Origin of the sequence: Flavobacterium procerum (genome assembly GCF_042431625.1) — a bacterium.
GTDB lineage: Bacteria > Bacteroidota > Bacteroidia > Flavobacteriales > Flavobacteriaceae > Flavobacterium > Flavobacterium procerum.
The window spans coordinates 230,686-340,878 of record NZ_JBHLYW010000007.1; the positions used below are offsets into that span (position 1 = coordinate 230,686).

Sequence of the window (110,193 nt, forward strand, 5' to 3'; positions counted from 1 at the left end):
CTGTTTATTTGGAAATAGAATGAGAAAAATATTTCTGACTCTCACCTTGGTATTGCAATTTTGTTGTTTTGCCCAGAATAAGGAAGTGCTGTATAATTTTACTTCTATTCCGCAGTCTTCCTTGGTTAATCCGGGAGCTGATGTTTCGTATAAGTTTTATTTCGGATTTCCGGTTTTATCTGGAATTTCAGCCAATCTAGGATCAAGTGGTTTTACTGTCTACGATTTGTTTGCCGATAACGGAATCGATTTTAATGATAAAGTTAGAAATGTAATCAATAAATCTTCTAGAAATGATAAAGTAGTAACCAATCAGCAATTGGAGCTATTTTCGGGCGGATTTAGGATTGGCGGCAAAGAGAGCCGTTCTTATGTTTCGTTTGGATTGTATCAGGAATTTGATTTTTTTATGTACGTTCCTAAAGATCCTGCCTTGCTTGCCTTAAATGGAAATAGAGATTATATCGGAAAATATTTTAATCTGGGGGATTTAATACTCAAAGCAGAGGTTCTTTCTGTATTTCATATTGGATATCATAAAAAAGTAAACGATAAATTTGTTTACGGCGGACGTGCAAAAATCTATTCAAGCGGCGCAAATGCGACTTCAACAAAAAATTCAGGATATATTTATACAGGTCAAGATGCGTCATCTCCAAATATTTATAATCAGATAATATCTTCAAATTTAGAATTGAAAACTTCAGGAATTGCTTCTTTTACCAAAGATGAATATGAAGGAAATATTGCCAAGGATATTGCAAATAACACTTTTTTTAACGGAAGTCTCGGTCTTGGTTTAGATTTAGGACTTACTTATTATTTTAAAGAAAATCTTCAGTTTACGGCGAGTATTATTGATCTTGGTTTTATCAGGCAGACTAAAGATATTGAAACCTTGACTTATAAAGGAACTTACCAATATCAGGGTGCTAATCCAGATTTTACAAATCAGAATGATCCTGAGAATGTTTTTGACGAATTCGATGCCGCCATACCGCGTGATACGTTGTACAATAAATATACAACTTGGCGCCCGACCAAGTTGTATTCTTCTATTCAATATTCGTTTGGAGAATCGCGTTCAAACGAAGATTGTGACTGCCTTAAGCGTACTAAAACACGTTATAAAAATGCAGTCGGGTTACAGCTTTTTGCCATGAATGCCCCAAAAGTGCCATTAACAGCTGTAACGGTTTTTTATCAACGAAGCATTTTCGAAAAATTGGATATAAAAGCCACTTATACATTGGATACTTTTTCTAATAAAAATATTGGCTTAGGATTATCGGGTACACTAGGAAAAGTGAATGTTTATGCTCTGATAAATAATGTTTTAGAATATAAAGACGCCTCCAAAGCCAATAGTATCGCCTTTCAGTTCGGAATCAATTTTGTTTTTCAGGATAATGATGATTGAAAACTAGTTTACATTTTACATTTTACATTTTACAGGTTACATTTTACAGGTTACATTTTACAGGTTACATTTTACAGGTTACAGTTTACAGGTTACAGTTTACAGGTTACAGTTTACAGTTTGGAATTTCTCACTTGTTTTTTTATTTTAAAAATATGTAAGTACTTTCTTGTAAATGTAATTTTATGAAAGGGTAGATAAACAAGTTGCGAATTTATTCACTATATTTGCACGCAATTCAACTAGAAATTGCACCATGATAGCACACAACTCCAAGATTATCGGCGAAGGTTTAACTTACGACGATGTATTATTAGTACCTAACTACTCGAATGTGCTTCCCCGCGAAGTGAGTATCAAATCAAAATTCTCAAGAAACATTACATTAAACGTTCCAATTGTATCTGCTGCTATGGATACAGTTACTGAAAGTGCAATGGCAATTGCTATGGCACAAGAAGGAGGAATCGGTGTTTTACATAAAAATATGACTATCGAACAACAAGCAGGAAAAGTTCGAAAAGTAAAACGTGCAGAAGCTGGTATGATTATCGATCCGGTAACTTTACCAATGAATTCTACAATTGCTGATGCTAAAAATGCCATGAAAGAATTCGGAATCGGTGGTATTCCAATCGTTGACGAAAACAGAATCTTAAAAGGAATTGTAACCAACCGCGACTTACGTTTCGAAAAAAATGGAGCAAGGCCAATCGCTGAGGTTATGACAAGCCAAAACTTAGTAACGGTTTCTGAAGGAACTTCTTTAGAACAAGCTGAAGTGGTTTTACAAGGTCATAAAATCGAAAAATTACCAGTTGTAAACGATAAAAACGAATTAGTTGGTCTAATTACTTTCAGAGATATTACAAAGCTGACTCAAAAGCCAATCGCAAACAAAGATTCTTTTGGTCGTTTAAGAGTTGCAGCTGCAATTGGAGTTACAGGAGATGCAGTTCAAAGAGCTGAAGCTTTAGTTAATGCTGGTGTAGATGCAATCATTATCGACACAGCGCATGGACATACAGAAGGTGTTGTAAATACCTTAAAAGAAGTTAAATCAAAATTCCCTCAAATTGACGTAATCGTTGGGAACATCGCAACTCCGGAAGCTGCTAAATATTTAGTAGAAAATGGTGCAGACGGTGTAAAAGTAGGAATCGGACCTGGTTCTATCTGTACGACACGTATCGTTGCAGGTGTTGGTTTTCCGCAATTCTCAGCAGTTTTAGAAGTTGCTGCAGCGATTAAACGAACTGGAGTTCCAGTAATTGCAGATGGTGGAATTCGTTATACAGGAGATATTCCTAAGGCAATCGCTGCAGGTGCAGACTGTGTAATGTTAGGTTCATTATTAGCAGGAACAAAAGAATCTCCGGGTGAAACTATCATTTTTGAAGGAAGAAAATTCAAATCGTATCGCGGAATGGGATCTGTTGAAGCGATGCAGACAGGTTCTAAAGACCGTTATTTCCAAGATGTTGAAGACGATGTTAAGAAATTAGTTCCAGAAGGAATCGTTGGACGCGTTCCTTACAAAGGAGAATTAAACGAGAGCATGCTTCAATTTATCGGTGGTCTTCGTGCCGGAATGGGATACTGCGGTTCAAAAGATATTCCTACTTTACAAGAATCAGGACGTTTCGTGAGAATCACTTCTAGCGGAATTACTGAAAGTCACCCGCATAACGTAACCATTACAAAAGAAGCTCCAAATTATTCAAGATAATTTTTAGTTTTTCAAATATCAAAAAAGGCGTAAGATTTATTTCTTACGCCTTTTGTTTTAATTGTTTGTTGAAATCTGAGCCTTTTGTTTATAACGGTTTTTTGATGTTAGATTGATACCAAAATCTGTGTGTTTAAGGTTGAGATCTAATTCCATATCCATAATGTTTTCATATATAAAATGATGCGGAATATCATAAATTAATTTTCCGGTTCCTGTACCAGTTCCTTCCGTTTCAAATCTGTTGTCTAAAAGTTTCATTGTATACGTTTGCGTAATATCAAAAAAAGCATTTTTAGAGTTCATACTTTTCAGAATGTAGGTTGTGTTTATGACCATTTCAATATTAACTCCTGCAATAGGAATTGTTAAAGGGCTTTCTTGAACAAAAGATTCTCCAATCTTTAGTTTTTTCTGAGGCATGACAAGTTGAGAAAATGTACTTTTGACAGTCTCAAAAATGGCATTTTTAAAACTCTCTTCAGCATTATCTGCCACTATAGAATCCATTTGTGGCATACTTGAAAGCGTAGCGTTGCCATACAACATTGTGCCACTAGGAATTATACTGTTTCCTTTTTTATCAATAGATTTTACATATTCAATCGTAATGGGAAAATTTCCGTTTTGATCTATTTTTCCAGTTTTAGATACGGTTTCTACAGTAAATCTGTTTTTAATTTTACTCGGATTTTGTGTACCGTTTTTCTTAAATAGATCTAGAGTTTTTTCCGATCCTGTGTAAGTGACTTTATAATCGGAAGAGCTAATAGTGGTTTGATTGTAAATGGTTTCTGGAGAATAGCCAGTTTTGAAATCTAAAACTTGAGCAGATAGACCGTAATTAAAAAGCGGAAGAATTAGAAGCAGTAAAAGCGTTTTTTTCATGTTTGTTGGTAGTAATCAAATCGGTTTTAAGATGTGAGCGAAAATATATAATTATAATGAAATTCTTTTTGTAATTGAAAAGAAAAAAGCAGCTTATGAAAGTAATAAGCTGCTTTTTTGAAGAAAGAAAGAATAATGTTATAACGTAGCGGTCTGTTTTTCCGTTTCTCTTAATGTTTGATTTTCTAAAATTTCCTGTAAAAAAGGTTTTACTTGACGGTCAATTTCAGATTCAGAAATATTTAAAGTTTTAGGGTCAGATGATAGTTTTAACCACGGTTTTGGTCCATCAAAATCATAACTTCCAAAGACGATTACGGGCGTACCTTTTACTTTTACGTTTTCCTTGTCTTTCAAAATCCATTCGTCGGCAAATTTGTAAAGGTATTTTGCATCCTTTTCTAATAATCTTAAGCAAGAATGCGAGGCAGGATAACCAGGTAATTCATATTCATGAAAACCGACTCCTAACTTATTTTCGATGTTAAAATTCCATTTTAATTCCCATTCGTCATTAAATGTGCTGGTTGTTTTTTCTGCTTTCCAATTGGTGAAAAATAACCCGGTTGGAGTAGGGTCTTTTTTTCTTCCCATGTTGGTTGGACCGGTACGAACGAGTTCTCCATTTTCATAAGCGGCAAAAGTTTGCGTTGTATATGAAAAAATAATAATTTTTGATACGTCTTCTAGGGCTGAAACATGCAAAGGAAAAGGAAGGTAATAAACCAAATCGCCACTAAAATCAGCAGGAATAATTACTGAATCCAGTTTTTTTAGATTGGCTTTATCCGTTCTATTTATCGCATAAACAATATTCATTTTAGTACTGTCCGCTTCATTAGTTTTCAGCCAGTCTTTCGTCTTCTGAAACTGATAAGAAACAGCCGATTCAGGCTTTTTATATTCAATTGTTTTCTTAGGCTTTTTATTCTCTGTATTATTTGTTAAGTCTATAGTGTCGCTTTTTTTGCATGAAACCAATAAAGCCAACAATAACAATAATAAGGCGTTTGCGGTATAATATAACTTTTTCATAGGTCGTGAATTTTATTATGATAAAGTTATAATTCTGATAGCTGAAAAGGGTTACATAATTTTTTGAATTGGTTTCGGGATTTTCATTTAGATATTTTATTTAATATTCTGAACAAATTCAGTGGTAATTTTATAGTCTTTATTTTTTACAATAATTTTATACAATCCTTTTTTTACTATCAAATTTGTTTCTTTAGTATTGTTGTGTAATTCTATTAGATCAGCTGGTATTCCATCTTTTTCATATTCATTGATGCGATATGCCATTACAAGCGCGGGATATTCTTTAATTTTAGAAGGATTGATTTTCAATATTTTTCTCTCGTTTGATAGAGTAAGCCAATCTGGTCTGTTGTTTTTATATTTTGTTACCGGATGAATAATGGCGCAATCTATTTTTTTTAGGTCGTTGTTTGGTACACTAAAAGTTTCGTTATTATCATTTACCATTATTGTAGGATAGTCCTGATTTGCCATTCCAATATATGGCGAGTTTAATGTTTGGGTTCCTTTTTCAGAGTAATAAGTCTGATCAATGGTAAAAGGATTAATTCCCGTTATTTCTGCAAGTCTTCCTGCCATTGCTTTTTCCCAAGTTTTTATTCCCGGAGTACCTTCAACAATGTGTTCGTAGCCACAATGAATAAGAAATTTAGAGTTTGGGTTTTCTTTAATCAATTTGGCAATATTTTTGGCTTGTTCTGTTTCTCTTGTCTTCCCGCCATCATTAATTTGTAACGTGGTTTCATATTCAAAAACAATAAAACCAATATCAATAGCTTCCTTTATTAGATTTCCAAATTGAGATTCTGTTGTATAAAATCCGCTTTCTATTACGGGGAATTCTTTACCATTTAAATTGTTCCATAGTGCTTCGAGTCCTAAAAATCGATATCCATTATTGTACAAATCCTTTAACAAAGATGTTGTAAAAACTCTATGTCTTGAATTATTGTGTGCTTCATTTATAAGAATGAGTTGTTCTTTTTTTGAACGGTTAATAATGTATTCTTTTGCATTGACAGGTTTAAAGGATTTAAAATAAATGCTGTCTTCTGTTGTAACAGTTCTTTTTTTAGAGATGTCATTATCATATTGTTTGTCCCATGTTTCTAATGCGAGTTTATAATATCCACTAATCGAGAAGTTTGTTGCGGCTATTTGGTATCTTGGTAATGTTTTGTCATTCTCTAAATTAGTTGCAATGTTTTCCGAAAAAAGATAGGTCTCTTTTTTTTCCTGTGAAACTGCTTTAATAAAGAAAAGAAGTGAAAAAAATAAACTTAATTTTGACATTTTTGAAAGACTAAATGTTGGGATTAATTTGTTGTAATTCATTTCGGAGCATTTTTATAAAATTGAGGATAGATTCTAAAGTTTCGGTATTTTCATTTTCAAATAGATGACAAGAAAGAGTTGACATCGCGACTCCATTGAACTTTATTTTTCAATAGATAATTTTCATGTCCGGTATTTTTGTAAGTGCTAAGTTTTTTTAAACCTTTTAGATTTTTATAAATTTCGTCTATTTCTAGTCTGCTGACACTTTTGTCTTTTTCTCCATAAAGTAATAATGTTGGGCCGCTTATTTTTTGTGCATATTCCGACGGATTATGACCGAATCCCCAAAAGCCATTTTGTATGCTTCCCCAAAAAAGCAAAATTCCAGCCATCGGAAACGTCGGGGCATTCATTTTCTTAAATCTGGCGCAAACCGTTTGGTACATCGAGCCAAACGGACATTCTATAATTATTCCTTTTGGATTTATTTTAGTATCGCTGATGCATTTCATTATGGCAACGGCTCCCATAGAAGTTCCAAATAAATAAATATTTTTTTCTCCTGTTGAAGATACATAGTCAAAACAGGTCTTTACTTCTTCAGCTTCTTTAAAACCAATTGTTGTTTGATTTCCTTCAGAATTACCGCTTCCCATAAAATCAACCAGCATAGTACTAAAGCCTAATTTTAAAAATTCATTTGATTTATCTATCATCGATGATTTCTCGGCTCCATAACCATGAAACAGAATAACGGTTCCTCGAGATTTTTGATTTTTAATTAGCCAGCATTCTATTTCTTTATTGCTTTTTAATTTTAGGGTTTGATATTTCTGTGTTGGAACTTTTTTATTCTGAGGTTTAGGATTGTTTACTCCAAAAAATAATGTTTTTACCTTTTCAAACGAAGAGAGCTTTTCTGGACTCTCGGTTTTTTTAGAATTTGATGCTGCGAAATGTGTGAATTTATAGGCATGAAAAAAAGCTATAACATTCATAGCTATAAAAAGGAATGCTACTATTTTAAAGTATTTGTTGCTAAATAACTTCATTTAATATGCTCTAATTATATATTTTGATTTTGTTAATTGTGATTGGAAATTACATTTCTAATTTTAAAGTTTGTCCTTCGACAAGTATTCCTTGTGAAGAAGTTATTTTGATTTTTTGATCCATAGTATAACCAAGAGTTTCTCCGTTTTTAAAAGTTATATCGCTATCAATTACATAAGCAATTATGTTTGAGATAAAACCATAAAGTTCTTCAATTGGTAATTGAGAATTTATAACTTCCATTTCTTGTTTTCCAAATTCCTTTAGTCCATAAGTATAGATGCTATTTCCTTGCTCAGAAGTTCTGATTCCAATATAAATCCATAAATGAATTGGAGATTTTTGTTGCTGTAAATCGGGAATGTATTCTAAATACTGCAATTTAGGTATTAGTAAGGTTTGACTTCCTTGATAAATTCCTAATGAGTTTGATGTCGAAAGAATAGAGCATAATAATTTGCTTAAAATGGTGAATCTTTCCAATTGACTTTTTGGCCCAGACATAACAGAAACGATGGCATGTCCGTCAAAATTTTTCAAATCTTCTTCTGCTGTTTGCCAGCTGTAAGTATATTTTGCAGTTCCCGAGATATCTTCCCAAGGAATTTGTGCTCCTACAAATGCAACAGCTATCAATTCACCGTTTATTTTAAAAATGGCCGAATTATCATCACCTGTAAAATCGGTAACTGATAAGCCCCAAAAATCTTTTAGGTTATTTATTACATTCTCTATACTGTAACGCTCGTTATTTTCGAACATTGGCATGGCAAGTAATAAATTGCTTTCTGTTTTTTCTGTTTTTTGCGGAGTTTCTTTTTTCTTAAAAAAGTCAAATAATCCCATAATTTAGGTTTTAGGTTAAGTTATTTCTGTTCAATTAATTTCAACGTATATTCCAATTGTGTGTCTCTATTTTGTAAAAAATCTTCAAAAGTCTGTTTTACTTCGTAATCTGGAATAACTCCTCTTCCAAAAATCTGATTCGATTTTTTAGGCACATCTTGTTCCAGATTTACAATAGAAAATTGTGTTTTGATTTTAGTGTTTGGCAGTTCATATTCGATAGGAGTGTGGCCATTGTGTCCGAAGTAACCGCCCATAGTTTCTTCGCCAATAACAATTGCTTTTGTGTTTCCTGCAACCAACGAAGCAAAAAGAGAGCCTGCCGAAGCAATTCTCGGACTTATCAATAAATAAATCTGTCCTTTAAAATTGTTTGGAGTAGGCTGTAATAGCTGATTGAATTTTTCATCTTGAAAATAACTGCCATTTTCCAGTTTCGGAAATTCTTCTTTTAGTTCGTCTTCAAAATCTTTTTTCTCTTCCTGTTTTTTCTGAGGCTCAGTTTCTTCATAAACGAAATGTTCTGAAAAAGGAATTTCCTGAAAAGTGACATAGGCAGAAGTATTTTCTCTAAATGGTTTTTGTGTGAGATAAGAATAAGTAACAATATCGTTTGGATCTGTACCGCCGCCATTGTTTCGGACGTCAACAATCAGATTTTTTATTTGATTGTTTTGAGAGAGATACTGAAAACAGCTGTCGAGGAATTTTTTATAAGCCAAATGTTCTTTGTGTTTGGCATTTCGGCCAATTACAAAAGTATGAACAGAAAGAAGTGCCGTGTTTCCTGAAATTATTTTAAACGAATATTTGTCTTTTGCGCGATTGTACTGCAAGCTGTCAATAGGAAGCGAATGTCTATTTTTGAAATTTTCTTTTCTCTTTTCGTTTGAAACTGCAGAAATAGTTTTTTTGATTTTTTTTGTTTGATTTGGAAGCGAATATTCTACGATGAAATTCTTTTGAGGACCATATTCCATTTGGAAATATTTAGCAAACGAACTTCCGATTCCAATTGATTTTCCGGTAATATTATAGCCATCGGTTGTATAATATTTATAGAGAGAATTTAGAATTTTTAGACTCTTGATTGCGTTAATGCTATGAATTTCTGATCCTAAAGGGATTTCAGAATTTTCAAAATTAACGACTAATTTGTTTTCAATCAGTTTTACTGGAAAAGGGAAAAAAACATTTCCTGATGAATATTTCTTTTCAAAATCATCAGGAAGTGTGGTGTCATTGTGCAGACTTCCTTCGAAATCGGTAATCTGCAGTACTATTTTGTAAAACTCAATAAGTTCTTTTGGTTGATTGATTTGCGAAAATGCCCAAGAATAAATACTGTCAATCTGTTGTTTGGTTCGGTATTTATAAAGTCCCGAATTTGCTTTTTCTCTTACTTCTTTAAAGATTACTAAATCTTGTTTAAGTTTTTCTGCTGGCCATTTTTTGTTTTGAGAAAGCACAAATAAAGGCAAAAAGAAAATGAGAACTATTTTAGATTTGAACATTTTTTGTAAAGGTTTGATTGATCTAAAATACTCAAAAAACTTTAAATCAAACCTTTTATTTTAGCATGTTGTAATAACATAATAGTTTTAGCATCAGTTATTTCTCCTGACTCTATCATATTGTAAGCCTGGTCAAAAGTAAATTCCAAAACTTCAATGTTCTCCTGTTCAGCATCAAGTCCACCGCCTTCGCTTACTTTCATGCTTTCGTCATATTCGCCGACAAACAAGTACAGAATTTCTGTTACAGAACCTGGTGACATATAAGTTTCAATAACTTTCTGGACTTTTGTTAAGCGATATCCGGTTTCTTCTTCTGTTTCGCGGACAATAGCCTGTTCAGCATTTTCTTTATCCAAAAGTCCAGCGCAGGCTTCAATCATCATTCCGGTTTTATTTCCGTTTAGGTAAGTAGGCAAACGGAATTGTCTTGTTAGCGTAACGGTTTTTTTAGAGGAGTTATACAGTAAAATTGCGGCTCCGTTTCCGCGGTCGTAAACCTCACGAATGTGCGATTCAACAGGCTGGTTCTCTTTTTTATAATTAAAAGTAACCTTGTTTAACAAATACCAATTATCGGATAACAGCTTGGTTTCTGTGATTTCTATTTCTGGATTTTTTCTCATAAAATTTGCATCAAAAAAAACGCTCTGATTATCAGAGCGTTTAAATGTATTATTTTGTTATTGTTTGCTTTCTATCTGGTCCAACCGATACAATTTTGATTGGCACTTCGATTTCTTTCTCAATAAATTCAATATATTCTTTTAGCTCAATTGGCAACTGATCGTATGTTGTCAATCCGGTTAAATCTTGTTTCCAACCTTTAAATTCTTTGTAAATCGGAGTAACATTTTCTGGTTCGATGTTGTAAGGGAAGTGAGAAATGTTTTGTCCTTTATAGTTGTATTCTGTACAAACTTTTAAAGTTTCAAATCCAGAAAGAACATCGCCTTTCATCATCATCAACTGAGTAACACCATTAACTTGAACTGCATATTTCAAAGCTACTAAGTCTAACCATCCGCAACGTCTTTGTCTTCCTGTTACAGAACCAAATTCGTTTCCAACTCTTGCCATTGTAGCGCCCACTTCGTCAAAAAGTTCAGTTGGGAAAGGTCCGCTTCCTACGCGAGTAACATAAGCTTTAAAAATTCCGTAAACTTCTTTGATTTTGTTAGGAGCAATTCCTAAACCTGTACAAGCTCCTGCAGCAGTAGTGTTAGATGAAGTTACGAAAGGATAAGTTCCGAAATCAACATCTAATAAAGATCCTTGAGCTCCTTCGCAAAGAATAGATTTACCTGCTTTTTGAGCTTGGTGCATGTATTCTTCACTGTCAATAAAATCTAATTTTTTCAATTCTTCGATAGCTTCAAAGAATTCTTTTTCTAATTCAGCTAAATTATATTGAATCGCAACATCGTGAAAAGCAATCATTGCTTCGTGTTTATCAGCCAAAGCTCTATAACGATCTTTAAAGTCTTCTAATTCAATATCTCCAACACGTAAACCGTTTCTACCTGTTTTGTCCATGTAAGTCGGTCCGATTCCTTTAAGAGTAGAACCAATTTTAGCTTTTCCTTTAGATGCTTCAGAGGCAGCGTCAAGCAAACGGTGCGTTGGTAAAATTAAGTGCGCTTTTCTAGAAATGATTAATTTACTTTTAATATCAAGGTTGAATTTCTCTAAACCTTCAATTTCTTTCTGAAAAACTACTGGGTCAATTACAACGCCGTTTCCGATGATATTTACTGAATTTTTATGAAAAATTCCAGAAGGAATCGTTCTTAGTACGTGCTTAATTCCGTCAAATTCTAATGTATGTCCTGCATTTGGTCCTCCTTGAAAACGTGCAATAATATCATAATTTGAGGTAAGAACGTCAACAATTTTTCCTTTACCTTCATCTCCCCATTGTAATCCTAGTAATAAATCTACGGTCATTCTGTTTTTAATTTGCGTTGGGACAATCTAAGCTGTCCTACTGATTATGTAGTTAATTTTCTTTTTTTTTAATTTTTTCTTGAAAAGTCTATAAAAGACTATGAATTTGAGTTTTGCTTTTTGTTTCCGTAGAAATAAAGCGAGTGATTCGTAATTTCGATATCAAAAATTTCTTCGATAGTTTTTTTGATGGTTTGAATTCTTGGATCACAAAATTCAATTACTTCGCCAGAATCTGTCATGATAATATGATCGTGCTGTTTATCAAAATATGATTTTTCGTAGTAAGCCTGATTCTGCCCAAATTGATGTTTTCTAACCAAAGCGCAGTCCAACAATAACTCAATCGTGTTGTAAAGCGTAGCTCTGCTCACACGATAGTTTTTGTTTTTCATTTTGATATAAAGGTTTTCTATGTCAAAATGTTCCTCGCTGTCGTAAATTTCCTGAAGTATAGCATAACGCTCAGGAGTTTTGCGATGCCCTTTTTGTTCAAGATACATTGTAAAAACATTTTTTACAATTTCTTGATTCTTAGTGTTGTCAGTTGAAATGAGTGTCATATCCTGCAAAGATAATTTTTTATTTTTAATCAATAAAAGTTTCGGGTTTAAAGTTTAGTTATAAAAACCCTTATAGAAAGCTTAAAAAGTTAGGTTCTGTATTCTCTTGTTACTTTATCGACTCCATCAATTTTCTTGATGGCATTGATCATTTTTTTCAGAATAGTATTATTTTTTACAATAACTGCAATCTGTCCATGAAAAATTCCTGCGTCGGTGCTCAATGAAATACTCTGAATATTAACGCTCATATTGTTCGAAATCACTCTCGTTAACTGATTCGTAAGTCCTAAAACATCCATTCCGGTAATGTTGATAATGGCTTTAAATTCTTCTTGAGAAGAGTCAATCCATTTGGCGCTCATAATTCGGTACGCATAATTTGACTGCATTCCGATGGCGTTTGGACAATCTTTTTTGTGTACTTTAATTCCTTCATTAATGGTTACAAAACCAAAAACATCATCACCCGGAATTGGGTTACAGCACTGCGAAAGTTTATAATCGAGTTTGTCGTGTTCGGTTCCAAAAACCAACATGTCGTAATTGCTACTGATGATTGGTTTATGAATATCATCTGACGCAGTTGTGTCCTTATTTCGCTTAATTTTATTTTTAAAGAAATTAATAAACGAATTGCTTTTCTGCGCCGCATAATCTTTCAGCTGCTGATTTTCAATTGCTCCAATTCCGACTCTGTAAAATAAATCTAAACTGGTTTTTAATTTGAAAAAATTGACTAATTCATTGGTTACTTGTTCGTTAAAATTAACTTTTAAGTGTTTTAGTTTTCTAACAAGCAATTCTTTTCCTTCTTCGGCAATCTTTTTAGTATTCTCGTTAAGAACATTTTTGATTTTGTTTTTTGCACGAGAAGTAGTTACATATTCCAGCCAGTTTACAGTTGGTTTTTGGTTTGGAGAAGTAATAATTTCAACCTGATCACCGCTTTTTAATTCATGATTTAAAGGAACTAATCTTCCATTTACACGAGTTCCACGGGTTTTGATTCCGATTTCGGAGTGAATGCTGAAAGCAAAATCTAGAGAAGTCGCACCTTTTGGTAAAGATTTGATTTCACCTTTTGGCGTAAAGACGAAGATTTCTTTAGAATATAAATTCATTTTAAAATCTTCGACAAAATCAACCGCATTGGTTTCAGGATTTTCTAAAGCCTCGCGAAGTAAATTGAGCCAAGTATCCAAGCCGCTTTCTTCTGTAGCGCCATTTTTGTATTTATAGTGAGCAGCATAACCTTTTTCTGCAATTTCGTCCATACGTTCGCTTCGAACCTGAACTTCAACCCAGCGTCCTTTAGGTCCCATTACGGTAATGTGCAATGCTTCATATCCGGTCGATTTTGGTGATGAAATCCAGTCGCGCAAACGGCTAGGACTTGGTCTGTAATGATCGGTTACGATAGAATATATTTTCCAGGCCACAAATTTTTCGTCGTGTGGATCCGCTTTATAAACTATTCGAAGAGCAAATTTGTCATAAACTTCGTCGAAGCTTACGTTTTGTGCACGCATTTTTCTTCGGATAGAATAAATAGATTTCGGACGTCCTTTGATGATGTAATCGATATTTTCATTATCAAGAGATTTTTTCAAAACCTCCGAAATATCTTTTATATAGGCATCTTGCTGTTCTTTCGTTTCGCGAATTTTGCTTACAATGTCTTCGTAAACAGCAGGTTCTGTATATTTTAAACCTAGGTCTTCTAGCTTTGTTTTAATGTTGTAAAGTCCAAGACGATGCGCAAGAGGAGCGTAGATATAAAGAGTTTCAGATGCAATTTTGGTTTGTTTGTACTCCGCCATCGAATCCATGGTCTGCATATTGTGAAGACGATCTGCTAATTTGATCAAAATCACACGTACATCATCATTCAGCGTCAGAATCATTTTTCTGAAGTTTTCTGCCTGCATTGAAGCATTTAAGTCTTTTTGAACTAATGAAATTTTAGTTAGACCTTCAACCAATTGCGCTACTTTCGGGTTAAATAAGCGTTCGATATCTTCAACAGTAATTGGCGTATCTTCTACAACGTCGTGTAGTAAAGCCGCGGCGATAGAGGTCGCACCCAGACCAATTTCTGAGGCAACAATTTTTGCAACTGCAATAGGATGAAATATATAAGCTTCGCCCGATTTGCGTCTTTGTTCTTTGTGAGCATCAACGGCAACATCAAATGCTTTCCGAATTAATTTTTTATCAGTGGCGTCTAAAGTTTGGTAACTTATTCGAAGTAATTCCTTGTATTCCTGTGCAATAGCTTTATTTTCTTTCTCGATATCTATTTCTGTCATAACGGCATAGTTCAAGTACTAAAAATAAGAATTAGTTTGAATATACACAAGGCTTTATGATTGCTGATTTTAGATTTTAGATTTTAGATTTTTTAGGGTGTAATTTTTAGATTTTTGTCTGTAAAAAGGGCTTCGACTTCGTTCAGCCTAGAAATAAATTCTAAATTTTTAAATCCTTAATTTCAATTTCAATGTCAAAAAACAATATCAATTTAAAATAGTTTAAAAAGACCTCAATAAGTGAAAGAAGCAAATTTCAAAAAAGGAGCAAAGCGACTTTTAGAAAATCTAAAATCTAAAATCTAAAATCTAAAATCTAAAATCTAAAATCTAAAATCTAAAATCTAAAATCTAAAATCTAAAATCTAAAATCTAAAATCTAAAATCTAAAATCTAAAATCTAAAATCTAAAATCAGAACCCTCTCTGTCTTTTCGCTTCAAAAATCAAAATAGCGGCAGCAACAGAAACATTCATACTGTCAATTTCTCCCTGCATCGGAATAATAATATTCTGCGTTGCTTCGTCACGCCATTGTTGTGTCAATCCAGTAGCTTCTGTACCTACAACCAAAGCGGTTGGAGAAGTAAAATTTTGAGTATGATAAGAAGTTGAATTTTGCAAAGTAGCACTGTAGAAATTGATCTTTTTTTCTTTTAGAAAAGCGATAATTTCTTCAGATGTTCCAGTTGCGATTTGATTGGTAAAAAGACATCCAACACTCGAACGAACAATGTTTGGATTGTATAAATCACTTTTCGGATTTGCAATTAAAACCGCATCCAAATTGGCAGCATCTGCTGTACGCAAAACAGCGCCAATGTTTCCTGGTTTTTCTAAGGATTCAACAACCAGAATTAATGGATTTTCAGATAACTTTAAATCCGATAATTGTAATGATTTGGTTTTGGCTACAGCCAGAATTCCTTCGGTTGTATCGCGATACGCAAGTTTCTGATATACCTCTTTGTTGATTTCTATAATTTGAAACGAACTTGGAATCAGTTTATTGATTTCAGTTTCAGAAACTAATTCAGGTAAAAATAAAATGGTTTCGATTTCATAACCGCCTTTTATGGCTAAAGAAATTTCGCGTAATCCTTCAATCAAAAATGTTCCGGTTTGTTTTCTGGCTTTGGCTTTTTCTTGAAGTAATACCAAAGATTTGATAAACGGATTTTGGACAGAAGTGATTTGTTTCATTTTTTTAGGGCTCAAAGTTGCAGAGCGACAAAGGTACAGAGTTTTTTTCTTCTCGCAATAATTTAAAATAGCCATGAATTCACGAATTAATTCTTTATAATCAAAAAATTAAAATTCGTGAATTCGTAGCTAAAAACTATTTCTCAAAAACTTCTTTTACTTCTCCAGCAACAGAATGATCAGCTGTAAAAGTATAGCCTAAAATCTTAGCAATAGTCTGTGCAAATTGCTTTTGATAAATTTGAGATTCGGTTTTGATTTCGCCTTTAGCAGCAATTTCTGGTCCCATTACAGCAAACCAGATTTCTGAAGCGCCTGGAACATCGGCGCCGTGGTCTGTCCATTGTGTTTTGGTTTTATCTCCGCGGCCGTGATCTGTTGTGATAAAAATGGTGGTTTTGTTTTTGTATTGAGAATCATTTTGTACAAAATTCCATATTTCCTCAATCCATTTATCAACCTGATTGGCAGCGTCAAGATATGATTTGTAGTATCCGTGATGCGCCCACTCGTCTGTTTCGCCATATGAAATATAAAGTACTTTCGGTTTTTTTGTTTTCAGTTCGTCCATTGCTTGATAATGTGTAAAAACATCCAAACATTCATCTTCATGAAATGGCTTAAACGAATTATTGCGCATTTCGTTCAGTAGTTTCTGAGTTGTGGTTGGTTTATTTCCTCCAACATTATCAAAAGCAGAAATTACAGGAAAACCGCTTTTTTCTTCATTCAAAATTCGGTCAAAAGCATTCCATGCACCAAAAGCGACTACTCTTCCTTTCAGTTTTGGCTGTTCATTCAAAAATGCTAAAACATTGCGATTTGGATTCGGTTTGTAACCATTTGAATTTATTTGAAGGTCGACATTTCCGGTCATTATTTCGCTGTAACCGGGATAACTAAACCAGTAAGGATTTGAAACGTCTGCTTTGTTTCCAAAATCGCGGCTTCCATAAATTTGCCCTTTCGAAACAATTTCAGACCAGAAAAAAGGCATTATTTTTTGACGTGATGCTTTAAAATCTGCTCCAGAATATTTTTTGTAAATATAAGCGCTGTCTTCTTGATTGAATTTCTTATCATTCGCAATTTCAGAATCTATTCCTTTAAAAACTTCTTGCCATCTAAAACCATCTGTAGTAATGATAATGATGTTTTCTGTTTTTTGTGCCTGAGATTTTAAGCTTATTAAAATAAAGAGGATTAAGACGGCTTTTTTCATTTTTTACCTATTTGAATTATTAATCAGATTTGATAATTATTTCAAAATTAAATTAATAATAGCTGCAGCTTCTTAAGGCGCAAAGAATATAACCATAAGTTAACAAGAGACATGGTTTACAAAATTCCTCTCGACTTGATCTCCAAATATTTGTTAATGGCGTCAAGCGTCAGATTTTCTGGTTGTGTTAAGACCGAGTGAATTCCGTATTTCTTTAATTCATTTGCAATTAAGCGCTTTTCGAACATGAATTTTTCGGCAATAACTTTATCATAAACTTCCTGAATCGTATTGGTCTTTTTGTTGATGATTTGGTTTAATTCTGTATTCTGAAAAAATACAACAACCAACAAATGACTTTTTGCAATTCCTTTTAAATAAGGTAGTTGACGGTTTAATCCGTCCATGGTTTCGAAATTTGTGTACAGAATGATTAAGCTTCTTTGGTTGATGTTTTTTTTTATGTCAACATACAAACGGCTGTAATCGCTTTCGAAAAAATCTGTTTTAATGTTGTACAAAGTTTCAAGGATTTTCTGCATCTGAGAGCCGCGTCTTTCTGCAAAAACGCGATTTTCTACTTTTCTAGAGAATGCAAAAAGTCCTGCTTTGTCTTGTTTTTTCAAAATAACATTGGCCAGAACAAGCGAAGAATTTATAGCGTAATCCAATAAGCTTAAACCGTCAAAAGGCATTTGCATAACGCGTCCTTTGTCAATGGCCATATAAACCGATTGTGATTTTTCGTCTTGAAACTGGTTGACCATCAGCGAACTTTTCTTAGCTGTCGCTTTCCAGTTGATTGTTCTTAAATCATCTCCTTGAACATATTCTTTAATCTGTTCAAATTCCATCGTATGCCCGATACGGCGTATTTTTTTGATTCCGTACTGAAATAAATTATTCGAAAACGCCAGCAAATCGTATTTTCTAAGCTGTAAATAAGAAGGATATGTAGGCACCATTTGGTTTTCATCAAAGATAAATCTTCTCGAAATTAGCCTTAACGGAGAAGAAACATAAATATTTAAACTGCCGAAATGATATTCGCCGCGCTCAGTCGGACGCAGATCGTAACCAAACTCTTTTTGCGCTGAAGCTTTTATCGTTTTTAGAATCTTAAAATCTCGCACTTGGAACTGAAACGGAATTTCATCAATAACTTTTATAAAAATCATAAAAGTATAGTGATTTTTAATTTTTATAGTAATCGGATTCAAATCGCCATTTGAAAGTTTTTCAGGCGCTTCTCTATGCGCTTCGATTCCTGTTTGAGCCAGATACAGCAACAATAAGTCAAGTCCTGTAAAGGTTGCGAGAATCAGTACCAAAAGCCAAACTGCATTGTATAAATTTGGAAAAACAAAAGCAAAGAAAAACATCCCTATAATGCCAATAAGCACATAGAAAAAGAAATTATTGAGGTAAAGGCTTTTTAGTTTCAAGTTTTTTTTGTTTCAGGTTTCAAGTTTATTGTTTTGTTCGACTTGGAGTTGTTCTATCTAGGAATCTCAACGGTTTCAATAATCTGTTTAATGATTTCAGAGCTTGTAATACCTTCCATTTCGCGTTCAGGAGTTACAATTACACGATGCTGTAGAACAGGAATTGCAGCTTCTTTAATATCTTCAGGAGTCACAAAATCGCGTCCTCTGATTGCGGCAAAACCTTTGGCAGCGTTTAAGATTGCAATCGAGGCACGAGGAGAAGCGCCTAGATATAAAAAGGCATTTTCGCGGGTGTTAACTACGATTCTTGCAATATATTCCAAAAGATTTTGCTCAACTCTTATTTGTTTTACCAAAGCCTGATATTCCTTGATTTCACTTCCAGAAAGAACTGTTTTTACAGCTTCCAGTTTTCCGTGATTCTGCAGCGAATGCTCTCTTTGGATGATCAAGATTTCTTCGTTTAATTTTGGATAATCAATCGTGATTTTAAAAAGAAAACGATCCAGCTGTGCTTCCGGTAAACGGTATGTACCTTCCTGCTCAATCGGGTTTTGGGTTGCAATGACCAAAAATGGCGCATCCAACTGATAAGCAGAGCCGTCAATGGTTATCTGGCGCTCTTCCATAACTTCAAAAAGAGCTGCCTGTGTTTTTGCAGGGGCACGATTGATTTCGTCAATTAAAATTAGATTGGAGAAAATCGGTCCTTTCTTAAACTCAAATTCTGAATTTTTTAAGTTAAAGATTGAAGTCCCTAAAATATCAGAAGGCATTAAATCTGGAGTAAACTGAATTCGGCTGAAATCAATATTTAATGTTTTAGCCAACAGTTTTGCCGTAATTGTTTTTGCAACTCCCGGCACGCCTTCTAGCAATACATGGCCGTTCGATAAAATGGAAACTAATAATTGGTCTATCATTTTATGTTGTCCAACAATTACCGTTTCAATTTCTTTTTTAATCGTATTTACATGCTCTAAAAGAGGTGCAAGATTCAGTCGGGTTTCAAAATTCACATTTTCATTTGTGATTTCCTCTGTGGTTTTATAGCTTTCGTCCATGATAGGTTTATTTTATGAATTTTGTTAGTTTAAAATCTTTTCAATTGCATTATTTATTCGGATCAAATCTTCTTCAAGGCTTCCGTGATAGCTTTTTCGGTGTTCATTTATAAGATAAACAAGATCTTCTATATCACTTAGGTTTTTTCCGGTTTTATGATGCAGTTTTTTAATGAATTCTTCGTTAAGTTTTGTCGTGTCAATTAAATATTCAGTACGGATTTTCTCCAGAAAATAAATGATTTTTTTATCAATGATATTGGTATGATCTCCTTCTTGATAATATAAATTTCCGATTGTTTTAGTAAAATCGACAGTTGAATTAGAAAGCGGTTTTATAATCGGAACAACCCTCTGTTTTCTTTTGGCATTAAAAATCATAAAAATAAGCATTCCGATCAGAAATAAATACCATCCCCATTTAAGTGCAGGTTGACTTAAGAAATAACGCATAGACGAATCAGAAACTTTCTCGCCATTAAGCGGTTTTGTGTACCAGAAAACGTCATATTTTGAGATATAAGACAATACATTTTCTGCGTATTGAGCATTATTTTTCCTTAATAAATTGTAATTTGTAAAAGCTGCCGGTTGCGTATGCAGATAGAAAAATCCGTTATAAAATGGCACTTTTATAAAATTAACGCTTCTCTCATTATGTGCGCGGTTCTGATACCCAAGAATGGTGGTGTTTAAAGTATCAATTTTAGAAAAATAATCACTCAGACCGGTATTGAATACATATTTTTTGTTGCTGATTTTTTTGTTGGCCATCCAGACAGAAATACTGTCTGCCGGAAGAAAATCTGTTTTTAACTGAATCTTTAAAGAATCAAGCAGAATTTTCGGAAAAGCCTTCATGCTCAAAAACGCAGTATTTCCGTTGGAAACAAAATCAAAAACTTCTTTCATAGACTGCTCGTCAATATTATCGGATTCAGAAATATTGAGAAAAGTTCCTCGAATAGTATAAGTATTTATGTTAAAGTCGTTTTCATCTGGATTTGCTTCTGGATCTTCATATGGATTAAAGTCAGCATCATCATTTAATTTTGAGACCAAAAATTCGTAAGCAGTCTGATTAGAAATTCGCTCAATGTTTTGATTTTTGAAAAAACCTTTGATTTCATGATCAAGTACATAAAGACCAAACGGAATTTTGTCTCCAGTATCATAAGTAGGTCTCCAATCAATTTCTTTTGGTTTTTCTTTGTCGGCTAGAACAATCAAAGTAAAAACGAAAACAAGTATGCCAATGTATATTTTAATATTATTATTCATTGCCAAACGTTTTTAATGCATTTTTAAATCGATTTTCGGTTTTGTTAAAGGTTGCTTCGTCAATTTCAAACTCGCCGTACCAGATGTAATTGTACAAATAAGACAGATACATAAAATCTTCTTTGTGAGCAGGAAGCTTTAATTCGTATAAATAATCAGAATTTGTTTTTTCGATATCCCATTCAATAAAACGGTTCTGCGCCATAACTTTAAGCAACCAAAGATAGTAATAGCGAACTGCGGCTCTTTTTTCGCCAGCTTCGAGGCTTTCTTTTATCAGTTTTTGAAAATTCAGAAGATGAATGTTTTTTTCTTCATCAGAATAATAAATTGTTTTTTTATTTGAATTTTTTCCAAAGATCCATTGTCCATCTTTGTTGATTATGGCTTTGACAATAAAATAAATCAGTACAATAATTACAATTACAGCCAAAACCCTGAATAGCATAACCACAAAATAAACTGCGGTTTCAGGACTGCTGAAACTGAATAAATTTCGCAGAATGCTTGCCAGCCAGGCTTTAAAGTGATCCCACCAGTTTTTTTCAGGTTCCTGATATTCGTAAACAAATTCAGAATCTGTATATTTTTTTTTGAAATCTTTCGGAAACTTTTTTCCTTCGACTGAAGCCGTATCTATTTGAATATCTTTCTCAGTATATTTTACAGTTTCAATTTTCGGAGGTTCTTCTGTTATAATAGAATCCTGTGCAGGGCAGATGCTGCATTGAAAAAGGAAAAATAAAAAGAAGAAGAATTTATTCATGTAAAGATTGTAATTAATTGAATTGGGCTTTTAGCATTTTTCTGTGCACAATAAAAGGATAAACCAGATAATAAAACGAAATTAATCCTAATGTAGACAATATAATCAAACTGCTCAACCAAATGGGCATATCTATTGAATATCGGGTGATAAAACCTTCTAAAAATCCTGCAAAAAAAGTAAATGGCAACGTGCTTAAGTAAATTTTGAAACTGTTCTTAAAACCTATTTTAAAAGAATTCATTCTAGAAAATGTTTTAGGAAACAAAATCGCTGCACCGAGAATAAACCCTGCCGCAGCTTCAATTATAATGGCAAAAATTTCCATCGAACCATGAATCCAAATACCGCGAACGCTCTCCCAAAAAACACCGTGTTCATAAAAAAAGTATTGAAAGGTGCCTATCATAATGCAGTTTTTGAAATAAAAATAAAATGTTCCGATTCCTAAAAAGATTCCGAAGAAATAACAATTAGCTCCAACGATAAGATTGTTTCTAGTAATTTCAACAAAACTTCCCCAATTTGATCCGGAACTATAAACGGCCATCGGATTTCCTTTTTTGATGTTTTCTAAAGACATATTTACGTAATAATCTCCTAAGATGACACGGTTAAAATCTGGGTCGAATCGGGCAGAGACAACGCCGATTGCGACCAATCCAAAAAAGAAAATAAAAGAGTATAAAAGATACCTTTTGTACTCGTAGACCAAAAGCGGCACCTCGACTTTAAAAAATTCAATGACTCTGTTTTTTTCGGTGCGCTTGGTTTTATAAATTTTCTGATAAATCTGAGAAGCCAGATGGTTTAGATATACAACAGTTTTACTTTTAGGGTAATACGTTTGAGCATACGACAAATCATTCATCATTTGAATGTACAAATTAGCTAATTCGTCAGGATTTTTCTTAGCTTTACCGAAAATTGCCAGCTCAAATTCGAGCCATTTTTCTTTATTTTGCTTTATAAAGGCGATTTCTCTCATGGTTGGCTAAAATATAAAATATGTCAGAATTATCTATAAACACAACTCAAAATGTCAAAATAAATTTTACTGCCGCTTCGGTAGGCGAACGACTGGGAGCGTATTCTATTGATTTGGGCATAAAAACCTCTTATGTAATCACAGTTTTTCTAATTTGTGTTTATTGGCTTAACCTCGATAATGTGTTGAATAAATTAGACAATTGGTCTTTGGCAGCGGTATTGTTTTTTCTTTCGATTCCGATATTAATCTATTCTATCACGTTAGAAAGTATTTTTGAAGGACAGTCAATCGGGAAAAGAATTGTTAAGATAAAAGTCGTAAAAATAGATGGCTATCAGGCTGATTTCGGCGATTATCTCATTCGTTGGTTTTTTAGAATTATCGATTTTTCGACGATGTACGGCCTCATCGGATTTATAGCCGTCGTTTCGAGTAAAAAATCGCAGCGTCTGGGCGATATGGCGGCAGGAACTGCGGTAATAACTTTGAAAAATAAAATCAATATAAGCCATACGATTTTAGAAGAAATCGGTGATTCTTATGTTCCGACTTATCCGCTTGTAATCAAGCTTTCAGACAATGATATGCGTATCATAAAAGAAACTTTTCTGCGTGCAGAAGCCAAAAATGATCATGAAATCGTTTATAAGCTGGCAGCAAAAATTGAAAGTGTAGCCGGAATTAAAAATCAGTCTGGAAACAACAGCGATTTTATACGTACAGTTTTAAAAGATTATAATTTTTATACCCAGAACATGTAATTTTTTTATTAATAAATAGGAAAAATCTTCTGAATTCGGATTTATTTTTTTATTTTTAACTAGTTATTAGTGAGTGTTTTAAAATAAAATCAACATCATGAAAATTAGAAAGTCTTTCCTTATTGTATTAATGTCGTTTTCCTTCATTTTTGCTTTCGCTCAAAGCGGAAAAAAATTAGATAAAATCATCAAAAGAGATTATCAGATTATTGAATGCACTATTTCTAAAATATCTGATAAAACGGTAGAATATTCGTTTCCTGGAGAAACATTGCAGATTTCGCTTGATGTCTCACAGATTGCCAAAATTGATTTTGCCAGCGGAAGATCTCAGACTTTTGATGTAAGCTCGGGAAATAATTCACCATCTTCGGGTTCGTCTTCAAATGCTGTTTCAGAATTTAAAACCAATACAATAGCAGTTCTGCCGATTCCATATCTAAATTCAGATACGCAGGAAAGTTCGGAAGATATGGCAAAATTTGCTCAAAATGATCTGTATAATAAGTTGCTAGATAAGTCTTCTAATATTTTTCCGCTAACAGTTCAGGATTTAAGAACAACAAACAGTTTATTGCATAAAGCAGGAATAGATCATAACAATATAGACGCAACTTCAATTGAAGAACTCGAAAAAATACTTGGAGTTGATAATATTGTTGCTGCAAAAGTTTCTTATACAATTGGAACAGGAACAACATCAACTACTTATAACAGCGGAAATGCAAAAGTAAATGACAATAACAAAAAAGTAAAAACAAACGATGTTTCGACTACTACGTCAAATAATCAGACGTATTATTATTATACAGTTTATTTTGACATGTATAAAAATAAAGACAAAATCTACTCTCAGACTCGTAAACCTTTTTTAGCGGTAAAAGACAGCTGGATGGATTCTGTCAACTATTTATTAAAAAGAAGCCCGATTTATGTTAAAAAATAAGCATCTCATTTAAGAAATTTATTTGTTCAGATAATTCCTTACAACTTTGTAACTTTGACCCTTTGCATCTTTGTAACTAAAAAGGAATGTTTCATTTATTAGATATTATTGGCACTATGGCTTTTGCCATGTCTGGAGCTTTAACAGCAATGCATAAAAAACTGGATCCGTTTGGTGTTTTTATAATTGCTTTTGTAACAGCTGTTGGTGGCGGAACACTGCGTGATGTCTTAATTGGGCGTACTCCCGTGGGCTGGATGCAGGATTTGCAATATGTATATGTGATTATTTTAGGCTATGGTTTGGCTATTCTTTTTAGAAAGAAATTTGACAAGCTGCGTACTTCCTTATTTTTGTTTGACACCATCGGTCTTGGTGTCTTTACTTTAATTGGTCTCGAAAGAGGAATTATGACAGGGCTTCATCCGGTAATTTGTATAGCGCTTGGTACTATGACAGCTTGTTTTGGAGGAGTTACACGCGACATTTTATGCAATGAAATCCCGACTATTTTCAGACGTGAAATTTATGCTACTATCTGCATTTTTGGTGGTATAATATTTTTTGTTCTAAGAAAATTAAATCTAGACCAAGATGTCTTATATCTTGTAACTTCGCTCATTATCATTGCAATCAGATTATTGGCCGTTAAATATAAATGGTATTTAAAAGCATTTGATCATAAATAGTTTTAGAATAAATCATTGAAATCCTTATAATTTGTGGCAGAAAAATCAGAGAAATATACCGTAAGAAAGTACAATCAGAAAGATTATGCAATCTGGAATGATTTTATTGCAAAGGCGAAAAACGCCTCTTTTTTGTTTTACCGCAATTTTATGGAATATCATCAAGACAGATTCGAAGATTTCTCTTTAATGATATTTGAAGAAGAAAAACTAAAAGCAGTTCTGCCGGCCAATAAAACGTTTGATTCTGTGCATTCGCATCAAGGTTTGACCTATGGTGGGCTTGTTTTTTCTGAAAAATTAAAAGTTTTTAAAATCGAAATTATTCTCGACGAAATTCTGATTTTTTTAAGAGAAAATCAAGTTAAAAACTTTCATTATAAACCAATTCCAATTTTTTATCTGACGAAAGGAAATAATGCAGCTGACTTTTTTCTGTTTAAAAGAAACGCGATTTTAGAACGAAAAGAAATGAATCTTGCGTTTGATCTTCAGATACCGCTTCAAATTTCGAAAAGCAAAATGAAACATTTCAGGCGAATCGAAAATCTTGATTTGGATATAGTCGAAGAAATTGATTTTTTTCCGTTTTGGGAAGAAATTCTCGAGCCAAGATTGTTGCAGAAATTTAATGTAAAACCGGTTCATACAAAAGAAGAAATTACATTGTTGAAATCGAAGTTTCCTCAAAATATAAGGCAGTTTTCTGTTTACAAAGACGATAAAATTATTGCTGGAATTACTATTTTTGAAACAGAAAATGTTGTAAAATCCCAATACGGAGCCACTTCAAAAAAAGGAGAAGAAGTTCGTGCACTCGATTTTTTGTTTATTCATTTGATATTAAAATTCAAAAGAGAAGGAAAACATTTTTTTGATATGGGAATTGTAAATGAAGAAAATGAAATAGGCTATAATCCGGGACTTTTGCAGCAAAAAGAAGAACTAGGCTGTACGGTTTATAATCAGGATTTTTATAAAATAGTATTGTAAATTCTTCGAACAAAAAATGCTTTTTTTGTTTTGAAAATTAGGATGCTATTTGAATACGGCATTCAATGAATTAAATAGACAATTATGATCTCTTTTCTTGATTTAAAAAAAATAAACGAACCTTACGAAAGTGCTTTTCAGGAGAAACTGAAAAAAGTTCTGGAAAACGGTTGGTATATTTTGGGTACAGAATTGCAGACATTCGAAGAATCATTTGCTTTATTTTGCAACAAAAAACACTGTATTGGAACAGGAAACGGTTTTGATGCTTTAGTTTTGATTTTTAAATCTTATATCGAACTCGGAAAATTAAAGAAAGGTGATGAGGTTATTGTACCAGCAAATACGTTTATTGCCAGTATTCTGGCTGTTATGCAGGCCGGTTTGATTCCGGTTTTGGTAGAGCCGAAAATAGAAACTTACAATATAAATCCCGATTTAATTCAGGAAAAAATAACTCCAAAAACAAGAGCGATTCTTTTAGTTCATTTATACGGACAATTGGCAGAAATGAATTCAATTCATGAAATTGCTCTAAAGAATAATCTCCTAGTGATTGAAGATGCCGCACAAAGTCATGGTGCGCACGAAAGCTATAAAAACAGTTTTAATTCGGCGGTTGCATACAGTTTTTATCCCGGAAAAAATTTGGGATGTCTGGGCGATGGCGGTGCGGTTGTAACAGATGATGAAGAACTGGCAAAAGTGCTTTTGTTGCTTCGAAATTATGGTTCTGAAAAAAAATACCATAACGATTTTATCGGCGTAAATTCAAGATTAGACGAATTGCAAGCTTCTTTCCTAAATTTAAAATTGCCCAACTTAAATCGCGACAATGACAAACGACGTGCCGTTGCAAAGCGTTATTTGGAAGAAATTAAAAATGATAAAATTATATTGCCTTTTTGGGATTTTTCAAATAATCATGTGTTTCATTTATTCGTAATCCGAACAGAAAAAAGAGATGATTTGCAACAATATTTAGCAGAAAACAACATTCAAACAGTAATTCATTATCCAATTCCGCCACACAGACAGAAAGCTTTTTCGGATTGGAATGCTTTATCTTTTCCAATAACAGAGAAAATCCATAATGAAGTTCTGAGCTTGCCAATGAGTCCCGTTTTAACAGAAAAAGAAGTGACTTTTATTATTGAAATCTTAAACCGATATTAGCTTGAATTTGTTTCGGAAAATAGCACAAACGACTTTGTTTAAGATTACGTCCTTAAACAGTTTCAGTGTAATCTTAAAAATCGGGATTGGGCTAATTACCTCCAAAATGCTTGCTGTTTTCGTGGGGCCAAGCGGAATGGCGTTGGTTGGAAATCTTCGTAATTTTTTGACATCACTGGAAAGTATCTCGACTTTGGGTTTTCAAAACGGAATCGTAAAATACACTGCCGAAAACGAAAAAAACAAAACAGAACTACAAAAAATATTTGCTACCGTTTTTATCAGTTTAGTTGCTATTGCATTGATTTTAAGTGCTGTTTTGTTTTTTTTCGCTCAGTATTGGAACCAAAAAATATTCGGGCATGATTTTAAGTATGTATTGGTCTTTAAGATATTAGCCTTGGCTTTGCCGTGGTACGCTGTTTCCATTTTCTTTATTTCGATTATAAACGGTCTCGGAAAATTTAAAAAAGTGATTTGGATATCTATTTTTGGAAATCTCATCGGTTTGCTGGTTTCGGTTTTAATGATTTGGAAGTTTAAAACCTTAGGTGCGTTGCTCGGAATTGTGATAACTCCGTCCTTATTATTTTTTATCACTTTTTATTTTATACAAAAGGAAGTTCGTTTTTTTCAAAACCTGAGAACAGATTTATTTGATTTTAAAATCTTAAAAAATCTCTCTTCTTATTCGGTTATGGCTTTTGTTTCTTCGGTTTTCGGACCTTTTGTTTTTCTGGCTGTTCGTTCTAATATTATTCAGGTTCTAGGTATCGAACAAGCAGGATATTGGGAAACGATGAGCCGTATTTCGTCTTATTATCTGCTTTTTGTAAGTACTATTTTAACGGTTTATTTTTTGCCTAAACTTTCAAAAGCGCAGAATGATTTAGAAACCAGAAGTATTGTAAGACAGTATTATAGATTTATTTTGCCTGTTTTTGTTGCGGTTTCGACGGTTATTTATTTTGCGCGTTTTTTTATTATTGAATTGTTGTTTACCAAAGCTTTTCTACCGGTAACTTCCTTGTTTTTTTGGCAATTGCTTGGAGATGTTTTTAAGGTTTGCTCACTGATTTTAGGGTATCAGTTTTTTGCCCGAAAATTAACTGTAGCTTTTATTATAACAGAGTTTTTTTCGCTTTCGCTTCTGTATATTTCGAGTTTGAATTTTGTTCAGTTGTTCCAGATTGAAGGCGTATTGATTGCTCAGGTCTTTACCAATTTTGTCTATTTGTTGGTTTTGGCACTGTATTTTAGAAAGAGTATTATATAAAAGTGATATTAAAAAAAATAACTAATGAGATTCCCAATTCAGAATTGTTTTTTGTCTAGAGAAATCAAAGTTTTGATTGTCTCAGGTCTTGTTTTTAGGCTGTTTTTATCTGTATTGTATTTTCATGTCACTATATTTCCGGATTCAGAAGGTTATTTGGTATTGGCAAAAAAAATAGGCGATTTTAATTTGGCTTTTTATAATGGCGAAAGAAGTCCAGGATATCCTTTATTAATTGCACTCGCATTTGGGTCTACGGTTTTAACTGTTGTGTATCAGTTGTTTTTGGGTATTATTGCTTCAATTTTCTGGTACAAAACGATTCTGAATTTTAGTTTTGATTCAAAAAAAGCTTTGTGGATAACGCTTTTTATGCAGAGTTTTTTGCAGGTTCATTTTTATGAAAGAATTATATTGGTCGAATCATTGACGGTTTTTGTGGTATCCTTGATTTTTTATTTTTTATCTAATGGTTATCTGGAAAGCAGAAGCGTTAAAAAGGATATTCTAATGGGATTGCTTTTAGGATATTTAGTTCTTATTAAGCCATTTTATGCTTTTTTGCCATTCCTTATTTATGGTTTGATTGTAATGAAGAATTTTAGGTTTTCGAAAATCATAAGTTTGAGACTGCTTATTTTTATTTTTCCTTTAACGGCCTATTTTGGATGGTCTTATGTGAATAAAATAAATACAGGCTACTTTGTTTCGACTACTTTTTTTGGACTGAATTTATCTCAAAATTGCGTTTATTTCGCAGAAAAAACAACTTCGGAATATCAAAGAATCGGAACTATTTATGCAAGGCATAGAGATGAAATTATTGCCGATAATCAAAAAACAGAACCACATAACAGAACCGATTTGGCAATGACCATTTGGGATGCGCAAGAAGAATTAGCTACTGAAAACAATAATAGTTTTCCTGAAATTTCTGCTGCATTAGGAAAATATGCGATTGCAACAATTAAAAAAAATCCGAAGGATTATGCCCAACAAGTTATCTGTAGGTCTTGGTTTGATTTTTGGAAACCAAAAATATATTGGAATTACAACGATTTTTCCTTTCCATTTGTCAACAAATTTTTCTTAGCAATCTGGTATTTTCAAAGCATAATGCTCTGGATTTTCAAAGTGGCTTTCGTTTTATTAATTCCGTTTCATTTGATATTGTTTTTAAAAAACCGCATGATTACCAATGAGTTTGTTTTTGTCATTCTGATTTTTTCGACTTCTGTAATTCAGGCGCTGGTAACGTATGGAGGCAATACCCGATTTAGTTTTCCTTTTGAATATATGATGATGTTGCTGGTTTTTGTTTTTTTAAGAAAAACAGTTAACGTTAAGGTATTGAATTAATTCCACGTTTCAAGATATTTTTGCGCAATCGTAATGTAATGGTGCTCTTTTTGAATAAAGGCACTGGCTCTTTTTCCGATTGCGATAATCTCTTCCGGATTTTCAATTAAAAAAGACAATTCGTTTACGAGATAATCAACATCTGCAAGAGCGTTTATGCATACTTTTTCGGTTAGATTATAATATTCCTCAAACTCTTTTTCGGCACCCGTAAAAACGACTTTTCCTTTTGTCATTGCTTCGAGCGCATTGTAACCTTGATCGTATCCAAAAACCTGATCGAGTAGGATATGTGATTTGCTGTAAAGTTTGATGTATTCTGTATAAGGAAGATTTTTACTGATGATGATTTCAACCTGATCAGGATATTTTTGTTCAATAATTTTTAATGTTTTTTCAAAATAAGAAGTTCCTTTTTTGATATAACTTCCTTCGTTTATTCCAAGAAAGACAATGATTTTATTGGAAATTATCAAAGATTCAGCTTTGATTTTGTCGGTATTTACAGGGTTTGGAATCAATTCGTACTCGGGAAGCGGAATCTTGTAATCCAAATCAGAAACAATAATTTTTTTAGTATTTTGTTTTACGAAATCAAACAAATTTCGATAATTTTTCTGAGTGTATTTTAATGAAAAATGATATGACTTTTTCAAGTTTTCATCTTCAAAAAGCGGACTTAAAATGGAATATCTCATTTTTTGCAGCAACAGAAAATCGATAATCGGCGTGTCTTCTCCACAGATTAGTAGAAAACTTTTATGGTTATTCTGAAAAACCTTTTTCAATAAATATTTTGATAAAAAAGGATAGGTTTCAATCGCATTTGAATTAATGAGTTGTACAATATCAAAGTTTTTCAGTTTTGGAAGAAAAAAATAGAACCGAATTCCTTTTTCAAGTAATTGCAAATCTGAATTAAAAACTTTAAAAAAGGCCTTATTTAGAAAACGCAAAATACGGTTTGAAGTAATAAATTTTGCAGAAATCGAGTAATCAACCGGAAATTGCTTAAAATTATCTCCCGTTCCTATAATAGTCACTTCATGCCCGAGTGCCTGCAATCCTTCTTTCAAAGAATTGTGCAGTCTGCTGTATTCTCCAATTAAGAGGATCTTCATTTTTCTAGATAAAAACATTTATATTTACGTAAATATAGATGAAAATGTCAAATGTTTTAGCGGAAAATGATTTAGAAATTCTGATTGCCACAAAAGACAGAAGCAGTCTTGATTTTTTGGAAGCGATGTTTCCTTTTGAACATTTTTCGAATTTCAATCTTACTATAATAAATCAATCTCAAAAAAGTGTTTTAACCTCAGATTTTGAGAAAGTTAAAGTGCTTAATTCTGCCGAAAAAGGTCTTTCGAAAAGCAGAAATCTTGCTATTAACAACGCTTCGCAAAAAATCTGCCTCATAGCAGATGATGATGTGATTTTTGAATCAGATTTTAAAGAAACTATCCTTGAAGCTTTTACAATGCATAATAATGTTTCTATCATAACCTTTAATCATTGCCGTAATGGAAATTCGAAACCAGAAAAAACACATTCAAAAGCTTTTAGGCATGATTTTAATTCAATTTGGAAAGTAAGTTCAATAGAAATTGCATTTAAGTTGGAGGACATTAAAAACAATAAAATTTATTTTGATGAATTGTTTGGTTTGGGGGGCTTTTTTGAAACCGCGGAAGAATTCTTGTTTTTAAGAACTGCCTTGAAGCAAAAGCACACTGTATATTTCTGTCCGAAAGTGATAGTGTCGCATCCTCAAGAATCTTCAGGAAGAAATGAAGGTTCAGATCAGTTATTATTTGGACGTTCGGCTTTGTTTTGCAAATTAAAAGGAAATTACGCCTATATTTGGTTGTTAAAATATTTGTTTTTTCTCTACAGAAACCACTATGTAAATCGCTTAAATTTTAAAGATAAATTCAGAGTAGGTCTGGCTGGAATTCACAAATATCAAGAGCTAAATAAAAGAAAATGACAACAATTGCCGATGTTCGATTAATTGAGATCCCTAAAATTCAAGATCGGAGAGGGAATCTTTCGGTTATTGAAGGAGAGACGGTTCCGTTTGCCTTCAAAAGAGTGTATTATTTGTACGACGTACCAAGCGGAAGCAAAAGAGGAGGGCATGCGCACAAAGAACAACAGGCTTTTTTGATTGCTTTGAGCGGCAGTTTTGATGTAATTTTGAAGGATGGAAAAAATATAAAAACGGTAACTTTAAATAGACCTAATATCGGTTTATTGATTGTTCCTGGAATCTGGCGCGAAATTCAGAACTTTTCTTCGGGCAGTGTCTGTCTGGTTCTGTCTTCAGACGAGTTTAATGAAGACGATTACATACGAGAGTTTAAAAAATTCAAATTATTTAAAAACAGTTGAGCTTATCCCTGTATTTGCTAGAAAGGTTTTAAATGAAATTAAAATGCGCATTGCCGAGGCAGGAAGATGCAGTATTATTTTCTTCTTTAGACTTAAATTTCGGGAATCAATCTCACTGGAGTATTTCTTGAAAAGCTCTTTCTTTCCTGCAATTTTGCTTTTTACAGCCAATGAAAAACGATTTAAATCTAAGAATTTCTTAAGGTCTGGATTCTCTTTTTCAGCTGAAGTAAATTTAGAAAAATACATTTTTTCATAAATAAAATTACTGTTTTTTGATAGGCTTGCAGAATCATAAACATAACGAGCCAATATCTTCCAAGAAAAAACAATCGGATATACAAGTCCGATTCTGATCCATAAATCGGTATCCTGTCCACTTTTTATTTTGGTATCAAAGTTCCCCGCTTTTTCAAAAACGGTTTTATGAAAAACGGCGCAGGAAGTACAGAGAACTGTTTCTTTCAAACTGGCTTTGAAGTAATTTACAATTTCAATTTTCTCATTTGTTTTTGAAATAGAGTATTGTGCAGTAATTGTTTTTTTGGAAGTTTCAAATTCAATTGAAGCCGAAAAAACTTTTTGTTCTGGAAACGCTTTACTATTTATAAACATTGTTTTTAGAAAATCTGGATACCAATAATCATCAGCATCCAAAAAGGTTATAAAATCGCCTTTTGCCTTTGCAATTCCATAATTTCGCGCCGATGAAGCGCCTCCATTTTCTTTTGAAAAATATACGATTCTGTTATCGTTGAAATTCTTGATTCTTTCTTCGCTTTTATCTGTCGAACCGTCATTTACAATAATGATTTCAAAATCCTGAAAACTTTGTGCTAAGACACTTTTTATCGTAGATTCGATAAAATTTTCTTTGTTGTAAAGTGGTATTATGACAGAGAAAAAAGCCATTTTATATTGTTTTTAGAGTACAATAATAACCCAATTTATACAAGTCGAATAAAAACAAGGAAGGACTTTCTGAGGTTAGATTTTTTTCGATTTTCATTTCTGTTTTTTTGAATAGAAAAACAAAAAATGAAACTAGTCGCAGTTTTTTTAAAAGTAAAAATGAAGCCTTTATTTTACTTTGATCTTTTGTTATTTTATTTGAATCAGAAAGAAAAACTAAATTTTCTAGTGCTGTTTTTGTTTTTGCCAAAAATACCTTCGAAGTTTCCAAATTTAGATGATAAACAGGATTTTCGACATGTATGATTTCAATATGATTTGCTTTTAAAACCGAAAAAAACAATAAATCCTCGTAGCCGTATTTGATTATGCTTTCGTCAAAAGGAAAACGGCAGACGATTTCTTTTTTAATTACTAAATTAGAAACCAGTGCCAAGCGTGATGGATTTTTAATTCTTTCAGAAACTTGTAAAGCTTCTCTTTTTTTGCCATAAATCCACCGCAGCAGATTTTCAGAAGAAGGTTTTTTATTTTCGTATAAAATACCTCCGTAAATTACTCTTTGAGTTTCGTTTATTTCTGAAATGTATTTGGAAATGAAATTTGTAGAAACAGGAGCAATATCAGCATCCAAAAAAAGCAGGTTTTCGTAAACCGCTTTTTTTGCCAATAAATTTCGGATGGCACTTCGTCCGATGTTTTCGTTCAGAATTTGATAAGATGCGTGATTGTAAGCTGTAATTTTTTGATTTTCAGAAACAAATTTTTCTGATTTGTCGTCGATACAAATAATCTCAAAATCAATTTTAGATTCCAGACATTGATTATGTATTGCCGCAACTAATTTTGTGACATCATAATTGTAAACCGGAATTAAAACAGAAAGCATTACACGCTTCTTTGCACTACTTCGAAGATTCTTTCGTCTTCACATTTCAAAGTTTTAGAAGGGAATTTCATCAATAAGGCATAATCGTGTGTAGCCATAATGATGGTTTTACCCGCAGCGTTGATTGCTTTTAAAACTTCCAAAACTTCAGAACTCGTCTGCGGATCAAGGTTTCCGGTCGGTTCATCGGCTAAGATAAATTCAGGATCATTAAGAAGCGCTCTCGCAATTGCAACACGCTGTTGTTCTCCTCCTGAAAGTTGGTGAGGCATTTTGTTTACAAAATCTTTCATACCGACTTTGTCTAGTACTTCGTCGATTTTATGTTCCATTGCTTCTTTTTCATGCCAGCCCGTTGCTCTTAAAACAAAAAGCATATTGTCTTTAATAGAACGGTCAGGAAGCAGTTTGAAATCTTGAAACACTATCCCGATTTTTCGTCTCAAATACGGAATGTCATTTTCTTTTATAGTTGCCAAATCAAATTCAACAATATGGCCTTCGCCTTCAATTAATGGAAGGTCAGCGTATAAAGTTTTTAGAAAAGTACTTTTTCCAGAACCAGTTTTACCAATGATGTAGATGAATTCACCGTGATTAACATCTAGATTTATTTGAGAGATAATTTTTCTTCCTTCTTGATATATAGTGACGTCTTTAAGGGACAGTACGGTTTGTGACATAATGAAATTATTTGATTGGTAAAAGTAATAAGATAACGCTTGTATTCAAAATAATTTTGAATCATTTCTTAAAGAAAATTTACCTCTAATTTAATTAAAATTTTGTCGATTTAATAATTTACGTCTCATTTTTAGCAGAAGCATTCATTTTAGACAGCATGTGCAATAGGAGTCTTTTATTGGTTTTGAAGTGTCGTTTTTTGAATAAAAACAATTATAAACCCCTTAATTGATAATTACTTATGCAACTTATGCAATTGATTTTTTTTTGAGGTCTTTATTTTAAATGTTTAATCTTGGACATTTGTTGATAATAAAATCACGAAACGTTTCGTTATAAACGGTATAAAATGATAAATTTGAATACTAAATAAAACTAAAATGCGTAAAATTTCCAGGTTCTTTTTATTCCAAATTATCCTTATTTCGAGCGTGGTTTCGGCACAAAAATCAGCTATTTATACTTATGATTTAAAGGATTTTGACAAAGCACTGGCTTTATATAATGACAAACAATATGCTTCTGCGCAGCTTATTTTCGAACGTGTAAAAAATACCGAAAGCGCTGCTGTTACAGAAGAAGTACAATCTGATTGTGCGTACTATATTGCAAATTGTGCCATCAGAACCAATAAGGCTAATGCCGATGCCCTTGTTGAAAATTTCGTAAACGATTATCCTACAAGCACCAAACAAAATCAGGCTTACATAGATGCTGCACAGTATTTTTTTGAACAAGGAAATTATCCTAAAGCGTTGCAGTGGTTTGATAAGGTCGATGAAAGTTACATGGGCAGAGCCGAAAGTGATAAATTTAACTTCATGAAAGGCTACAGCTATTTTAATGCTAAAAAGAAAAAAGAAGCAACAACCTATTTTAATAAAGTCGTAAACTCTCCAGAATTTGGTTCTCAGGCCAAATATTACTTAGGATTTATGGCTTACGAAGGCGATGATTATAAAGAAGCTACGAAGTATTTTGACGAAGTTTCGGGAGAAGAAAAGTACAAAGAAAAGCTTTCGTATTATCAGGCTGATATGAATTTCAAATTGGGGAATTTCCAAAAAGCAATCGATTTGGGACAGACCGCAATGGGAAAATCTAACGACATCGAAAAATCAGAATTGAATAAGATTATTGGTGAAAGTTATTTTAACCTGAAACAATACGAAAAAGCAATTCCATATTTGGAGAAATATGAAGGTAAAAAAGGAAAATGGAACAACACCGATTTTTATCAGCTTGGTTATGCTTATTATGAGCAGAAGAATTACGAAAAAGCGATTTCTCAATTCAATAAAATCATTGAAGGAAAAGACTTTGTGGCGCAGAATGCTTATTACCATTTAGGTCTAAGCTACCTTAACACAGGCAAAAAACAAGAAGCACTGAATGCTTTTAAAAATGCTTCAGAAATGGATTTCAATGCGTTGATTCAGGAAGATGCGGCGCTTAATTATGCCAAATTGAGTTATGATATCGGAAATGCTTATCAAACTGTTCCAGGAATTTTGCTTGATTTCTTGAAAAAATATCCAAACAATTCTAGTCGTTCTGAAATAGAAAAACTTTTGATTGATTCTTATATTTCGACTAAAAATTATAAAGAAGCATTGGTTTTATTAGAAAAGAATAAAACGGCAGAAAATAAAGCCGCTTATCAAAAAGTGCTTTTTTACAGAGGTGTAGAATTGTATAATGAGTCGAATTATCAGGAAGCGGGTAAAATGTTTAAAAGTGCCGTAAGTGAGCAAAAAACGCCTGAATTTACTGCACGTGCCACTTTCTGGAAAGCAGAAACAGAGTATCTGAATGATGATATGCAGAATGCTTTATTAACTTATAAGCAATTTGCCGGAATGACCGCTGCAAAATCTACAGATGAATACAAAAACATCAATTACAATATTGGATACACCTATTTTAAATTGAAAGAATACGATCAGGCAGCGAATTCTTTTCAGGCTCAGATTGACAATTCTAAAGAAGATAAAGTACGTTTAAATGATTCTTATTTGCGTTTAGGCGATTGCCGTTTTGTAAGTTCAAAATACAGTGCAGCAATGGAAGCTTATGCAAAAGCTATTGATGCAAAAGGTGTTGATGCAGATTATGCTCAGTTTCAAAAAGCACTTTCATACGGATTTATGTCAAATAATACTAAGAAAGTTGACGAATTGAATAACTTTCTTCAGATGTACAAAAAATCATCTTACCGTGATGATGCTTTGTTCGAATTAGGAAATACGTATGTAGCAGAAAAGAAAAATGATCAGGCAATAAAAACGTATGATCAGTTGATTTCTGAATTTAAAAACGGTTCATTTACTTCAAAAGCTATTTTAAAACAAGGTCTTATTTATTACAATTCAGATCGTGATGAGCAAGCATTGACGAAATTCAAAAAAGTAGCGGCAGAATTTCCGAAAACTCCAGAAGCTCTTGAAGCAGTAGCAACAGCAAGATTGATTTATGTAGATTCTGGTAAGGTTGACGAATATGCTTCGTGGGTGCGCACTCTCGATTTTGTTGCCGTAACAGATGCCGAACTAGACAACGATACTTACGATGCAGCTTTTAAACAATACAGTCAAAACAACAGCAAAGTTGCTATTACAGGATTTTCGGGTTACCTAAACAAATTCTCGAACGGAATGCATGCGCTTGAAGCTAATTTTTATCTAGCGCAACTTTATTACGCAGAGGGTTCTGAAACTAAATCGGTTGCTAATTATCAATATGTAATCGATCAGCCTCGAAATGAATTTACAGAGCAAGCTTTAAACAGATTGGCGCAGATTTATCTAAAAGCAAAAGACTGTGATAAGGCGATTCCAATTTTAGTTCGTTTAGAAAACGAAGCCGATTTTCCTCAAAACAAAAATTTTGCTCAGGCCAACCTGATGAAATGTTATTATGATAAAAAAGATTACGGCAATTCTGTTGGCGCAGCTGAGAAAGTACTAGAAAATCCTAAAGCAGATGCAGGTGTAAAGGCAGATGCTCAGATTATTGTAGCACGCGCCGCAATGCAGACTGGTAATGAAGATAAAGCAAAAGCGGCTTATGCGAAGCTTTCGGCAACATCAAAAGGAGAATTGGCAGCAGAAGCTTTGTATTATGATGCTTATTTCAAAACTAAAGAAGGAAAATTTGAAGCATCGAATACGGCTGTTCAGAAATTGGCTAAAAGCTATTCGGCTTATAAATATTACGGAGCGAAAGGTTTGGTCTTAATGGCTAAAAATTTCTACGGACTTAAAGACAGCTATCAGGCGACATATATTCTGGACAACGTAATCAATAATTTTACAGATTACCCAGATGTAGTTGAAGAAGCGAAACGAGAATTAAGCGCTATCAAAGTGGAAGAGTCTAAAACGAATTCATCAATTAATAAATAATTTTCATTGTATACTGTAGATTGTATACCGTAAAAGTGAAAACAATAAAACAGTATACAATTTACAATTTACATTTTACAAAAAAATATGAGTTTACCTTTTTATATAGTTGATGTTTTTGCTGATAGAAAATATGCCGGAAATCAGTTGGCGGTTTTTTTAGAAGCTGAAAATCTGAGTGCGAATGAAATGCAGCAGATAGCGCGCGAAATTAATTTTGCAGAAAGCACGTTTATTACCAAACTAGACAAAGAAAATAATAAAGCCGAAATCAGAATATTTACTCCAGCACACGAAATGCAGTTTGCAGGACATCCGATTATAGGGACATCTTGGGTTTTGATGAATAAGATATTTGAAAATTCTCCAAATGAAATTAAACTGGAAGTTCCGATTGGACCGATTGCAATTCATAAAGCTGACGATTTGATTTGGTTAAAGGCGGCGCAACCAAAATTTTGGGATATTTTTTCTAAAGAAGATTTTACGGCATTCAGCAATCTGGCAGTAAGTGATTTTGAAAACCAATTTCCAGTTCAGGAAATAACCACAGGAAGTGCTTTTGTAATGGTTCCCTTAAGCAGTGAAAGAGCTTTAGAGAATTTGGTTTTAGACAAAGAGAAAGTCGATAAATGGATGAAGCTGCATTGTAAAACTGATCATAGAGGCTTGTATTTTTACTATTTTGAAGGTACAAAAGTAATGAGCAGATTATTTTATATTGAACACAATCAGTTACTAGAAGATGCGGCAACAGGAAGCGCAAGTACTTGTCTGCAAGCTTCTCTTCTGAAATATAACACGAAAGAGATCGAGCTGATTAATTTTCAAGGGGACTTTATGAATAGGCCTTCTCAAATTTATTTTAAAGGAAAATTAGTTGGCGATCAGTATGATATTAATATAGGTGGAAAAGCTCAGTATGTAGCAAAAGGAGAGTGGGAAGCTTAAAAGTTAGATAATTGATATAATTAGAAAATTAGATAATGTAAAAGGTAAAAGTAAAAAGTAAGCTGAAGATTGAAGATACATTTTACTTTTTACGATATACATTTTACAAAATATGATAAATATGAAATTAAATTGCCAGTATAAAATTATCATTCTGTTAGTATTATGTACTAGTCAGTTTTTATTTGCACAAAAGAAAAATGAAAACATCGGGACAGAAACAGTAAACGTGGTAAAACCTTATTCGCCGACAATTTCGGATGCTTTTAAAGTTAAAGAGATTCCTTCGCTTGACGATAGCGGCAACCAACCTAAAGAAACCATCAAGTACAGTATTTTGTCTGTTCCAGTTGCTTCTACTTTTACGCCTTCAAAAGGAAAAGCGGCGGGTGTTGATAAAAGCAAAAAAGAGCGTTTGTTTAATAATTATGCTACAGTAGGGGTTGGAAATTACAGCACGCTAAACGCAGAATTGTTTGTAACGCAAGATTTAGGAAATAATGATTATTTGGCAGGAATGTTTCGCCATCATTCTTCTCAGGGCGGTATAAAAGATGTAGAGCTGAATGATGAGTTTTACGACACTTCATTGAATGTTGGCTATGGAGCAGACAATCGGGACGTTTCATGGAATATCGATTTAGGTTACCAAAATCAGATTTACAATTGGTATGGACTTCCTGCTGAATTCGGATCAACAATTCCGAATCAGCGTTTTGATTTGGTAAACAGCATCAATCCGAATCATTCCTATAATACTATTTCGCTTGGCGGAAATGCAGATTTTAACGAAAGTATTTTCAGTAAGTTGGCTGCAAGATTTACTCATTTTTCAGACAATGCTTCATCATCAGAAAATCGCTTTTACATAAAACCGACTTTTACGGTTGATGTTATGGATCAGGCTATAAAAACCAATGTTATTGTAGATCACGTAAGTGGTACTTTCAAAAATAACTATGCGCATGACAATACAGAAGCCGTTAAATACGGATTTACAAATGTGGGAATCGAACCTAGTTTTGTAGTCAATGAAAATGAATGGACATTGGAATTGGGTGCTGGAATTTTCTACAGCGGAGATTCTGAAAACAGTAGCAACAAAATCTATTTTTATCCAAAAGTAAATGCTTCATATAAATTAGTAGGCGATTTAATGATTTTCTACACAGGAGTAAATGGAGGACTAAAACAAAATTCGTATGCTGATTTTGTGAGCGAAAATCCGTTTTTATCACCTACATTAAATATGCGTCCATCAAGTACACAATATAATGTTTTTGCAGGTTTAAAAGGAAAATTGGCTAACAATGTAAACTATAACTTGACAGGTTCGTATTTGAACGAAAAAGACAAAGCGCTCTTTAAAGCCAATGATTACACAGAAGTAATTACAAATGAAAATTATGCGTTTGGGAACTCTTTTGGAGTAGTTTATGAAGACATCAGAACGTTTCGTTTTTATGGAGAACTAAAAGCCGATTTTTCGCAAAACGTGACTTTCGGAATCAATGGTACTTTTAACAGCTACAGTACAGATAATTCGATAGAAGCATGGAATCTTCCAACAATGAAATTAAGTTCGACTCTAGATGTTAATTTCACAAAACAATGGTATGCAGGTTTGAATGTTTTTTATGTGGGTGAAAGAAAAGATATGCAGTCTAATTTAGATTTAGGAACAAATCCAGCTATAACTACGCTAAAAAGCTATTTTGATGCCAATGCTCATTTAGGATATAAATTTAGTGAACGCTTGACGTTTTTCTTAAAAGCAAATAATATCGGAAATCAGGCGTATCAAAAATGGCTGAATTATCCAGTTCAGGGATTTCAGATTTTAGGAGGCGCAAATTATAAATTTGATTTTTAAAGGTATATAGCCACAAAGACACTAGGGCACAAAGATTATATAAATAAGGAGTGCCTTTTTTTTCAGCCATGAGCTCATGAATTTTTTGGAGTAGATTCGTGAATTCGTGGCTGTTTTATGTTTAAAATAAATTACGATAATAGTTTTTTTGGATAATATTTGAAAAAAAATCAGAACTTAGCGTCTTACTGTCTTTGTGGCAAAAAAAGCTTAGTAACTTAGCTTCTCAGAATCTTAGCATCTTTTAAAAAAAATGACTTTCAAAGAAAAAATATATTCGCATTATACACAAATGGTTCAAGATCGAATTGATGTTTTTAGAGACATGATTTCAAACTTAACCGAAGATTCAAAAAACGATGCCAAAGGTTCTGCCGGCGACAAACACGAAACGGCTTTATCGATGATGCATATCGAGCAGGAAAAACTGACCAATAAATTAAAAGAAGCCATTGCGCAAATTGCGATTTTAGATAAAATAGATCCTATAAAAGCAACTGAAAATATCGTTTTAGGAAGTTTGGTAAAAGCAAACGGAATTTATTTGTATGTAACTGTCGCGCTTCCTAAAATTGCCATTGATGGGATTAATGTAATAGCGCTTTCGCCCCAATCTCCTTTAGGAAATCATTTGATGGGGAATAAAGCTGGTTTTAAATTTGAGATTAATAAAACACATTATACGATTGAAAGTGTAGAATAATTAATTTAAAAAAGAAAGTTATGAGAATTTTTTTTGCTTTTTTAGTTTTCGTCTGTCTCAATATGACTGCTCAAAAATCTGAATTTAAAGTTTATGACAATGGTCTGATTTATTCAGAAAACTCAGTTTCTAAACTTAAATTCATTGTTGATTCATTAAATTTAAAATTTAAGGTTTGCGAATTTAATAAGACCTTCAGATCTTATGAGCAAGCAAAAGCCAATTTTGTAGAACTTCAAAAATCGGATGCTTTAAAAGCTAAGAAAGATTTAGAAAATGGTATTTCATATACAGATTTTAAAGCCAAATATCGTAAAGCTGTTTTCGATGAAAATCATATTATATTAAAATCCGATTATACGGATTATGAAAATCAGGAGCAAGTTGAATTTTCCAGCCTGTCTTTAGGAGAAAGAGATGGGGAAAATATCACCAGAAATAAAAAAGAGATAGATTCTTATCATAATAATTTCAAAGGAAAATGGGTTTTTGAGTATAAAGAAAAAACTACTTATTCGAAGGAATCGTTAAGGGCATTTTATTTTGTTGACGAATTCAAGACAAAACCACTTTCTGAAAAGTATGCCCGATTAATTCAATATTCAGATTGTTTGGTAGATACTACAGCTCAAGTTTTTTATGATAATGCAAAAGATTCTGGTGTAAGATATATCGATACTGTACCAACTAAAGCAGTAAATTTTGAAATCTATATTGAGAAAGTCTTAAAAAGACCGAATTTTAGCAGTGAGAATTATTCTATCCTATTTGGTTTTGATGATATGGAACTCGAAGGAAAATCAAAGAAAAAAACCAAGGAACAATTGGCTCAGAAAGAGAGTATTGAAAGAGAATACGAGGATTTTAATGTAAAAATGCGAAAATGGCAAGCTGAAAGACTTACCAGAATAGATTCTTTAAGAAATAAGGATAAAAATTTTGATGTAATGCTCCGAGATGCATTAGCGGAAGCTCAAACAACAAAAGTTTCTGATGATACGTTTGAAGAATATGTTGAACGTTATATCGGTAAGGAAGAAGCGTTGGAGCTAAAAAGAAACAGACATGTTATGGGCGGGTGTAGTATGGATAATAGTCCAAGAATTCATGCACAAAATATTGCAGTGCTTTCTGCCGAGACCATTAAATGGGAAATTTTTCTTAGATCTCATCTTAATATTATGAACGATCGTTTTGACAGAGCAAGCGATGGTAGTTATGCACAAGGTGCAAGACAGACTTATATAAAAGAAATCGAAGTATTGGATATAAATGTTTTGGATTTAATTTTAGGAATCTCACTCCGAGTAGATAATCCTTCTAAAAATCATTACTATTCAAGTATCAACAGAGTGGGGCGGGCGCTTTCTGAAAGCTCTAATTCAGAATTAGTTGAAACCAGTTTGCTGGATATGATAAAAGATAACGATTTGGACGATTACAATAGAGTTTTAATGTATTACCTGTTTGATAATTACAATTACAACCTGAAAGATGAAAATGTGAAAAAGCAGAATGAATCTAAGTTACGGCTTGCAGTTGCTAGCATGCCTGATTATATTTCGTCGCGAATCACTTTTAAAAACTAATTATATTCTAAGTTATCATATTTTAAACAAATTAAATCCCTATCAAGTTTTCGAATTTTATAGGGATTGTTTTTTATAGTCTTACCGTTGGAGGAATAGAATAAAATAGTGTCACAAAACAAATAAAATCTAATTTGATCTGCTGAAATCTTTTAAAATCTGCGTGAAATATTTTTTAGGCATAGATTTTTTCACGCAGATTTACACAGATTTTAATCTAAAACGAGACGTAAATTGAAAAATAATAATTTAACCCCAACGGACGTTTTAGTTTAAGACGCAATTTTATGGCTATTTTTTCTTCTTGCTTTACGAATCTTTCATTAGTATCAGAATAACTCAGAATTTAATTCAAATATTTGTTTGAAACTTTAAATTTTGAAGCAGTTTTTGGTTCCAAATTGAAATTTTCAAGTTTCGAGCTTGTTTTTACTTATAAATTTTACATTTTATATGTAAAGATAAATTTATGCTTAAAAATTGTAACTGAAATAAGTGTTTGTGTTTTTCAATTGTAACTAATACTTCATCTTTGCCTTATCAAATTTAAAAAACTTATAAAATAAAATATAGAATATTATGTGTGGAATTGTATGTGCCTTTGATCTTAAACAAAAAGCCGAAGCTTTAAGACCTCAAGTATTAGAAATGTCGAAAATCATTCGTCACCGCGGACCAGATTGGAGCGGCATTTACAGTAATGATAAAGCGATTCTTTCTCATGAGCGTTTGGCGATTGTAGATCCAGCTTCAGGAAAACAACCTTTATTTACAGAAGATAAAAAATTGGTTCTGGCTGCAAATGGTGAGATATACAATCACAGAGAATTGCGTAAACAATTTGAAGGAAAATATAACTTTCAGACAGAAAGTGACTGCGAAGTAATTTTAGCTTTATACAGAGAAAAAGGAGTAAACTTTGTTGATGAATTGAACGGAATCTTCGGATTTGCGATTTATGATGTTGATAAAGACGAATATTTCGTAGCTCGTGACCACATGGGAATTATTCCATTGTATATTGGATGGGATCAACACGGAACTTTTTATGTAGCTTCTGAATTAAAAGCTTTAGAAGGTTATTGTACAAAAATCGAATTATTCCCTCCAGGACATTATTTGTCAAGTAAAGATGGTGAATTTGTACAATGGTACAAAAGAGACTGGACAGAATACGATGCAGTAAAAGACAACGAAACGAGTATTCCAGAAATCAGAAAAGCGCTTGAAGCAGCGGTTCACAGACAATTAATGAGTGACGTTCCTTATGGGGTTTTACTTTCTGGAGGTTTAGATTCTTCTATTACTTCGGCTGTAGCTAAAAAATTCGCTCAAAAAAGAATTGAGTCAGATGATACTACAGATGCTTGGTATCCGCAATTGCACTCTTTTTCTGTTGGATTAGAAGGTTCTCCTGATTTAGCTGCGGCACAGGTGGTGGCAAAACATATTGGAACAATCCACCACGAAATTAAATTTACAATTCAAGAAGGTTTAGATGCTGTTCGTGATGTGATTTACAACTTAGAAACGTACGATGTGACAACCGTTAGAGCTTCAACTCCAATGTGGTTAATGGCGAGAGTGATTAAATCTATGGGAATCAAAATGGTTCTTTCAGGAGAAGGAGCAGATGAGTTGTTCGGGGGATATTTATACTTCCACAAAGCACCAAACGCGAAGGAATTCCACGAAGAAAACGTTCGTAAGTTAGGTAAACTGCATATGTACGACTGTTTACGTGCAAACAAAAGTTTGGCAGCTTGGGGAATCGAAGGGCGCGTACCGTTCTTAGACAAAGAATTTATGGATGTTGCAATGCGCATCAATCCACAAGATAAAATGATAAACAAAGAACATCCAATGGAAAAATGGGTTGTTCGTAAAGCTTTTGAAGACATGCTTCCAGAAAGTGTGGCATGGAGACAAAAAGAGCAGTTTTCTGATGGAGTAGGATATAGCTGGATTGATACTTTGAAAGAAGTTGTAGCAAGAGAAGTTTCAGATGAGCAGTTAGCAAACGCTAGATTTAAGTTCCCATTGCAAACACCGACTTCAAAAGAAGAGTATTACTATCGTTCTATTTTTACAGAACATTTCCCTAGCGACGCTGCAGCATTATGTGTTCCTCAGGAAGCAAGTGTTGCTTGCAGTACTAAAATTGCTTTGGAATGGGACGAAGCTTTTAAAAACTTAAATGATCCTTCTGGCCGAGCGGTTGCCAATGTACATGACGACGCTTATGTGAAAGCCTAAATTTATTTTTAGAATTAGTATATATTGCAGAAAAACGTTCTCTTGACAGAGGGCGTTTTTCTTGTCTTAAAGTGTTAAATTTTTAGTTTCAAAAGGTTTGTTAAATGTCATTGATGATTATTTAACTTTCTTTTAATATATTTGACATCCCCAGAAAAAACATTAAGTATACTTATATTTTGAGATATAAGTAACAGAAAGCAGATGAACTTACCTTGTTTTGCTTTCTCTGAAAAATTTTAATGATTTTTTAATGTTCATTTTAAAATGAAATGAACAGAAATATAATAAAAAAAGAATAGTATGTCTGGATTATTGGCCGTTGTTGGTAAAGGAAAAGACCCACAGCTTGTAAAAGATTTGTCTGAAAGAATGTCGCATCGCGGTCCTGATGAGCGTGATATGCATATTATGGAAAATGGCAGCGTGCTCTGTCATGAAAGTTTGTCTATTATCGATCTGAAGTCTGGCAAACAGCCAATTCAAGGTACCGATAAGGCTTGGATGATTCATGATGGAGAAATTTATAATTATCAAGAGCTTAAAAATACCGTTCTAAAAGACCATCATTTCAGAACCGAATCAGATTCAGAAGTTATCGTGCATTTGTATGAAGAATTTGGATATGACTTTTGCAATAAATTAGACGGTGACTTTGCTTTTGTGGTAATCGATGGTGATAAATATATTGCAGGACGTGACCCGATCGGAATAAAGCCTTTGTATTATGGTTTGGATGAACGTGGCCGAATTTATTTTGCTTCAGAAATGAAGTGTCTTGCAGATCAATGCAAGTCGTTTTCAACTTTTCCTCCGGGACATTATTATACAGCAAAAACCGGTTTTGTAAAATATTATCAGCCGGAATATGAAGATCATAAAAAAGCAGATCAATCTCTGGAGCTTGCGGCTATCCGCGAATCTCTCATTGAGGGAACAAGAAAACGCCTATTGGCTAATGTACCAGTTGGAGTGATACTTTCTGGTGGATTAGATTCATCATTAACATCTTCTATAGCTTGCAGACTTTTAAAAGATAAAGGCGAAAAATTGCATTCTTTCTCAATCGGACTTGATGCTGATACTCCCGATAATAGCGCTGCAAGAAAAGCGGCTGCATTTTTAGGAACAGAACATCACGAAATTCATTTTACGGTAGAGGAAGGTTTTGAAATTTTAGAAAAAGTTATTTACCATATCGAAACCTATGATATCATTTCAGTACGTTCTGGTGTTCCAATGTATTTGCTTTCAAAAGCAATTGCGGATCAAGGCATAAAAGTGATTTTGTCAGGAGAAGGTGCCGATGAAGTTTTTGGAGGACATTTGTATTTTAGAAATGCACCTTCTGCAGAGGAATTTCAAGATGAAACTATTGAAAGAGTACAGAAGTTGTTTACTGCCGATTTGCTTCGCGCTGATAAAACGACAATGGCTCACGGTTTAGAAGCTAGATTTCCATTTTTGGACAAAGAGTTTTTAGATACCACAATCAGAATCAAAACAGAAGAAAAACAGCCGAAATCGTACAATGGCATCGAAAAATATATTTTGAGAAAAGCCTTTGATACGCCGGAAGATCCTTATCTGCCTTCAGAAATTTTATGGCGTCAGAAAGAACAGTTTTCTGACGGTGTTGGTTACAATTGGGTTGATGAATTGATAGAATATTGTGCGTCAAAAATAACAGACGAACAATTAGCAGGTGCAGGAGCTGAGTTCCCATACAATTCACCTACGACTAAAGAAGCGTATCTATATCGCTCGATTTTTCATAAATATTATCCACAGGTCAGTGCCGCGCAGACTGTCCGTAAATGGATTCCAAAATGGCAGGAAAACCTTGATCCAAGTGGAAGAGCTAATGCAGCACATTTAAACGGAAATTTTGAAAATATAAAATCTGGAATAGCAGTTTAGAAAGGTTAAATTTCAAACTCCAATTTTACATTTAGGATTTATAAAATAGTAAAAGCCGAAATGCATTCAATGTAATTTCGGCTTTTTTATTTGAAGAATTTTAAACTTTGAAGTTTTATTAAGTTTAGAATCTTGAAATTTGAAGATAAACGTTTTGGTAAGTTTTGGGATTTTAATATTGGAATTTCATTAATTTTTAAATTTAAATTCGTTTTCAGTTTTATTTTTTGGTTTTTAAGATAATTCTGTTAATAACTTAAGTGCTTTAAGCTTTATTTTACTGGGTATATAGCCTGCATTTTTATATATTTGCCTGTTAGACAATAATTACATTTTTTACAATAAATTATATGAGCGAAGAAATCAAGAAGAACAATTATTCAGCAGATAGTATTCAGGCATTAGAAGGGATGGAGCACGTAAGAATGCGTCCGTCGATGTATATTGGTGATGTAGGGGTTCGAGGACTACACCATTTGGTTTACGAGGTTGTTGATAACTCTATTGATGAGGCGATGGGAGGACATTGTGATGCGATTAGTGTTGCAATAAATGAAGACGGTTCTGTTACAGTTGAAGATAATGGGCGTGGTATTCCAGTTGATTTGCATAAAAAAGAAGGAGTTTCTGCACTTGAGGTTGTAATGACAAAAATTGGTGCTGGAGGTAAATTCGACAAAGATTCATATAAAGTTTCTGGAGGTTTGCACGGGGTTGGGGTTTCTGTAGTAAATGCCCTTTCTGTTCATATGAAATCTACTGTATTTAGAGAAGGCAAGATTTATGAGCAGGAATACGAAAGAGGGAAGGCATTATATCCAGTAAAACAAATTGGAGAAACAGAAAAAAGAGGTACGCGTCAGACTTTCTTTCCAGATGACACAATTTTTCAGCAGACAACAGAGTTTTCTTATGATACGTTATCAGCTCGTATGCGTGAGCTTTCTTTCTTAAATAAAGGAATTACAATCACATTTACAGATAAAAGAGAAGTTGACGATAAAGGTGAATTTAAAAGTGAAGTATTTCATTCAGATGAAGGTCTTAAGGAATACATTCGCTATTTAGATGGTAACCGAGAGCCGATTGTTTCTCATGTTATCAGCATGGATAATGATAAAGGTGAAATTCCGGTTGAGGTTGCCTTAATTTATAACACAAGTTATACAGAGAATATTTTTTCTTATGTAAATAATATCAACACACACGAAGGAGGAACGCATTTACAAGGTTTTAGAAGTGGTTTGACAAGAACGCTTAAAAAATACGCCGATGCTTCAGGTTTGTTGGATAAATTAAAATTCGAAATCGCTGGAGATGACTTCCGTGAAGGATTAACAGCGATTATTTCTGTAAAAGTATCAGAACCTCAATTCGAAGGACAGACTAAAACAAAACTTGGAAATAGAGAAGTGGTTTCTCCAGTTTCTCAAGCAGTTGGAGAAATGTTAGAGAATTATTTGGAAGAAAATCCAAATGATGCAAAATTGATTATCCAGAAAGTAATCTTAGCAGCTCAGGCACGTCACGCAGCGAAAAAAGCGCGTGAGATGGTGCAGCGTAAAACCGTTATGGGTGGAGGCGGATTGCCAGGAAAGTTATCTGATTGTTCAGAACAAGATCCAGCAAGATGTGAGGTTTACCTTGTCGAGGGAGATTCGGCTGGTGGAACGGCTAAACAAGGGCGTGATCGTAACTTTCAAGCAATTCTGCCATTACGAGGTAAGATTTTGAACGTTGAAAAAGCGATGCATCATAAAGTATTCGAAAATGAAGAGATCAGAAACATTTTTACGGCTTTAGGAGTAACAGTTGGAACTGCTGAAGATAGTAAAGCGCTAAATCTTGAAAAACTAAGATATCATAAGGTAATCATCATGTGTGATGCCGATGTCGACGGTAGTCACATCTCTACCTTAATATTAACGTTCTTCTTCCGTTTTATGAAAGAATTAATCGAAGAAGGGCATGTCTATATTGCAGCGCCACCTTTATATTTAGTTAAAAAAGGACAAAAGAAAGAATATGCTTGGAATGATTTGCAACGTGATCAGGCCAATGAAAGAATGGGTGGAAGTGCGGCTATTCAGCGTTATAAAGGTCTTGGAGAGATGAACGCGGAACAATTGTGGGAAACGACAATGGATCCGAATTTCAGAACTTTACGTCAAGTAAATATTGATAGCCTTGCAGAAGCTGACCAAGTTTTCTCTATGTTGATGGGTGATGAAGTACCGCCTCGTAGAGAGTTTATCGAGAAAAATGCAGTTTATGCAAATATTGACGCATAAAATGAAAATTTAATAATTCCAATTCGTTTAATTGTTTAAATTTACTAGACAATTAAACGAATTGTCTTTTTAAGGAATAGACAAATATTAATAACCGATAAAGTAAAAAATATGAAAGTTACCATTGTAGGAGCAGGAAATGTTGGAGCTACCTGCGCAGATGTTATTTCTTATAGAGGAATTGCAAGCGAAGTAGTATTGTTGGATATTAAAGAAGGTTTTGCCGAAGGTAAGGCACTGGATATTACTCAGTGTGCCACAAACACAGGTTTTAACACCAAAGTTTCTGGAGTAACCAATGATTATTCTAAAACTGCCGGAAGCGATGTAGTTGTGATTACATCAGGAATTCCAAGAAAACCGGGAATGACCAGAGAAGAGTTGATAGGCATTAATGCAGGCATTGTAAAAACAGTTGCTGAAAATGTACTTAAATATTCTCCTGATACTATAATCGTGGTAGTTTCCAATCCAATGGATACGATGACTTATCTTGCTTTGAAAGCAACAGGTCTTCCAAAAAATAGAATTATTGGTATGGGCGGTGCATTAGACAGTTCTCGTTTTAGAACTTATCTTTCTCTTGCTCTAGATAAACCTGCAAATGATATTTCAGCAATGGTAATCGGCGGACATGGAGATACGACTATGATTCCGTTGACCCGTTTGGCTTCTTATAATGGTATACCCGTAACACAGTTTTTATCTGATGAAGTGCTTCAAAAGGTAGCGGCTGATACGATGGTAGGAGGGGCGACTCTAACAGGTTTGTTGGGAACTTCTGCTTGGTATGCGCCAGGTGCATCAGTAGCTTATTTGGTAGACAGTATCCTGAATGATCAGAAAAAAATGATTGCCTGCTCTGTTTTTGTAGAAGGAGAATACGGTCAAAACGATATTTGTATTGGAGTCCCTTGCATAATTGGAAAGAATGGAATCGAAGAGATTGTTGATATTAAATTAAACGACCAGGAAAAGGCATTATTTAGCAAAAGTGCAGATGCGGTTCGCAGCATGAATGATGCTCTGAAATCGATTTTAGTATAATAAAAACCGAAAAAAAAGAAAAAGGCTGCACTTTTGCAGTCTTTTTTTTGAGATTAATTAATAAATTAATTGGTTAATATTTTCGTTAATTATATATTTGCTCGGTTTAAAAAAAAATTGGTAATTCGTGATCTCGTATTTTTGTTTTAAAAAATCATGTCAGGGCTTATTTTATGGGACTTTAAAACAAAAACAAAAATAAAACATAATTAATTTTTAGTAATAATGCAGAATAAAGGACTTATTAAATTTTTCGCAATTCTATTTGCATTGGTGAGTATTTACCAACTATCATTCACTTTTGTGGCAAATGGTGTCAAAAGTGAAGCTAAAGCTTTTGCAGGAGATAATCCTGATAAAGAGCTGAAATATTTAGATTCTATTGGTAAAGTAAAAGTGTTAAATCTTGGTTTTACTGATTTCACTTACAACGAAGTGAAAAATAAACAGCTTAATAAAGGTCTTGACTTAGAAGGAGGAATCAACGTGATTCTTCAGATTTCAGTAAAAGACATTTTAAAAGGGCTAGCTAATAATTCTAAAAATCCGGTATTTAATAAATCTTTAGCGGATGCAACTGCAAATTTAGAAGGAAATAAGACCTATTTAAGTAAATTTTTTGAAGCTTTTGATGCAAACTCAAAAGGTTCTGTAAAATTAGCATCACCAGAAATTTTTGCAAACAGAAGTCTTCAAGGAGAAGGTGGAGTTGACTTTCAGATGTCTGATGCTCAAGTTCAAAAAGTTATTAAAAGAAAAGTTGATGAGTCTATCGAAAGTGCTTACAAAGTATTAAGAGAACGTATCGACAAATTTGGTGTTACACAGCCAAACATCCAGAAATTAGGAGAAACAGGAAGAATCTTAGTAGAGCTTCCAGGGGCTAAAGATGTAGACCGTATCAAAAAATTATTAGGTGGAAAAGCTCAATTAGAGTTTTGGGAAACTTATAAAATCGAAGAAATTGGAAACTTCTTAGTGAATGCTAATGAAGCTTTAAAGAAAACTGAAGTTAAGAAAACAGAAACTAAAACTGTTGCTAAAGATTCATTGAATGCATTATTGACTGATGCTAAAGATTCTACTGTAGCTAAAAAAGGAAACAATCCGTTGTTTGATAAAATCATCATGAACGGTAATGGTCCTGTTTTAGGATTTTTTGCTCCAAAAGATACTGCTGTTATCAATTCTTACTTTAAAAGACCAGAAATTAGAGTTTTATTGGCTGCAGATCAGCATTATGCTAAATTTGTATGGAGTAAACCAACTACTATTAAAGATCCAACAGCAAAAGATATCAAAACAGCAAAAGATATTGAGGCAGTTGAATTATACGCTTTAAAAGGATCAAGAGACAACACGCCTGCAATGAGCGGTGCTGTTGTTACTGATGCAAAAGATACTTTTGACCAAATGGGTAAACCTGCAGTATCTATGCAGATGAACAGCCAAGGAGCAAAAGTTTGGGAAGAATTGACAGGTAGAGCATTTGCTCAAAAAAGTTATATCGCTATTGTTCTTGATAACATCGTATATTCTGCACCAGGTGTTACAAGTGGTCCAATTGCTGGAGGAAGATCTGAAATTACAGGTTCTTTTGATGTAGCTGAAACTAAAGATTTAGCAAACGTATTGAATGCAGGTAAATTACCAGCTTCTGCTGATATTATTCAATCAACTGTTGTAGGGCCATCTTTAGGTCAGGCAGCGATTGATGCAGGTACGATTTCTTCTGTATTAGGATTTTTATTAGTTTGCGTTTGGATGGTATTCTATTATGGTAAAGCTGGATGGTATGCAAACCTTGCTTTATTATTGAACTTACTTTTCTTGTTCGGAATTATGGCAAGTTTTGGTTTTGTACTTACATTGCCAGGTATTGCAGGTATCGTATTGACATTAGGTACTGCAGTAGATGCTAACATTATTATATACGAAAGAGCGAAAGAGGAATTACGTGAAGGAAAATCTCTTTCTGAAGCGGTTCAAGCTTCTTACGGATGGCATGGTGCGATGCGTTCTATTATTGACGCAAACGTTACGCACGTTTTAACTGGAGCAATCTTATTTATCTTTGGTACAGGTCCTATCAAAGGTTTCGCATTGACTTTATTGATTGGTATCGTAACTTCATTGTTTACTTCTATTTTTATCGCAAGAATCTTTATCGATAGAAATATTGTAGGTAAAGCCGATTTAACGTTCTCTACAAACATTACTAAAAACTGGTTTACAAACTTCCATTTTGATTTTATCAAAGTTAAAAAGTTTACTTATATCTTCTCTTCTATTGTTACAATAGTGAGTTTGACTTCTATCTTTTTCATTAACGGATTAGATGAAGGTGTTGATTTTGTTGGAGGTAGAACTTTCCAAGTTAAATTTGAGAAACCAGTTGATGCTGCTGTAATTTCTGATGAGTTGTCTGCTGCTTTTGGAACTCCGGTTGAGGCTAAAATCTTAGGAGATGATGATCAGTTGAAAATCACTACTAAATACAAAATCAAAGAAGACGGTGTAGCTATTGATGAAGAAGTTAACCAAAAATTATACAAAGCTTTGTCTAAGTATTATGCAAATACTTCTTATGAGAAATTTACAAATACCTATGATGGTAAAAAAGTAGGGGTATTGCAAGCTTCTAAAGTTGGAGCTTCAATCTCTGAGGATATCAAAACTAACTCTTACTGGGCGGTTCTTGGTGCAATGGCAGTTATCTTCTTGTACTTAATGGTTTCTTTCCGTAAATGGCAATATTCATTAGGAGCGATTGCGGCAGTAGCACACGACGTTGTTTTTGTATTAGGAATTTATTCATTATGTTATAAATTTATGCCTTTCCATATGGAAATGGATCAACACTTTATCGCTGCGATTCTTACAGTAATTGGTTACTCTATGAACGATACGGTAATCGTATTTGACAGAGTTAGAGAGTTTATCATCGGAAACCGTAAAGGAAGTTTTGAAGATATCGTAAACGCGTCTATTAATACTACATTATCTAGAACGTTGAATACTTCATTAATGATGATCATTGTATTATTGACAATGTTTATCTTCGGTGGAGAATCAATCCGCGGATTTATCTTTGCAATGTTGATTGGTATTATCGTTGGTACATATTCTTCATTATTTATTGCTACTCCAGTATTGGTTGATACAATCTCTGCTGATGAGAAACATACAATTGAAGACAAACACAATAAAGCTTAATTATAAGTTTTTATATAATTAGAAAGATCCAGTGAAAACTGGATCTTTTTTTGTGCTATATTTAAATACAGTTTAATTTGATCTATGGCTAGAAAATTACTTTTGGGTTTACTGTTTGCCTTAACAGCAAAAATGATGGCGCAGAAGGAAGCTTATTCGCGTTATAGTGTTGGTTTTAGTTACGGGTTTGGTAGTGAATTCAATAATAGGAATTATACATTTACCAATGATTTCTACAAACTGCAACTATGTTATGAACTTAAGGAGACGAAAAGATTTGAGTATGCGATTCTTTTTCAGCCTGAGATTAATTTTGGTAAACATCAATTATTGAATCTCTATTTTGTAAAACCAGATGATTCTGATTTTGAAGAAAAGAGAGAAAAATATTTGAAATTAAAGGATGTTAGGGAGTATGTTCTTAATATTGGTTTTTTGATAAGAAAGCCTGTTTCAGGGCAGTTTTCGGCCTATCTTCTGGCAAGTATCGGTCCGATGGTGACAGATACTGAAACGGAAAGAATGTCTAAAGGTTTTGCTTTTGCAGATGTATTGGCTGTTGGATTTACAATAGATTGTAATAGATTTCGGTTTGATATTCGCCCCAGCTTAAGGCATGTTTCTAATGCAGGTTTAGGAAGCAATAATGCAGGTTATAATACCAAAAACATTGAATTTGGTATTCTGTGTAGACTTTAAATAAAAACGCCCAATATTTGATGTATTGGGCGTTTTGTTTTATCTGAAATTGATTAAGACTGTGCTAATGGATTTCTTTGCGCTCTAATGATAAAGAAAAGTCCGATAATTATAAATGGAATACTCAGCCATTGCCCTGTAGAAAACAAGCCTAATTCTTGTTCGATACCGCCTTGACTTTCTTTTACAAATTCTACGATGAAACGAACAACAAATAAAAGAACTAAGAACAAGCCGAATAAAAGTCCTGATTTAAGCCTAGCATTAGTTTTCCAATATAGAAAGAATAAGATTGCAAAGACAAATATATAGCAAAATGCTTCATACAATTGGGTTGGGTGTTTTGCAGGGACTTGAGCCAATAAATCCGCAAATTTTGGGTCTGTTGCAATTGCTGTGTAAGCATCTTTTGGATCTGCAATCTGGGTTGCGTTTACAGCTTCGGCTTTACTGAATTGGTCATGTAAAAATCGAATACCGAAAGAAGATGTCGTTTCGTGACCTATAATTTCTGAATTGAAAAAATTACCTAAACGAACAAAAATCGCACCGCTCGCAACCGGAATCACAACACGGTCTAAAATCCATAAAAGCGGACGTTTAAGGATTTTTTTGCTGTAATAATACATTGCAATGATAATTGCAATTGCCGCACCGTGACTAGCTAATCCTTGAAAGCCAGTGAATTCGAATTTTGGTTCAAATCTGAAAGGAAGAAAAATTTCCAAGATATGGTTTCGAAAATACTCCCAGTCATAGAAAAACACATGGCCTAATCGTGCACCTGCCAATGTTGCAAGAACTGTCCAGACAAATAGAGAATCTAGTTTATCAAGTGATTCGTTTTCGCGTTCAAAAATCTTCTTCATTAAAAACCATCCTAGACCAAAAGCGATTACAAACATTAAGCTGTAGTAGCGAATCATAAAAAATCCCAGATCAATTCCTTCTGAAGGATTCCAAACAAAATTTAAGGCGTGTGTCATGTATATAATATGTTTTGATATTGTTGTAAAAATAAATATTTAATATAAAGGACTTCTTTATAAAAAGTTAATGTTTGTGTGAACATTTCTTTTCTGGTACAGGATCGTAACCGCTTTTTCCCCAAGGGTGACAACTTAAAATACGTTTAATTCCTAAAAAGCCTCCATAAAACAATCCGTGCTTTTGTAGCGCCTGAATCATATAAGTCGAGCAGGTAGGTTCAAATCTGCAAGAAGCTGGCGTAAAAGGCGAAATAGCAGTTTGATAGAACCGTACCAAAAGAACAAATGGATATATCAGGATTTTAGACAACATATTTTTTTAGTGTTCAGTGCTCAGTTTTTTAGTGTTCAGTTTTTTACGCTAATTTAGGTCAAAGTGCAAATCTGAACACTAAAAAACTGAATGCTGAACACTTTTTTATTGTATACTAAAAGAAGTTCCTTCTTTTCCGTCTTTTAATTGGATTCCCAGAGCGATTAACTGGTCGCGAATCTGGTCAGAAAGAGCAAAATTCTTATCTGCTCTTGCCTGATTTCTCATTCCGATCAGCATATTAACCACACCTTCAAGTTTGTCAGTATTAATGTCTGCTGCTTTTTCGTCGTTTAATCCTAAAACATCAAAGACGAAAGCATTGACCGCCGTTGTAAAATCTTTTAAATCTTCAGCAGATATGGTTTCTTTGCCTTCTTTCAATAGATTGACATAACGAACAGCCTCAAATAATTGAGCAATCAAGATTGGCGTGTTGAAATCATCGTTCATTGCATCATAACAAAGTTGTTTCCATGCTTTGAAGTCTATAGAACTGTTGCTTGATGCGTTTATATTTGGCAAAGCATCAACAGATTCCATTAGTCTTTTGTATCCTTTTTCAGCGGCAACGATTGCATCATCAGAAAAATCGAGAATACTTCTGTAATGCGCCTGAAGCATAAAGAAACGAGTTACCGAAGCTGAAAATGGTTTGCTTAAAATGTTGTTGTCACCACTAAGGATTTCGCCCGGAAGGATATTATTTCCTGTCGATTTTGCCATTTTTTTCCCGTTTAGGGTAAGCATATTGGCATGCATCCAGTAGTTTACAGGAGATTGCCCTGTGCAGGCTTCATTTTGAGCAATTTCGCATTCATGGTGTGGGAATTTCAAATCCATTCCACCTCCGTGAATGTCAAAATGAGTTCCTAAATATTTGGTGCTCATTGCAGTACATTCAAGATGCCATCCCGGAAAACCATCGCTCCATGGAGAAGGCCATCTCATGATATGTTCTGGTTCGGCTCTTTTCCAAAGCGCAAAATCCTGAGGGTTTCTTTTGTCAGATTGTCCGTCAAGATCGCGTGTATTGGCAAGCATATCGTCAATATTTCTGCCGCTTAGAATACCGTAGTTTTTGGTTTCGTTGTATTTTACTACATCAAAATATACCGATCCGTTTGCTTCATATCCAATTCCGGTATCGATTATTTTTTTGATGATTTCAATCTGTTCGATGATATGCCCCGTCGCAGTTGGTTCTATACTTGGCGGTAAAAAGTTGAATGCTTTCAATATGTCATGAAAATCAACTGTATAGCGCTGTACAACCTCCATTGGTTCTAATTGTTCTAAACGCGCTTTTTTAGCAATTTTATCTTCACCCTCATCAACGTCATCTACGATATGCCCAACGTCGGTAATATTTCGAACATAACGAACTTTATAATCCAAATGCAGAAAATATCTAAAGATTACATCAAAAGACATAAAAGTCCTTACGTTTCCTAAGTGAACATTACTATATACCGTAGGTCCACAAACATACATTCCAACATTTCCTTCATGGATTGGTTTGAAATCTTCTTTTTCACCTGAAAGCGAATTGTATATTTTGAGCGGTTGCGTTGTATATAATGGCATATTTAAATGTTTGTTTGTTGTTTTAAGTTTGTTGTTTTTAGTTTAATACCGAGATTATAGTATTTGGATTTGGGCTGTAATTGTGTATGAAATTAAAAAACCAAATTATTGACCAAAAACAATAAAACTATTTTAGAACTGCGTATCTAGTTTGATGTAATCAAGAAACTCTCTTTTAGTCTGAGCCTCTTTGAACTTTCCTCCGAATTCAGAAGTTACAGTACTGCTTTCGATATCTTTAATTCCTCTTGAGTTTACGCATAAGTGTTTTGCATCGATAACGCAGGCAACATCTTCGGTTCCTAGAGCTTTTTGAAGTTCTTGTACAATCTGCATGGTTAAACGCTCTTGAACTTGAGGTCTTTTAGCATAATATTCTACAATGCGGTTCATTTTTGACAAACCAATAACTCTTCCGCTTGAAATGTAAGCCACATGAGCACGGCCGATAATTGGCAATAAGTGATGCTCGCAGGTAGAATAAACCGTAATGTTTTTCTCTACAAGCATTTCGCCGTATTTATAATTGTTGTCGAATGTAGAAGCTTTAGGCTGTTTTGCAGGATTAAGTCCGCCAAAAATTTCTTTTACAAACATTTTTGCAACTCGGTTTGGAGTGCCTTTTATGCTGTCGTCTGTCAAATCCATTCCGAGTGTCTGGAGAATGTTTTCAACATCTTTTTTAATTTTTTCTATTTTTTCTTCATCAGTAATATCAAAAGCATCTGCTCTAAGCGGGTTTTTTGCATTACTGCTGAAGTGATTATCTCCTATTTCGTCTAAAAAATCTTCGTTATTTATCATTAAAAACTACTATTAGTATGTGTATTCCTTTTTTAAGGCGGTAAAGATAATTAATAAATAGGAAACCTTTTCTATCGTTTTTACTATTTAATTAATGCTTTTTGGATATTATGCAATTTAGTCTTACCGCAGTTTGTTAAAAGCACAAAAGACAATAACATTTTTGTTATTGTCTTTTGATATAAGTTTGGCTTTGAGGCTTATTTTTTTGTATAAACTTTTAAAGCTTCTTTCAAGATGTTTACAGCTGTGATTAAGTCTTTTTTGTTTAAAACATAAGCAATACGCACCTGATTCAATCCCATTCCAGGTGTTGAATAAAAGCCTTTTGCTGGTGCAATCATAACGGTTTCGCCATTTAGATTATAGCTTTCCAAAAGCCATTGTGCAAAATCATCAGAATCAGCTATTGGCAGCTGGGCAATGCAATAAAAAGCGCCCTTTGGTTTGGTAACAATAACGCCTTCGATTTTGTTTAATTCAGAAATCAAAGTATCGCGTCGTTCTTTGTACTCACCAATAACTTCGTCAAAATAATTTTGCGGTGTGTCAATTGCAGCTTCGCAAGCGATTTGCTCGATCGTAGGCGGACTTAAACGCGCCTGAGCAAATTTCATTACTGTAGCAAGAACCTCTTTATTTTTAGTAACTAGACATCCAATTCGTGCACCACACATGCTGTAACGCTTAGAAACAGAATCGACCATGATTACGTTTTGTTGTACATCTTCTAAATTCATTACAGAAAAATGCACCTCGTCTCCATCGTATAAAAATTCGCGATAAACTTCGTCAGCAATTAAATATAAATCGTGTTTTTTAATTAAATGAGCTAACTGTTTAATTTCTGTTTCAGAGTATAAATACCCAGTCGGATTTCCAGGATTGCAAATCAGAATGGCTTTTGTTTTTGGTGTAATGAGTTTTTCCACTTCTTCAATGCTTGGCAATGCAAAAGCAGTTTCGATAGTAGAAACTAACGGAACAACAGTGGCACTTGTTGAAGAGGCAAACGCGTGATAATTAGCATAAAAAGGTTCAGGGATAATAATTTCATCTCCCGGATCCGTAATTGTGGCCAGTGCAAAAAGTAAGGCTTCAGAACCACCAGTAGTTACAATGATGTCTTCTGTGTTAACGTTTACGTTTTGGCGCTGGTAAAAATGAGCTAATTTTTTTCTATAGCTTTCATATCCGGCAGACGGACTGTATTCTATAATACTCAAATCAATATTTTTTACCGCCTCGATGGCCACTTCCGGGGTTTTGATATCCGGTTGACCAATGTTTAGATGATACACCTTGTGACCTTTTTGCTTTGCTAAATCTGCAAAAGGAGCCAGCTTACGTATCGGAGATTCGGGCATGTTTTTTCCCTTGTGTGAAATTGTAGGCATGAGTATAAATTATTGAAGTGCAAATTTGCGCTTTTTTTTCGAAATTAACGTAAACAATATGAGTACTTACGAAAATGTAACAATTATAGATATATTTACTAATTTTATAATAAAATATTGCCAATGAAAAAATATATAGGATTGTTTTTTGGGTTATTGCTGCCTTTTTTTATTTCTGCACAAGGTGATTTTTCGATTCAAGGCAAGACCAGCAAAGTGGTGATACCATTTAAAATGATCAATAATCTTGTTTTTATTCCGATAAAAGTAAACGGAGTTGAGCTTAATTTTTTGCTGGATTCTGGAGTCGAGGAGACCATTCTTTTTAGTATGGAAGAAAAAAAGGAGGTTAGCTTTAACAACGTAGAAAAGATAAAACTTCGCGGACTTGGGAGTGAAGAAGAGGTTGAAGGGCTAAAATCTGCCAATAACGTTCTGGAAACGCACGGATTGAGTTCGAGCGGGCATTTGGTTTATATAATTCTGGATCAGAGTTTTAATTTATCATCGCATATCGGAATTCCGGTCAACGGAATTATTGGCTATAAATTCTTTAAAAATAACATAGTCGAGATTAATTACCATAAAAAGAAGGTGATAGTTTATGGAAGTAAAAGTAAAATAAAGCAGAAACTCGAGAAAAAATTCAAGACAATTCCGATTACAATCGAAAGAGCTAAGCCTTACATTCAAACAAATGCAGTAGTTGATTCTGTCCCTATGACGGCAAAACTTCTTGTAGATATAGGAAATAGTGATGCTTTCTGGATTTTTGAGAACAACAAAATAAAGCTTCCTAAAAAGAATTTTCCTGATTTTTTGGGAAAAGGTTTCAGCGGCGACATTGAAGGACATCGCGCCAAAATCGAAAAATTTTCTATTGACGGATTTGAATTTAAAAGACCCATAGTTTCGTTTCCCGATTCTTCATCAATCAAGAATGTAAAAATGGTTCCTGACCGCATTGGTTCTGTCGGAGGAGAAATTTTTAAGAGATTTACTTTGGTTTTAGATTATCAAGATAAAAAGTTATACCTACGCAAAAACAGCAGATACAATGAGCCTTTTACTTATAATAAAAGTGGTATCACAATACAGCACAATGGTTTGCAGTGGGTTCAGGAAACGGTTCATATGGAGACGGTTCAAGTTGCAAACTCTTTTAGTGATGTAAGTTATGATGGGAAAAAAGACGATAATTTTAAATATAAATTTGCTTTAAAGCCTGTTTATGAAATTGTTAACATCAGAAAGTTCTCTGCCGCTGCAAAATGTGGCCTACAAGCGGGCGATATTATTGTAAGTATTAATCACGAAAGACCTTATAAGTATTCTTTGCAACAAATTAATCAAATGTTAAAATCAGAAGATGATGTGTGGATTACATTAGAAGTAGAACGAAACAGTTTGATTTTAAAATTCAGATTTAAACTACAAGATGAACTTTAAAGTGCTGTTTTAAAATGTGTTGAATATTTTTAGTAATTGTTTAATTTTTATTAATATTTTTCACTTTCTTTTGAAATTTGTGCAAAAATGAGTGTTAAATTGTATTTTTTGCTAAACATGGACTAAATTTTATTATGTTTATCAAAAAAATACCACTTTATGACAGAAAACTACAATAAATTCTTACGATTATTTTTATTTTTTGTTTTTTTTTCAATTTTTTCCTCTACTCTTCATTCACAGTGTGCAGGTACGGATGCTACTTTAACTGTTTGCGATATTCCTAATGCAAGCAGTAGGACAATCGACTTGTTTTCTCTTTTGGGCGGAACAGCAACGCCAGGAGGAACTTGGACAGATGATAACGAATCTGGAGGTCTGAACTTAAATACAGGAATTTTAAATGCACAACTTATAAGACAAAGCAGCGTTTATACCTATACATACACAGCTCCTTCTAATAATGGCTGTGCCGATAATACAGCAGTCGTTACAGTAACTATTGGTGGATATTCGGGTGTTACTTCACCAAATGTATCAGTCTGTAGTTCTGTGGGATTTTTTAATCTTTTTCAGGCTTTTAATGGTGTAGATGTTAGTCCGCAATCAAATGGGCAATGGCATAATGACACTACAAATCAGTACGTTAATTCTTCTATCAATGTGACCAATATGGAGGGGAATTTTCAGTTTACCTATACAATGCCTGCAATTGGTACCTGTCCCGCAATGTCTTCTACGGCCTTTATAAGTGTGTTCAGAGCGCCTGAATCTGGAACTCCTGCTCACTTAGATTTATGTGCCAGTGACGGCTTATCGGCTTATACAGATTTAGATTTGTTTAGCAGGATTTCGGGTTATGATTTGGGCGGTACGTGGAGAGATAATTCAGCAACGGGCGAATTGACCTTCAACGGCGATCATAATATTAATATCGAAAGAATATATAATACACGCGGAGAAGGAAATTATGGTTTTTCGTATAGAGTGCCTTCCAACAATCCGATTTGCCCTGATGATATAACCACAGTACGAATCAGATTGGAGACAAAACTAGATTTTACAGATGCAGTTGCTGTCGTTAACTCTGATATTTGCGAAGATGAAATTTCGACAGCAAGTTATTCTGTGATGATTACAAAAGGTCCAGCGCCTATACCAAACGGCACCTATTATGTTTATTTTACGGTATCGGGACCAAATGGAGGTTCTGAGAGAGTAACAGCCAATTTTACAAACGGCATTCTGATATTTCCTATAAGTTCTGATTATTTTAAAGACGTTGGTATTTTTAATGTCAATATCACAAATATTGTTTCAGTAAACAGCATATTGGCTTGTCGGAATATCATCAACAATCTTTCTGACGATTTGATTGTTTATCCGCTTCCAGATTTAACAGACGCGGTTCTAGATACGCCAGTAATCTGTCAAAATCAAGATGCAGTGATAAACATGAGTAATGCTTTAAATCTTGCAGATGGTGTCTATGATATAGTTTACAACATTTCGGGAGCAAACGCTGCTACTGCGCAAGTTACACGTATTACAGTAGTTGGCGGAAAAGCTGTTTTTACGGTACCTGAAGTTTTAAATGCAAAAAGCGGCACATCGGTCATAAGGATTACGAGAATTACTAATGTTGTCTCGCAATGTACTAACACTGCAAATGTAAGGGGTGAAATTCAGATTAATCCGTTGCCTAATTTTTCGACACTGAGGCTTCAGATTCAGAATGTTTGCTTTGGCGAATCTGTTACTGCAGCGATTTCAGGTTTTGGAAATTTGACAGATGTTACAATATCTTATACCATTAGCGGAAGCAATACTTCAGGAATAGAAACCGTTACTTTAACTCCAGTAAACGGCAGCGCCAATTTTGTTGTTCCTTCGGTTTTGCTGCCCAATTCAGGAACTTCAACCTTGAATATAACTAATCTGAAAAATAACAGTACAAATTGTGATACAGCTGTTGTAGGCGTATCAGATTCTTTTGTTTTAAATCAAATTCCGGCAGCTCCATCAGTAAACAATCAGACTTTTTGTAAAGCAGATGATTCTACTGTGGCAGATTTGCAACCGCATGGAAATCAATATAAATGGTACAATTCTCCATCCTTGACGACGCCTCTTGTGGACAGTTATATTTTGAAATCTGAAAATTATTATGTGACCGTGACTTCTGCTGCAGGCTGTGTTTCTCCTCCGTCAATGATTACGGTTACGATAACCGATGTTCCTGCGCCAGAACTCAAACAAGATGGTGGAAATTTCTGCGGACTCGATAATCCGACAATTTTGGATTTGTCTAACAATACCAATTCGCCGATGACAGTTGTTTGGTATGATGCTCCAACGGGCGGAAATCTGCTGTCTTCGTCAACTATTTTAATTGATAAAAATACATATTACGGTTTTGATTTTTCTCCAACAGACAATTGTTTCTCAGATGAGAATTTAGCGGTTACAGTTTCCTTAAAAGATTGTGATGCACCGCAATATCCGTTTTTTATTCCTGATGGATTTTCTCCAAACGGAGACGGTATAAATGATTCGTTTGTAATTAAGGATATCGAATTTCTATATCCGAATTATACGTTGGAAATTTTTAACCGATACGGACTCGGAATGTATAAAGGAGATAAAAATAAACCGGCATGGGACGGGATGAATTACGAAAGGAGCGGTATTGCGGGCGGAGTTGCTCCAAACGGAGTTTATTTCTATGTGCTCCATTTTAATAAAGACAACAAACCGCCGATACAAGGCCGTCTTTATTTAAATCGATAATTCTTTTTTAACAAAACTTCCAAATGAAAAAAATTATACTCCTTATAAATTTCCTTTTTTGTCTCTCAGTGACCGCGCAACAAGACCCGGAATACACACATTATATGTACAATATGAGTGTAGTAAATCCGGCCTATGCTACAGGAGTTCCAGCAATGATGAATTTTGGAGCACTCTACAGAACGCAGTGGGTTGGGGCAGTAGGAGCTCCTAAAACGTTTACTTTTTTTGGACACAGTGCCTTGACGGATAAAGTTGAAGTCGGATTGTCTTTTATTTCTGATGATATTGGAGATGGAGCTAAAAAAGAAAATAATGTGTATGCAGATTTTGCCTATGTTTTGAAATTAGGCGGACAGAATAAACTTTCACTCGGACTTAAAGCTGGGTTTTCATCAATGCAGACCAATTTTAACGGATTCCGTTTTACAGATCCGCAGACCGATTTTGCTTTCTCCGAAAATATAAATGCCACAAAACCAAACATTGGTGTCGGAGCCTATTATTTTAGGGATAATTTATATGTTGGATTATCGGTTCCGAATTTATTAAAATCAAAATATATTGAAGAAAAATCAGGAATTAATGCTTTTGGTGCAGAAGAAATACATACTTTTTTAACGGCAGGTTATGTTTTCCAGATGAATGATATGCTGAAGCTGAAACCTGCATTTATGACCAAAATAGTAAAAGGAGCTCCGATTACTTTTGATTTTACAGCCAATGTTTTATACAACGAAAAGTTTGAATTTGGAGCAGCATACCGAATCGGTGATTCTGTGAGCGCTTTGTTCAATTTTAATATCACACCTACGCTTCGGGCGGGCTATGCTTACGATTATACGCTCACAAATTTTGGGCAGTTCAATTCGGGAACGCACGAAATTATGCTATTGTTTGATCTTGACTTATTAGGAAAAGGATTTGATAAATCGCCTAGATTCTTTTAAAATGAAAAATATGAAAAAACTCATCGTTATTATATTCGTATTTTCTATACAGTTTATAAATGCTCAAGATCAGGAATCAATCAGAGCGAAGAAATTCTTTGAGAGAACGTATTACAGTGAAGCGATTATTCTATATCAGAAATTGGCAGACGAAAAACCTTCGCAGGAAGTCATAAAAAATCTGGCAGATTCATATTATTATACCAACGATTTGGTAAAAGCGCAGCGGTATTACCGTCTTTTGATCAATAGTTATAGTAATGGCCTCGACAGGGAATATTATTTTAGATATGCACAGACTTTAAAGGCGACTAATAGTTATGAGGATGCCAATAAGATGCTGAAAGAATATTTTTCTAAATCGGCTAATCCGGAAGATATTTCCAATTTCGAAAAAGACATCAAAACTTTAGAAAATGTAACAGCAATCGGGAAGCGTTTCGAAATTAAAAATCTTCCTATCAATACGCCAAACTCAGAATTTGGCGCTGTTAAATACAAAGACAATTTAGTTTTTGCAGGGGTAAAACTAAAACCAGGATGGTTCGATAAAAAGTATAAATGGGACAATAATACCTATTTGAATCTGGTTTCAATTCCGATAAAAAACATATTTTCTTCAGACTCAATTGTGCATTATTTTGCAAAAGAGCTAAAGACCGGAATGCACGAATCAAATGCTGTTTTTACAAAAGACGGCAAAACAATGTATTTTACAAGAAACAATTCTAAAAACGGAAAGAAAAAGAAAGACGATAAGAAAATTTCGAATCTACAGATTTTTAAAGCCGAATTAGTAGACGGAAAATGGACGAATATTACTTCACTTCCGTTTAACAGTCCAAACTATTCTGTTGAACATCCAGCTTTGAGCGCCGATGAGAAAGTATTGTATTTTGCTTCTGATATGCCGGGATCATTGGGGTCTTTTGATATTTATTCTGTCAATATAAACAAAGGGGCATTTGATACGCCAAAAAATCTCGGACCCGAAATCAATACGAGCAAACGCGAGCAATTTCCTTTTGCATCAGCAGATCATAAACTTTATTTTTCTTCAGATGGACATTTAGGATACGGTTTATTGGATGTTTTTGTTTCTGATATTAATGGAAATGAATATTCTAAACCGGTAAATATCGGTCTGCCATTAAATTCAAATTTGGACGATTTTGCCTTTAACATTGATTCAGAAACCAAAGAAGGTTATTTTGCTTCTAACAGGGAAGGCGGAAAAGGAAGCGACGATATTTATCAGTTTAAAGAAATCAAAGATTTGATTGTCGAAGACTGCAAACAATTTATCGCTGGAATTATTACAGATGTTGACACTAAGCTTCCTCTCGAAAATGCAACGGTAATCCTGCAGGATTCTGATAAAAAAACCTTGTACACATTTACAACTCCGCTTGACGGAAAATTTAATTTTACTATTGCTTGCGAGGCTTCGTATAAAGTTTCTGCCTTTAAAGAAAAATATACCAACGAGTCTAAGATGATTACGGCAGATAAAACCAGAAATGCCATAAATGACGGTTCGCTGGCATTGAAATCTCTTGAAAAAATCAAGTTGGAAGAAAAAGAAAATGTAGAAAAGAAAAGAAAACAAGAGCTTATTCTGGAAGAAGAAAATAAGAAAAAAGAAATTTTGGCGGGTATTGAATTGAAAGAGAAAGAGAAAAAAGCCAAACAGGCAGAAATCGTTGCAGCCGAAATTAAAAAGAACGAAAAAGTAAAACAGATTTTAGAGCAGGAAAAAGATGTTGTTAAAGACAAAGACCGCCTGATTATCAAAACAGATCCAATTTACTTTGATTATAATTTATGGTACATTCGAAAAGAATCGAAAGTGGTTTTGGGAAGAGTGGTTGAATTAATGAATAAATATCCTGGAATGGTAATCGAGATTGGTTCGCATACAGACTCGCGAGGAAATGAAAAGTTCAATGAAAATTTATCTCAGAAAAGAGCCAATTCTACTCGAGAATTTATCATTCAGTCCGGAATTGATCCTAAAAGGGTAAGCGCAAAAGGCTACGGAGAATCGGTGCCGATTGTGAAATGTAAAACGGATGAATCTTGTACAGAAGAGGAACATGAGTTGAACAGAAGATCAGAATTTGTAATTAAGAATCTATAGAAATTTTCCTGTAAACCCGTCAGATTAATCTTGACGGGTTTACTTTTTATTTTAGGTTAATATTTTATAAAAAAACTTTCTGATGGTTTCTTTTTTATTAATTTTATAGCATAACCATTGAAATTTACATTATGAAAAATCTAACCTTATCTTGTCTGCTTTTGGTCTGCATCGGATTCCAAAGCTGTAAAAATGATGAAAAACAAAAAGCGGAAGAAGCTGCAAAAGCGGAAGGAGAAACTGTAGTGAGCACTGCTTGTTACAAAGCAATTTATGAAAAAGATACAATAGATTTAAAATTGAACACGTTGAAAAACGGGAAATTAAACGGAGATATGATAATGAAGGTTGCTCCTGTAACAGTGAGAACTGGAGAAGTTGCTGGAGAATTTCATGGTGATACCTTGTTTATAGACTATACTTTTAAAGAAGCAGCAAGTCAGGGCAAAACGTTTAAAAATCCGATGGCATTGTTAAAACGCGACAATCAGCTTATTTTAGGAAACGGAACGATGCAGACTACAATGGGCGTTACGTATTTAGTAAAAGATAAGCCAATTGATTTCGAACGTGTTAAATATAAATTTGACACCGTTGAATGCGCTGATAAAAAATAAAACACAGATTTTACAATAGTAAATCACTCCATAAAAAAGCCGTTTCTGAATAAGAAACGGCTTTTTGTTATTTTGATTTTTAATTCTTTTATAAAACCTCGCCTTTAATTTTAAGGGCTATACGTCCGTCAGGATAATTGACAGCATTGGTTTCAACCGTAATTGTTTTACGAATCGGACCACTTGCCATGTTGTATTTTACGTCAATTTTCCCTTTTTTACCTGGCTGAATTGCTGCTGCAGGTTTGGTAACAACGATTGAACTTAAAGTTGATTCTGCTCCAGTAATTAACAGTGGTGCATCGCCTGTGTTTGTAAACTCAAAGGAACGAACTCCGTTATCTGTCTTAGAAATTTTTCCATAATCAATTGTATTGTCTGGGGCAGCAAATTCAATTTTTGCGCCATTTTGTGCGTAACCTATTGCACTAAACAATACGATAGCAATAAAAGAGGCAACATTTTTCATTTTGAAATTGTTTTTTAGTTGTAAGTAAATATACATTCTTTTAATTAACACACAAATTATTAATTCGTTTTTTATAGTGTACTTAATTATTTACTTTTGCTGTTAATTATAATTACAAAAATTGAACCAAAGTTTTAGTTTATTTGTTTAACTGATTAATCGTTTCATTGATTTATTCCAATAACGATTAAGCAAATAACAAATTGACGATTAAACGAATTAACGATTAAAACAACCTATTTAAATGACAATTCCAGCACAATTTGACGCTAAGACGATTGAGAACAAATGGTATGATTACTGGATGAAAAACAACTATTTTCATTCAGAACCAGATCATAGAACGCCGTACACCATTGTAATCCCGCCACCAAACGTCACTGGAGTCCTTCACATGGGACATATGTTGAACAATACGATTCAGGATGTTTTAATTCGTAGAGCGCGTCTTAAAGGATTAAACGCTTGTTGGGTTCCGGGGACTGATCACGCGTCTATTGCTACTGAAGCAAAAGTAGTAGCGAAGTTAAAAGCAGAAGGAATCAATAAAAACGACTTGACCCGCGAAGAATTCCTAAAACATGCTTGGGAATGGACAGACAAATACGGCGGAACAATCTTAGAACAGCTTAAGAAATTAGGAGCTTCTTGCGATTGGGAACGCACTAAATTTACAATGGATCCAGATATGTCTGCATCTGTAATTCGTTCTTTTGTTGATTTATACAACAAAGGATTAATTTACAGAGGTTACCGAATGGTAAACTGGGATCCAGAAGCAAAAACAACTCTTTCTGACGAAGAAGTAATTTACGAGGAACAACAAGGAAAATTATTTTTCTTAAAATATAAAATCGAAGGCTCAGAAGATTTCTTGACAATTGCAACAACACGTCCTGAGACTATCTTCGGAGATACTGCTATCTGTATCAATCCAAACGATGAGCGTTTTACACATTTAAAAGGTAAAAAAGCCATTGTTCCAATCTGCGGTAGAGTTATTCCAATTATCGAAGATGAATATGTAGATGTAGAATTCGGTACAGGATGTTTGAAAGTAACGCCTGCACACGATATGAACGATAAAACGTTAGGAGAAAAACACAATCTTGAAATCGTTGATATTTTTAATGAAGATGCGACTTTAAACAGTTTCGGATTGCATTATCAAGGAAAAGATCGTTTTGTAGTTCGTACTGAAATTGCAAAAGAGTTGGAAGAAACTGGCGCTTTAGCAAAAACAGAAATTCACTTGAATAAAGTTGGAACTTCTGAAAGAACAAAAGCCGTAATCGAACCAAGATTATCAGACCAATGGTTCCTAAAAATGGAAGAATTGGTAAAACCAGCAATTAAATCGGTTTTAGAAACAGGAGACATTAAATTACACCCAAAACGTTTCGAAAACACCTATGCTCATTGGTTGAACAACATTCGCGATTGGAATATTTCTCGTCAGTTATGGTGGGGACACAGAATTCCGGCATATTATTATGGTGATGGAAAAGAAGATTTTGTAGTTGCAGAAAACATCGAGGAGGCGTTAAAATTAGCACAGGAGAAAACTTCAAACTTGAAACTTGAAACAAAAGATTTAAAACAAGATGTTGATGCCTTAGATACTTGGTTCTCTGCGTGGTTATGGCCGATGTCTGTTTTTGGTGGGATAATGGATCCAGAAAGTCCAGATTTTAAATACTATTATCCAACAAATGACTTGGTAACAGGTCCGGATATTTTATTCTTCTGGGTGGCGAGAATGATTATTGCAGGTTATGAATATGCAGGTGAAAAACCATTTACAAATGTATATTTAACTGGTTTAGTTCGTGATAAACAACGCCGTAAAATGTCTAAATCATTAGGAAACTCTCCTGATCCTTTAGATTTGATTGAAAAATTCAGCGCCGATGGAGTTCGTGTAGGATTGCTTTTAAGCGCTTCTGCAGGAAACGATATTATGTTTGATGAAGAATTATGCAGTCAAGGAAAAGCGTTTTCTAACAAAATATGGAATGCTTTCAAATTGATTAAAGGATGGGAAGTTTCAGAAACAATTCCACAACCAGAATCATCAAAAGTAGCAATTGAATGGTACGAAGCGAAATTACAGCAGACCTTACTTGATATTGAAGATAATTTTGAGAAATACAGAATTTCAGATTCATTAATGGCGATTTATAAATTGGTTTGGGATGATTTCTGTTCTTGGTTCTTAGAAATGATCAAACCGGCTTACCAACAGCCAATTGACAGCGTAACTTTCGCGAAAGCGATTGAAATGTTAGAAAATAACTTGAAGTTATTACATCCATTTATGCCTTTCTTGACGGAAGAAATTTGGCAGTTAATCGCTGAAAGAACGCCAGAAGAAGCTTTAATCGTTTCGACTTGGCCAGAAGTAAAACCTTTTGATGCTAAATTAATTGCTGACTTCGAAAATTCAATTGAAGTAATTTCTGGAATTAGAACAATTAGAAAAGATAAAAACATTCCGTTTAAAGATGTCATCGAATTAAAAGGAATCAACAGCGAAAATGTTTCCACTTATTTTGATTCAATTATAACGAAATTAGGAAACGTTTCTACTTTCGAATATGTTTCTGAAAAAGTAGATGGCGCATTGTCTTTCCGTGTAAAATCAAATGAATATTTCATTCCGATTACAGGAAATATAGATGTTGAAGCTGAAATCGCAAAACTGACAGAAGAATTGAATTACACAAAAGGATTCCTGAAATCTGTAGAAGCAAAACTTTCTAACGAGAAATTCGTAAACGGAGCTCCAGAGAAAGTCCTTAATTTAGAAAAACAAAAACAAGCCGATGCGTTAGCCAAAATTGCTACAATTGAGCAGAGTTTGGCTGGTTTGAAATAAGAATCAGATTCTTTTTAAATATAAAAGCTGTCCGTTTTGGACAGCTTTTTTGTTTTTTGTAATTCCGAAGGACGAGTAATTACAAAAATCTTGCTTTCTTCTTTAAAATCAATTAGTTTTTTTGTTTTAAAAAAGTCATTTTATCTCAAAAAATAGTTCTATTTTTTTTGATTTTCGTATTTAAAAATACGCTACATTTAATACGGTTTTCCCTAATATAATTGTTGTCTTTTCAATGAAAAAAATCTTTCTTCTCGCGTTCGTTTTTACGCTTTTTTTATCGTGTTCAAATAAGGAAAATAAAGTCGAAAATGTTGAAAAAGCTTTTTATTATTGGAAAGGCAGGTCTTATTTTGATAACGAGACTGAAAAATCTTTAAATACGCTTGGAGTCAAAAAGATTTATTATAAGCTTTTTGAGGTCGATTATAATGAATCGATGGGGAATTTTCCTTACGAGAAAAATAGTCCGGGCCAGTATACTTTTCAAGACCTTGAATCTGTAAAAGTTGTTCCAGTAGTTTTTGTAAAAAATGAAATATTCCAATACAACGACGAAAAATCGCTGGATAAATTGGCTGATAACATTACTTTTTTGATTGATAAATATCATAAGCAAGGCAAGCAGTATGGCCAAGATTCTGCAAAAGTAGTTTTTGATTATAATGAAATTCAAATTGACTGTGACTGGACAAAATCGACAAAAGACAAATACTTTTATTTGCTGAAGAAAATTAAAGAATTTTCTAAAAAAGAAATCAGTTGCACGCTTAGGCTTTATCCGTATAAATATCCCGACATTATGGGAGTTCCGCCAGTAGACAAAGCCATGTTAATGTGTTACAATCTCATCAAGCCCTTGTCGCAGAAAAATAAAAATTCGATTTTAGATATCAATGAATTAAAATCGTATCTCGATAAAAAAAGAAGTTATCCGGTTCATTTAGATGTAGCGCTGCCCGTTTTTTACTGGACAATTTGGTATCAAAACAACCGTTTTGCGGGATTACTGAATTTAAATTCAACCGAAGTCAGCAGTTTTGCCCAACTGAAAAAACCAATGTGGTTTGAAATAACGAAAGATCGTTATGTTTCTGACTACAATGTCTATCTCAAAATAGGCGATCAGATAAAATGCGAAGAAGTGGATGCTGAAACGATTAAAGAAGCCATTTCGATTATCAAGAAAAACGTCGAATTGGATAAAAACACCACAATATCATTATTTCATTTAGATGCCGGAACCTTTAAAAAATATAGTAATGAACAAGTTTCTGATTTTTACAATTCTTTTAGTAAGTAGTTTTGGCAGGATTCAGGCTTGTGGCTATTCTCCTTTCGGTGAAGATATTCGTTATTCTATTTGTAAACCGGAATATTTTAATTATAAGCACTACAAATCATTTTACTATACGGCCGAATTGTGGGGCTATGACTTTGACGAATATCCAGAGAAATATAAAATAGTCGATTCTAATATTTTGGACTGGTATAATTTTACGCATAAAAAAGTTGCGATAGAAGATATAGAAGAGTTCAATTTCAAATTGCTATTCACAGATGTTAACCCAAATAGTGACAATAAATTTATACAGTATCTTTATCAAAATAATGAAAAAGAAGCAATCAAGTATTTGAAAATTGCAAAAGGCTGCGAACTGACAAACGATGCTGATGATGCTTGGGAAAGAAATGAAACTGTCAATAACGGAAGAAGAGCTAGATTACTAAATAAAATGCTTCGATATATTGATGAGGAAAAAAATCTGTATTTTAAACGTAAATATGCTTTTTTGACCATCAGGCTAGGTCATTATTCTGGGAATAGAGAGGTCGTAAAAGATGTTTTTGAATCTAATTTTAAGAACACCAAAAAAGATTATCTCTACTATTGGAGCTTGTTTTTTTACACTTTTACGAAATCAAATCCGGGTTATATGGTAGATGTAGCCGATTTGATGGCAAACTCTCCAGAAAAAAAGCATGCTAGTTATTACTTCTTTCACGAAAATTTTAAAGTGGAGGAAGCTTTAAAATACGCCAAAAGTAAAACAGATATAGCCAATATTTACGCATATGCTTCTGTACAGAAAAGAGATCAGGCGCTCGATTACATAAAAGAAATTTACGCAAACAGTCCAAAATCTGAGATTCTTGGGTTTCTGCTGTTGCGAGAACTCAATAAAATAGAAGATTGGGTTTATACACCGTATTATTCGAATTATAGTCCTTCAATAGATTATCAGAATTTTTGGGATTCAGAAGAAAATAATATCTCAACACAAACATTAAGAGCCCGCTCAGAAAATGACCGTTTGTATGCCAAAAAGGTTTTAGATTTTGTCAATTCTATAAATAGCAGTAAAATACAAAATCCTATTGTGTGGAAAACGGTTGCAATAAATCTGGAGTTTATTACCAGAAATTATAAGGATTGTTTGAAGAAAATTGCGCTGTTTGAAAAAGAATATAAAACCGAAAAAGTCTTTGAAGAAATAGAAAAAATAAAAGCGCTTTGCATTATGGCAGATCAAGAAAATGGCAGGGCGGTAATCAAACCTGAATTAGAAGAGACAATTTTAAAATACAAAGCCGATGCGCGTTTTATTTTTGCACTTGGACGAGAATTAGAATTTAAAGGAAATCTTACCGATGGAATAGCATTGATATCATTAATCGAAGAAAGCGAGTCGATAGACGGAGGATTTAATTCATATGATGTTGAATGGCAAGGAAACAGAATTAAATCATCCAGCAATCTGAAAGAATTTAAACGTTATTTCGATTATTTAGACTTTGTTTATACAGCTAAAGCGGTACAAAAGATTCTTGACAAAACAGAAGATCCAGGATTAACCGATTTTCAAAAAAGGATTTACGCAGTAATCTTAAAAGACAAGAATTCTTTAAAAGATTTGTTAGGAACCAAATACATCAGAGAGAGCCAATTAAACAACGCCTTAAAAACCTTTAAAACTTTAGACAAAAAGTATTGGGATGACAATTATAATGCTTGGGAAAGGGGAGAATATGGCGATAATTATGTTTTTGATCAAAATCCCTTTTATGATTTAAAGCACACAGCATCTTTTATTCCGCATACAGAAAAGTATTTGGTAACCAAACTTTCTGTGACAGAACATTTGGTGAAATACAGCAGATTGGCCAATAATCCAAAAACTGCCGATAGGTCTTATTACTATTTTTTGATTGCAAATTGTTATTACAATATGTCAGATTATGGTAATTCTTGGATGATGCGCCGTTATACGAGCCGGAACCTGTATTATGGCGATGAATATCAAAATGAATCGTATATTGATGAAATTGAATACAGAAACAAATTAAAAGCAATCGCAAATTATAAACTGGCTTTTAAGAATGCGAAAACCAATAAATTTAAAGCACTTTGCCTGCGCATGATGGATTTTGTAGAACATCAAGAGTATTCTAATTCAGAGAGGGTTAAAAAAGAGTTTCCAGAATTTGCTTCAGATTTATCCGGATGCGTGAATTTAGAAGCGTATTTTAAAGCAAGAAAATAGAATCAAAACCTGACAGTTTTTAGCGCTGTCAGGTTTTGTTTTATTAAATGAGTTTCAGTCAATCCGAACTTAAACTTTAAATTTCTTTAAAGCCAAGAACAACGGGTACGAAGCGATTGTAATTCCCAAAATAACTAAAAAACTTTTAGGATTGCTGTAGATAAATCCGAGTAGTAAACCAATGGATGCTAAAATAGCAACAATCGCTGCCCAAGGATACCAAAAAGAGCGATATGGTCGTTCTAAATCTGGTTCTTTGGTTCTTAGTTTTAAAAGTGATGCATAAGCCAATCCCCAGACAATAATGGAAATAAAGGCAGCAAAAGAAAATAAGACCTCAAAGGAACCGACAAATATAATTAAGAACAAGCTGAAAAAAGAAGAAACCAATAAAGCTGTAACTGGCGTTCCGCCTTTGTTTACTTCAGTTCCTTTTTTTATGAAAAATCCGTCACGGCTTAATCCATAAAGAATTCTTGGTGGAATCATCATAAAAGCATTCAAAATACTTATTAAAGAAAATATTGAAATTACAGTTACTATAATTGCGCCGTTTTTTCCAAAAAGAACTTTAGCCACATCGGCAGCGGCCAAATTTGATTGTGCCAAAGTTTCAACCGGCAAGACATGAAAAAAGGCAATATTTACCAAAGTATAAATAACAGCTACCAGAATAACACCACTGAAAAGCGATTTCGGAATGTTCTTTCCCGGATTATCATTTTCTTCAGCAAAAAAACTAACGCTATTCCAGCCGTTGTAAGTCCCTATAATTAACTGCAGCGATTTAAAAAATCCAAATAAAAGACCAATTTGAAAAAACGAATTATCAGTTTGGATTTTCGGAACTTCAATTCCTGTATACATAAAACAAGCCACGACCAAAGCGACAAAACAAATTACTTTTAAGAAACTGGTAATCTGCTGAATCATGCTTCCGTTTTTGACACCGCTTAAATGAATTAAAACAAATGCAGTTAAAAGCGAAATGGCCATAATAGTGGAATAATTTTTAAGCTCGGGAAATAGTATAACGAGATACTCGCTGATTACAATACAGTAAAAAGCAGGCGGAATCGCATTGGTGATATAATCAAACCAGCCTGAAAGAAAGCCTAAATAATCTCCAAAAGCTCTTTTGATGTAATTGTAAGATCCTCCAGCTTTTGGAAGCATGGCACCCAATTCAGCATACAAATTGGCGCCAATTAAAACGTATAAACCACCAAAAATCCATGAAAAAACAACCAGCCAGTAATTGCCTAAAAGATTTGCGATTGCTCCAGGCGTGCGCAGGATTCCGACCCCGATGGTGCCGCCGATTAAAACAGCGATGTTAAAGCTGAAACCAAGTGTGGTTTTTAACTGATTATTTTTAGAAACTGACATTAAAATTGTATTTATTATTTAGGGAATATATGCTGCAAAAATAGCCATTTTAAAACAGTTTTTTATGAAAAACAAAAACCTCATTCGGTAAGAATGAGGTTTTAAAATAGGTTGTATGAAGCTTATTTTGTTGCTTTTAGATATTTGTCCAGAAAAGCCAGTGTTTTTTTTGATGTAGTAATCTGATTTTCTTTTTTCTGAAAACCGTGTCCTTCGTCAGGATATACAATATATTCTACAGGAACGCCATTCTTTTTCACACCAGCAACTATTTCGTCGCTTTCTATCGGAAGAACTCTTACGTCATTTGCACCTTGAAAAACCAATAACGGTTTTTTGATTTTCTGATAATTGTATAAAGGTGAAATCTTTTTTAGTCGAATACTGTCTGAAGTATAAGGATCTCCTAACTCATCATACAAAGCTTTTCTGAAAGATTCCCAGTAAGGCGGAATGCTTTTTAAAGTTCTAGGCCAGTTGGCAACACCAAACAAGTTGACTCCAACCTTGAATTCTTCTGGATGAAAAGCCAAAGCGCCCAAAACCATACAGCCTCCATAACTTCCACCATAAATACCGATAGCATTTGGATCAATATAATTTTGCTCTGCCAACCATTTCTTGCCCCAGATACAGTCTTTCAAATCGCCATTGCTGTGATCTTTGTTGTCTAATTTGTAAAATGTTCTTCCGTAGCCGCTACTACCGCGATTGTTAACTGCAAGAACTGCATAACCATGATTTACAAGGTATTGAATGCTGTTTGAATATCCGATTCTGCTTTGTCCGCCTGGGCCTCCGTGAACCCAAATTAAAGCGGGCACCTTATTGGTTTCTGATGCCTGCAACGGTTTGTAATAGATAGCTGGGATTTCTTTTCCGTCAAAAGATTTAAAACGGACAACTTCTGCTTTTACAAGGTCATTTTGGTCAATTTTTTTACTAAAGGTTGAGGTAAGCTGTTTTAATTCCTTTTTAGGAATATCGTAAACGTATAAGTTTGGCGAACTTGTACTGCTTCCAACGGTCAACAATAATTTATTTTCACTGTTAGAGATAATGACGTTTTGAACGTCCCCGTCTTTCAAATCAGGGAAATCTATTTTTTTTCCCGTTTTATGATCAAAAAGCAACACTTTGTTTTTCCCGTCGTCATTAATGAAAATGACACGATATTTTTCGTTTTCGCTCAAATTCATAAAATTGACATCCCATTTATCTTCAAAAACTTTTTCAGATTTTCCGGTATTCAAACTGTATTTTACGAGATAACTGAATTCGTTGTCCAGATTTGTGGCATAATACAAAATGCTGTCATTTTTTTCAAAAACCATCGGATTGTAGTTTGCTGGTTTTGCAGAACTGATTTTTTTGGTCGTCTTGGTTGTATTATCGTAAATGTATAATTCGTTCGTATCGGTTGTAAGTTCTTTTGTAAGAGCGATATATCTTTCGGTTTTGCTCACTGCATATGGCGAAAAGCCTGTTTCGTTTTTAAATAAAACTGTAGGTTTCCAAGTAAGTGTGTCTAGTTTTATAACATCAAAATATTTAATGTCACGTTTGTTGCTGCTTACATACATGCTTTTTTTGTCTAGACTCCATCCCATAAAATTATTGGCGCTGTTGGGCCACGGAGTAAGATCTTTTGGTGCGGCATTGCTTTTGTCCATTAAGTAAAGATGGGCATTTTCGTTTCCGCCTTTATCTGAAGAATAGATAAATTTTGAACTGTTTGGGAGATAATCGATGGAGTAGTTGCTCTCTGTTTTAGATTTCGTAAGCGCGACAGAGGATGTGTCGGCAATGTTTAATTCGTAGAGATTAGCAATTCCGGTGATGTTGCTGTTCATTAAGATTTTGGTTTCATCTTTATTAAAACCCGCAGCACCGATTGATTTGGTATCGTAGAAATCTTCTACAGCATATTGTTTTGGCATTCTTGCTTCCTGATTTTTTTCTTCTTTTTTGCACGATTGAAGCACTAGCAGTGAAAAAAGACCAAATAACATAAATTTTTCTTTCATTTTTTAAATGGTTTTAGATTATTGATTTTCAATTGATGACAACCAAATTTATGAAAAACATTTAAAGAAGTAGAAAAAATCTTATTTATTATTGGAATAGAATTTAAGCAAAAAAACAAAGCCTTTTCTGTTTTTCTTAAAAATGAAGAATACAGAAAAAGCTTTGCAGGATTACAATCTAATTTAAAATTTTAGAACTTGTAACGCAGACTTGTCATAATTTGACGAGGCGCGATTGGATTCACACTGTAATTTTCGTGAACCGTATAGTTTAATTCGTTTGTAATGTTTGATAATTTGCAAAGAATAGAGATTTTTCTCCACGAATAACCAACAGAAGCATCGATTGTTGCATATCCTTTTAACGGAATTTCTCTATCCCAGATTCCTCCTGGTCTTGTAGAATCGTATTGACTGTTCCAGCCACCAATTCTGTCTCCGATATAATTTCCGATGGCTCCAACAGAAATACCTTTAAAGAAACCTTCTTGTACGGTATAAAAGAAACTCAAATTTGCTGTGTTTTGAGGAGTTCTGGCAACACGATCGCCTTCTATAAAACTGCCATTTAATCCAGAGGTTTTTGTATAACGCATATCGTTGTAGCTATAGCCTGCAACAATAGTTAAACCGTCAACTGGTCTGGCATTTACATCAATTTCAACACCTTTGCTTTTGGTTTCTCCGCTCAAAACTTTAACGTTGGTATCGGTGTTTGGTGTTCCGTCAGCTTTAAACTCTGCCATTTGAGCTAGATTGCTGTTCGTAATTTGGTAAACTGTTACGTTTGTGCTTACTAATCCGTTTAAGAAATCGGTTTTAACTCCAGCTTCGTATTGGTCGATTATAGAAGGTTTTATAGGTTGCAAATCGGCAGTTGTTCCAGTATTTGGCGTAAAAGATGTCGAGTAGCTTCCGAACAAAGAAACTTCTTTTACAGGCTGATAAACCAATCCTGCTTTTGGAGAAAAAGCATTGTCTAAACGTTTTGGCGTAATGACTGGAACTGCATTTTCTGGAGCAACAGTTTGTTTTCCTCCAACATAGGTTTCTTTGTAAGTCGTTACTTCAGCTTCCTGCCAAGACCATCTGATTCCAGCCAATACTTTGAATTTTTCTGTGATTGAAACGAAATCTTGGAAATAAACGCCAAAACGATTTGTTTCTGTTTTTGCAATTTGAGTTGCTCTGTCTGTAACTGGAATGTCGTTTCTTTGCGTGCTTGGATCAAAAGTGAACAGATTTATCTTGTCGTATAAAGTTGGTCCGTAAACTGGCTGTCCGTTTTTAGTTCCAGTTTGCACATACTTTTCATCAAATGTATAAGTGTAGGCTGTTGCAAATGAATTTTCCCAATCAGCACCTGTAAAAATTTGATGTTTTACAGATCCAGTGTTGAAATTTCCTTGTAAACTCAACTGATCTCCCAAAACTTGTTCTAAGTTTTTGTTTTTTGCCAAACCTCTGTTCCATTCACCTGGAGTTGCATACGTATCTAAGTTTGACAACTGTGCTGTAGAATAACTGCCTCTATTGTAATTTTGTAAAGACGAATTGAAGTTCAGTTTCCAGTTTTTATTGAAATCATGATTTACTAATACAGAAGCGCTTGAAGATTTTGTGTTTCCATTTGACCAAAGTGATCCATAAAAAGCATTTCTTGGAAGATCTAAAATTTGTTTTCCGATAATCCCAGTTCCAAAATCAGGAGTCCAGTCTGCAGTTAAATAATCTCCCTGAACCGTAATTTGTGTTTTTGGATTAATTACAAAAAGCAAGGATGGATTAACATATAAACGTTCGTTTTTTACCACATCTCTAAAGCTTTCCGAGTTTTCATAAGAACCATTAATTCTAAAAGCAATAGATTTAGATAACGCTCCATAAAAATCGAAGGCAGGTTTGTAATACGAGAAGCTTCCCATTTGCATTGAGATTTCTCCTCCGGTTTTAAAAGAAGGAGTTTTGGTCACAAGATTCACAATACCTCCAGGAGCGACATTTCCGAATAAAAGCGCCGAACCTCCTTTAAGAAATTCAACTTTATCTAAACCAGAAACATCAGGAATAGAACCTGAATTATAGCGAAATCCGTTTTTAAACATATTGTTGGCAGACATATCATATCCTCTTGAGAAAAAAGATTCTTGCGCACCACCTCTTGCAGAACCAACATAAACACCATTGGCATTTTTGAGAACTTCGCTTAAGCGAATGGCTTGTTGTTGTTCGATAACTTCTGAACCAATAACTTGTATCGATTGTGGATTATCCATTGGTTTTAATCCTGAACGAACTGCGGTTACCGGTTTTGGTTCTTTTGTTTTGGTAACCACTACTTCGTTAAGTGTTTCACCTTTTCTGTTTTTTACAGTATCAGAAACTTTGGTGTTTTCTGTGCTTGTATAGTTTTGGCTGTATGATGCAAAACTGGCGAAGGATAGAAGTAAAAGTAAATTATATTTCATGTTGTTTATTTAGATTTAATAAAAATAAATTTCTGCAAATATAAATACACGCCTTCCTAGGAGGGAAATTTCGAAGAGCTTTTCTTACTTAAACCTTTATTAGTTTTTCCTTAAGATTGTCTTAATAATTTTTTAATTTTATTTTAATTTTGTAATGAATTAGTTGTTTGAGCCAAAAAAAAGACCTTGCTGTTTTAGTGCAAGGTCTTTTTTAAAATCTGAGAATGAATTTTTCTAGAATTATTTGACTACGATTTGGTAAGTAGCCATTTTCCAGATTTCATCGTATTTTTTTCCATTTTGCTCACCAGCAGATTTTTCAGTATGAGCGTATTCTACCATATAATTTCCAGACCAGATTGGAGTAAAAGAAAATTCTCCTTTGTCATTTGTCCATAATTCTTTTTCCCAGCCGTTTGGAGCAATTACTTTGATTTTTGCTTCCTTAGCGATAGCGCCGTCATAAGAAGCAACTCCAGAAACTTTTACGTTTTTCTTAGCACTATCAGCATTTTCAGAGAAAACGGCGATTTTATTTGAGTTTGCAGCAATGTTGTTTCCTGCATTTTTGTTTCCAACCACAACCGTTGCGCTTGAGTTGTAATCTAGTTTCATCGTTCCGTAAACATCACCAACTGTATGATGCATTACAATAGTATAAACACCATCTTCATCTGGAGTGAAGAAAGCCTGAAATCTGTTATCTAAAGCTTTTGTAGTCAGTTTTGTTTCTTTTTTTGAAGGACTGATAACTACTAAAGTAAAATCTTTTAAATCTGAAAACCATTTATCGGCTTTTGTGATGTCATTATCTGAGAATTCTCCAAAATAAATTGAAATTTCTTGAGCTTTTCCTTTTGTTCCCGTTGCTTTAGTTTCAATCCAAAGTGCGTGTGCGAATATTGGAAAAGAAACCAGCATTAAAAAGAAAGAAGCTATGATTTTAAAAGTATTTGATTTCATGCGATCAAGTTTTAATTGTTAGATGATATTTTTTACAAACTTAAGCCTTATTTAGAACAATTTAAAATAAAACTTTAAAAACTGTTTGATTTTTCTTCATTTAAGTCTTATAATAAAATTTGTCGGATCAGGTTTAGAATTACTTTTTCTTCTTTGTTTTATTATTGCGTCCCCACCAGATATAAAACCCAGTTATGGGAAGGCTCGCACAGATTAAGCTGGCAAAAAAGGCCAATACTTTTCCGGGGAAACCAAGGATGCTTCCTACATGCAAGTCATAATTAATAAATCGAAATTTTTCGCCATTATTTTTATCCTGATACGTAGTTGTTTTAAGTTTTTTTCCAGTGTACTGATCAAATTCTTCTGCTGTATCATCAAAACGGTTTTCAAATCTGATGAAGGTATTAAAAGTTCGCAGTGAATCATTTTCTTTTGGAAGAAACATAAAATAACTTTTGGCATCTGGATAGGATTTTTTAATAGAAGCAAAAATTTTATCTGTAGCTGTATTTTTGGTGTATTTTGTAGTATCAGAAACCAAAGGCTCAGGTCTTTCAAATGTTTTTCCTCCATTAAAAATCCATTGCACGCCTTTATCATAACTTTCAAAAGCCCAAACCAAACCTGTTAACGCAATGATTAAAGCAAAAAGCATAGAATAAAATCCGAGAATATTATGCAGGTCGTAATTTTTCCTTTTCCACTGAGTGGTGTCTTTCCATCGAAACCAAAAACGCTGTTTTGCGGCCTGTTTGTTTTTTGGCCACCAAAGCACAAGACCCGTAATGAGAGAAATTATAAAGATAATAGTGGCAGTTCCTACAATCGGATCTCCGATATTGCTGTTAAGGCAGAGCGTCTGGTGCATCATTCGTACAAAAACAAAGAATTCAAAATTATATTCTTCTTGTTGCTGTACTTTTCCGCTGTACGGATTGAGATAGAGATAAGTGCTCTGATAGCGGTTCCAATACCAAAAAGCATCTTTGTCTAATTCTTCAAAAAACCAGATCATTACCGTACGGTCATCACTATTAATGATTTTACATCCCGAAAGTGATTGTTTTGGATTTGTTTTCTGGTTTGTTTCTTTCGCAATTTGTATTAATCGGCTTATCGGAAGTTTTTCGTTTTTTATTTCGTCTGCATAATAATAGTCATGAACCACAGGGCGCAATTCTTCTTCAAAAACGTACAAACAGCCCGTAATGCCCAATATAATGACAATTAAGCCGGAAGCGAGCCCCAGCCAGAGATGGATTTTAAGAATAAGTTTTTTAAAAGTCATAACGGTTACTTATAATTAAAAGCGCCTCAATTTTAAGATTGAGGCGTCAGTTAATTGCTATTTAAGATTTAAAATCGGATTGTTAAATTAGCCAAGACACTCGTTGGAGCATTTGATGATCCCCAGAAATCCCAGTATTTCTCGTTTGTTATGTTGTTGAATTTCAAACCGATTCTCCACGTAGGCTGTTCGTAGTACACAGTTGCATTATAAACAGTGTAAGAAGGCATGTAAACTGTATTTTCTGCTGTAAAGTAATTTTTATCGATATAATTTGCACCAGCTCCAATTCCTAAACCTTTCAGCTTATTTTGAAAAGTGTAAGTTGTCCAGAAGTTAACTACATTTTCAGGAGCACCTGTTGCTTTGTTTCCTTCAATAGCAGCAACAGAAGCTTTCACAATTTTGTTGTCATTGTAAGCATATCCTGCTACAATGTTGAATCCGTTAAACGGATTTGCCATCAATTCAAAATCAGCACCTTTACTAACTTGTTTAGCATCTTGAAATGTATATCCGTTCAAATCTGTTCTTGTAGCGTTATCAATTGTGATATTGTAATAACTGATCGATCCGCTTAATTTTTTGTTGAATGCTTCTGCTTTTACACCACCTTCATACTGAACAGCATACACAGGGTCTAAAACCAATTGCGTAGAGTTAGGCTGTGTAACGGGTTGCATATTTTGAAAACCATTCATATAATTTCCAAATACCGAAACCTGATCTTTTACAACTTCATAAACCAAACCTAATTTAGGAGAAAGTGCTGTCTGGCTGTAACCTTCTGTAACTCCTACTTTAGCTCTTTCAAAATTATCAAGACGTAAACTTAACATGGCAGAAAGTCTGTCGGTAAAATTAACCACGTCGCAAGCATAAACACTAATTGTTTTTTGGTCTGCAACCGGAGAAGAGGTCAAAGCAAGTCCCGCGTCAACCGCTTTTCTTCTGATGGGAGCAAAGTCTGAAGTAACATCTATATTATCTAGAGTAAATGTTCTTCCGCCAGAAAAATTAGAAGTGTATAATCTGTAGTTTACACCAGCAAGGAATTTATGTTTAATGCTTCCGGTCTCAAATTTTCCGTTAATATTTTCCTGAACATTGGTGTAGTTATTATAAATTGGTCCCCATAAACCAACTCTTCTATCAACCTGTGTTGGAGAGCTCCAAACAGCATAAGTCTGATAACTGCGCTCAACATCTTCGCCTACAAACGAGAATACAGTTGTCGATTTCCAGTTTTCTGATATTTCATATTCCGCTTGAGCGAAAACTTTTGTTGCTGTTGTTTTAGCATCATTATCGTCATGAAACATCGATTTTTTGTAGTTTATTTTCAGATCATTCGGATTGGTGATTCCTGAATTTGCCGCATAAGTATTGTAAGTACGTCTAGTATTGTTTACATTATAAAGTTCGGCATCAAAATTAAAAGTAAGTTTTTCAGATGCTTTATAAGTTAAACTCGGAGCAAAAAGCAACGTGTTGTTAAAGCCATAATCAAGAAAGCTTTTTTCTCTATTTACAGCAACATTAACTCTAAATAAAACAGTCTTATCTGCATTAAGCGGTGTATTTACATCTGCTGTCAGGCGGTTTAAACTGAAACTTCCGGCAGTATAAGATATTTCGGCAGCAGTAGTTTCAAAAGGTTTTTTGGTAACTAAATTTACAACACCTCCAAAAGAAGATACAGACGAACCGAATAAAGTTCCTGAAGGACCTTTCATGATTTCGATTCGCTCTACGTTTCCAAGATCAACAGAAGAACGTCCAGAAACCGTTTCCATTCCGTTACGAGCATTTACTCCTGTAGAGAAACCTCTAAAAATCAATCCGATTCCTCCTGACGGATAACTGATTGGCACAACTCCTGGAGAATTTTGTACTGCATTTCTAATATCTACAGCGATTTGTTCCTGCAAAAGTTCTTTTTGTATCACGCTATAAACCTGTGGATTTTCAAGATTAGTCAAAGGCATTCGGGCTACATAATCTGTTTTTTTTGATAAAATGCTTTTTTTGCTATTGATAACCACTTCTTTGAGTTCTTTATTCGAAACTTTTAATTGAAGATTTAAGGATGTAGTTTCGTTTTCGGTAACGGTGATTTCCTTTTCTAACGTTTCGTAACCCGTTAGTGAAATCTGAAGTGTGTAGGTATTCGATTTTACTTTGTTGAATTCAAAACCTCCGTCATCATTGGTAATGCTCCAGTATTTTGAATTTTTTAGGATAACATTTACGCCAGCTGCTGCTTCGCCGTCTGAGGTTGTTATTTGTCCTTTGATTTTTCCGTTGTTTTGCTGCGAAAATCCAGCAAAGAATGTAAATAGTAAACTGATTGATAGAAGAAAACGAGATGTTTTCTGATTAAGATATTTCATTTTGGCTTTTATTGGTTTATAATAACTTTTATTTAGAATAAATAAAAACAACGCAAATTTAGAAATTAATATTATTTTAACAATTGCCAAGTCGATTTTTTTTAATGTTATTTTAATTAAGAGATTAGGAAGATTTAAAATACGGACATCTTTAATCGTTATTTAAAGAGTTTAAGAAGGCTTAAAAGTTCAAAATGTTTTATTTTTGCACTCTGAAAAATGAATTCATGATTTTACCTTTCTTAAAAAAGTTTGAGAATACACCAAAAGGATATCGTATAGCCAACACGGTTTTTTTCTTTCTATCTGGATTTGGATATTCTTCTTGGGTGTCTCGAATTCCGCATATACAAGCACAATTACAGTTAAGTGAAGCTCAGTTTGGAGCTGTTTTATTCGCATTCCCAATCGGTTTAATGCTGACAATGCCTTTTACAGGAAAGCTTTTAAACAAATACAGTAGCCGTTATATTATGCTGTTGGGGGCAATTATGTTCAATATTGTACTGTCTTTGCCGGGTTTAGTTGCTTTTGTATGGCAGCTGGTTATTGTACTTTTAATTTTTGGAGCTTCTCGTAATATCTTCAATTTATCGATTAATGCACAGTCGCTTGAAGTTCAGAAATTGTATCCCAAATCGATTATAACGCGTTTTCATGCCGTTTGGAGTATCGCGGTGTTTTCGGGAGCGGGATTGGGTTATATTATGGTTACCCAAAAGATTGCGCCTTCGCACCATCTATTAGGAGTAAGTGTTTTCATGCTCGCGCTTACGGCTTGTTTTTATCCAATGAGCATTCATAACGAACCAGTTCCGGTTAAGAAGAAGTTCTTTTCAATGCCAGAAAAGAATCTGGTAAAATTCGCTTTGATTTGTTTTGTTTCTATGGCCTGCGAAAATACGATGTACGATTGGAGCGGAATTTATTTTGAAAATATACTCAAAGCTTCTCCTAAGCTGACCAGCGCGGCATTTGTGTTTTTTGCCACAGCTGTAACTTTAGGACGTATTTTTGGTGATTATGGGGTAATGAAATTCGGAACCAAAAAAATCCTGTTGTATAGCGGTATTTTAATTACTATCGGTTTCGGAATCTGTTTTATTCTACCATATGCATATCCAACTATTTTTGGTTATGTTTTAATTGGTTTCGGCGTTTCTTGCGTAGTGCCATTGGTGTTTAGTATTGCAGGAAGATCTTCAAAATTAAGCAGCGGTTCGGCGTTGACTTCAATTTCGACAATTGGTTATTTAGGGTTTTTATTGGTGCCACCAATGGTCGGTTTTATTTCTGAATATTTAAGCATGAAATGGGCATTTCTTATTATGGCGCTTTTAGGTATTCTGATGATTTTTATGGTGAATAAGATTGGAGAGAATGAGTAATCTTTTTAAGTTGCTCAGGTTCTGAGTTGCTAAGTTTTTTGTTAGTGAATGTTTAGAGCAGCTTTTTTTTATTTCTCAGAGATTTTACCAAAAGTACTATTAGCACAATCAAAAGAACAACAATACTTAATACTGAGACTGCATAATAGATTAACATAGATCTGTAAAAATCAGTACTGGCATTTTGATTTTGAATGAAGATATTCGATTCAAATTTTGTTGTATTATGGATTGAAACACTGTAAGTACAGCTTTTTGAAATTTTAAGCTGGCGTAAATGCTTGTATTCTTTTCCATCTAGACTAATAGACATTGAAGAACCAATAATGAAAGCCGTTTTTTGCGGAGAAATTGAAATTTTTAATGTTTGAAGTTCACTGCTTTCCACCGCGTCTATTTCAAAATGCGCTCTTTTCGTTCCTTCATTTTGTCGATCGTATAGACTGTAATTCCCTTTTTCTAATGTTATTTTTGAATTGTATAATGGAATAAAACTTTCTTCATATCGTAAAGTCGTAAAATAAAATAATGATGCGCTTACAATAAAAAGCAAAGCAGGAATTGAAATTGCAATAATAACTTTATTTCTTTTTGTCATAGTAAGAAGATTATAGATTCCAAAGTTTTATTAATTGGCATCAAAATCGTACATAAAATCGTTTAATAATCCATTGGAACTTTCGAGGCCAACAATGTCCATCAATTCTTCAAAATAGGAACAGATTCTTTCTCTGTTTTCGGTGTCTAGTTCAAGATAAATAGATTTAAATCTGTCGAGACCCTTTTTTATTGCGTTGTGATAATCTTCTGCGGAGGGATTTTGCAATTCGGCAGCTTTTATAAAATCATCAGCTGCCAAATTAATTTTTTCTGTTACTATCGGTTTTAATTTTTCATCACCAATACCTGGATAAAAAAGGGTTGGCTCGGGTATAAATTTTTCCTTAAGTTTAAATTTTTCAAATTGATTCATTGCATTCAATGGTGTTTTGATTTTTCCCTGTCCGCAGGAAGAAAATGAAATTATAGTAAGCAATAAAAATGTTTTAATGAATTGCTTTCTCATTTGTTTTTTCTGTTTTGAAATAAAATCAGCATTGTGTTTAGCTGATTAAATTAGCTGTTAACTCTAGCAACAATAATATTTCAGAATTTAATTCTTCTTTACCGTTTCAACAGTTTTAGACGGATCTGCATTTTGTCCTGAGGTTTTAAAAACAGATTTAAGCGCTTTTAATTCGGTATCGATGGCATAAACTTCTCCCGATTCGTCTGCGAAATAAATGGTGTTTTCGATAAGTGTCGGACTGGATTTTATTTTCTCTTTTGCCAAAAACTTTTTAATCAGTTTTCCAGTAGTTTTGCTTATTACGTAAAGATTCTTATCATCACTTCCAAAAAAGATTTTATCGCCAACAATAAGCGGTTCGGTACGAATACTAGCATTTGCTTTAAATTTCCATTTTGCCGTCATAGTATTTTTGTCCAAACAAAAGAAAAAACCTCCATCGTTTCCAAAAAAGATGAGATTACCCTCTTTTACAGGACTTGAAGAAACCCAGTCATTAGTTCCTATAGACGAAACTATCTTTTTTTCATCCAGACTGTATTTGTAAAAATTGCTGTCATTGCTTCCAAAAAAGATATTGTTCTCATCGATAATAATTTTGCCAAAAACTGCTCCTAGAGCAATTTGATACGAGTCAATCAATGCGACTTCTTTGCTTAACTTATAGATTTTTCCTTTATTATCGGCAATAATGAGAAAATTGTCTTTTGTTGAAACAGGCGAAGTAATTGGGGCATTTGCATAAAATTTGCCGAGAGTAGAACCATCTCTAGGATCAAGAATAAAAAGGCTCGAACCCGATGAAATGTACAGATTGTTGTCTATAAAAACAGGTTTATAGGCAATGGCATTATAAGTACCTAGATTTTTCTGCCAGATTTGGTTTCCGTCTGCGCCGATGCAATATACAAGACCGTTTCCATCACCAAAAAAGATTTTATTGTCTTTAATTTCTGATTGACCGTAGATTTCAGTTTCGGCGTTAAAAATCCAATTTGTTTTTTTTGAATCAATACTTAAGGAATAAAGGTTTTTGTTTAGACTTCCGAATATTAGATTCTTGTTTTGAACACTAATTTTAGAAATAATGCTTTGTCCTTGTAAAACATTTAATGTCGCAAAAAAGCCGATGAATAGTACAATTTTGATTTTCATATTTTAGTCAGTATAAAGTTTATTTTTTTGTCATTACAAATTTTTCTGATGCAGGTTTCCCATTAAGATTTCCTGAAATTTCAGCAGTTAAGGTATTATCTGCACCTTTTGTATAAGTAATTTTCTGTGGATAATCGTGTTTCGGATTTTCAAAAACCAACTGTTTATCCGATGCAGAAGTTGATGGAAAAAAAACAGGTTGATCCTCATTTTGGCCTTTTACTGTAGCTTTGTAAGTCAGTGTTTCTCCTAATTGCGCCAAAACGATGCTTTCAAAGTGCAGCGTATCTTTTCCTTTAATGAAATAAGAAGCCGCGCTGAAGGTGCTATCATTTAACTTTTGCCAGTTTTCTGTCAAAACACCATCAGCAGAAGTATTTTCCCAGTTTCCAATCAGCCAGTCCGCTTTTTTGATTTTGTCTTTTTCTACTGTTTCTTTTTTCTGGCAAGAAACGAAGGCTATTATAAGGGCTATAAGGGTAATTTTCTGGAACATATTTTTAAGATTTTGGTTGGGTGCTAATGTATGAAAAAAATATTTGTCATTGAAAGTAGCCACGACCCGAGCGATAGCGAACTGGCAAAGCAATTCACGAATTTTCTTGAAATGCAATAGTAAAGGCTTGCGGCAATTCACTAATTTATTTCACGCAGATTTAACTCATTTGAGCAGATATTTCTAGATTTTATAATTTTAATCAAAACTAATCTGCCTAAATCTGCTAAATCTGCGTGAAACAAAATCATTTTGATATTGCCGTTGAAAGTAGCCACGAATTTTTCTTTGAAAAATGGAACGATATTTTTGCCACAGATTAAAATGATTACATTGATTTTGTATGACAAACCTGATAGTTTTTTAATTAATTATAAATCAAATCTGCTAAATCTGCGTGAAAAAATAATTCGTGGAAATTAGTGTAATTTGTAGCAATAGATAAAGAAAAGAATCTGTGGCTAAAACAATTAAACACTTTCCTTCAAGATAGAATATACCAATTCTTTTGTTGGTTTTTGGTCTTGTAGTTTAGCTCGAACTTCATCAAAAGTCACTTTAAAATCACAACCCGATTTGTATTCAGAACAACCGTAAGCAGTTTTGCCTTTCAGAATATTTCCCTTTTTGCATTTTGGACACAACAAAGAATCTGACGATTCTTGTTTTACTTTTTTAGGTTCCGTTTTCTTTGGCTCCAGCTTTAATTTATAGTTTTCCTCAAAACGTATCAAGCCTTCAACAGTTCCAGAATCAGTTTTAAAAACTTTTATATTTACAGTTGATCCTTTTTGAATCAATCGTAAATATTGGCTTTCAGTGATTTTTTTATCATGAAAAACAAAAGGAAGCACAAAATCGCATCCGGATTTGTATTCGCTGCATCCAAAAGCTGTTTTTCCTTTCATCAGGTTTCCTTTCTGGCATTTTGGACAGGTTTCTGCCGAAATTCCAGAAGCTTTCTTTTTCTCTGTTTTTACAACTGGTTTCTGAGTCGTTGCCACATGCGAAATGTTAGCGTGTTTGGTTTCGCTTCGAACTTCATAGACCAAAGCTTCCACCATGCGCTTCATGTTTCGAATAAAAGCAGCTGCAGTAAAAGTTCCTTTTTCAATATCTTTTAGCTGTTTTTCCCACGAACCTGTAAGTTCTGCCGATTTTATCAATTCGTTCTGAATCGTATCAATCAGCTGAATTCCGGTTGGAGTAGGGAGTACCTGTTTTTTGTTTCGCACGATATACTGGCGCTTAAAAAGCGTTTCGATAATGTTGGCACGAGTCGACGGACGCCCGATGCCGTTTTCTTTCATCAATTCGCGTAAATCTTCGTCATCTACCTGTTTCCCTGCGGTTTCCATGGCACGCAGTAAAGTCGCTTCCGTAAAATGATTTGGCGGTTTGGTTTCTTTTTGAAGAAAAGAAGGTTCGTGAGGACCTTTTTCGCCCACAACAAAAGCAGGAAGCAAATCGGGTTCTTTTTCTTTTGCATTCGGATCTTCAAACACCACTCTAAATCCCTTTTTTAGGATTTGTTTTCCCGTTGCTTTAAAAGTCACATCGGCTGCTTTTCCAATTACGGTCGTGTTGGCTACAAGACAATCATCGTAAAAAACAGCAATAAAACGTTTTACAATAATGTCATAAACCTGCTGCTGATTGTGAGGTAGATTAATTTCGATTCCGGTCGGAATAATTGCGTGGTGATCGGTTACTTTTTTATCGTTAAAAACCTTTGGAGATTTTTTGATTTTTTTCTCTAAAATCGGTGCTGTTAATTCCGAGTAATTGGTCAGTTTTTGGAGAATTCCTGGTACTTTCGGATAGATGTCGCTGGGTAAGAATGTGGTATCGACTCTGGGATAAGTCACCACTTTTTGCTCATAAAGCGATTGCGCAATTTTTAAGGTATCTTCTGCAGAAAATCCGAATTTCTGGTTGCAATAGACCTGTAAACCTGTTAAATCAAATAGTTTTGGTGCATATTCGTTTCCGTTTTTCTTATCCACAGAAACAATTTCAAAATCACTTTCTTTGACTTTCTCGGCTAAGATTTCGCCGTCTTCTTTTTTCAGAAAACGACCTTCTTCATAGCTGAAAAGTGTTTCTCTGTAAAGTGTTTGTAATTCCCAATAAGGCTGAGGCTTAAAATTTTCAATTTCCTTAAAACGATTCACTACCATTGCGAGCGTTGGTGTTTGAACACGCCCAATCGAGAGTACCTGTTTGTAACCTCCATGTTTTACAGTGTACAAACGAGTCGCATTCATTCCTAAAAGCCAATCTCCAATTGCTCGTGAAAATCCGGCATAAAATAAATTATCATAATTTTCAGAAGGTTTCAAATTATCAAAACCTTCTTTGATTGCTTCGGTTGTCAGAGATGAAATCCATAAACGTTTTATTTCACCTTTATAATGCGCTTCGTTCATCACCCAGCGCTGAATCAGTTCTCCTTCTTGTCCAGCATCCCCGCAGTTTATGACTACTTCGGCTTTGTCAAATAAGCTTTTTATGATTTTGAACTGTTTCTCAATACCCGAATTCTGAACCACTTTGGTCTCAAATTTTTCAGGAAGCATAGGAAGATTGTTCAAATCCCAGCTTTTCCAATGCGGTTTGTAATCGTTGGGTTCTTTTAAGGTGCATAAATGTCCGAAAGTATAAGTCACGGCATAACCATTTCCTTCGTAATAGCCATCGTGCTTGGTATTAGCACCTAAAACAGCTGCTATTTCACGCGCTACACTTGGTTTCTCGGCTATACAGACCTTCATTTTCTACTTTCTAAATTAAGGAGCGAAATTATGAATTTTATGAGAAAGGGGCAAAGATTCTGGGATAGAAAGGACGGGATATAGTGGCAAAGAGAGAAAGAGACAAAGTTTTTCTTGCTATCGTTAGATCTTTCCGCGAAATACTGTTTTAAAAATAAAAGCATTATTTCGCGGCAGATTAAAATTAGTGTTGCTGAAAAAATTCCAACATTGTTTTTAAGGCATCTTTTGCATGCATTTTCTCTCCGTTTTCTAACGATTCCTGTGCTGCTTTTGAGGCTCTTTGCAACATTTTGGTTTCGTAAGATGAAATTGCTTCCTGTAATGATGCAAAGCTTTCAGAGGTTAAAGCTTCGCTTAATTCCAAAGCGTCTAGCATAGCCATATTGGCGCCTTCGCCCGCGAATGGAGGCATTACGTGTGCGGCATCTCCAATTAAGGTTAAATTCGGAATTGTTTCCCAAGTCTGGTCGAGAGGCATGCAGTTAATCGGACGCGGTACAAAAGGAATCGAAGCATTTTCAAAAAGCTCATGCCAAATGTTGCTCCATTCAGGGTATTCATTTTGGAACCAATTCAGTATTTGCTTATTATCGGTATAGTCCAAACCGTTTTCTGAAGTCCAGTTTTTATCGGCTTTAAAGCTTGCATAAAATCCTAAATCACCATTTCCCTTTTGTCCCATCAAAATGTTTTTTGTGTCTCCGAAAGCCATGATTTTACCGCCATTAACCAATGAAGCAATTTGAGGAACTGCTTTTGCAGATTCGTAAATGGTGCCTTCGAGCATTGTTATGCCACTGTAAAAAGCTTTGATATCTGTGACATAAGGCCTGATTTTAGAATTAGCTCCATCTGAGCCAATTACAAGGTCAGCATAAACAGAATTACCATTTTTAAAGTACAACATCCAGCCGTCGTTTTGAGGTTCCATTGAAAGAAAATGACTGTCCCAAACGACTGTTTCAGGCTCTAAAGATTCTAATAATATTTTTCGCAGCGCACCGCGGTCAATTTCTGGACGAAAATGTTCGTCTCCAAAATTTTCATTTTGATTCAGTTCGTGATCGCTGAAGAATATTTCGGCTTGTTCGTTTGTAATTCGTGTTTTATCAGCGCCTGGCAGAAAATTATTTTTGAATTCAGTTAACAAACCAGCTTTGCGAATCGCCGCTAGACCCGATTCGTCATGAAGGTCAAGAGGAGAACCTTGGATTCTTGCGTTTTTATCAAAATCTCTTTCGTAGACTTTAACGTTTGCTTTTTGAAGTTGAAGTAGTTTTGCGAGTGTAAGACCGCCTGGACCACCGCCGATAATGGCAATTTGTTTATTTTGTTGTAACATTTCTTTTTAATTTTGTTCTGTTAGGGCTTTTCAGCCTTTGTTCGGGACAAAATTATTGCTCTTTGAGAACGGATAATAGTATAAATCGGTCACCCTTATTTTTTAATAATTCTTTGGGTACAACTCCAGAAAATTTTTTGATTTCTTTAATGAAATGATTTTGGTCGGTAAAATTCAGTTCAGGAAAAAGCTTTCCTTTTGCAATATGAGGCAAGGAAGCTTTAAAACGAAGGATTTTGCAGAAAGAACTTAACGAAAGCCCAAACTGTTTATTGAAATATCGGTTGATCTGCCTGCCGTTCCAATCTGTTTTCTGAGAAAGTTCGTTTACGGTCATTTCGCCATTGGAGGCATAAACAAGTTCAAACAGACGACGTTTTCTTTCATCGATTTGAATTGGTAAAAGTTCCTTTATTTTTAAGGATGCTTTTTCTTTGAAAGTTTCAAAATCTTTAAAATCTTCTTTCTTGAAATCCCAAAAATTGTCAGGCATTCTTTTAGAAGAATTAAGCAGATCGCCAATTTCGGTTTTCAAGATATATTCAATTCCCAAAGGTGTAAAACTAATTTTGAAGGCGAGGGTATGAGGCGGAATACTTCTTTGCTCTGGAATAGTTTCCAGCCCAATTAAAATAGTATCAAAAGAATCTGACTCAGACTGCATAAAAAACAAGTCAATCCTTCCATCAGGCATAATAACCACTTCTTTTGGCTGATCGGACTGGTTATGAAACATACCGATGTTCTCAACAAAATCTGCTGCAGATTTCTCTGGAAGCGTAAATTGGTAATAGAAATCGTTGTTCATTTTTTTTTGTTTTTTTGCCGCTAAGGCGCTAGGGCACAAAGTTTATTAATTTATAAAATTACTTTACTTCTAATGAATGTAATAAGTTCACCATAATTCTCAAAACAATCCGGACTTATTTTAAGTGTTTTGCCGTCATTAAAAAATAATTCACTTTCAAAATACCCAGAAGTTATTTGTCCAGTCTTACCATACGAACCTTGAACATGATAGTTTTGAATTTCTGTGATGGACGAAAAAAGATAGAATTCAGTTTTTTTTAGAATTATAGAATTTATTGATAAGCCGTTTTCTAAAACAATTATTGTATTTACAGAGCTTAAAAAGAATAGTTGACAAATAACTCCAAATGTAAGAAGTAAAAATCGTACTATAATTATTTCATAAATACCGTAATCATTATTAAACATTGAAAGCGCTATAAAAGAAAATAATACAAAAATGATATTGATTCGAATTAAATATAAAGTTCTAAATTTTGAACGTAATTTCATTGATGTTGAATTAAAACGTAATGTTTCGAGCTTTTAAGACTCCCAGTTTTTTTATTTCTACTAAATCTTCAGCATAAACTCCCATAAACGGAATCGCTTTTTGATCTATAATTCTAAAATAAGCAGCAGGATAGTTTTCCTCAATTTGTTCTGTTGTTAAATCAGAAATGTCAAACCAGACATTTTTATCAAAGCTGATTTTTTTAATAGTAACTGTTTTTTCAGTATTGTGTTCCTGTTTGTAAGGATCTCCAGGTCTGGCCCATTTTCCGTCTTCGGTTTTATAGACATCAAAGTATTGGTATTTTTCATGAAACAGTTTATTGCAATATTCGCTTACAAAAAGCAGAACATGTTCGTACTTACTAAAAGCGGGTATACCATAATGATCAAAAGCCGTAAAACTGATTGTATCTTTTTTGAAATTTCCGTATAAGTTTTTCTCAATTTTATACAATGCTTTATACTTTGCATCCATTACTACCATATCACAGTAATTTGGGTTTTTTTCGTATTTTAAGTCAATTTTGGTTCCTACAAAGGCATAAAATTTAGACGGTTTTTTCTGTTCGCATGAGGTGTACGGCACACACGGCTCTTTTTCGAGCTGTATTTTTATTGCTTTTCTTTTTAAAAGATCTGCGACAGCATATTTTTGATCAAGATACAGGTATGAACTAAAATAAAGAGAATCTGTTGGTTTCACATTTATGCTGAAATGTCCTGTAGAATCGGTATTGACTACAAAATCTTTATTTTTAGTTAATTCACGATAGCCTTCCCAATTTTTTGTTTTGGATGCTTGATTACGAAATTTCGTTAGCGTGTCATTCACATAAATGCCGACATTATTTTGATTGTCTCCTTTGTCAAAAGCATAACCTTCAATTTTTACTTTTTGGCAATAAGAGCTGAAACTGAATAAAAAAAACAGAAAAAAATAGGATTTATAATAGATGATTTTCATGAATTTCATTCCAATTATACTTTAAAAACATCAATTCTTTTCAGCCAAGCAATTTCTGATTCAAAAAACTGGAGTTTGGTTTTGACTACTTTATCACTTTTGTCTCGCGGATTTTTTGTTACAAATCTTGCTGTAGAAGTATTAAAATCTAAGGTGTATTTCTCGTCGAAATCTTCTTTTTTGTCGGCAGAGAAAGTTATTAGATTGTCTTTTGCAATCCATTTTCCCTTTCCATATTTATTGACTTCTTGTGGATTTCCACCTTGTATTTTTGAATAGGAATGAAACACAAATGTTCCGTCTTGATTCAAAGTCAATTTGTATTCAATAATGTGTTTGTCTCCTTCATTTAAAGAGCGGTTGTATTCTCCTGAAAATTGATTTGATTGAGCAAACAAACTCAGGCTTGAAATTAGAAGTAATGTGGTTATAAATTTTTTCATAAAATAATAGTTTTATCGGTTTGATTTCATCGCTTTTACTTTCTTGACTTCTGAATCCTTTAGAAACTTTTGGTATTCGTCGGTTTCCATTCCGAACAAGGCAATTTTTCCTTCGTTATTGCTGTGGATTCCGAAACCGTATGTTTTTGTTAGAGGAGAAGCGCGCAGACAAGTCTGACCTTTTGAGAAAAACTGTTCTCGAGCTTCTTTATATTCGTTTTTGGTTAGATCATTTCGGTCTGCAAATACCTGAAAAAGAATATCGTCTGAAGTGTACTTATACGGATTTTTAGCAATTAAAGCGTACTGCATTTCTGCAACCGTCTTTTTCTCTTTTGATGGCGGTTTTGTGCCACTGTCTGTTTTGGTATCAGCAGCAACTTCTATAAAAGTGTCAAAATAATTGGTAGTATGCGTTTTCATCTTCTCTTTATTTCTTAACTGTTAAACAGAAATTTATTAATCATTCAAATGTAATTATTTTTCTTACAGCATTGTAGTAAATATGAGCTGCTGTTCTGTTTTCTTGAGGATAATTTTTTGATTAGATTTTTTTGCCGCGAATTGAGGAATTTTTCAATTGTAAAACAATTTCGAAATAAGGCTAACTATTAATCATCGCATTCAAATTTTCTTCCTTGTTTCGTAAATCTAATATTTTGAATTTTGACTCTGGATGTATATTAGTTTGTGCTACAGATAAAATGTAAAATGTATATTGTAAAGTGTAATATGTGAAATGTAATATGTGAAATGTAATATGTGAAATGTAATATGTGAAATGTAATATGTGAAATGTAATATGTGAAATAATATGAATAGATATACTATTTAGTTTTCAATATTTCTTCTCTTCATAAGTTTCTCATATGCCTCTTTGCCGTCAAAGCAATTTTTTCCTCGTTTTGTTATAAAATTCTCTTCAAGCCATTGTCTCAGCTGGGTTGTTATTATTTCAAATTGTTCCGATTTATCCTTTACATTTCCCTTGTCAAGATATTGATTGCAAAAGTTTATGTAATATAAAAGACCATAACCCATTATAGAGAATGGAGCAGAAAGTTCTATTATTTCGTCTTTTCTCCAAATTCCGATTTTTAGATGTGTTTCATTATCATTAGATTGTTGTAAGTAGTTTGAGCTTGATGTATCAAGTTCATGAGCAGAAAAATAAAAGTTAAAATAACGATGATTCACAGTAATGATTTGAATTGCTTTCTCAAACGAAACTTTTTCAAATCTCTTTTTGTTCTCTGGATGCTGTGAAAACCAACAGTAAACATTCAGTTTTAGATCTTGAAAAATAAATTGTAAAAACTCATTTATATTTTTTCCGGACCAATAACTTGTTAACTGCTGAAATTTATATTTAATGTTTGGCTTCTCGCAAAAAGTAATCGGATTTTCTATTAATTCTTCGGTTGACGAATAATCAATATCAATATAAATAGGTTTAGAAATTTTATTACAATTTGTACAAATTGTTGTTATTACAATTTCTCTAACATCATTAGTTTCTTGTCTAAAGATATAATCAAATGTCACGTTAAACCATTCGTTTTTGCAACTGCATTTTTTCTTTTTAGGATATTCGTTTTGAATTAAATCGTACCAATAATCAATACTGTCAAGAATAAGATAGTTTTCTTCGTTTTTAGTCGTCAAAAGTCCTACGCCTTCTTCTTTTATCAAACGTACCTGAAATTCTTTTGCTCCGTCTTTTGTCGCTATGTTTTTAGTAATTGCTTGTTCCATAGAAATTTAAGTATTGAAAATAATAAGAATAAATACAAACGTTCCAAGAAAAATAACTCCAATCATATGATTTCGATCACTGTTGTCATTCTTTTTTTGAGTACTCCCAGATGGCGACCAAAAACTCGAAAATGTTCTAAAATCATCATTGTTTGAGAGAGTTGATAAGTTAAAATATAGAAACCGTACCGAAGCTCCCAAAAACTCCAGAATAATTCTTCCCGATATTATTTCTATTAAATCCATTTTGGAATGTTTGTCGCTTAATTATTAAGCATCGGATTCAAATTTTCATCCTTGTTTCGTAAATCTAATCCGCCTTCGTAAACCGATTTTAGATTGGTCAAATAAAAATGCCAGCCGTTTGAACAGCCAAGTCTGATGTATTGTTTAGACGAATCGTCTGTTGGAATATTATAATGACGGAGTTCAACAATCGTATAACCATTTGTTTCGCTCAATTGTATATCAACCAGACAATTTCCTTCAAACGTAAATTGCAAAAAGTCTTTTCCATTGGTCGAAGTAATTTTTCCTTTCATGGCATCATCGTACAAATACCAAAACCATTCATAAGTATTACCTTCCGTAACATTTTGGTCTTTGCCAATTGGTTCTTGATTGGCATTAAAAAAAGAAACTTTTTCGAGAAACCATTTTTCAAGTTCATTCGCCATGGTCCAAGCATTGTAAATGTCGAAGATTTTAGCTTTAACGGCTATTTTTTTGGTGAAGGATGTCCAGTCGAAATTTTCCATTTTTGTCAGATTTTATTTTCTTCAAATTTTCTTTGCAACAAATTGTATAATTCTACAAAATTAGTATCCAGTGTATTGGCTGAAATACTAATTGGCGAACCATACGTTTTATAATTCATTTCTACTGTTTTTCTTTTTAGAATTCCGTTTTGGCGGTTGATGTATTCGTTTGGATTTTTTACTTTAATGATTAAAAACTTCTGGTTCATTACATTGGCAGTAGTAATTCTGATAATATCACTCCACAAAATAAGTCCAGCAGCAACATTGCTTGAGTTGTCGGTAATTCCTTCAGAATTAATTAACAAACCCGGTTTTTTATCGCCTAGTTTTTTGAAGATTGAAAATCCTGCATATCCAAAAAATACAATTGAAGCTATACCACAGGAGAAAATAAATTTTGGATTTCCATAAATAGGATGATCAATTGTTGGAGGAGCTGTTAAGAACCAAATTCCGAGACAGACAAAGAGTATTGAAATGGCTAGTATTAAGTACATTTTTTTCTTGCTTAACGGAATTTCAATTTGGTTTTCTGGAGACATAGGTTAGTTTTTCTAAATATGATAATAATAGGTTTTTTATTTAATTGCCAAATCAGGGATTTTGGTTTACCAATTCGATTATTTCCTTTTCAAATTTTCTTTTTTTTCTGCTAAAGATAGAATTTTTTGATTAGATGTTGGAATCACTTTTAACCAATAGAATTGTTTTTTTTTGTAAGAAAAAAGCGTATCTTGCGAGGAAAAGAATTACAATAATGGTAACAGCCAATTTTTATTTAGTAAATACTGGTTTGATGTGCTTGTTGCACACCTTGTTGTATCTGCATGACGATACTTTCTTAAGAAGCTCAAAAGAGTTTATTCCTTTTGCCCTGTCACAACTCTAGACAGGGAGCACTTTCATTAATCCAGTTTCAATTTATTTAATCTTTCATTTTCAATTCAGGATGAGATAGCACTGAACGCAACGAGACTGTAAAAAATCAGTGAAGAGTTGTATTTCATTATTGATGAAAAATGAAGCACACAAGAAAGTTATGTCACAAAATATTGTTTTAACCACTGGAACCTACGATTTAATTAAAGATCACGTAAGAAGAAAAAAAGTAACACCACAGGAAGAAGAACTTTTGCTGGGGCAATTAAAACATGCCTCTCAAGTATTGAGAAGAGATCTTCCGGAAGACGTTGTTTCTATAAACCGAAAAATTACATACAGAAATCATAGTAATAACGAAGAAAAAACTATTCTTTTGGTTGGTCCAGAAAAATCAAAAGCAAGCAAAAACAAAGTTTCGGTTCTTTCAGATGAAGGAATTGCTATGATTGGATACAAAGAGGGCGACCTTATAGAATGGCCAGCCAAAAAAGGAAATCTGAAATTGGAGATTTTGAAAGTAGAGGTAGAAGCTTAAATATTGTTTTTTTTAGATTTATTAAAAAAGTCCCAAAAGAGTTTTTCTTTTGGGGCTTTTAATTTTTATCTAATTCAACAAGACTCCAATAACTATTATTAAACTTATCGATATTCCCGAATTTTTGTTCCAGTACAAAAAAATTGTTGTCGAATAAATCACTTTTTCGCAGTTCACAATGTATTAGTTTTTTCTGCTCTAAGGAAAGAATGACTATTTGTATCGTTTTATTTTCCTGAATCCAAACTGTTTTAAATTTTTCAAAAGATTCGGCGAGTTTTCTAAAAACACTAATTATTGTATTGCTATTAGTGTTTTCCAGTAAATGAATAAATGCTCCATCTTGTTCTTCTCGTATTAATTTTAAAACATCTTTTCCGCTTTTAGCAATCCCCGAATTACGATGTTTAAATTCGATGTTCATAATACGTTCGTATTTTGAATCTTTTTTTTCGAATATACACATATCATGGGACGCAGACTGACCTTCATTTTCAAGTTTGATTTCATTCCATGTTTTTCCAAATGAAAATTTTCCGGTTGTAGGTGTTTCAATCGAATAATAAAGATTAGGGTATTTTATTTTAAACTCTTCAATAAATAAAAGACGCATTTCCTGTTCAGATATCCGAATCGTTTCTTTTGTACCATCAGTTAATCTCTTCAATGGAAAAATGAGTTGTTCATTTGAATCTCTAATTGCATTTTCTTTTCCAAGAAAAGCAAGGCGGGTTAGTACTTTTTTGCTTAATTCAAGAATATCAATCATAAATTTTAAAAGAGTTTAATTTCCTAATAAAAGCTTATTTATTTCATCTAAAAATATAAAATATAGAGAAGTTAAAATCCATAAAGAGAAAAATAAAATTGAGAGGAATTTATAGGTTCCGGATGATTCTTTTTCGGAATCTCGTCTTCTGTGAAATTCGTTATTAGATTGAGGCCAGTCTTGGTTAGGAAGATTTCTAAAAGAAGATGCTGTTTTTGATTGTAAACTACTTATATATTGAGGTTTTACATTTTCGTTTATAAAGCTCATAAACTCACGTTTGTTTTCATTATGAAATTGTTTTATTTCTTCAATTTTTTTATCCGTATGTATATAGTTTATAGCTTCTTTTATTTTTCTTGAAAATTCTAAATACTTATTTTCAACAATGGTTATTTGTTTTTTTGATTCTTCCAGCTTTATACCATTTTCTTGATGAAGTTTTAGGTTTTGATCGACACTATCTTTAAGTGTTTTGATACTTGCCTTTTTGCTTTCTTCCAGCTCAGCAATTTCTTTTTCAAAATCATTTTGTACAAGCTGTCTCTGCTTCTTTTTTTCTTCTCTTACAATTTGAATCTCATCTTCAAATCTTTCTTCATCTGTTGTTCTGTAAATATTTTTAGAAACCGTAAAATTGGCAATTTCCTGATTGTCCGTAAAAAAGATAGTGTCGAAATTATTCAATAATTCTAACGATTTTTTAAAATTCAGATGTAAGGAGTTGTCATCTATACGAGAATAGACAACCAGATTTGAATTTGATGACCTAAAATCTGAAGGTTCACCAATATTCTTAAGATTAAAACTGAGTTTATCAAAATCTGCAGGAAGATCAACAATAAAATCATCAGAATGATTGACCATTATGGTTTTGTCGTCGATGTTTTTACGGACAAGTATTTCATGAAATTGGTTTAATTTGGTAATTGTCAGATTTTCTTCGGCAATTTCATTGGTAAATAGAATAGAGGCACCAATAAAAGTTCCTCCTCGATCAGAGTTTTTTTCTTTAGCAAATGAATATTTAGAGTAGGCAATGGCGTTAAATCCATTTACTGATTCTTTACGAATAGTATATAAAATACTATTTTCGAATAGTTTTATGGCATTAGTATTAAGGTCGAATGTTTTGATTGATTTAGCAATATTTTGATTTCCTAAAAAAAAGGTTTGCCTAAAACCGTAAGGATTTCCAAATGTGCCAAAAGCCAGCAGATATATGTTTTGTGTCATTAGTTTTAAAAGCTAAATTTTAATCGTTCCCAAAAAGTTCCTTCATAATCCAACGGATAACCTACAATACTTTGATAAAGCCAGTTTGACAAGACCTCTGCAGGAGCCAGATTTAAAAGAGTTATTCTTTCTCCATTGCCATTATTTTCAATACTGCCAATTGTAAAATAGGTTTTGTTGAGCTCATAAGAATTTATTCGGGTATTGGTTCTTGGCAGTCTTTCATTAATAAAATTTTCCAATTCATCTTCGTTAGATACATCTGTTCTTCCGGATTTGTCCCATTTTGAAATAACCAGAATTACATTTATCGATTTCAGGTTTTTCCCCTTTCGTTCAAGCTCATCCAGAAATTCATTTATTAAGGTATCTTCCAAATGTGCATTATCGTAACTGGTAACAATAATAAAGGTTAGCGGAATATTAGCATTCAGATATGCTTCTATGCTGCTGTGGTAAGTACCGCCTCTGCTTATATCTTTATGGTTTTCGCCCGAAGTTTCCAAAAAAGTCAGATTGATTGGTGGTACTTTTTTAGACTTATTATTGGGTTCAAATATTAAATCCAATCTTGTTACCTGATCGCGGGTAGTTCTGTTAGGCAGAATACCTTGTCTGATGTTTTCAAAAAAATCAGCCAGCAAAACCTGAGCTTCTTTTGTATTGGGAGTACCTAGTTTTGGACGTAATACACCTGCCTGAGAGCTCAAATAATATAAAATTGAAGAAAGAATAACCGATTTTCCCGATTCTCCCACACCAAAAAAGAAAATAAAATTACTGTCTTTATTTTTGATTTGATTAGTACTGGCATTGGCTAAAGGAACAAAATCAGATTTTGTGTTATTAGGAGTATCGTATGAAATTGGTTTTAATTTTTCATCGTTAAGACTCAAAGGTTTCAAAGTGTTGTTTTCTTCAGTCATCTTGATTTAGTTTTTAGCAATTAATACTTTTCCGTTTCTTTTACTACCACTGAATATACTCGAATTATTACTGCTGTCTCCATTGCCTGGAGTAGCCAGTAAAACAATAATTACAATAACAAAGTCTAAAAGTATACAGCCCATTAATACTACAAACTGATACATCCCAAAGTTTTTAACAGCGTGGTCAAAGGCAAAACCAATTTTTCCAACATCCTGTGTTTTTGAAATTTCTGGAGTAAATTTAAATTTATCATCACCTAAAACGGCATGGGCGCGGTTTCCTAGTTTATTATATTCAGATAAAGAATCATCAATTAAACCCTGAGAGAGATCATCCTTTTCTTTTTTAGAAAGCAATAGTAAATCCTGAATTTTCTTGTTCCATTTTAAAACTGCATTATTGATATCGGTTTTCAAAGCTTTTTCTTCGTGAGATAAGTCAGAAATCATATTGTCAATCTGTAATCCCATTCTTTCTGCCAGATCATCATAATCATTGCCAACAGGAGTAAGAAAATCTACTTTTTGTCCCGTTAATTTTTCGATGTCTCTTATTAATGACTGAGCTCTGGCACCAATTCCTTTATTTCCAGGATCTTTAATTTGCTCCATCATTTGTTTCTTTTTAATCTCAATATCCTGAGCAGTTTCCTTGTTGTATTTATAGCTCAGTTTTGATTGAACATCGGCTTCCAAATTGTTAAAATGTTCGTTTATATCCCTCAATTGAGTAGTATAAATATCGGTTTTCATAAATCTGGTATAGAGAGCATTAAAATTGGCTATGAAACAAAAGGAAGCTATAAAAACATAAATTCCAACCAGATTTGAAGTTGAATTGCCTTGTACTTTTGCAGATCGTATCATCCATACTAAAAACAGCAATAAAAACGATAAAACTAAAGCGATTATGAAAGAAGCAGGACCAAATATCTGATCCAGTCCCAGCCAGGTTTGGTAGAAACTTACGCTAATTAACAAAACGGCAAGAATAGCCAAAAAGATGTCGGTTACTTGAATTGATTTTTTACTCATTGTTTATAAAATTTAAGATTATATCTGTTTTATTTTGGTTGTTAAAAAATGACTATAAGTTCGTTTTGCAACAAAAGGTGTATGTGAACAAACTCAAATTAATTTCTTATCCAAAACTAATGGCTTTACAATCAGTGGTTTTACGGAAATCCGTAAATAAAACGAAATAAGTACTCTATTTCCTTATTTTGGAAAGGATGAAGAAAAAAAGCGTAAAGGCTTTTTAGGCTTTTACGCTTTTTAAGTTTTTATATTTTAAAGATGGTCAAATTAGTAATTTCTCTGACCAATACAAACGTTTCGTTCGTATGCTATCGATATAAAATCAATTAAATATAGCATTATACCCCAGCAGATTTCCAATAGAAATACCCAAAAAGACCAAACCCACAATTATAAAAAGCACCATCCCGAAACCGTTAAAACTGTTTTTTAGAATAAACCTTTGGGGATTATCGGGACTGTAGATAATTTTAATGGTTTTGTTGATGTTGCCGCTGTAAGTTCGAAACTTGTCAAGGTCTGTTGAGGTATGCAAAAAAGGTTTTCCCGTGATTATTATTCCCGCAGCAATCTGAAACTCAATAACAGGCGTTTTATAACCTTCGCTATCAGATTCGTAAGACAGGATTCTTCCATCAATTTCGATTCCGTTTTTGTTGATTTTATTCAAGAATACGAGAGAATAACAAGCATAACCCAATGCAAATGTTCCGAGAATCAGGAAACAGAGTACGGGTTTAAAAAACATACAGAAAATGAAAGTCACAATCAATATAATCCAATATTTTTTATCAAAATTCAGCATAAATGAATAGTTTGTTTAAGTTAAGAAATCTTTGTTGCTACACGAGTCTCGCACATGAACGAAGATAACTATCAATCTTTATAAATCGCCAATCTTATTTGATTATAATCGTTATTTCTGTCTCCAAATCTAAACAAATAAGCGTTTAGTTCTTGAGTTTCCCATTTTATGTCATCGCGGAAAGTATCATCAGTTTTAATCTTTTCGCTTTCAATATTTTTTAAAGAAGACGGACCAATTTTTTCAGAAACCTTTTTTTCAATGGCAAGAAATATTGATTTGAATTTTCCGTTTTCGACTTCTGTTCTGTTCGAAGCGTTCCATTCATACAAAATAAGTTTTACATCTCCTTCATTGGTGTAGTAATAGGATTTATTTAATTCGATTGCTTTTTCAGTTGGCACTTCAAATTCTCTCGGAATTTCAAAACTATGATTTTTAATATAAGGATAAATTCCTTCGTCAATATCGACAAAATACTTGCGAGTTACATCAATCGAGTTTTGTCTTTTTTCGATTTCAAGGTATTTTTCAATTTTTCCTAAACTAAGTTCAATATCCAGTGTTTTTTCGGCAACATGATTTTCTATTACATTATTTTTTTCATTATTAGTTTTTGCAGTATTACAAGAATAAATAAACAAAGATGCAAGTACTGAAAGCAAAAAAATACGGTATAAAAACTGTTTGTGTTTTGTCATTTTTGACTGTTTTGTATTAACCATTCTGAAGCTATAAATTTATCGCAATTATCTTTCATATCGGGAGACCAGTCAAGAAGTATCGCGGCACCTTCTTTTCTAATTTCATTTTTAATGATATCAACCATTTCGCTTGCATCAGCACCTCCTTGTCCAGCTAGTTCAAAAATAATATATTTGGTAGTAGAAAATGTAGCGTATAATGAAAGTAGTCTTTTAGAATTCCAGTAAAGATCCTCTATTTTGGTTTCCTTATTAATCCATGGAAATTCATAAATTTTCTCGATAAATTTACTTTCTAGATTGGCTTTTTTCTTTAAATAGTTGCCGACTCTAAGTGGGAAAAACAAATTTCTAAATTTTGATTCTCTAAAATAATCCACATAAGTTAGAGACTTTGAGATAATTACATTCTCATTTTTTATTTTTCCAGTAAAAATATCAAGTAATTCGGTTTTAATGTTTTGATAATGAGGTCCATTGTGCAAATAAAGGAAAACCAATTCTCCTTCTCTTAACTCAAATGGCGGTATAAAATACGCATTGGTTCTTATGCCTTTACATTTTATCAATAGTTTTTTCATTCAATTTCAATAAAAAAATTAAAGGTTTTTAAATACATAAGTATCCATTTTTTAGTAAATATATATTTTGAAAGCTTATTTTTAGACGATAAAAGTCAATTTCCATTATTATTTTAAAAACGGTATCCGGTACATTATGATTATAATTAGAAGTGTCGAAATGTAGTTGTAATCTATGTTTCTCATTAAATGAATCACGTAGTTTAACGAGCTTATCTCTTTCCTCAAATTTTAATTTCTCAAAAGATCTTTCATAATCGAGTAAAATTCTTTTTCTTTCTTCAAGGATATTTTTGCCTGTTTTCTCTTTTGCAATGCGAACATCAACTTGTCCATCTGCAGTTGCTGAATACATTTTTAATTCATCTCGACAGTTTACAAGTTGATTGTACATAAGTTTTTCAGCTTCATTATTTTCTTTACAGGATGAAAATAGGACAATAAACAGGAGGATGATTATTTTTTTCAATTCATGAATATTTAAAGTTTCTAAATTGGTTTTGAATGGTTACAGATTTGAGCTTTTGGGATTAACATCTTGTCTGGTATTTATTTTTCAAATTTTCTTTTGTACCAAAACATATTCCAATTATGTCTTATACCGCCCAGTTCCCAGTTAACATCAAATTTGCTGTTTGTGTTTCGATAAGGAGGGTGTGCAATTTTACAATGAAGCATTGGCGAATTGTCTGCAACAACTGATAAAAACTCCGGATCAAGTTCGCTTTTAAGAAAATACCGAATATCAAGTATAGTTCGATTTTTTTCGGCTTTATAAACATATAGATTTATATCGTAAACCGAATCGTAAATTTTTGCCAGATTTGAAATCGCGTCATTGAATTGTTGAGGTGTTTTCTTTTTATTAGCAATGTTTTTGTTATGGCGATGAAGAAAAACATTTTCTCCTGCTGTATCGGTTTCAGAAATATTAGATAAAATAAACACTAAGTTTTTTGAAATTGTATTCCAACAATTTAAGGCTACCAATTCGAGTAATTGGTTTGTTAGATTTTGTATTTCTTGCTCAATGTTGTTTTTCATTTTGGTTATAGAGCTTTTCGGTTTGGTTTTCACGTCTCGAGCTAATATAAAGAAAATATTTTGATACAAACCGATACGATTTCGTTAGCCAAGAATTTTCAACAAATAATGTTAATCGATTTTTTTAATAATTCGATATCTTACTCTATCGAATTCGTCTGTCATTTCGTGTCTTTCGTAAATTTTAATTATCTCAATTTTTCCTTGTTTTACCAAAAAATCTAAATCTTCACTTGAAACATCATTATTTGAAAAACTTAAGAATTTTTGACTTTGAGCAACTACTACAGAATAAACTGTCCACGCCAAGCCCCAAATTTCCCAATAATATTCAAATTCATCACAATTGAGTTCTGCGCATTGTTTTTCTAGTTCAAACCAAATTAGTTTTGTCCTTTCAGCTAGTTCAATATCTGTGTACTTATCTCTAAACATTTTATTTATTAATGAATGTAACGATACCCATTTTATACTAGATTTCTAGTTTTTTGCAAGTAGCTATTATATAAAAACCTTTAGGTCAATTACAGGGTTAAATTTTTAATTTATTTTTTTCTTGTTTTTCAATTTCCACTGCTAGCGCGAGCGTCTCGCTCGTGCATGTATAGTTTTTAAAATTGATTTAGATAGCGTTCACGAGCGAGATGCTCGCGCTAGCGGTGCTTTTTTGTACGAAAATAATATAAAAACTCGTTGGGTGAAATAGAATATAATAGTTTCATTCAAGAATTAAAATCTAATTTTATCTGCAGAAATCCTTTAATCCCGATAGCTATTGGGAGCGTGAAATATTTTTGGGTATTAATTTTTCACGCAGATTTAGACAGATTAAAGCAGATTTATATCTAAGCAGATTGTGATTGAATTGAAAAAAAATAGTTTCAGCCAACGGGTTATAAATAATATAAAAACAGCAGTTTTATTATTTGTTTTGGACATAAATGTGTTTTATTTTTTTGATTGCTGTAATTGAATCGCTCCATAAATTAAATCTTTTTAGATACTAATAATTTGTTTTCATTGAAAGAATAAAATTGTTAAATTCGTTCTTCTGAATAACCATAACCAATTATAAATGAGTATGAAACAAGCGCAAACTATAGATGAGGTAATTTTATTTTTAGATGAAATAATAGAAAAATCAAAGCTCGACCAAAGCAATTTAGGGTTGTTTGCTATTCTATATCGTGAAGTCACGGTAAAAGTGAAAGAAGGTATTTTGGCCGGCTCTTTTCAGAATGGCGAGCGAATGGAAAAGCTGGATGTGACTTTTGCCAATCGGTACTTAAAAGCATATTATGAGTATCAAGCCAAAGAAAAACCATCTGAATGTTGGGGATTTGCCTTTGAACAAGCCGAAAAGTTCTGGCCGATAGTACTCCAGCATCTTCTCCTCGGAATGAATGCGCATATCAACCTTGATTTAGGAATAGCCTCGGCCGAAGTGTGCACCGTAGAAGACATTGCAGATTTAAAACATGATTTCGACCAAATAAACTCCATTCTCAGCAATTTGGTTGCTGGTGTCGAAAAATGCTTAGTTAAAATTTGGCCAACGCTCGCTTGGATATTAAAATGCACAGGAAAAATAGACACACTTTGTATTGATTTTAGCATGGAAACCGCAAGAAACGGCGCCTGGAAATTTGCCAACGAATTTGTAGCCGTTCCCGAAAACGAAAGAGAAGCCTGTACACAGCTAAGAGATAAAAGAATTACAGAAATCGCTCGATTGGTTTCGAACCCAGGATATTTTGTGAGTGCCGTTTTCAAATTCATCCGCTTATTCGAAAGAGGAACTATCGCCGACAAAATAAGGGATATGCAGATTATGGAAGCTAATAATATGGAGTGTGCTGTGGCGTGAAATATATAACAATTTTAGCCCACTGCTAGCGCGAGCGTCTCGCTCGTGTACGTATAGTTTTTAAAATTGATTTAGATAGCGTTCACGAGCGAGACGCTCGCGCTAGCGGGTAAGTTTTTCGAAATCGTATTCCAACAATAGGTATTTACCAGTTCGAGTAAACTGCTTGTCAGGTTTTGTATATCTTGCTCAATGTTGTTTTTCACAAACTATTTCTTCTTAAACTTATATTCCCTTTTATTACTTTTCGGGTTCAAATTAACAAACTCATATTCTTCAAAATCTGCGAAACGGGTTTTAAAAAAATCGCTGGCTTTTTCTAATGACCAGGTTTTAGGATAGTGAAAACCGTCAAATTGTACGTTTTGAAGCTGCAGTTTAAAATCATATCTAAATTCGTCGTCACCCACATAAGTCAAAGCGATTTTTCCGGACCAGTCGATATCAAATTGGTTGGAAGCTGTTGGAGTAATTTGAATACGATGATTGGCGCAGCTGTCGTGTCCTAGCAAATAAATTCCGAAAGCAACATCATCATAATCGTAATCGTCGCCTAGCGGAAAAGTGTCTGCCAGTAAAGCTTCTTTTATAATATCATTAAAAGTGACTTTTTCAGCAGTTGTATTGATTTTAATTCCGTTATCGCCCCAAAAGGTTGAAGATAGGGTACAACGATGAAAATTTTCCCAGACTACTTTAGAATCCCAGTCGCTTGCAGCTTCTTCATCTTCTTCATCTTCTTCGTCATTCAGTTTTGTGTCGTCTTCGGCGTAATAATTTTCGGTTTTTAGATGAAAATCAAACCAAATAGATTCGTCTTCTTCAATTCTGCCGCTCCATTCAAATTCTTCTAAAGCGTGACCGTTTGGATACGGATTTCCTAAAAAATAGATTCTGTTGGGTGTATTCATGTCTTTTTGTTTTTCTAAAGACTAAAGATAGAAACAAAACAGATTCTTACAAATTTTTTTGGAATTGCAATTAACGTTCTGCTCGTTTAATTTGTAAACAAACACGACACTAAGTAGAAACCCCGCTAGCGCGAGCGTCCCGCTCGTGCACGTATAGCTTTTAAAATTGATTTAGATAGCGTTTACGAGCGGGACGCTCGCGCTAGCGGGTAAATTTTTAATTTATTTTTTTCTTTTTTTTCAATTTCCACTGCTAGCGCGAGCGTCTCGCTCGTGCACGTATAGTTTTTAAAATTGATTTAGATAGCGTTCACGAGCGGGACGCTCGCGCTAGCGGGTAAATTTTTAATTTATTTTTTTCTTTTTTTTCAATTTCCACTGCTAGCGC

94 protein-coding genes (1 of these 94 only partly in view) are annotated in these 110,193 nt (G+C 33.7%); 34 read left to right on the forward strand and 60 right to left on the reverse strand.

Annotated elements, in window-relative coordinates; all coding sequences use genetic code 11:
• From ACFFLS_RS06620 to guaB, 3 genes are all read left to right on the forward strand, one after another.
• Positions 1-23, forward strand: partial view of a hypothetical protein gene (locus tag ACFFLS_RS06620; RefSeq protein WP_379685746.1) — the 3' portion only. Its footprint begins 529 nt before the window's first position; 23 of the gene's 552 nt are visible here — the last part of the coding sequence; its start codon lies beyond the left edge, outside the window; it ends in the stop codon at positions 21-23.
• Positions 20-1,420: a DUF5723 family protein gene (locus ACFFLS_RS06625; protein ID WP_379685747.1), complete on the forward strand. Its 1,401-nt coding sequence runs from the start codon at positions 20-22 to the stop codon at positions 1,418-1,420. Before ACFFLS_RS06620 ends, ACFFLS_RS06625 begins: the two co-directional genes overlap by 4 nt.
• Positions 1,421-1,676: 256 nt before the next feature.
• Positions 1,677-3,149, forward strand: a complete 1,473-nt coding sequence (gene guaB / locus ACFFLS_RS06630) for an IMP dehydrogenase (RefSeq protein WP_379685748.1) — start codon at positions 1,677-1,679, stop codon at positions 3,147-3,149.
• A gap of 57 nt (positions 3,150-3,206) precedes the next feature.
• On the opposite strand, the gene ACFFLS_RS06635 is transcribed toward guaB, so the two are convergent.
• From ACFFLS_RS06635 to ACFFLS_RS06715, 17 genes are all read right to left on the reverse strand, one after another.
• Positions 3,207-4,037, reverse strand: coding sequence for a hypothetical protein (locus tag ACFFLS_RS06635; protein WP_379685749.1), 831 nt, complete (start codon positions 4,035-4,037; stop codon positions 3,207-3,209).
• 138 nt (positions 4,038-4,175) lie between these two features.
• A complete protein-coding gene (locus tag ACFFLS_RS06640) occupies positions 4,176-5,072 on the reverse strand; it encodes a L,D-transpeptidase (protein ID WP_379685750.1) in 897 nt (298 codons plus the stop codon).
• A gap of 96 nt (positions 5,073-5,168) precedes the next feature.
• A complete protein-coding gene (locus ACFFLS_RS06645) occupies positions 5,169-6,368 on the reverse strand; it encodes a hypothetical protein (protein ID WP_379685751.1) in 1,200 nt (399 codons plus the stop codon).
• Positions 6,369-6,466: 98 nt separating this feature from the next.
• Positions 6,467-7,405 (reverse strand): alpha/beta hydrolase, encoded by a 939-nt coding sequence (locus ACFFLS_RS06650; RefSeq protein WP_379685752.1) that lies wholly within the window; start codon positions 7,403-7,405, stop codon positions 6,467-6,469.
• 49 nt (positions 7,406-7,454) lie between these two features.
• The gene (locus ACFFLS_RS06655; RefSeq protein WP_379685753.1) at positions 7,455-8,252 is read right to left on the reverse strand and encodes a DUF4261 domain-containing protein; all 798 of its coding nucleotides are present in this window, start codon (positions 8,250-8,252) and stop codon (positions 7,455-7,457) included.
• A gap of 20 nt (positions 8,253-8,272) precedes the next feature.
• Entirely contained in the window at positions 8,273-9,766 is a 1,494-nt protein-coding gene (locus ACFFLS_RS06660; protein WP_379685754.1) for a S41 family peptidase, read from the reverse strand.
• Positions 9,767-9,807: 41 nt separating this feature from the next.
• On the reverse strand, positions 9,808-10,392 hold the full coding sequence (locus tag ACFFLS_RS06665) for an NUDIX domain-containing protein (RefSeq protein WP_379685755.1): 585 nt from the start codon (positions 10,390-10,392) through the stop codon (positions 9,808-9,810).
• 49 nt (positions 10,393-10,441) lie between these two features.
• Positions 10,442-11,713, reverse strand: coding sequence for an adenylosuccinate synthase (locus tag ACFFLS_RS06670; protein ID WP_379685756.1), 1,272 nt, complete (start codon positions 11,711-11,713; stop codon positions 10,442-10,444).
• Positions 11,714-11,811: 98 nt separating this feature from the next.
• The gene (locus ACFFLS_RS06675) at positions 11,812-12,276 is read right to left on the reverse strand and encodes a Fur family transcriptional regulator (RefSeq protein WP_026729002.1); all 465 of its coding nucleotides are present in this window, start codon (positions 12,274-12,276) and stop codon (positions 11,812-11,814) included.
• A gap of 89 nt (positions 12,277-12,365) precedes the next feature.
• Positions 12,366-14,588, reverse strand: a complete 2,223-nt coding sequence (locus ACFFLS_RS06680) for a RelA/SpoT family protein (RefSeq protein WP_379685757.1) — start codon at positions 14,586-14,588, stop codon at positions 12,366-12,368.
• A gap of 413 nt (positions 14,589-15,001) precedes the next feature.
• Positions 15,002-15,790 carry a TrmH family RNA methyltransferase gene (locus ACFFLS_RS06685; RefSeq protein WP_379685758.1) on the reverse strand — a complete coding sequence of 263 codons (789 nt, stop codon included), beginning with the start codon at positions 15,788-15,790 and terminating at the stop codon, positions 15,002-15,004.
• Between the two features lie 136 nt (positions 15,791-15,926).
• Positions 15,927-17,012, reverse strand: coding sequence for an alkaline phosphatase family protein (locus ACFFLS_RS06690; protein WP_379685759.1), 1,086 nt, complete (start codon positions 17,010-17,012; stop codon positions 15,927-15,929).
• Between the two features lie 116 nt (positions 17,013-17,128).
• The gene (locus ACFFLS_RS06695; protein WP_379686381.1) at positions 17,129-18,394 is read right to left on the reverse strand and encodes a DUF58 domain-containing protein; all 1,266 of its coding nucleotides are present in this window, start codon (positions 18,392-18,394) and stop codon (positions 17,129-17,131) included.
• Between the two features lie 116 nt (positions 18,395-18,510).
• Entirely contained in the window at positions 18,511-19,524 is a 1,014-nt protein-coding gene (locus tag ACFFLS_RS06700; RefSeq protein WP_379685760.1) for an AAA family ATPase, read from the reverse strand.
• Positions 19,525-19,548: 24 nt separating this feature from the next.
• Positions 19,549-20,805 (reverse strand): DUF4350 domain-containing protein, encoded by a 1,257-nt coding sequence (locus ACFFLS_RS06705; RefSeq protein WP_379685761.1) that lies wholly within the window; start codon positions 20,803-20,805, stop codon positions 19,549-19,551.
• Positions 20,798-21,571: a DUF4129 domain-containing protein gene (locus tag ACFFLS_RS06710; RefSeq protein WP_379685762.1), complete on the reverse strand. Its 774-nt coding sequence runs from the start codon at positions 21,569-21,571 to the stop codon at positions 20,798-20,800. Before ACFFLS_RS06710 ends, ACFFLS_RS06705 begins: the two co-directional genes overlap by 8 nt.
• A gap of 13 nt (positions 21,572-21,584) precedes the next feature.
• Positions 21,585-22,559: a stage II sporulation protein M gene (locus tag ACFFLS_RS06715; protein WP_379685763.1), complete on the reverse strand. Its 975-nt coding sequence runs from the start codon at positions 22,557-22,559 to the stop codon at positions 21,585-21,587.
• Positions 22,560-22,579: 20 nt separating this feature from the next.
• Between ACFFLS_RS06715 and ACFFLS_RS06720 the strand changes: the two genes are divergently transcribed.
• The 7 genes from ACFFLS_RS06720 to ACFFLS_RS06750 all read left to right on the forward strand — a co-directional run bounded on the left by ACFFLS_RS06720 (position 22,580) and on the right by ACFFLS_RS06750 (position 29,762).
• Positions 22,580-23,323: an RDD family protein gene (locus ACFFLS_RS06720; protein WP_379685764.1), complete on the forward strand. Its 744-nt coding sequence runs from the start codon at positions 22,580-22,582 to the stop codon at positions 23,321-23,323.
• A 97-nt stretch (positions 23,324-23,420) separates the two neighbouring features.
• Positions 23,421-24,269, forward strand: a complete 849-nt coding sequence (locus ACFFLS_RS06725; protein WP_379685765.1) for a hypothetical protein — start codon at positions 23,421-23,423, stop codon at positions 24,267-24,269.
• A gap of 86 nt (positions 24,270-24,355) precedes the next feature.
• Positions 24,356-24,958 carry a trimeric intracellular cation channel family protein gene (locus ACFFLS_RS06730; protein ID WP_379685766.1) on the forward strand — a complete coding sequence of 201 codons (603 nt, stop codon included), beginning with the start codon at positions 24,356-24,358 and terminating at the stop codon, positions 24,956-24,958.
• A gap of 33 nt (positions 24,959-24,991) precedes the next feature.
• Entirely contained in the window at positions 24,992-25,951 is a 960-nt protein-coding gene (locus ACFFLS_RS06735; RefSeq protein ID WP_379685767.1) for a GNAT family N-acetyltransferase, read from the forward strand.
• Positions 25,952-26,035: 84 nt separating this feature from the next.
• Positions 26,036-27,127 carry a DegT/DnrJ/EryC1/StrS family aminotransferase gene (locus tag ACFFLS_RS06740; RefSeq protein ID WP_379685768.1) on the forward strand — a complete coding sequence of 364 codons (1,092 nt, stop codon included), beginning with the start codon at positions 26,036-26,038 and terminating at the stop codon, positions 27,125-27,127.
• Positions 27,128-27,161: 34 nt separating this feature from the next.
• Positions 27,162-28,403, forward strand: a complete 1,242-nt coding sequence (locus ACFFLS_RS06745; RefSeq protein WP_379686382.1) for an O-antigen translocase — start codon at positions 27,162-27,164, stop codon at positions 28,401-28,403.
• 24 nt (positions 28,404-28,427) lie between these two features.
• Positions 28,428-29,762, forward strand: coding sequence for a glycosyltransferase family protein (locus ACFFLS_RS06750; RefSeq protein WP_379685769.1), 1,335 nt, complete (start codon positions 28,428-28,430; stop codon positions 29,760-29,762).
• Here ACFFLS_RS06750 and ACFFLS_RS06755 read toward each other — a convergent pair.
• Positions 29,759-30,883, reverse strand: a complete 1,125-nt coding sequence (locus ACFFLS_RS06755; protein WP_379685770.1) for a glycosyltransferase — start codon at positions 30,881-30,883, stop codon at positions 29,759-29,761. The genes ACFFLS_RS06750 and ACFFLS_RS06755 overlap by 4 nt on opposite strands.
• Before the next feature lie 44 nt (positions 30,884-30,927).
• Here ACFFLS_RS06755 and ACFFLS_RS06760 point away from each other — a divergent pair, with 44 nt between their 5' ends.
• Positions 30,928-31,752: a glycosyltransferase family 2 protein gene (locus ACFFLS_RS06760; RefSeq protein WP_379685771.1), complete on the forward strand. Its 825-nt coding sequence runs from the start codon at positions 30,928-30,930 to the stop codon at positions 31,750-31,752.
• Complete coding sequence (locus ACFFLS_RS06765; protein WP_379685772.1) at positions 31,749-32,156, forward strand: sugar 3,4-ketoisomerase; 408 nt, start codon at positions 31,749-31,751, stop codon at positions 32,154-32,156. The genes ACFFLS_RS06760 and ACFFLS_RS06765 overlap by 4 nt, the downstream gene beginning before the upstream one ends.
• Here ACFFLS_RS06765 and ACFFLS_RS06770 read toward each other — a convergent pair.
• From ACFFLS_RS06770 to ACFFLS_RS06780, 3 genes are read right to left on the reverse strand one after another with little or no spacing between them, the layout of a single operon-like run.
• Entirely contained in the window at positions 32,139-33,068 is a 930-nt protein-coding gene (locus tag ACFFLS_RS06770; RefSeq protein WP_379685773.1) for a glycosyltransferase family 2 protein, read from the reverse strand. The two genes, ACFFLS_RS06765 and ACFFLS_RS06770, sit on opposite strands and share 18 nt — an antisense overlap.
• A gap of 1 nt (position 33,069) precedes the next feature.
• A complete protein-coding gene (locus tag ACFFLS_RS06775) occupies positions 33,070-33,957 on the reverse strand; it encodes a glycosyltransferase family 2 protein (protein WP_379685774.1) in 888 nt (295 codons plus the stop codon).
• The gene (locus ACFFLS_RS06780) at positions 33,957-34,640 is read right to left on the reverse strand and encodes a cell division ATP-binding protein FtsE (protein WP_379685775.1); all 684 of its coding nucleotides are present in this window, start codon (positions 34,638-34,640) and stop codon (positions 33,957-33,959) included. Before ACFFLS_RS06780 ends, ACFFLS_RS06775 begins: the two co-directional genes overlap by 1 nt.
• Positions 34,641-35,021: 381 nt before the next feature.
• Between ACFFLS_RS06780 and ACFFLS_RS06785 the strand changes: the two genes are divergently transcribed.
• The 11 genes from ACFFLS_RS06785 (at position 35,022) to ACFFLS_RS06835 (ending at position 54,590) form a co-directional block, all read left to right on the forward strand.
• Entirely contained in the window at positions 35,022-38,045 is a 3,024-nt protein-coding gene (locus ACFFLS_RS06785) for a tetratricopeptide repeat protein (RefSeq protein ID WP_379685776.1), read from the forward strand.
• Positions 38,046-38,132: 87 nt separating this feature from the next.
• On the forward strand, positions 38,133-38,996 hold the full coding sequence (locus ACFFLS_RS06790; RefSeq protein WP_379685777.1) for a PhzF family protein: 864 nt from the start codon (positions 38,133-38,135) through the stop codon (positions 38,994-38,996).
• 121 nt (positions 38,997-39,117) lie between these two features.
• On the forward strand, positions 39,118-40,869 hold the full coding sequence (locus ACFFLS_RS06795; protein ID WP_379685778.1) for a TonB-dependent receptor: 1,752 nt from the start codon (positions 39,118-39,120) through the stop codon (positions 40,867-40,869).
• A gap of 253 nt (positions 40,870-41,122) precedes the next feature.
• The gene (locus ACFFLS_RS06800) at positions 41,123-41,572 is read left to right on the forward strand and encodes a hypothetical protein (RefSeq protein ID WP_379685779.1); all 450 of its coding nucleotides are present in this window, start codon (positions 41,123-41,125) and stop codon (positions 41,570-41,572) included.
• Positions 41,573-41,592: 20 nt separating this feature from the next.
• Positions 41,593-43,161 (forward strand): hypothetical protein, encoded by a 1,569-nt coding sequence (locus ACFFLS_RS06805; RefSeq protein ID WP_379685780.1) that lies wholly within the window; start codon positions 41,593-41,595, stop codon positions 43,159-43,161.
• 579 nt (positions 43,162-43,740) lie between these two features.
• Complete coding sequence (gene asnB / locus ACFFLS_RS06810; RefSeq protein ID WP_379685781.1) at positions 43,741-45,417, forward strand: asparagine synthase B; 1,677 nt, start codon at positions 43,741-43,743, stop codon at positions 45,415-45,417.
• 303 nt (positions 45,418-45,720) lie between these two features.
• Positions 45,721-47,337: an asparagine synthase B gene (asnB, locus tag ACFFLS_RS06815; protein WP_379685782.1), complete on the forward strand. Its 1,617-nt coding sequence runs from the start codon at positions 45,721-45,723 to the stop codon at positions 47,335-47,337.
• Positions 47,338-47,687: 350 nt separating this feature from the next.
• Positions 47,688-49,628, forward strand: a complete 1,941-nt coding sequence (gyrB, locus tag ACFFLS_RS06820) for a DNA topoisomerase (ATP-hydrolyzing) subunit B (RefSeq protein ID WP_379685783.1) — start codon at positions 47,688-47,690, stop codon at positions 49,626-49,628.
• 111 nt (positions 49,629-49,739) lie between these two features.
• Complete coding sequence (gene mdh, locus ACFFLS_RS06825) at positions 49,740-50,675, forward strand: malate dehydrogenase (RefSeq protein WP_379685784.1); 936 nt, start codon at positions 49,740-49,742, stop codon at positions 50,673-50,675.
• 225 nt (positions 50,676-50,900) lie between these two features.
• Positions 50,901-53,891, forward strand: a complete 2,991-nt coding sequence (secDF, locus tag ACFFLS_RS06830; RefSeq protein WP_379685785.1) for a protein translocase subunit SecDF — start codon at positions 50,901-50,903, stop codon at positions 53,889-53,891.
• A gap of 84 nt (positions 53,892-53,975) precedes the next feature.
• Positions 53,976-54,590 (forward strand): acyloxyacyl hydrolase, encoded by a 615-nt coding sequence (locus tag ACFFLS_RS06835; RefSeq protein WP_379685786.1) that lies wholly within the window; start codon positions 53,976-53,978, stop codon positions 54,588-54,590.
• Between the two features lie 53 nt (positions 54,591-54,643).
• On the opposite strand, the gene lgt is transcribed toward ACFFLS_RS06835, so the two are convergent.
• From lgt to ACFFLS_RS06860, 5 genes are all read right to left on the reverse strand, one after another.
• On the reverse strand, positions 54,644-55,576 hold the full coding sequence (lgt, locus tag ACFFLS_RS06840) for a prolipoprotein diacylglyceryl transferase (protein ID WP_379685787.1): 933 nt from the start codon (positions 55,574-55,576) through the stop codon (positions 54,644-54,646).
• Positions 55,577-55,643: 67 nt separating this feature from the next.
• Positions 55,644-55,892, reverse strand: a complete 249-nt coding sequence (gene yidD, locus ACFFLS_RS06845) for a membrane protein insertion efficiency factor YidD (RefSeq protein ID WP_379685788.1) — start codon at positions 55,890-55,892, stop codon at positions 55,644-55,646.
• A 105-nt stretch (positions 55,893-55,997) separates the two neighbouring features.
• Entirely contained in the window at positions 55,998-57,479 is a 1,482-nt protein-coding gene (gene cysS, locus ACFFLS_RS06850; RefSeq protein ID WP_379685789.1) for a cysteine--tRNA ligase, read from the reverse strand.
• A 132-nt stretch (positions 57,480-57,611) separates the two neighbouring features.
• Entirely contained in the window at positions 57,612-58,283 is a 672-nt protein-coding gene (folE, locus tag ACFFLS_RS06855) for a GTP cyclohydrolase I FolE (RefSeq protein WP_379685790.1), read from the reverse strand.
• Positions 58,284-58,483: 200 nt separating this feature from the next.
• Positions 58,484-59,680 carry a pyridoxal phosphate-dependent aminotransferase gene (locus ACFFLS_RS06860; protein WP_379685791.1) on the reverse strand — a complete coding sequence of 399 codons (1,197 nt, stop codon included), beginning with the start codon at positions 59,678-59,680 and terminating at the stop codon, positions 58,484-58,486.
• 123 nt (positions 59,681-59,803) lie between these two features.
• On the opposite strand from ACFFLS_RS06860, the gene ACFFLS_RS06865 reads away from it, so the two are divergent.
• From ACFFLS_RS06865 to ACFFLS_RS06885, 5 genes are all read left to right on the forward strand, one after another.
• Positions 59,804-61,129, forward strand: a complete 1,326-nt coding sequence (locus ACFFLS_RS06865; protein WP_379685792.1) for a PDZ domain-containing protein — start codon at positions 59,804-59,806, stop codon at positions 61,127-61,129.
• A gap of 159 nt (positions 61,130-61,288) precedes the next feature.
• The gene (locus tag ACFFLS_RS06870) at positions 61,289-63,919 is read left to right on the forward strand and encodes a T9SS type B sorting domain-containing protein (protein ID WP_379685793.1); all 2,631 of its coding nucleotides are present in this window, start codon (positions 61,289-61,291) and stop codon (positions 63,917-63,919) included.
• A gap of 23 nt (positions 63,920-63,942) precedes the next feature.
• Positions 63,943-64,869 (forward strand): PorP/SprF family type IX secretion system membrane protein, encoded by a 927-nt coding sequence (locus ACFFLS_RS06875; RefSeq protein WP_379685794.1) that lies wholly within the window; start codon positions 63,943-63,945, stop codon positions 64,867-64,869.
• 10 nt (positions 64,870-64,879) lie between these two features.
• Complete coding sequence (locus ACFFLS_RS06880) at positions 64,880-67,009, forward strand: OmpA family protein (RefSeq protein WP_379685795.1); 2,130 nt, start codon at positions 64,880-64,882, stop codon at positions 67,007-67,009.
• 131 nt (positions 67,010-67,140) lie between these two features.
• Positions 67,141-67,626, forward strand: a complete 486-nt coding sequence (locus ACFFLS_RS06885; protein ID WP_379685796.1) for a hypothetical protein — start codon at positions 67,141-67,143, stop codon at positions 67,624-67,626.
• A gap of 88 nt (positions 67,627-67,714) precedes the next feature.
• Here ACFFLS_RS06885 and ACFFLS_RS06890 read toward each other — a convergent pair whose 3' ends face one another.
• Positions 67,715-68,095, reverse strand: coding sequence for a DUF1573 domain-containing protein (locus tag ACFFLS_RS06890; RefSeq protein WP_379685797.1), 381 nt, complete (start codon positions 68,093-68,095; stop codon positions 67,715-67,717).
• Between the two features lie 244 nt (positions 68,096-68,339).
• Between ACFFLS_RS06890 and ACFFLS_RS06895 the strand changes: the two genes are divergently transcribed.
• The 3 genes from ACFFLS_RS06895 to ACFFLS_RS06905 all read left to right on the forward strand — a co-directional run bounded on the left by ACFFLS_RS06895 (position 68,340) and on the right by ACFFLS_RS06905 (position 74,518).
• Entirely contained in the window at positions 68,340-70,973 is a 2,634-nt protein-coding gene (locus ACFFLS_RS06895) for a valine--tRNA ligase (protein ID WP_379685798.1), read from the forward strand.
• A 235-nt stretch (positions 70,974-71,208) separates the two neighbouring features.
• The gene (locus tag ACFFLS_RS06900; RefSeq protein ID WP_379685799.1) at positions 71,209-72,276 is read left to right on the forward strand and encodes a hypothetical protein; all 1,068 of its coding nucleotides are present in this window, start codon (positions 71,209-71,211) and stop codon (positions 72,274-72,276) included.
• On the forward strand, positions 72,236-74,518 hold the full coding sequence (locus ACFFLS_RS06905) for a hypothetical protein (protein ID WP_379685800.1): 2,283 nt from the start codon (positions 72,236-72,238) through the stop codon (positions 74,516-74,518). The genes ACFFLS_RS06900 and ACFFLS_RS06905 overlap by 41 nt, the downstream gene beginning before the upstream one ends.
• Positions 74,519-74,587: 69 nt before the next feature.
• On the opposite strand, the gene ACFFLS_RS06910 is transcribed toward ACFFLS_RS06905, so the two are convergent.
• The 6 genes from ACFFLS_RS06910 to ACFFLS_RS06935 form a co-directional block, all read right to left on the reverse strand.
• Positions 74,588-75,907 (reverse strand): APC family permease, encoded by a 1,320-nt coding sequence (locus ACFFLS_RS06910; RefSeq protein ID WP_379685801.1) that lies wholly within the window; start codon positions 75,905-75,907, stop codon positions 74,588-74,590.
• A gap of 122 nt (positions 75,908-76,029) precedes the next feature.
• Entirely contained in the window at positions 76,030-77,934 is a 1,905-nt protein-coding gene (locus tag ACFFLS_RS06915; RefSeq protein ID WP_379685802.1) for a S9 family peptidase, read from the reverse strand.
• 191 nt (positions 77,935-78,125) lie between these two features.
• Positions 78,126-80,402, reverse strand: a complete 2,277-nt coding sequence (locus ACFFLS_RS06920) for a TonB-dependent siderophore receptor (protein WP_379685803.1) — start codon at positions 80,400-80,402, stop codon at positions 78,126-78,128.
• Between the two features lie 240 nt (positions 80,403-80,642).
• Positions 80,643-81,365, reverse strand: a complete 723-nt coding sequence (locus ACFFLS_RS06925) for a DUF4198 domain-containing protein (protein ID WP_379685804.1) — start codon at positions 81,363-81,365, stop codon at positions 80,643-80,645.
• A 139-nt stretch (positions 81,366-81,504) separates the two neighbouring features.
• Positions 81,505-82,656, reverse strand: a complete 1,152-nt coding sequence (locus ACFFLS_RS06930; RefSeq protein WP_379685805.1) for a PepSY-associated TM helix domain-containing protein — start codon at positions 82,654-82,656, stop codon at positions 81,505-81,507.
• 68 nt (positions 82,657-82,724) lie between these two features.
• Positions 82,725-85,049, reverse strand: coding sequence for a TonB-dependent siderophore receptor (locus ACFFLS_RS06935; protein WP_379689250.1), 2,325 nt, complete (start codon positions 85,047-85,049; stop codon positions 82,725-82,727).
• A gap of 227 nt (positions 85,050-85,276) precedes the next feature.
• Here ACFFLS_RS06935 and ACFFLS_RS06940 point away from each other — a divergent pair, with 227 nt between their 5' ends.
• Complete coding sequence (locus ACFFLS_RS06940) at positions 85,277-86,437, forward strand: MFS transporter (RefSeq protein ID WP_379685808.1); 1,161 nt, start codon at positions 85,277-85,279, stop codon at positions 86,435-86,437.
• Between the two features lie 52 nt (positions 86,438-86,489).
• Here the strand turns inward: ACFFLS_RS06940 and ACFFLS_RS06945 are convergent, their stop codons facing one another.
• From ACFFLS_RS06945 to ACFFLS_RS07020, 16 genes are all read right to left on the reverse strand, one after another.
• Positions 86,490-87,035: a hypothetical protein gene (locus tag ACFFLS_RS06945; RefSeq protein ID WP_379689252.1), complete on the reverse strand. Its 546-nt coding sequence runs from the start codon at positions 87,033-87,035 to the stop codon at positions 86,490-86,492.
• Positions 87,036-87,065: 30 nt separating this feature from the next.
• A complete protein-coding gene (locus tag ACFFLS_RS06950; protein ID WP_379685810.1) occupies positions 87,066-87,503 on the reverse strand; it encodes a DUF4844 domain-containing protein in 438 nt (145 codons plus the stop codon).
• 87 nt (positions 87,504-87,590) lie between these two features.
• On the reverse strand, positions 87,591-88,661 hold the full coding sequence (locus ACFFLS_RS06955) for an outer membrane protein assembly factor BamB family protein (protein ID WP_379685811.1): 1,071 nt from the start codon (positions 88,659-88,661) through the stop codon (positions 87,591-87,593).
• Between the two features lie 19 nt (positions 88,662-88,680).
• Positions 88,681-89,157 carry a DUF6265 family protein gene (locus ACFFLS_RS06960; RefSeq protein ID WP_379685812.1) on the reverse strand — a complete coding sequence of 159 codons (477 nt, stop codon included), beginning with the start codon at positions 89,155-89,157 and terminating at the stop codon, positions 88,681-88,683.
• A 140-nt stretch (positions 89,158-89,297) separates the two neighbouring features.
• Entirely contained in the window at positions 89,298-89,507 is a 210-nt protein-coding gene (locus tag ACFFLS_RS06965) for a hypothetical protein (protein WP_379685813.1), read from the reverse strand.
• 120 nt (positions 89,508-89,627) lie between these two features.
• A complete protein-coding gene (locus ACFFLS_RS06970) occupies positions 89,628-91,931 on the reverse strand; it encodes a DNA topoisomerase 3 (RefSeq protein WP_379689254.1) in 2,304 nt (767 codons plus the stop codon).
• Positions 91,932-92,115: 184 nt separating this feature from the next.
• On the reverse strand, positions 92,116-93,276 hold the full coding sequence (locus ACFFLS_RS06975) for an FAD-dependent oxidoreductase (protein ID WP_379685814.1): 1,161 nt from the start codon (positions 93,274-93,276) through the stop codon (positions 92,116-92,118).
• A gap of 52 nt (positions 93,277-93,328) precedes the next feature.
• Positions 93,329-94,084 carry a DUF6597 domain-containing transcriptional factor gene (locus ACFFLS_RS06980; protein ID WP_379685815.1) on the reverse strand — a complete coding sequence of 252 codons (756 nt, stop codon included), beginning with the start codon at positions 94,082-94,084 and terminating at the stop codon, positions 93,329-93,331.
• 50 nt (positions 94,085-94,134) lie between these two features.
• Complete coding sequence (locus ACFFLS_RS06985) at positions 94,135-94,578, reverse strand: hypothetical protein (protein WP_379685816.1); 444 nt, start codon at positions 94,576-94,578, stop codon at positions 94,135-94,137.
• Between the two features lie 10 nt (positions 94,579-94,588).
• Positions 94,589-95,554, reverse strand: a complete 966-nt coding sequence (locus ACFFLS_RS06990; RefSeq protein WP_379689255.1) for a hypothetical protein — start codon at positions 95,552-95,554, stop codon at positions 94,589-94,591.
• A gap of 5 nt (positions 95,555-95,559) precedes the next feature.
• A complete protein-coding gene (locus tag ACFFLS_RS06995) occupies positions 95,560-95,988 on the reverse strand; it encodes a copper resistance protein NlpE N-terminal domain-containing protein (protein ID WP_379685818.1) in 429 nt (142 codons plus the stop codon).
• Positions 95,989-96,000: 12 nt separating this feature from the next.
• Entirely contained in the window at positions 96,001-96,411 is a 411-nt protein-coding gene (locus ACFFLS_RS07000) for a DUF6157 family protein (protein WP_379685819.1), read from the reverse strand.
• 408 nt (positions 96,412-96,819) lie between these two features.
• The gene (locus ACFFLS_RS07005) at positions 96,820-97,743 is read right to left on the reverse strand and encodes a hypothetical protein (protein WP_379685820.1); all 924 of its coding nucleotides are present in this window, start codon (positions 97,741-97,743) and stop codon (positions 96,820-96,822) included.
• A gap of 6 nt (positions 97,744-97,749) precedes the next feature.
• Entirely contained in the window at positions 97,750-97,989 is a 240-nt protein-coding gene (locus tag ACFFLS_RS07010) for a hypothetical protein (protein ID WP_379685821.1), read from the reverse strand.
• 17 nt (positions 97,990-98,006) lie between these two features.
• Positions 98,007-98,501: an SRPBCC family protein gene (locus tag ACFFLS_RS07015; protein ID WP_379685822.1), complete on the reverse strand. Its 495-nt coding sequence runs from the start codon at positions 98,499-98,501 to the stop codon at positions 98,007-98,009.
• 5 nt (positions 98,502-98,506) lie between these two features.
• The gene (locus tag ACFFLS_RS07020; protein WP_379685823.1) at positions 98,507-99,046 is read right to left on the reverse strand and encodes an STM3941 family protein; all 540 of its coding nucleotides are present in this window, start codon (positions 99,044-99,046) and stop codon (positions 98,507-98,509) included.
• A gap of 497 nt (positions 99,047-99,543) precedes the next feature.
• On the opposite strand from ACFFLS_RS07020, the gene ACFFLS_RS07025 reads away from it, so the two are divergent.
• Positions 99,544-99,921, forward strand: a complete 378-nt coding sequence (locus tag ACFFLS_RS07025; protein WP_379685824.1) for a GreA/GreB family elongation factor — start codon at positions 99,544-99,546, stop codon at positions 99,919-99,921.
• A 58-nt stretch (positions 99,922-99,979) separates the two neighbouring features.
• Here ACFFLS_RS07025 and ACFFLS_RS07030 read toward each other — a convergent pair whose 3' ends face one another.
• The 10 genes from ACFFLS_RS07030 to ACFFLS_RS07075 form a co-directional block, all read right to left on the reverse strand.
• Complete coding sequence (locus ACFFLS_RS07030; protein WP_379685825.1) at positions 99,980-100,690, reverse strand: hypothetical protein; 711 nt, start codon at positions 100,688-100,690, stop codon at positions 99,980-99,982.
• Positions 100,691-100,705: 15 nt separating this feature from the next.
• Complete coding sequence (locus ACFFLS_RS07035) at positions 100,706-101,926, reverse strand: hypothetical protein (RefSeq protein ID WP_379685826.1); 1,221 nt, start codon at positions 101,924-101,926, stop codon at positions 100,706-100,708.
• 5 nt (positions 101,927-101,931) lie between these two features.
• Positions 101,932-102,852 (reverse strand): hypothetical protein, encoded by a 921-nt coding sequence (locus ACFFLS_RS07040; protein WP_379685827.1) that lies wholly within the window; start codon positions 102,850-102,852, stop codon positions 101,932-101,934.
• 6 nt (positions 102,853-102,858) lie between these two features.
• Positions 102,859-103,890 carry a hypothetical protein gene (locus ACFFLS_RS07045; RefSeq protein WP_379685828.1) on the reverse strand — a complete coding sequence of 344 codons (1,032 nt, stop codon included), beginning with the start codon at positions 103,888-103,890 and terminating at the stop codon, positions 102,859-102,861.
• 325 nt (positions 103,891-104,215) lie between these two features.
• Positions 104,216-104,698: a DUF3592 domain-containing protein gene (locus tag ACFFLS_RS07050; RefSeq protein ID WP_379685829.1), complete on the reverse strand. Its 483-nt coding sequence runs from the start codon at positions 104,696-104,698 to the stop codon at positions 104,216-104,218.
• A 71-nt stretch (positions 104,699-104,769) separates the two neighbouring features.
• Positions 104,770-105,399 carry a hypothetical protein gene (locus tag ACFFLS_RS07055; protein ID WP_379685830.1) on the reverse strand — a complete coding sequence of 210 codons (630 nt, stop codon included), beginning with the start codon at positions 105,397-105,399 and terminating at the stop codon, positions 104,770-104,772.
• Positions 105,396-105,983 carry a hypothetical protein gene (locus ACFFLS_RS07060; protein ID WP_379685831.1) on the reverse strand — a complete coding sequence of 196 codons (588 nt, stop codon included), beginning with the start codon at positions 105,981-105,983 and terminating at the stop codon, positions 105,396-105,398. Before ACFFLS_RS07060 ends, ACFFLS_RS07055 begins: the two co-directional genes overlap by 4 nt.
• A 28-nt stretch (positions 105,984-106,011) precedes the next feature.
• A complete protein-coding gene (locus ACFFLS_RS07065) occupies positions 106,012-106,452 on the reverse strand; it encodes a hypothetical protein (RefSeq protein WP_379685832.1) in 441 nt (146 codons plus the stop codon).
• Between the two features lie 80 nt (positions 106,453-106,532).
• Positions 106,533-107,027, reverse strand: coding sequence for a hypothetical protein (locus ACFFLS_RS07070; RefSeq protein ID WP_379685833.1), 495 nt, complete (start codon positions 107,025-107,027; stop codon positions 106,533-106,535).
• Positions 107,028-107,138: 111 nt separating this feature from the next.
• Positions 107,139-107,462 (reverse strand): hypothetical protein, encoded by a 324-nt coding sequence (locus ACFFLS_RS07075; protein WP_379685834.1) that lies wholly within the window; start codon positions 107,460-107,462, stop codon positions 107,139-107,141.
• Between the two features lie 640 nt (positions 107,463-108,102).
• On the opposite strand from ACFFLS_RS07075, the gene ACFFLS_RS07080 reads away from it, so the two are divergent.
• Positions 108,103-108,894, forward strand: coding sequence for a DUF5995 family protein (locus tag ACFFLS_RS07080; protein ID WP_379685835.1), 792 nt, complete (start codon positions 108,103-108,105; stop codon positions 108,892-108,894).
• Positions 108,895-109,103: 209 nt separating this feature from the next.
• Here the strand turns inward: ACFFLS_RS07080 and ACFFLS_RS07085 are convergent, their stop codons facing one another.
• Positions 109,104-109,805: a hypothetical protein gene (locus tag ACFFLS_RS07085; RefSeq protein ID WP_379685836.1), complete on the reverse strand. Its 702-nt coding sequence runs from the start codon at positions 109,803-109,805 to the stop codon at positions 109,104-109,106.
• Between the last annotated feature and the right edge of the window lie 388 nt (positions 109,806-110,193).

Excerpts from the sequence above, each read along its gene's own strand:
- ACFFLS_RS07030 (WP_379685825.1), bottom strand. The coding sequence starts at position 100,690 with ATGATTGATATTCTTGAATTAAGCAAAAAAGTACTAACCCGCCTTGCT.
- ACFFLS_RS06675 (WP_026729002.1), bottom strand. The coding sequence starts at position 12,276 with ATGACACTCATTTCAACTGACAACACTAAGAATCAAGAAATTGTAAAA.
- ACFFLS_RS07055 (WP_379685830.1), bottom strand. The coding sequence starts at position 105,399 with ATGACAAAACACAAACAGTTTTTATACCGTATTTTTTTGCTTTCAGTA.
- ACFFLS_RS07005 (WP_379685820.1), bottom strand. The coding sequence starts at position 97,743 with ATGGAACAAGCAATTACTAAAAACATAGCGACAAAAGACGGAGCAAAA.
- ACFFLS_RS06915 (WP_379685802.1), bottom strand. The coding sequence starts at position 77,934 with ATGAAAGAAAAATTTATGTTATTTGGTCTTTTTTCACTGCTAGTGCTT.
- ACFFLS_RS06955 (WP_379685811.1), bottom strand. The coding sequence starts at position 88,661 with ATGAAAATCAAAATTGTACTATTCATCGGCTTTTTTGCGACATTAAAT.
- ACFFLS_RS06890 (WP_379685797.1), bottom strand. The coding sequence starts at position 68,095 with ATGAAAAATGTTGCCTCTTTTATTGCTATCGTATTGTTTAGTGCAATA.
- secDF (WP_379685785.1), top strand. The coding sequence starts at position 50,901 with ATGCAGAATAAAGGACTTATTAAATTTTTCGCAATTCTATTTGCATTG.
- ACFFLS_RS07010 (WP_379685821.1), bottom strand. The coding sequence starts at position 97,989 with ATGGATTTAATAGAAATAATATCGGGAAGAATTATTCTGGAGTTTTTG.
- ACFFLS_RS06905 (WP_379685800.1), top strand. The coding sequence starts at position 72,236 with ATGAACAAGTTTCTGATTTTTACAATTCTTTTAGTAAGTAGTTTTGGC.
- ACFFLS_RS06650 (WP_379685752.1), bottom strand. The coding sequence starts at position 7,405 with ATGAAGTTATTTAGCAACAAATACTTTAAAATAGTAGCATTCCTTTTT.
- ACFFLS_RS06670 (WP_379685756.1), bottom strand. The coding sequence starts at position 11,713 with ATGACCGTAGATTTATTACTAGGATTACAATGGGGAGATGAAGGTAAA.
- ACFFLS_RS06900 (WP_379685799.1), top strand. The coding sequence starts at position 71,209 with ATGAAAAAAATCTTTCTTCTCGCGTTCGTTTTTACGCTTTTTTTATCG.
- ACFFLS_RS06730 (WP_379685766.1), top strand. The coding sequence starts at position 24,356 with ATGTTTCATTTATTAGATATTATTGGCACTATGGCTTTTGCCATGTCT.
- ACFFLS_RS07075 (WP_379685834.1), bottom strand. The coding sequence starts at position 107,462 with ATGTTTAGAGATAAGTACACAGATATTGAACTAGCTGAAAGGACAAAA.
- ACFFLS_RS07025 (WP_379685824.1), top strand. The coding sequence starts at position 99,544 with ATGTCACAAAATATTGTTTTAACCACTGGAACCTACGATTTAATTAAA.
- ACFFLS_RS06805 (WP_379685780.1), top strand. The coding sequence starts at position 41,593 with ATGAGAATTTTTTTTGCTTTTTTAGTTTTCGTCTGTCTCAATATGACT.
- ACFFLS_RS06680 (WP_379685757.1), bottom strand. The coding sequence starts at position 14,588 with ATGACAGAAATAGATATCGAGAAAGAAAATAAAGCTATTGCACAGGAA.
- ACFFLS_RS07060 (WP_379685831.1), bottom strand. The coding sequence starts at position 105,983 with ATGAAAAAACTATTGATAAAATGTAAAGGCATAAGAACCAATGCGTAT.
- ACFFLS_RS06920 (WP_379685803.1), bottom strand. The coding sequence starts at position 80,402 with ATGAAATATAATTTACTTTTACTTCTATCCTTCGCCAGTTTTGCATCA.
- ACFFLS_RS06645 (WP_379685751.1), bottom strand. The coding sequence starts at position 6,368 with ATGTCAAAATTAAGTTTATTTTTTTCACTTCTTTTCTTTATTAAAGCA.
- ACFFLS_RS06640 (WP_379685750.1), bottom strand. The coding sequence starts at position 5,072 with ATGAAAAAGTTATATTATACCGCAAACGCCTTATTATTGTTATTGTTG.
- ACFFLS_RS06835 (WP_379685786.1), top strand. The coding sequence starts at position 53,976 with ATGGCTAGAAAATTACTTTTGGGTTTACTGTTTGCCTTAACAGCAAAA.
- ACFFLS_RS07050 (WP_379685829.1), bottom strand. The coding sequence starts at position 104,698 with ATGCTGAATTTTGATAAAAAATATTGGATTATATTGATTGTGACTTTC.
- yidD (WP_379685788.1), bottom strand. The coding sequence starts at position 55,892 with ATGTTGTCTAAAATCCTGATATATCCATTTGTTCTTTTGGTACGGTTC.
- ACFFLS_RS06700 (WP_379685760.1), bottom strand. The coding sequence starts at position 19,524 with ATGGACGAAAGCTATAAAACCACAGAGGAAATCACAAATGAAAATGTG.
- ACFFLS_RS06635 (WP_379685749.1), bottom strand. The coding sequence starts at position 4,037 with ATGAAAAAAACGCTTTTACTGCTTCTAATTCTTCCGCTTTTTAATTAC.
- ACFFLS_RS07035 (WP_379685826.1), bottom strand. The coding sequence starts at position 101,926 with ATGACACAAAACATATATCTGCTGGCTTTTGGCACATTTGGAAATCCT.
- ACFFLS_RS06945 (WP_379689252.1), bottom strand. The coding sequence starts at position 87,035 with ATGACAAAAAGAAATAAAGTTATTATTGCAATTTCAATTCCTGCTTTG.
- ACFFLS_RS06780 (WP_379685775.1), bottom strand. The coding sequence starts at position 34,640 with ATGTCACAAACCGTACTGTCCCTTAAAGACGTCACTATATATCAAGAA.
- ACFFLS_RS07000 (WP_379685819.1), bottom strand. The coding sequence starts at position 96,411 with ATGAAAACGCATACTACCAATTATTTTGACACTTTTATAGAAGTTGCT.
- ACFFLS_RS06755 (WP_379685770.1), bottom strand. The coding sequence starts at position 30,883 with ATGAAGATCCTCTTAATTGGAGAATACAGCAGACTGCACAATTCTTTG.
- ACFFLS_RS06760 (WP_379685771.1), top strand. The coding sequence starts at position 30,928 with ATGTCAAATGTTTTAGCGGAAAATGATTTAGAAATTCTGATTGCCACA.
- ACFFLS_RS06970 (WP_379689254.1), bottom strand. The coding sequence starts at position 91,931 with ATGAAGGTCTGTATAGCCGAGAAACCAAGTGTAGCGCGTGAAATAGCA.
- ACFFLS_RS06960 (WP_379685812.1), bottom strand. The coding sequence starts at position 89,157 with ATGTTCCAGAAAATTACCCTTATAGCCCTTATAATAGCCTTCGTTTCT.
- asnB (WP_379685781.1), top strand. The coding sequence starts at position 43,741 with ATGTGTGGAATTGTATGTGCCTTTGATCTTAAACAAAAAGCCGAAGCT.
- ACFFLS_RS06765 (WP_379685772.1), top strand. The coding sequence starts at position 31,749 with ATGACAACAATTGCCGATGTTCGATTAATTGAGATCCCTAAAATTCAA.
- ACFFLS_RS06665 (WP_379685755.1), bottom strand. The coding sequence starts at position 10,392 with ATGAGAAAAAATCCAGAAATAGAAATCACAGAAACCAAGCTGTTATCC.
- ACFFLS_RS06865 (WP_379685792.1), top strand. The coding sequence starts at position 59,804 with ATGAAAAAATATATAGGATTGTTTTTTGGGTTATTGCTGCCTTTTTTT.
- guaB (WP_379685748.1), top strand. The coding sequence starts at position 1,677 with ATGATAGCACACAACTCCAAGATTATCGGCGAAGGTTTAACTTACGAC.
- ACFFLS_RS06785 (WP_379685776.1), top strand. The coding sequence starts at position 35,022 with ATGCGTAAAATTTCCAGGTTCTTTTTATTCCAAATTATCCTTATTTCG.
- ACFFLS_RS07040 (WP_379685827.1), bottom strand. The coding sequence starts at position 102,852 with ATGACTGAAGAAAACAACACTTTGAAACCTTTGAGTCTTAACGATGAA.
- ACFFLS_RS06950 (WP_379685810.1), bottom strand. The coding sequence starts at position 87,503 with ATGAGAAAGCAATTCATTAAAACATTTTTATTGCTTACTATAATTTCA.
- ACFFLS_RS06790 (WP_379685777.1), top strand. The coding sequence starts at position 38,133 with ATGAGTTTACCTTTTTATATAGTTGATGTTTTTGCTGATAGAAAATAT.
- ACFFLS_RS06750 (WP_379685769.1), top strand. The coding sequence starts at position 28,428 with ATGAGATTCCCAATTCAGAATTGTTTTTTGTCTAGAGAAATCAAAGTT.
- ACFFLS_RS07015 (WP_379685822.1), bottom strand. The coding sequence starts at position 98,501 with ATGGAAAATTTCGACTGGACATCCTTCACCAAAAAAATAGCCGTTAAA.
- ACFFLS_RS07080 (WP_379685835.1), top strand. The coding sequence starts at position 108,103 with ATGAGTATGAAACAAGCGCAAACTATAGATGAGGTAATTTTATTTTTA.
- ACFFLS_RS06800 (WP_379685779.1), top strand. The coding sequence starts at position 41,123 with ATGACTTTCAAAGAAAAAATATATTCGCATTATACACAAATGGTTCAA.
- ACFFLS_RS06885 (WP_379685796.1), top strand. The coding sequence starts at position 67,141 with ATGAAAAATCTAACCTTATCTTGTCTGCTTTTGGTCTGCATCGGATTC.
- ACFFLS_RS07020 (WP_379685823.1), bottom strand. The coding sequence starts at position 99,046 with ATGTCTCCAGAAAACCAAATTGAAATTCCGTTAAGCAAGAAAAAAATG.
- ACFFLS_RS06720 (WP_379685764.1), top strand. The coding sequence starts at position 22,580 with ATGTCAGAATTATCTATAAACACAACTCAAAATGTCAAAATAAATTTT.
- ACFFLS_RS06990 (WP_379689255.1), bottom strand. The coding sequence starts at position 95,554 with ATGAAATTCATGAAAATCATCTATTATAAATCCTATTTTTTTCTGTTT.
- ACFFLS_RS06795 (WP_379685778.1), top strand. The coding sequence starts at position 39,118 with ATGAAATTAAATTGCCAGTATAAAATTATCATTCTGTTAGTATTATGT.
- ACFFLS_RS07070 (WP_379685833.1), bottom strand. The coding sequence starts at position 107,027 with ATGAAAAACAACATTGAGCAAGAAATACAAAATCTAACAAACCAATTA.
- mdh (WP_379685784.1), top strand. The coding sequence starts at position 49,740 with ATGAAAGTTACCATTGTAGGAGCAGGAAATGTTGGAGCTACCTGCGCA.
- ACFFLS_RS06985 (WP_379685816.1), bottom strand. The coding sequence starts at position 94,578 with ATGAAATTACGTTCAAAATTTAGAACTTTATATTTAATTCGAATCAAT.
- ACFFLS_RS07085 (WP_379685836.1), bottom strand. The coding sequence starts at position 109,805 with ATGAATACACCCAACAGAATCTATTTTTTAGGAAATCCGTATCCAAAC.
- ACFFLS_RS06940 (WP_379685808.1), top strand. The coding sequence starts at position 85,277 with ATGATTTTACCTTTCTTAAAAAAGTTTGAGAATACACCAAAAGGATAT.
- ACFFLS_RS06880 (WP_379685795.1), top strand. The coding sequence starts at position 64,880 with ATGAAAAAACTCATCGTTATTATATTCGTATTTTCTATACAGTTTATA.
- ACFFLS_RS06775 (WP_379685774.1), bottom strand. The coding sequence starts at position 33,957 with ATGCTTTCTGTTTTAATTCCGGTTTACAATTATGATGTCACAAAATTA.
- ACFFLS_RS06690 (WP_379685759.1), bottom strand. The coding sequence starts at position 17,012 with ATGAAAAAAGCCGTCTTAATCCTCTTTATTTTAATAAGCTTAAAATCT.
- ACFFLS_RS06910 (WP_379685801.1), bottom strand. The coding sequence starts at position 75,907 with ATGTCAGTTTCTAAAAATAATCAGTTAAAAACCACACTTGGTTTCAGC.
- folE (WP_379685790.1), bottom strand. The coding sequence starts at position 58,283 with ATGATAAATAACGAAGATTTTTTAGACGAAATAGGAGATAATCACTTC.
- ACFFLS_RS06935 (WP_379689250.1), bottom strand. The coding sequence starts at position 85,049 with ATGAAATATCTTAATCAGAAAACATCTCGTTTTCTTCTATCAATCAGT.
- ACFFLS_RS06975 (WP_379685814.1), bottom strand. The coding sequence starts at position 93,276 with ATGTTACAACAAAATAAACAAATTGCCATTATCGGCGGTGGTCCAGGC.
- ACFFLS_RS06980 (WP_379685815.1), bottom strand. The coding sequence starts at position 94,084 with ATGAACAACGATTTCTATTACCAATTTACGCTTCCAGAGAAATCTGCA.
- ACFFLS_RS06870 (WP_379685793.1), top strand. The coding sequence starts at position 61,289 with ATGACAGAAAACTACAATAAATTCTTACGATTATTTTTATTTTTTGTT.
- ACFFLS_RS06710 (WP_379685762.1), bottom strand. The coding sequence starts at position 21,571 with ATGAATAAATTCTTCTTCTTTTTATTTTTCCTTTTTCAATGCAGCATC.
- cysS (WP_379685789.1), bottom strand. The coding sequence starts at position 57,479 with ATGCCATTATATACAACGCAACCGCTCAAAATATACAATTCGCTTTCA.
- ACFFLS_RS06895 (WP_379685798.1), top strand. The coding sequence starts at position 68,340 with ATGACAATTCCAGCACAATTTGACGCTAAGACGATTGAGAACAAATGG.
- ACFFLS_RS06655 (WP_379685753.1), bottom strand. The coding sequence starts at position 8,252 with ATGGGATTATTTGACTTTTTTAAGAAAAAAGAAACTCCGCAAAAAACA.
- ACFFLS_RS06625 (WP_379685747.1), top strand. The coding sequence starts at position 20 with ATGAGAAAAATATTTCTGACTCTCACCTTGGTATTGCAATTTTGTTGT.
- ACFFLS_RS06725 (WP_379685765.1), top strand. The coding sequence starts at position 23,421 with ATGAAAATTAGAAAGTCTTTCCTTATTGTATTAATGTCGTTTTCCTTC.
- ACFFLS_RS07045 (WP_379685828.1), bottom strand. The coding sequence starts at position 103,890 with ATGAGTAAAAAATCAATTCAAGTAACCGACATCTTTTTGGCTATTCTT.
- gyrB (WP_379685783.1), top strand. The coding sequence starts at position 47,688 with ATGAGCGAAGAAATCAAGAAGAACAATTATTCAGCAGATAGTATTCAG.
- ACFFLS_RS06875 (WP_379685794.1), top strand. The coding sequence starts at position 63,943 with ATGAAAAAAATTATACTCCTTATAAATTTCCTTTTTTGTCTCTCAGTG.
- ACFFLS_RS06715 (WP_379685763.1), bottom strand. The coding sequence starts at position 22,559 with ATGAGAGAAATCGCCTTTATAAAGCAAAATAAAGAAAAATGGCTCGAA.
- ACFFLS_RS06695 (WP_379686381.1), bottom strand. The coding sequence starts at position 18,394 with ATGTTTTTCTTTGCTTTTGTTTTTCCAAATTTATACAATGCAGTTTGG.
- ACFFLS_RS06925 (WP_379685804.1), bottom strand. The coding sequence starts at position 81,365 with ATGAAATCAAATACTTTTAAAATCATAGCTTCTTTCTTTTTAATGCTG.
- ACFFLS_RS06770 (WP_379685773.1), bottom strand. The coding sequence starts at position 33,068 with ATGGCTTTTTTCTCTGTCATAATACCACTTTACAACAAAGAAAATTTT.
- asnB (WP_379685782.1), top strand. The coding sequence starts at position 45,721 with ATGTCTGGATTATTGGCCGTTGTTGGTAAAGGAAAAGACCCACAGCTT.
- ACFFLS_RS06685 (WP_379685758.1), bottom strand. The coding sequence starts at position 15,790 with ATGAAACAAATCACTTCTGTCCAAAATCCGTTTATCAAATCTTTGGTA.
- ACFFLS_RS06995 (WP_379685818.1), bottom strand. The coding sequence starts at position 95,988 with ATGAAAAAATTTATAACCACATTACTTCTAATTTCAAGCCTGAGTTTG.
- ACFFLS_RS06740 (WP_379685768.1), top strand. The coding sequence starts at position 26,036 with ATGATCTCTTTTCTTGATTTAAAAAAAATAAACGAACCTTACGAAAGT.
- ACFFLS_RS06860 (WP_379685791.1), bottom strand. The coding sequence starts at position 59,680 with ATGCCTACAATTTCACACAAGGGAAAAAACATGCCCGAATCTCCGATA.
- ACFFLS_RS06660 (WP_379685754.1), bottom strand. The coding sequence starts at position 9,766 with ATGTTCAAATCTAAAATAGTTCTCATTTTCTTTTTGCCTTTATTTGTG.
- ACFFLS_RS06930 (WP_379685805.1), bottom strand. The coding sequence starts at position 82,656 with ATGACTTTTAAAAAACTTATTCTTAAAATCCATCTCTGGCTGGGGCTC.
- ACFFLS_RS06705 (WP_379685761.1), bottom strand. The coding sequence starts at position 20,805 with ATGAATAATAATATTAAAATATACATTGGCATACTTGTTTTCGTTTTT.
- lgt (WP_379685787.1), bottom strand. The coding sequence starts at position 55,576 with ATGACACACGCCTTAAATTTTGTTTGGAATCCTTCAGAAGGAATTGAT.